The 102,026-nt window shown below is 46.1% G+C and carries 80 protein-coding genes and 1 pseudogene (1 of these 81 only partly in view); 41 read left to right on the top strand and 40 right to left on the bottom strand.

Going from position 1 to position 102,026, the window contains the following annotated elements:
• Window positions 1-370: 370 nt before the first annotated feature.
• The 5 genes from A3860_RS40315 to A3860_RS40290 all read right to left on the bottom strand — a co-directional run bounded on the left by A3860_RS40315 (window position 371) and on the right by A3860_RS40290 (window position 7,737).
• Window positions 371-805: a DUF1801 domain-containing protein gene (locus tag A3860_RS40315; protein ID WP_081156254.1), complete on the bottom strand. Its 435-nt coding sequence runs from the start codon at window positions 803-805 to the stop codon at window positions 371-373.
• Window positions 806-1,398: 593 nt separating this feature from the next.
• Window positions 1,399-3,219: a M56 family metallopeptidase gene (locus tag A3860_RS40305; RefSeq protein ID WP_081156252.1), complete on the bottom strand. Its 1,821-nt coding sequence runs from the start codon at window positions 3,217-3,219 to the stop codon at window positions 1,399-1,401.
• Window positions 3,220-3,229: 10 nt separating this feature from the next.
• On the bottom strand, window positions 3,230-3,598 hold the full coding sequence (locus A3860_RS40300; RefSeq protein WP_081156251.1) for a BlaI/MecI/CopY family transcriptional regulator: 369 nt from the start codon (window positions 3,596-3,598) through the stop codon (window positions 3,230-3,232).
• A gap of 211 nt (window positions 3,599-3,809) precedes the next feature.
• Window positions 3,810-4,592, bottom strand: coding sequence for a response regulator (locus A3860_RS40295; protein ID WP_081156250.1), 783 nt, complete (start codon window positions 4,590-4,592; stop codon window positions 3,810-3,812).
• Window positions 4,593-4,605: 13 nt separating this feature from the next.
• Window positions 4,606-7,737 (bottom strand): ligand-binding sensor domain-containing protein, encoded by a 3,132-nt coding sequence (locus A3860_RS40290; RefSeq protein ID WP_245843735.1) that lies wholly within the window; start codon window positions 7,735-7,737, stop codon window positions 4,606-4,608.
• Window positions 7,738-7,882: 145 nt separating this feature from the next.
• Between A3860_RS40290 and A3860_RS40285 the strand changes: the two genes are divergently transcribed.
• From A3860_RS40285 to A3860_RS40255, 7 genes are all read left to right on the top strand, one after another.
• The gene (locus tag A3860_RS40285; RefSeq protein WP_081156248.1) at window positions 7,883-11,011 is read left to right on the top strand and encodes a SusC/RagA family TonB-linked outer membrane protein; all 3,129 of its coding nucleotides are present in this window, start codon (window positions 7,883-7,885) and stop codon (window positions 11,009-11,011) included.
• A 24-nt stretch (window positions 11,012-11,035) separates the two neighbouring features.
• Window positions 11,036-12,595, top strand: coding sequence for a RagB/SusD family nutrient uptake outer membrane protein (locus A3860_RS40280; RefSeq protein ID WP_081156247.1), 1,560 nt, complete (start codon window positions 11,036-11,038; stop codon window positions 12,593-12,595).
• A gap of 39 nt (window positions 12,596-12,634) precedes the next feature.
• Entirely contained in the window at window positions 12,635-13,681 is a 1,047-nt protein-coding gene (locus A3860_RS40275) for a glycoside hydrolase family 43 protein (RefSeq protein WP_081156246.1), read from the top strand.
• Window positions 13,674-14,879, top strand: a complete 1,206-nt coding sequence (locus A3860_RS40270) for a cellulase family glycosylhydrolase (protein WP_245843734.1) — start codon at window positions 13,674-13,676, stop codon at window positions 14,877-14,879. The genes A3860_RS40275 and A3860_RS40270 overlap by 8 nt, the downstream gene beginning before the upstream one ends.
• Before the next feature lie 501 nt (window positions 14,880-15,380).
• On the top strand, window positions 15,381-16,595 hold the full coding sequence (locus A3860_RS40265) for an ROK family protein (protein ID WP_081156245.1): 1,215 nt from the start codon (window positions 15,381-15,383) through the stop codon (window positions 16,593-16,595).
• Between the two features lie 105 nt (window positions 16,596-16,700).
• Entirely contained in the window at window positions 16,701-20,027 is a 3,327-nt protein-coding gene (locus A3860_RS40260) for a SusC/RagA family TonB-linked outer membrane protein (RefSeq protein WP_081156244.1), read from the top strand.
• Window positions 20,028-20,046: 19 nt separating this feature from the next.
• Window positions 20,047-21,810, top strand: a complete 1,764-nt coding sequence (locus A3860_RS40255) for a SusD/RagB family nutrient-binding outer membrane lipoprotein (protein ID WP_081156243.1) — start codon at window positions 20,047-20,049, stop codon at window positions 21,808-21,810.
• A 144-nt stretch (window positions 21,811-21,954) separates the two neighbouring features.
• Here A3860_RS40255 and A3860_RS40250 read toward each other — a convergent pair.
• A pseudogene (locus A3860_RS40250) lies at window positions 21,955-22,104 on the bottom strand (helix-turn-helix domain-containing protein); the annotation flags it as partial.
• 23 nt (window positions 22,105-22,127) lie between these two features.
• A complete protein-coding gene (locus A3860_RS40245) occupies window positions 22,128-23,828 on the bottom strand; it encodes a DUF6377 domain-containing protein (RefSeq protein WP_143774493.1) in 1,701 nt (566 codons plus the stop codon).
• Window positions 23,829-24,111: 283 nt separating this feature from the next.
• On the opposite strand from A3860_RS40245, the gene A3860_RS40240 reads away from it, so the two are divergent.
• Genes A3860_RS40240 through A3860_RS40220 form a run of 5 tightly spaced genes read left to right on the top strand, consistent with a single transcriptional unit; the run spans window position 24,112 to window position 34,187 of the window.
• Window positions 24,112-27,138: a SusC/RagA family TonB-linked outer membrane protein gene (locus tag A3860_RS40240; protein WP_081156241.1), complete on the top strand. Its 3,027-nt coding sequence runs from the start codon at window positions 24,112-24,114 to the stop codon at window positions 27,136-27,138.
• 25 nt (window positions 27,139-27,163) lie between these two features.
• Window positions 27,164-28,777: a RagB/SusD family nutrient uptake outer membrane protein gene (locus A3860_RS40235; RefSeq protein ID WP_081156240.1), complete on the top strand. Its 1,614-nt coding sequence runs from the start codon at window positions 27,164-27,166 to the stop codon at window positions 28,775-28,777.
• Window positions 28,778-28,796: 19 nt separating this feature from the next.
• Entirely contained in the window at window positions 28,797-29,834 is a 1,038-nt protein-coding gene (locus tag A3860_RS40230) for a SusE domain-containing protein (RefSeq protein ID WP_081156239.1), read from the top strand.
• An 11-nt stretch (window positions 29,835-29,845) separates the two neighbouring features.
• Window positions 29,846-31,744 carry an alpha-amylase family glycosyl hydrolase gene (locus tag A3860_RS40225; RefSeq protein WP_081156238.1) on the top strand — a complete coding sequence of 633 codons (1,899 nt, stop codon included), beginning with the start codon at window positions 29,846-29,848 and terminating at the stop codon, window positions 31,742-31,744.
• A gap of 10 nt (window positions 31,745-31,754) precedes the next feature.
• The gene (locus A3860_RS40220; RefSeq protein ID WP_081156237.1) at window positions 31,755-34,187 is read left to right on the top strand and encodes a glycoside hydrolase family 31 protein; all 2,433 of its coding nucleotides are present in this window, start codon (window positions 31,755-31,757) and stop codon (window positions 34,185-34,187) included.
• A 138-nt stretch (window positions 34,188-34,325) separates the two neighbouring features.
• Here A3860_RS40220 and A3860_RS40215 read toward each other — a convergent pair whose 3' ends face one another.
• A complete protein-coding gene (locus A3860_RS40215; RefSeq protein ID WP_081156236.1) occupies window positions 34,326-34,910 on the bottom strand; it encodes a hypothetical protein in 585 nt (194 codons plus the stop codon).
• A 369-nt stretch (window positions 34,911-35,279) separates the two neighbouring features.
• On the opposite strand from A3860_RS40215, the gene A3860_RS40210 reads away from it, so the two are divergent.
• The 4 genes from A3860_RS40210 (at window position 35,280) to A3860_RS40195 (ending at window position 38,411) form a co-directional block, all read left to right on the top strand.
• On the top strand, window positions 35,280-35,633 hold the full coding sequence (locus A3860_RS40210) for a chorismate mutase (RefSeq protein ID WP_081156235.1): 354 nt from the start codon (window positions 35,280-35,282) through the stop codon (window positions 35,631-35,633).
• A gap of 166 nt (window positions 35,634-35,799) precedes the next feature.
• A complete protein-coding gene (locus A3860_RS40205; protein ID WP_245843733.1) occupies window positions 35,800-37,017 on the top strand; it encodes a THUMP domain-containing class I SAM-dependent RNA methyltransferase in 1,218 nt (405 codons plus the stop codon).
• A gap of 22 nt (window positions 37,018-37,039) precedes the next feature.
• Window positions 37,040-37,936 (top strand): helix-turn-helix domain-containing protein, encoded by an 897-nt coding sequence (locus A3860_RS40200; protein WP_081156234.1) that lies wholly within the window; start codon window positions 37,040-37,042, stop codon window positions 37,934-37,936.
• 55 nt (window positions 37,937-37,991) lie between these two features.
• Entirely contained in the window at window positions 37,992-38,411 is a 420-nt protein-coding gene (locus A3860_RS40195; RefSeq protein WP_081156233.1) for an ester cyclase, read from the top strand.
• A gap of 145 nt (window positions 38,412-38,556) precedes the next feature.
• Here the strand turns inward: A3860_RS40195 and A3860_RS40190 are convergent, their stop codons facing one another.
• A complete protein-coding gene (locus A3860_RS40190) occupies window positions 38,557-39,774 on the bottom strand; it encodes a tetratricopeptide repeat protein (protein WP_158085507.1) in 1,218 nt (405 codons plus the stop codon).
• A 162-nt stretch (window positions 39,775-39,936) separates the two neighbouring features.
• Between A3860_RS40190 and A3860_RS40185 the strand changes: the two genes are divergently transcribed.
• Window positions 39,937-41,208, top strand: a complete 1,272-nt coding sequence (locus tag A3860_RS40185; protein ID WP_143774492.1) for a hypothetical protein — start codon at window positions 39,937-39,939, stop codon at window positions 41,206-41,208.
• Window positions 41,209-41,236: 28 nt separating this feature from the next.
• On the opposite strand, the gene A3860_RS40180 is transcribed toward A3860_RS40185, so the two are convergent.
• From A3860_RS40180 to A3860_RS40170, 3 genes are all read right to left on the bottom strand, one after another.
• Window positions 41,237-41,536 (bottom strand): hypothetical protein, encoded by a 300-nt coding sequence (locus tag A3860_RS40180; RefSeq protein WP_081156230.1) that lies wholly within the window; start codon window positions 41,534-41,536, stop codon window positions 41,237-41,239.
• A gap of 605 nt (window positions 41,537-42,141) precedes the next feature.
• Window positions 42,142-44,736 (bottom strand): MGH1-like glycoside hydrolase domain-containing protein, encoded by a 2,595-nt coding sequence (locus A3860_RS40175; RefSeq protein WP_081156229.1) that lies wholly within the window; start codon window positions 44,734-44,736, stop codon window positions 42,142-42,144.
• 2 nt (window positions 44,737-44,738) lie between these two features.
• A complete protein-coding gene (locus tag A3860_RS40170) occupies window positions 44,739-45,881 on the bottom strand; it encodes a medium chain dehydrogenase/reductase family protein (RefSeq protein WP_216823624.1) in 1,143 nt (380 codons plus the stop codon).
• An 82-nt stretch (window positions 45,882-45,963) separates the two neighbouring features.
• On the opposite strand from A3860_RS40170, the gene A3860_RS40165 reads away from it, so the two are divergent.
• The gene (locus tag A3860_RS40165) at window positions 45,964-47,100 is read left to right on the top strand and encodes an adenylate/guanylate cyclase domain-containing protein (RefSeq protein WP_081156228.1); all 1,137 of its coding nucleotides are present in this window, start codon (window positions 45,964-45,966) and stop codon (window positions 47,098-47,100) included.
• Here A3860_RS40165 and A3860_RS40160 read toward each other — a convergent pair.
• The 3 genes from A3860_RS40160 to A3860_RS40150 form a co-directional block, all read right to left on the bottom strand.
• Window positions 47,097-48,818: an SMP-30/gluconolactonase/LRE family protein gene (locus A3860_RS40160; RefSeq protein ID WP_245843732.1), complete on the bottom strand. Its 1,722-nt coding sequence runs from the start codon at window positions 48,816-48,818 to the stop codon at window positions 47,097-47,099. The two genes, A3860_RS40165 and A3860_RS40160, sit on opposite strands and share 4 nt — an antisense overlap.
• A 262-nt stretch (window positions 48,819-49,080) precedes the next feature.
• The gene (locus A3860_RS40155) at window positions 49,081-49,962 is read right to left on the bottom strand and encodes an OmpA family protein (RefSeq protein ID WP_081156226.1); all 882 of its coding nucleotides are present in this window, start codon (window positions 49,960-49,962) and stop codon (window positions 49,081-49,083) included.
• Window positions 49,963-50,057: 95 nt separating this feature from the next.
• Window positions 50,058-50,699 carry a DUF6064 family protein gene (locus tag A3860_RS40150; RefSeq protein WP_081156225.1) on the bottom strand — a complete coding sequence of 214 codons (642 nt, stop codon included), beginning with the start codon at window positions 50,697-50,699 and terminating at the stop codon, window positions 50,058-50,060.
• Between the two features lie 212 nt (window positions 50,700-50,911).
• On the opposite strand from A3860_RS40150, the gene A3860_RS40145 reads away from it, so the two are divergent.
• Window positions 50,912-51,733, top strand: a complete 822-nt coding sequence (locus A3860_RS40145; protein WP_081156224.1) for an alpha/beta hydrolase — start codon at window positions 50,912-50,914, stop codon at window positions 51,731-51,733.
• A gap of 68 nt (window positions 51,734-51,801) precedes the next feature.
• On the opposite strand, the gene A3860_RS40140 is transcribed toward A3860_RS40145, so the two are convergent.
• Window positions 51,802-52,251 carry an SRPBCC family protein gene (locus A3860_RS40140; RefSeq protein ID WP_081156223.1) on the bottom strand — a complete coding sequence of 150 codons (450 nt, stop codon included), beginning with the start codon at window positions 52,249-52,251 and terminating at the stop codon, window positions 51,802-51,804.
• 313 nt (window positions 52,252-52,564) lie between these two features.
• Between A3860_RS40140 and A3860_RS40135 the strand changes: the two genes are divergently transcribed.
• On the top strand, window positions 52,565-53,008 hold the full coding sequence (locus A3860_RS40135) for a YybH family protein (protein ID WP_081156222.1): 444 nt from the start codon (window positions 52,565-52,567) through the stop codon (window positions 53,006-53,008).
• Window positions 53,009-53,056: 48 nt separating this feature from the next.
• On the opposite strand, the gene A3860_RS40130 is transcribed toward A3860_RS40135, so the two are convergent.
• Window positions 53,057-53,359 (bottom strand): polyhydroxyalkanoic acid system family protein, encoded by a 303-nt coding sequence (locus A3860_RS40130; protein WP_081156221.1) that lies wholly within the window; start codon window positions 53,357-53,359, stop codon window positions 53,057-53,059.
• Window positions 53,360-53,484: 125 nt separating this feature from the next.
• Window positions 53,485-53,865 (bottom strand): YciI family protein, encoded by a 381-nt coding sequence (locus tag A3860_RS40125; protein WP_081156220.1) that lies wholly within the window; start codon window positions 53,863-53,865, stop codon window positions 53,485-53,487.
• 132 nt (window positions 53,866-53,997) lie between these two features.
• On the opposite strand from A3860_RS40125, the gene A3860_RS40120 reads away from it, so the two are divergent.
• The 7 genes from A3860_RS40120 to A3860_RS40095 all read left to right on the top strand — a co-directional run bounded on the left by A3860_RS40120 (window position 53,998) and on the right by A3860_RS40095 (window position 58,716).
• Entirely contained in the window at window positions 53,998-54,366 is a 369-nt protein-coding gene (locus tag A3860_RS40120; protein ID WP_081156219.1) for a hypothetical protein, read from the top strand.
• Between the two features lie 34 nt (window positions 54,367-54,400).
• The gene (locus A3860_RS42425; protein WP_394334806.1) at window positions 54,401-54,607 is read left to right on the top strand and encodes a T9SS type B sorting domain-containing protein; all 207 of its coding nucleotides are present in this window, start codon (window positions 54,401-54,403) and stop codon (window positions 54,605-54,607) included.
• 63 nt (window positions 54,608-54,670) lie between these two features.
• Window positions 54,671-55,036 carry a hypothetical protein gene (locus A3860_RS40110; protein WP_081156217.1) on the top strand — a complete coding sequence of 122 codons (366 nt, stop codon included), beginning with the start codon at window positions 54,671-54,673 and terminating at the stop codon, window positions 55,034-55,036.
• Window positions 55,037-55,190: 154 nt separating this feature from the next.
• On the top strand, window positions 55,191-56,306 hold the full coding sequence (locus A3860_RS40105) for an SGNH/GDSL hydrolase family protein (RefSeq protein ID WP_081156216.1): 1,116 nt from the start codon (window positions 55,191-55,193) through the stop codon (window positions 56,304-56,306).
• Complete coding sequence (locus A3860_RS40100; RefSeq protein WP_216823623.1) at window positions 56,299-58,191, top strand: carbamoyltransferase family protein; 1,893 nt, start codon at window positions 56,299-56,301, stop codon at window positions 58,189-58,191. The genes A3860_RS40105 and A3860_RS40100 overlap by 8 nt, the downstream gene beginning before the upstream one ends.
• A 12-nt stretch (window positions 58,192-58,203) precedes the next feature.
• Complete coding sequence (locus A3860_RS41585; protein ID WP_173820331.1) at window positions 58,204-58,350, top strand: DUF5989 family protein; 147 nt, start codon at window positions 58,204-58,206, stop codon at window positions 58,348-58,350.
• 6 nt (window positions 58,351-58,356) lie between these two features.
• Window positions 58,357-58,716, top strand: a complete 360-nt coding sequence (locus A3860_RS40095; protein WP_081156215.1) for an SxtJ family membrane protein — start codon at window positions 58,357-58,359, stop codon at window positions 58,714-58,716.
• Window positions 58,717-58,729: 13 nt separating this feature from the next.
• Here the strand turns inward: A3860_RS40095 and A3860_RS40090 are convergent, their stop codons facing one another.
• The 4 genes from A3860_RS40090 to A3860_RS40075 all read right to left on the bottom strand — a co-directional run bounded on the left by A3860_RS40090 (window position 58,730) and on the right by A3860_RS40075 (window position 62,973).
• A complete protein-coding gene (locus A3860_RS40090; protein ID WP_081156214.1) occupies window positions 58,730-60,259 on the bottom strand; it encodes an FAD-dependent monooxygenase in 1,530 nt (509 codons plus the stop codon).
• A 39-nt stretch (window positions 60,260-60,298) separates the two neighbouring features.
• Window positions 60,299-61,111, bottom strand: a complete 813-nt coding sequence (locus A3860_RS40085) for a helix-turn-helix domain-containing protein (protein WP_081156213.1) — start codon at window positions 61,109-61,111, stop codon at window positions 60,299-60,301.
• Window positions 61,112-61,140: 29 nt separating this feature from the next.
• Window positions 61,141-61,896 carry a helix-turn-helix domain-containing protein gene (locus A3860_RS40080; protein ID WP_245843731.1) on the bottom strand — a complete coding sequence of 252 codons (756 nt, stop codon included), beginning with the start codon at window positions 61,894-61,896 and terminating at the stop codon, window positions 61,141-61,143.
• 96 nt (window positions 61,897-61,992) lie between these two features.
• On the bottom strand, window positions 61,993-62,973 hold the full coding sequence (locus tag A3860_RS40075; protein ID WP_081156211.1) for an aldo/keto reductase: 981 nt from the start codon (window positions 62,971-62,973) through the stop codon (window positions 61,993-61,995).
• Between the two features lie 225 nt (window positions 62,974-63,198).
• Between A3860_RS40075 and A3860_RS40070 the strand changes: the two genes are divergently transcribed.
• The 4 genes from A3860_RS40070 to A3860_RS40055 are packed head-to-tail and all read left to right on the top strand — an operon-like array spanning window position 63,199 to window position 67,055.
• Window positions 63,199-64,188, top strand: coding sequence for a YHS domain-containing (seleno)protein (locus A3860_RS40070; protein ID WP_081156210.1), 990 nt, complete (start codon window positions 63,199-63,201; stop codon window positions 64,186-64,188).
• A 9-nt stretch (window positions 64,189-64,197) separates the two neighbouring features.
• Window positions 64,198-64,671 carry a GlcG/HbpS family heme-binding protein gene (locus A3860_RS40065; RefSeq protein ID WP_081156209.1) on the top strand — a complete coding sequence of 158 codons (474 nt, stop codon included), beginning with the start codon at window positions 64,198-64,200 and terminating at the stop codon, window positions 64,669-64,671.
• Window positions 64,672-64,712: 41 nt separating this feature from the next.
• Entirely contained in the window at window positions 64,713-66,344 is a 1,632-nt protein-coding gene (locus A3860_RS40060; RefSeq protein ID WP_081156208.1) for an SMP-30/gluconolactonase/LRE family protein, read from the top strand.
• A 21-nt stretch (window positions 66,345-66,365) separates the two neighbouring features.
• Window positions 66,366-67,055 carry an SDR family NAD(P)-dependent oxidoreductase gene (locus A3860_RS40055; protein WP_081156207.1) on the top strand — a complete coding sequence of 230 codons (690 nt, stop codon included), beginning with the start codon at window positions 66,366-66,368 and terminating at the stop codon, window positions 67,053-67,055.
• 77 nt (window positions 67,056-67,132) lie between these two features.
• On the opposite strand, the gene A3860_RS40050 is transcribed toward A3860_RS40055, so the two are convergent.
• The 15 genes from A3860_RS40050 to A3860_RS39980 form a co-directional block, all read right to left on the bottom strand.
• Window positions 67,133-67,990 carry a hypothetical protein gene (locus A3860_RS40050; protein WP_081156206.1) on the bottom strand — a complete coding sequence of 286 codons (858 nt, stop codon included), beginning with the start codon at window positions 67,988-67,990 and terminating at the stop codon, window positions 67,133-67,135.
• A complete protein-coding gene (locus tag A3860_RS40045) occupies window positions 67,980-69,047 on the bottom strand; it encodes a Rieske 2Fe-2S domain-containing protein (protein WP_081156205.1) in 1,068 nt (355 codons plus the stop codon). Before A3860_RS40045 ends, A3860_RS40050 begins: the two co-directional genes overlap by 11 nt.
• Before the next feature lie 3 nt (window positions 69,048-69,050).
• Window positions 69,051-69,497 carry a hypothetical protein gene (locus A3860_RS40040; RefSeq protein ID WP_081156204.1) on the bottom strand — a complete coding sequence of 149 codons (447 nt, stop codon included), beginning with the start codon at window positions 69,495-69,497 and terminating at the stop codon, window positions 69,051-69,053.
• The gene (locus A3860_RS40035) at window positions 69,494-69,706 is read right to left on the bottom strand and encodes a hypothetical protein (RefSeq protein ID WP_081156203.1); all 213 of its coding nucleotides are present in this window, start codon (window positions 69,704-69,706) and stop codon (window positions 69,494-69,496) included. The genes A3860_RS40040 and A3860_RS40035 overlap by 4 nt, the downstream gene beginning before the upstream one ends.
• Before the next feature lie 129 nt (window positions 69,707-69,835).
• Window positions 69,836-70,843, bottom strand: a complete 1,008-nt coding sequence (locus tag A3860_RS40030) for a VOC family protein (protein ID WP_081156202.1) — start codon at window positions 70,841-70,843, stop codon at window positions 69,836-69,838.
• Window positions 70,844-70,848: 5 nt separating this feature from the next.
• Window positions 70,849-71,649 (bottom strand): MIP/aquaporin family protein, encoded by an 801-nt coding sequence (locus A3860_RS40025; RefSeq protein ID WP_158085506.1) that lies wholly within the window; start codon window positions 71,647-71,649, stop codon window positions 70,849-70,851.
• A 50-nt stretch (window positions 71,650-71,699) separates the two neighbouring features.
• Complete coding sequence (locus A3860_RS40020; protein ID WP_081156200.1) at window positions 71,700-72,053, bottom strand: DUF1622 domain-containing protein; 354 nt, start codon at window positions 72,051-72,053, stop codon at window positions 71,700-71,702.
• Window positions 72,054-72,069: 16 nt separating this feature from the next.
• Window positions 72,070-73,650: a GMC oxidoreductase gene (locus tag A3860_RS40015; protein ID WP_081156199.1), complete on the bottom strand. Its 1,581-nt coding sequence runs from the start codon at window positions 73,648-73,650 to the stop codon at window positions 72,070-72,072.
• 23 nt (window positions 73,651-73,673) lie between these two features.
• Entirely contained in the window at window positions 73,674-75,638 is a 1,965-nt protein-coding gene (locus A3860_RS40010; protein WP_081156198.1) for an amylo-alpha-1,6-glucosidase, read from the bottom strand.
• 22 nt (window positions 75,639-75,660) lie between these two features.
• On the bottom strand, window positions 75,661-78,312 hold the full coding sequence (locus A3860_RS40005; protein ID WP_081156197.1) for an MGH1-like glycoside hydrolase domain-containing protein: 2,652 nt from the start codon (window positions 78,310-78,312) through the stop codon (window positions 75,661-75,663).
• 39 nt (window positions 78,313-78,351) lie between these two features.
• Window positions 78,352-79,158 carry an SDR family oxidoreductase gene (locus A3860_RS40000; RefSeq protein ID WP_081156196.1) on the bottom strand — a complete coding sequence of 269 codons (807 nt, stop codon included), beginning with the start codon at window positions 79,156-79,158 and terminating at the stop codon, window positions 78,352-78,354.
• A 20-nt stretch (window positions 79,159-79,178) separates the two neighbouring features.
• Window positions 79,179-79,961, bottom strand: coding sequence for a polysaccharide deacetylase family protein (locus tag A3860_RS39995; RefSeq protein ID WP_081156195.1), 783 nt, complete (start codon window positions 79,959-79,961; stop codon window positions 79,179-79,181).
• 81 nt (window positions 79,962-80,042) lie between these two features.
• Window positions 80,043-80,723 (bottom strand): Crp/Fnr family transcriptional regulator, encoded by a 681-nt coding sequence (locus A3860_RS39990; RefSeq protein WP_081156194.1) that lies wholly within the window; start codon window positions 80,721-80,723, stop codon window positions 80,043-80,045.
• A gap of 20 nt (window positions 80,724-80,743) precedes the next feature.
• The gene (locus A3860_RS39985; protein WP_081156193.1) at window positions 80,744-80,968 is read right to left on the bottom strand and encodes a hypothetical protein; all 225 of its coding nucleotides are present in this window, start codon (window positions 80,966-80,968) and stop codon (window positions 80,744-80,746) included.
• Window positions 80,969-80,989: 21 nt separating this feature from the next.
• Entirely contained in the window at window positions 80,990-81,322 is a 333-nt protein-coding gene (locus A3860_RS39980) for a thioredoxin family protein (protein WP_081156192.1), read from the bottom strand.
• A 335-nt stretch (window positions 81,323-81,657) separates the two neighbouring features.
• Between A3860_RS39980 and A3860_RS39975 the strand changes: the two genes are divergently transcribed.
• The 4 genes from A3860_RS39975 to A3860_RS39960 are packed head-to-tail and all read left to right on the top strand — an operon-like array spanning window position 81,658 to window position 84,393.
• On the top strand, window positions 81,658-82,389 hold the full coding sequence (locus A3860_RS39975) for a hypothetical protein (protein ID WP_081156191.1): 732 nt from the start codon (window positions 81,658-81,660) through the stop codon (window positions 82,387-82,389).
• Window positions 82,390-82,395: 6 nt separating this feature from the next.
• Window positions 82,396-83,136, top strand: a complete 741-nt coding sequence (locus A3860_RS39970; RefSeq protein ID WP_081156190.1) for a hypothetical protein — start codon at window positions 82,396-82,398, stop codon at window positions 83,134-83,136.
• An 11-nt stretch (window positions 83,137-83,147) separates the two neighbouring features.
• The gene (locus A3860_RS39965; protein ID WP_081156189.1) at window positions 83,148-83,570 is read left to right on the top strand and encodes a DM13 domain-containing protein; all 423 of its coding nucleotides are present in this window, start codon (window positions 83,148-83,150) and stop codon (window positions 83,568-83,570) included.
• 52 nt (window positions 83,571-83,622) lie between these two features.
• Window positions 83,623-84,393, top strand: coding sequence for a DUF1223 domain-containing protein (locus tag A3860_RS39960; protein ID WP_158085505.1), 771 nt, complete (start codon window positions 83,623-83,625; stop codon window positions 84,391-84,393).
• Window positions 84,394-84,422: 29 nt separating this feature from the next.
• Here the strand turns inward: A3860_RS39960 and A3860_RS39955 are convergent, their stop codons facing one another.
• Window positions 84,423-86,798: a sigma 54-interacting transcriptional regulator gene (locus A3860_RS39955; protein ID WP_081156187.1), complete on the bottom strand. Its 2,376-nt coding sequence runs from the start codon at window positions 86,796-86,798 to the stop codon at window positions 84,423-84,425.
• Between the two features lie 279 nt (window positions 86,799-87,077).
• On the opposite strand from A3860_RS39955, the gene A3860_RS39950 reads away from it, so the two are divergent.
• On the top strand, window positions 87,078-88,163 hold the full coding sequence (locus A3860_RS39950) for a fatty acid desaturase (protein WP_081156186.1): 1,086 nt from the start codon (window positions 87,078-87,080) through the stop codon (window positions 88,161-88,163).
• A gap of 112 nt (window positions 88,164-88,275) precedes the next feature.
• Here the strand turns inward: A3860_RS39950 and A3860_RS39945 are convergent, their stop codons facing one another.
• Both A3860_RS39945 and A3860_RS39940 read right to left on the bottom strand, forming a co-directional pair.
• Window positions 88,276-89,784 carry a RagB/SusD family nutrient uptake outer membrane protein gene (locus A3860_RS39945; protein ID WP_081156185.1) on the bottom strand — a complete coding sequence of 503 codons (1,509 nt, stop codon included), beginning with the start codon at window positions 89,782-89,784 and terminating at the stop codon, window positions 88,276-88,278.
• Window positions 89,785-89,806: 22 nt separating this feature from the next.
• Window positions 89,807-92,995: a SusC/RagA family TonB-linked outer membrane protein gene (locus A3860_RS39940; RefSeq protein WP_245843730.1), complete on the bottom strand. Its 3,189-nt coding sequence runs from the start codon at window positions 92,993-92,995 to the stop codon at window positions 89,807-89,809.
• A 749-nt stretch (window positions 92,996-93,744) separates the two neighbouring features.
• Here A3860_RS39940 and A3860_RS39935 point away from each other — a divergent pair.
• The 5 genes from A3860_RS39935 to A3860_RS39915 all read left to right on the top strand — a co-directional run.
• The gene (locus A3860_RS39935) at window positions 93,745-95,187 is read left to right on the top strand and encodes a phytoene desaturase family protein (protein WP_081156184.1); all 1,443 of its coding nucleotides are present in this window, start codon (window positions 93,745-93,747) and stop codon (window positions 95,185-95,187) included.
• Window positions 95,188-95,402: 215 nt separating this feature from the next.
• Window positions 95,403-95,993, top strand: coding sequence for an RNA polymerase sigma factor (locus A3860_RS39930; RefSeq protein WP_081156183.1), 591 nt, complete (start codon window positions 95,403-95,405; stop codon window positions 95,991-95,993).
• A gap of 90 nt (window positions 95,994-96,083) precedes the next feature.
• Window positions 96,084-97,271 (top strand): FecR family protein, encoded by a 1,188-nt coding sequence (locus A3860_RS39925; protein ID WP_081156182.1) that lies wholly within the window; start codon window positions 96,084-96,086, stop codon window positions 97,269-97,271.
• 92 nt (window positions 97,272-97,363) lie between these two features.
• On the top strand, window positions 97,364-100,723 hold the full coding sequence (locus tag A3860_RS39920; protein WP_081156181.1) for a TonB-dependent receptor: 3,360 nt from the start codon (window positions 97,364-97,366) through the stop codon (window positions 100,721-100,723).
• Window positions 100,724-100,741: 18 nt separating this feature from the next.
• Window positions 100,742-102,026: the 5' portion of a RagB/SusD family nutrient uptake outer membrane protein gene (locus A3860_RS39915; protein WP_081156180.1), read on the top strand. 380 nt of this gene lie beyond the right edge of the window; only the first 1,285 of its 1,665 coding nucleotides appear in the window; it begins with the start codon at window positions 100,742-100,744; the stop codon falls past the right edge of the window.

Below are 102,026 nucleotides of genomic sequence, written 5' to 3'. Positions count from 1 at the left end.
CAACGCTTGTGATGCCGCATATGTTTCAAACATTGGATCACAAGTTGCAAACTTTGCTTTACAAGTTCGCAACTTCGTGTGGAAAGTTCAAAACATTGGATGGAAAGTTCAAAACATTGAATGGAAAGTTCAAAAGATGTCGTGGAAAGTTTAAAACATTGGGTGGAAAGTTTCGAACTTATGTGGCAATGTTGCGACTTATGTCTCATCTTTAGCGACTTCTTCCACAGCCTTTGTAGTTCTTACCCACAATTTGAAAAATTGGGGGCCATAATTGTGAGCAATATACAAATTTTACCAACTTATACGAGACCGTTAACTGCTTAAATGGTCAAACTGAAAAGCTGCAGGGCATCATTTGGGAGTTTCTTCACTTTTTTTCATGCTGTGCCTCATACCCATACCGTATGGCCGCTTCTAGTATATCAACGTTGATATCTTTCAGCGTTTTGAACTTAATGCAATACCCCGTAACGCTGGCCTTACCTATTTTTTCCCCATACGTTTGGGCCAGGTATTTCTTATCGCTAATGCCAAGGATATAGACAGAGATCCCGGTTTTGTTTGCACTTATTCCAATTTGAAAAAACTCCCTGGTCTTTCCATTGGCATACTTTAATGTTTGTAATCCATATCCTATGGTAGGGTTAGTAACAGTTTTATTTTCGCTGTCTTTACCATCATCGAACCATAATTTACATCCTGGTAACGCCTGAAGTGTGCGCTGGTGCAACTCCTGCATTTCACTGCGTTTTGGTTCAGGCTGGCTGGTAATATACTTTTTGATTTGTTCCTGTACGTTCATATAAAATATAAAATTACCGGTTAAGATCTGTTTCCCGAATGTAACGCACTCTTTCTGAACTTACGGGTGGGTAATACGACAATCTAAGGGGGGTATTGTGCCTGGTACACCATAAATAGCTACAAGTGCTTCGAAGTTGGCAATGCCGGTCAGGTGTAACAAAAGGGTGTTTTTCTTTACAAACGCGACATCAGGCCATTCTGCTTTGGCAAGAGCAAAAGTAACCTTCCCGAAAACAAAAACCTGTCAATATTTGCAGGGGGTGTTGGCTGCCTTTTTATCTCGTACAGTTCCGCCTGAACGAAGAAACCTATGGTATCTCTTTCACCGGTGAAGTAAGGGGACTAATAAAACCCAACAACAAACCAACTGTTTCCCTTGCCCTGTCGAAAAAATTCGACCTGTCGAAGTTTATGGAATTCAGTAAATAAAACAGGGCTTTTTGTCCAGACTGCTGAAGTACCGGTTGCTTCATTTTAATGCAAAATGGTATAAGGCTTAAGTTGCTTTTGCTTCGCCGGGAAGGCCGTCTCCATGCTTTTGCAAACATAAAAGACAGTCTTTGTTTTATAGATTGTTCGCCAGCCGGCAAATCATTCTTTTATTTTCGTCCAACGGTCTTTTTCGTATGCAAGCACTTCTGTAGCTACCCCATTTTGGTCGAGGGTAAAGACAAGAGGCATACCATTCTCTTTACTAAAGAACTCCGTGGCAGAAGAAGGCACCAGGTGCACCGCTACATTGTCCCACAGCTGTGTGAGTACGATGCCTTCCTTTTCGGCTTTAATGGTGAGTTTATCGCCAGCAATTATTTGATACTTGCCTTCCAGGGCCTTTAGCTGCGCAGGCTGTAGTTTAACTTCCTTTTTCATTACAGCGGTAGAGGGGTCCTGCATCTTTTTCCACAGATCGCGATGAAAAGCCAGCACCTGCGTAACATTACCATTGTCATCTTTGGTAAATTGAAGCGGGAACCTCCATTGCTGAGCAAAGAATTCTGTAGCTGCTGTAGGCCTAAACATTATCTCCCTTCCAGTCCAACCCTCGCGGAGTTTCAGCCCGTCGGGGGTAGATTCGATCTGGATATAATCCCTTTTGCCATCCTGCCCGTCAATCTGGTAATAACCTTCAAAAGATTTCAATTGCCCGGCTTGAAGATGAATGTACTTTGGTGGTGCATAACTCTTCACTTTATTCCAATGGTCTTTATTGTATGCCAATAGTTGCACAACCGCACCCTGGTCGTTTTTGAAAAATTTAAGGGGAAAATCTTTATTCACGTTTAAAAACTCCAGCGCTGACTGTTGATTGAATACAATCTCTCTATCATTCCACAGTTGTTTAAGAATTAACTGGTTACCTGTAGCCCTGATCTGAATATAAGTATCCTTATCGAAGTCGGCCAGATAATAGCCTTCAAACGCTTTCAGGTCCTGGCGAGGGGGAAGTACCGTTTCCAGGTGGTTGGTGGAAGGCATTGATCGTGCTTTTAAGGGATTCACCATGAAATAGCACCCGGTTAGCAAGGGAAGCACCAGCGCATATTTGTACATATTGCGGATGGGAGAACTTTTTTTGTTCATCATATAAATGCGTGTTTTAATTTTAGATGAAGCAAATAAATTGACCAACGGTAGTCCCGACGGCCGCAGACATCTCAGCATGCTGTATTGATAGGAAGAAGGGTCAGCTCCTTTGTCCAGTACCGCCTTGTCTGCAAGAAATTCCAGGTTGAGCTTCACCGTTCGTTTTAATCCAATGAGGAATGGATTGATCCAGCACAATGCATGCACTAATTCCACCAGCAACAGATCAAAATTGTGTCCCTGACGGATATGCTCCTGCTCATGAGAAATGATCTGCTCAACATCTGCAGGCGGATAATGACCTTTGTTCATTACCAGGCAACGAAAGAATGAGAAAACTGGCAGGTCCAGTTCATGATAGCAGTAAATAATGCCGTTTACTTTTTCGCGCCTGCTTCTTCTAATTATGCGACAGACTTGTTGTATTTGAAAAAGCAAACGTAGCAGCAGCACTACCGCTACCAAAAAATATACCCGGTCAAGAATATTCACAACTTTGATTACCGGTATCGTATTGTGTGCAGGCTGCAGTGTTGACACCGGGGAATGTACATGGGGGCTTATGGCTGCCGTATCCGGTGCATCGCTGAATGGATGCTCCCAATGAGAGAAAGGCCTCATGGCCCACATGCCGCGCCTCAGCCCATTTTCAGTAGTACTCTCGAGGGCGGGCAATAAGGGTAAAAGGAAGGCCAGGCCAATAGCACTCAAAAGGACGATCCTGTTCAATCTGAAAAATTTTTCCTTTCTCAGCAAACAGTAATAGGCCAAAAAGAAAATACTGATGACCAGGTTCGCTTTCAGCAAATAAAGTAGAATAGCCCCCATAAACCGGAATTTATTTTCTATTTTTTTTCTCTATCATTTTAACGATTTCCTTCAACTCCTCTACAGAAACCTCTTCCTGTTCGGCAAAGAATGCCACCACATTCTTCATGGAATTGCCGAAAAGACGCGTCAGTAGCGGCTTCACAAACTTATTTGTATACTCTTTTTGGGAAATGGCAGCCGAATAACGATAAGTGGTGCCGAAATCTTCATAAATAAGAAATCCTTTGTCGGCCAGCCTGCGCATAGTGGTGGCTACAGTATTAATATGTGGTTTTGGATTGGGCAGCGCTTCACGCACGTCCTTTGCAAAGGCTTTTTCAAGCCGCCAGATGACCTGCATCAGCGCTTCCTCTTTTTCGCTGAGTCGTTTTTTCATATCGCTAAACTAGAACTATTTCTGTAATCAAGCAACTACAGTTGTAGTTTTAACAAAAAAAACTTTTTCCGGCCAACCTGCAGGACCGGCTTCCGATAACTGGTTCTTGTGATCAGTTACAGGAAATGAAGTTGAACAAAATTTAAGCAAAATGTCAGACGGTCAGAAGATCTCCACCTACCAGGACATTTCTGAACAAAATTCGCCCGCTCTAACTCCACTGTTTCGCATATTCAGTAGGTGTCATATTAAACTGCTTCTGGAAGTTGCGGCCGAATTGGGTCAATGAATTATAGCCTACTCTTTCTGCAATATCATTCATATGAGTATTCCCCTGGCTAATTAGTTCCGCTGCCGTTTTTAACCGCGTAAGATTGATCATCTCATTGGGCGAAAGATCGGTGATGCTTTTGATCTTCCGGTACAGGGTAGGGCGGCTCATATTCATCAGGGTGGCCAGCCGTTCCACATCCAGTTCGTGATCCGTAATATTATTTTGTATAACCTGGTGTAATTGTTCCATAAACTCTTCGTCCATCCGGTTGTGTGCAACGCCTTTAATATGCACAAGTGGTGATTTGGCGAAATATTCTTTAAGCCGGTTGCGGTTTTCGAGCAGGCTGGCAACCTGTGCATTCAGGTGCTCTGGCGAAAATGGTTTTTCAATATATACGTCGGCCCCCGATTTAAGCCCTTCAATTTTTGATTGCAGAATATTTTTAGCCGTTAGCAGTATAATGGGAATATGGCTCAATTCAAAATCAGCCTTTATTCGTTGACATAATTCAAATCCATCCATCTTATCCATCATTACATCACTGATCACCAGGTGAACGATATGCTCATGTAATTGCTGCAGGGCTTCTTCGCCATCCCGGGCAGTAAGCACCTGGTAAGCTGCCTGCAGATCGTCTGACAAAAAGTCGAGGATCTCTTCATTGTCATCTACAATAAGAATGGTGGTTTTTGGCAGCGGTGTTTTTTGTTGTTCCATACTGGTATGCTCATTAAACAGGTAATGTAAGATTAAATGTATTTAGTCCGTGGGCGGTAGTAATGGTGAGGTCGCCTTTCTGCAATTGCGATAAGGAGCGGGCCAGCGACAGCCCAATTCCTGTGCCTGTTGCTTTTTCGTTTTCTTTCATCCTGAAAAAGGGTTCAAATACTTTATCATGCAATGCGTCTGGAATAAGATTGCCATCGTTGCTGATAGCAATGGTTACCCATTTGTCAGTAAGTTGTACTGGCTGTATTTCAGCAATGATCCTCGATTGGCCATATTTCACCGCATTGTCGAGCAGGTTGCTGATGATCTTAAGGGTACTCTCTTCATCGGCCTGCACAAAAACAGGGCCTGCGGCAATAAACTGCATGTGCAGGTTTTTTTGTTCGGCTGCCGATTGAAAATTGGCGCAGGAATTCCTGAGCAGTTCGGTTACGTTGAAGCTGGTGATATTCACCAGGAAATGATCCGATTCAATTTTCCGGAAGTCAAGCAGCTGGTTCGTCAGTGTGAGCAGCCGCTCCGTATTCCTGTTCATTGCCAGCAGGTATTTTTCAAATTGGGGCAGGGCATCTACCTGCTTTAGCATTTTTTCCATGGGGGCCCTGATCAGGGTCAGCGGTGTACGGATCTCATGGGCAATTTTTGTAAAGAAGTCCATTTTGGACTGGTAAAACTCTTTGTCTTTTTTTATTTCAAATAATTCCATTTCCCGTTGCTGTTTTGCCAATTGCCTGTTGTGATAGAACCGGAAAACCAAAAAAGCCGCTATCAGCAACAGCGCGCTATACAACAGGTAGGCCAAAGTGCTTTTCCACCACGGGGGCATTATTTCAATATAAATACTGACCATATTGTTGCTCCACCTGCTATTACTGCTGCCCGACTTTACCGACAATTGATACCTGTTGGGTGGCAGGTTGGTGAAATAGATGCGGTTGTTGGCGCCAATATAGTTCCAGGCATTGCTTATCCCACGCATTTGATAAGCATATTGCACATTGCCCGGAGAGCTGAAGCTTAATGCCGAAAACTCAATGCTGAAAGTAGCCTGGTTATACGGCAACGTTATTTTTTGAGTAAGCACAATGCTTTTATTCAGCGGCGAGCCCTGGTCATTGATGGCCGCTTCCTTATTAAATATCTGAAAGCCGGTGAAGTAAACGGGAGGAACAAAATTGTTCGGCTGAAAGCCTTCCGGCCTGAAAGCGATCATTCCTTTCACACTGCCAAAATACATTTTGCCGGCTGGGTCAATGAATCCGGAATTATAATTGAACTGGTCGGTAAGCAGCCCGTTGGCCTGGGTAAAAACAGTAATGGTGCCATGGCTGACATCGTACCTGGCCAGCCCTTTTGAAGTGGTAATAAAAAGGTTGCCCTGTTTATCTTCCAGGGTGTTGTAAATTAAATTACTGGGCAACCCGTTCTTATCTGAATAAAATTTCAGGAAGGTGCGCCCCAGGTTAAAACAGTACAAACCATTTTCTGTAGAGATCCAGGTATTCTGTTGCCGGTCTTCGTACAAACGGGTGATGCGCGTTTTAGCCAATACATCTTCACCATTGCTGAGCAGGCGGTAATGGCCGTACATATTTTTTGCGGGGTTGTAGTAGAACAACCCGGCATTGAATGTAGCTATCCACAAGGTGCCCTGGTCATCTTCCAGTACAGCAGAATAAAAGGTGTTGAAGGGCAAAAATGATAGCAGCTGAAAATTGTCTGCATCCCGGTTATAACGGTAAAAGCCATTTGAAGTGGCCAGGAAGATGTGCCCGGCTTTTGTTTTATATAAGGAATAGATAAAATTACTCTTCAGGCTGTTGGCATCGGCGCCGGCAACATAATGCCGGATAACTTTCCCGGTATGGAGATCCATTTTGTCGAGCCCATGTTCAAAAGTACCGATCCATAAAACATTTCCATCGATCAGCAGTCCGTGGATATTAGTATGTGCAATGCTGTAAGGCGACCTGCCTGGTTGGTAGTTTTGAAACCGGCCAGTATGTGGATTGAATTTGTTCAAGCCGGCATCCTCGGTTCCAATCCAGAGATTGCCGGTGCTGTCCTGTACAATCTCCCGCACTGCATTGCCACTGATTGAATTTTGCCCCAGCTGGGGGAAAAATTTTTCGAACATAAGATGCTGATTCGAATAATAATTTACGCCGCCAAAATAAGTGCCGATCCATAATCCGCCTTCGCGGTCGCGACTCAGCGAGTAAATGGCATTATCAGTTAACGCATAAGGGTTGTTATAATTTTTTTTCAGATTGATGGCGCTGTTGGTGCGCGTATCGTAAATGTAGATGCCGCTTTCGGTGCCAATCCAATATTCATAGCGGGACCTTTTTATAAAATCGCGCACAAAAATTTCGGTGCCATCTTCGTTATAAGTAAGAATATCTGAATAAGTACGGGCCGCCAGATCAAATTGTTTTACACCCTGGTTGGAAGTGCCTATAAGCAAAAACCCTTCACCGCTGTCGAATATTTTTTCCACGTAGGTCGACACGGGCGGCCTGGAATGCCCGAAGAGCGGGTAAAATGTAAACTGGCCATTGGCTTCATTAAACAATCCCAACTGTCCGCGGCCACTGGCCACCCATATATGCCCCGATGTATCACCGCAAACAGCTGTATAGTAATCATCGCTATTCTTGAAAGGATATTCTGTGATCTTTCCATTGACAGTTGTATACCTGAATAGCCTGAATTTAGAAATAAACCAGAGATTGCCATACCCATCGTTCCCAATTCCCTGGATGTAGGAGGGCAGGCTGTTGTTCATCAGGGAAAAATTTTCCTTTTCTTCATTATACCTGTACAACCCTCTTTCAGTACCTACCCACAATACGCCCTGTTTATCCTGTAATAATTTTGTGATGGAGTTATTGCCCAGTGAATTGCTGTCGCCATTTATTTGCCTGAATACTTTAAAACCACGGCCATCAAAACGGTTCAGGCCGTCTTTAGTGCCAAACCACATAAAGCCCCGCTTATCCTGCAACGAACAGGTGACCGTGTTGTTGGAAAGACCTTTCTCCACCTGGTAACTCCTGAAGTCGAATGGCTGGCAAAAAGCGCTTAACCAAACAAACAAGGCAAACATCGATATCGCTATGCTTCTTTTCAAACGGGGCAATCTGGTTTATAAAATTAGAATATGTGGTATAAAAATGAGACAAATTGATGAATAAATGAACTGAAATAAAACGGCTCTGAAAATAGCAAACCTAATTTTGTTATCGCTACCGATTGCTAATTTAAACTAATGCTTTATGAAATATTCTCCTTCACAAAAGGTGAACGGGATGCTTATGTTGCTGCATGAACATAAGCTAACTGCAACTGCCATATTACTCTTGTTCCTTCTTCCATCCATCGCTTTTTCCCAGTCGCTTTCGATCAAAGGAAAGATCACGGATGATACAGGTCTTCCGCTGGCCGGCGTAACAGTACAGGAGAAAGGGACCTCCGCATCAACCATAACCGATGCAGCTGGCAATTACCTGCTTGGTGTTCATCCCAATGCAACGCTGCTATTCAGTCATGTAGGCTTTCTTACTCAAAGCGTAGGGGTGGGCAACCGCACCCTTATCGATCTTTCACTGGCACCTGAGTCAACCAACCTGGCCGATGTGGTGGTAATAGGTTACCAAACCGTACGCAAGAAGGACCTTACAGGGGCTACCGGTATTGTAAAAATGGAAGATGCCTCAAAGATCTCTACCGGTTCTGTGGCTGAGGCCATGCAGGGACTGGTGCCCGGCGTTACAGTAAGAAATGGTGGCGCCCCGGGACAGGGAGCTGCCATTGAAATAAGAGGGGTGGGAAGTTTTGGGAACGCCAATCCGCTGTATGTTATTGATGGCATGATCGCAGATGCCAATGTAACTATCAATCCCGATGATATAGCTTCTGTGCAGGTGCTGAAAGATGCTTCGGCTTCTGCTATTTATGGATCGCGTGCAGGCAACGGGGTGATCTTGATCACCACCAAAAAAGGAAAAAGCGGCGAACCTAAAGTCACCGCTGCAGCCAAATATGGCATGCAGTCTTTGCCTAAAACCTGGCACATGATGAGTGCGCCGGAATACCTGCAAACAGTAAAGCAGCAATACGCCAATTCCGGGGTGGCCCTGCCTTCGGATGTAGCCGCGCAACTGGCCAACAATACCATCAACACCGACTGGCAAAAAGCAACCTACCAGCATGCAGCCTACCAGGATTATAATGCTGCTATTTCAGGAGGTTCGCCGGGTGGCAATTATTATTTGTCGGGCGGATATTACTCCAACGAAGGAACAGTGGTTGGTAACGGCTTTAACAGGGGAAGCATGCGCATCAATACCGAAGTAAAAAAAGGCATCGTTACCGTGGGAGAAAATATGCTGTTAAGCCTTAGCAATGGTAATTACCCGGGCGGTGGCGTAAATGCATTCTACAATTCGGCGCAGATGCTGCCTACCATTATGGTGCAGAATGACCTGTACAAAGACGCTAACCTGTATCCTGCCAACCCCGACGGGTGGGGACTGGGCTCCTCCAATAACCCTACTTATGCAAACAACTACCTGGCCAATGTGGCGCTTGATAAAGTGAATTACAGTTACGCAAAAATTGTAGGCAATGCATACCTGGGTGTAAAGCTGGCATCCTGGCTCGACTATAAATTCAATGTGGGTATTGAAACCAGTTTTGACTACAGTAAGGAAGTGCGCGATACAGGTGTGTGGCGATACACCAACCAGCCGCCCCAGACTTTTGTAAGCGAAGGCCGCTCGAGGTATGTCAATTTCCTGATGGAGCATACGCTAAACTTCAATAAAACTTTCGGTCTTCATGCTCTTAATGGAGTAGTGGGTTTTTCAAGGGCCGACCAGGGACGCGATTATACGAATGCTTCCAAAAATTTGCTGCAAAATATAAACGGCCAATTGTTCAGTACCATTAGCTCGGCATTGGGCGCCCCGGCTGCCAGCGGCGGCCTTAACAATAAATGGAGAAACCATGGCTGGCTGGGACGCGTCAATTACGCCTACGCCGACAAATACCTGCTGACCCTCACCGGCAGAATTGACCAGGACTCCAGGTTTGGCCCTAATAACCGTACAGGCTATTTTCCCTCTGCGGCAGTAGGCTGGCGAATAAGTAAAGAAGACTTCTTTACAATAAACTGGATAAACGAGCTCAAATTGCGCGGCTCTTACGGCAAGCTCGGCTTTAGCGATGTACTGAGTGCCTGGCAGTACATTGGTTATCTCAACAGCGATCCGCGGGCCATCTACGGAACCGGCCAAACGCCGTCGGTAGGCGCCTACCAGGCGGTGATCACCAATCCCGACCTAAGATGGGAAACACGCATGCAAACCAATGTGGGCGCCGATGCACAGTTGTTTGAAAATGCAGTGACCCTGTCTTTCGACTGGTACCGGTCGCTTTCAAAGGATGTGCTGGTGTTGGTGCCATTGCCACAATACCTTGGCAGCGCCGGCAGCCCTTATGTGAATACAGGTTCTATCCGTAATACCGGTATTGAGCTGGCCTTGGGGTATAAAAACTATCACCATGCCCTGAAATGGGATGTTAGCGGCAACCTCACCACCATCAATAACAAAGTATTGTCGGTGGGTAACCAGGGTGTAGATGCCAACGGTCATGCTATAGATTACCTGGAGCCGGCTAATTTTGTGCGCTCACAGGTAGGCCATTCCATGGCATCGTGGTATGTGATCAAAACCGACGGTATCTTTCAAAGCCAGGCAGAAATTAATGGGTATACCAACAAAGCGGGAACTATCATTCAGCCGAATGCCAAACCTGGCGATATCAGGTACGTTGATGCAAATGGCGACGGGCGCATCAATGACCAGGACAGGTCATTTGCCGGCTCACCCTGGCCCACGCTGCAAACCGGCTTACAGTTCAATGCCAGCTACAAAAATTTTTCCCTGAACATACAACTGATAGGCGTATTCGGCAACAAGATCTATGATGACGTGCGGCGCGCCATGGATAATTATCAATTGACCAATTTCAGAAAAGGTATTAACCCCTGGTCTTCCACCAATACCGGCGGCACCGATCCGCGGCTGGCTGTAGACAATGGCAGCGATCCTACGGTATCGGTCAATAATATGGGGGAAACAGACCGCTGGCTCGAAAATGGCTCCTATGTACGCCTCAGGAACCTGCAGGTAGGTTATTCATTGCCGGTTGCATTTACGAATAAAATAAAGTTCAATTCGGCGCGGCTCTTCATCAGTGCGCAAAACCTGCTGACTATTACCAAATACAAGGGGCTTGACCCAGATATTTCCAATACCAACCTGGGGATGCGCGGCTTTGATTCGGGGTTCTGGCCCAGCAGCCGCATCTTTTCAGCCGGAGTTAATATCGATTTGTGATCTGCCATATAAAAATACTATGCAATGAAAAAATATTTCTTATTCACCATAATAACGCTGCCTGTCTTTTTCAGCGCTTGTAAAAAAGACCTGGATATTGATAATCCCAATACGCCAACGATCGGTAATTTCTGGAAAACAGGTGCCGATGCACAAACCGGCATCAATGCCATCTACAGTACGTTTCACCGCGTAGGCTTTTGCCGCAACCAGTTTTTTATCACTATTGTGCGCTCTGATGAAGGATTCAGTACCAGTCCCAACTCAATTTTGATAAACAATTTTGATGTGTTCAATGTAACCAATTATAATCTCTGGGAAACCACCACCGTGTGGTATGATCTGTATATGGGAATTAACCGGGCCAACCAGGTGCTTGACAATGTGCCGAAAATTACAATGGACAACACATTGAAAGCGCAATACCTGGGCGAAGCAAAATTCCTGCGGGGATTCTTTTATTACTATCTCGCCACTTTGTGGGGGAATGTGCCGGTACTGTTAAAAACGTCGGCCCCTACCGATTATCCCTCAACAACCCAACAGGCCGATGTGTATGCGCAGGCTGAAAAAGATTTCGCCGATGCCGCCGCTGTATTGCCGGAAACATACAATGGCAGCAACGCAGGACGCGCCACAAAAGGGGCAGCATACGGAATGCTGGGCAAATGTTACATGCAAATGCACGACTATGCGCAGGCACAACAGGCATTCGACTGGTTGATCAATGGCAACGGAAAAAATATCTACAGCCTTGTATCAAACTATCGCTCCAATTTCCTCGAAGCATCGGAAAACAACACCGAATCGGTGTTTGAAATACAAAACGCCGTGAACCCCACAGATAACCATGATGATGATACGCAGGGCAATTCAGACAATCTGAACTATGGCACTTCCATACCACCATTTTTCGCGCCGCGGCCCATCGGGTTTACCGACGGGCAGGCCCGCCGTTGGTGTGTATGGGAATTCCTGGCCGAGAACACGACCAGCGGTGGCAGGGACCCACGTGTAGATGCCACTTTCCTGTATGATTCAACCGATGTAAGGGGCCCCAATTTCAGCATGATCTACGGACAAAGCTTTGCTTCCCGTAACTATAGCAATGTAAGCGGCGATCCCATTGCCGTGGCCACCACGCATACCGTTTACTTCCGTAAATTTTTAGATGATGGGGTCATCAACTATGAGTACTTTCATTCGGGCAATAATTACCGTTACCTGCGATATGCAGATATCCTGCTGCAATATGCTGAAGCATTGAATGCACAGGGACAAACCACGCAGGCTTATCAGTATGTTGACAAAGTACGCGCAAGAGCAGGTTTACCCGCGCTCGCCAGTGTAAAGCCCGGGCTTTCACAGGCACAGTTCCTGGCACAATTGAAACATGAGCGGGTGACTGAATTGTGCGGCGAAGGGCATCGCTGGGAAGACCTGGTAAGATGGGGTGACCTCAGTACGACACTGGCTGCCAGGGACGCAGGCTTTACCAATTACCAAACCAAATATGCCCTGCTGCCTGTTCCGCAGTATGATATCGATGTAAACCCGAACCTGAAACAAAACCCGGGATGGTGAGTGTCACGAACTTTCCCATATAAATACCTTTTGTTGCAAATGAAAACATTATTTTTTATTTCTTTTATTGCGCTCATCGCATGCTCCCGTGGCGGCTCTGGTGGCGGAAGCGTTCAGCCCCCCACAGCAGATACTACATTCACCAATCCATTGTTGTCTGCAGGGCCCGATCCCTGGGTGATACAAAAAGACGGCTATTATTATTTCATGCGTACACTCGGTAACCGGCTGGCCATCTCAAAAACACAATACCTCGATAAATTGTCGAATGCCTCACCGGTAACGGTTTTTACACCGCCTTCGGGTACGGCTTATTCAAAAGATCTCTGGGCGCCCGAGCTGCATTTTATAGACAATAAATGGTATATTTATTTTGCTGCAGACAGTGCCGGCATTAATGCCACTCACCGTATTTATGTACTTGAAAATACGGCTGCCGACCCCATGAATGTAGGCACCTGGGTATTTAAAGGTAAACTCATGGAAAGCGCCGACAAGTGGGCCATAGATGCAACGATCTTCACTTATAACGGCAGTAACTATGCGGCCTGGAGCGGATGGCAGGGAGATGCCGATGGGGAACAGGATATCTTTATTGCAAAAATGTTGAACCCCTATACGCTGGGCAGCCGGGTATTGATCTCAAAACCCACTTATAGCTGGGAAAAAATTACCACCAATGTCATCATCAATGAAGGCCCCGAAGCCTTGTTCAACAGTAATGGTAACCTTTTTCTAACCTATTCGGCAAACGGGTGCTGGTCAGATGATTATTGTTTAGGCATGCTGTTATTAAAGCCTGGCGGCGACCCGCTGAACGCAGCAGACTGGACGAAATCGCCCAATGCCGTTTTTACAAAAAATACAGGCGGCAATGCGTTTGGTCCCGGCCATAACGGATTCTTTAAATCGCCGGATGGTAAAGAAGACTGGATCATTTACCACGCCAATTCGGCAAGCGGGCAGGGGTGTGGCGACCAGCGAAACCCACGGATGCAAAAAATAGCCTGGAATGCCGATGGTACACCCAGTTTTGGCGTTCCCGCAGGCACAGGTGTACAAATTAAAAAACCCTCAGGTGAATAAGATCAAACAATTAACACACATGATCAACCGGAAAAATCCTTTTGCCTTTATCACCACTCTTTTACTGGTGGCCGTAATGATGGCATGCGGTAATCCTGCACCGGTGCCCGAAAAAGAAAGCAGGGTTAACACCGATAGCTCCGGACGAACCATATGGTCTGCACAAAAAGCAACAGCATGGTATGCTGGCCAGCCCTGGTTTGTAGGGGCAAACTTTTTACCCAGTACGGCCATCAACCAGTTGGAGATGTGGCAAAAACCAACGTTCGATACAGCTACCATCGATAAAGAATTCGGGTGGGCAGCATCGCTGGGCATGAATATCATGCGCGTCTTTCTGCACAACCTGGTTTGGCAAAATGACGAACCGGGCTTTTATGACCGCATAAACACCCTGTTGCAGATTGCCGATAAACACCATATCAAAATACTATTTACCATTTTTGATTCGTGCTGGGATCCTTTCCCTAAAGCAGGGGAGCAGCATGCACCAGTACCCTATGTGCACAACTCAGGCTGGGTGCAAAGCCCCGGGGAGAACATCCTAAAAGATCCCACGCAATACCCGGTGCTGGAAAAATATGTGAAAGCCGTTGTTGGCCATTTTGCCAATGACCCGCGTATTGTTATGTGGGATGTTTGGAATGAGCCCGACAACCCCAATGACCCTGCTTATATTAAAATGGAATTGGCGAACAAACCGGAAGTAGTACTGCCCCTGCTGAAAAAAACATTTGAATGGGCGCGTTCAGTTAATCCCACACAACCCCTCACTTCGGGTATCTGGGCCGGTAATTGGGCCGCAGACAGTACGTTGAAGCCCATGGAGAAATTGCAACTGGAAGAATCGGACGTGCTTTCTTTTCACTGCTATGATGATTCGGCGCGGCTCAATGAAAAAATTAATCAATTGCTGCGATACGGCAAGCCCTTATTTTGCACCGAGTACATGGCAAGGCCTAATAAAAGCACTTTTCAAACCTGCCTCCCGGTAGGAAAAAAATATAAAGTTGCCATGATAAACTGGGGTTTTGTAAACGGGAAATCGCAAACCATTTATCCATGGGACAGTTGGAGAAAAAGCTATCACAGTGAACCCCCATTGTGGTTTCATGATATTTTCCGCAAAGACGGTACGCCTTATAAAGCGGAAGAGGCCGCCTTCATTAAGCAGGAAACAGGAAAAAGCCTGAAATAACACCAATAGCCAGCTGCGCTCTCCATCAGGCGTCGTGTACGTATATTCAATAGCACCGTTAGCAATACTTCCCGGGAGGTAGAGCAACGGTGCTTCTGGTTTGATAGAAACTGCCTGATTAAAAGAATTTATTATCTGTGCTATTTTTGACTTTTATTGATGCTATTTTTTCTTCAGGCGCCGTGTACGTATATTCAATAGCACCGTTAGCAATACTTCCCGGGGGAAAGGTAGAGCAACGGTGCTTCTGGTTAGATAGAAACTACCTGATTAAAATAATTTATTATCTGTGCTATTTTGACTTTTATTGATGCTATTTTTTCTTCAGGCACGCATTGTTCGCCGGTAAACTCCACATTGCCTTCTGCGTTATAGAATAAGGGTCAATACTTTGTAATAAGATTTAATGTAACGGAATAGCTTAAACTATTCTTGAGTTAACTACTTAATATATTTAAGAAGCTCTGATGAGTTTTGTAATTGTTTTTTTATCTTCCGTCCATGTTTAGTAAAACAGGTTTGTACAAACGAAAAATTTTAAAGGAACTCTGCTTTGGGAATGTTTTGTCTGGTGCAGAGATCAGTTTGCGAATAGAAAAAAGCCTGCCGTTGACTGTTCGTATGTTGGGTGAACTGATCACTGAAGACCTGATAGAAGAAAAAGGATACGCGCCTTCATCAGGGGGCAGGCGTCCGCAGATGTATGCCCTTAAGCCAGGGAAAATGTATGTAGTATCAGTGGCAATGGACCAGTTTGTTACGCGCATCGGGCTTATAGATATGTATAGCTGTGATATTATCTATACTGAAAAGATCAGTCTGCCCCTGCTAAATAACCGGGATGCGCTTGGGCTGCTGGCAGATCAGCTTAACCGCTTTATCGACAATTCACAGATCGCCCGCAATAAAATCATTGGTATGGGCATTGGGATGCCTGGCTTTGTAGATGTAGGCAAAGGGATCAACTATTCTTTTCTTGAAATCAAAACCGGTACCAACATAGTCGATTTTCTGGAGAACCAGGTTGGGATACCGGTTCATATAGACAATGACTCCAGCCTGATCGCGCTTGCAGAATTCCGGCTGGGCGCGGCCCATGGCCGAAGAAATGTAATGGTCATCAATATTAACTGGGGCATAGGACTGGGGCTTATTTTGAATGGTGAATTGTTCCGCGGATGCATAGGGTTTGCCGGGGAGTTCAGCCATATTCCGCTCTTCCTCAACAACAAATTGTGCAGTTGTGGCAAGAGCGGTTGCCTTGAAACCGAAACATCCATGTTGGTGCTGGTTGAAAAGGCAGGGGAAGCATTGAGAAACGGGCGCGTTTCAACAATTAAGGAATTGCCTGAAGATTTTGAGGAAGCCTGCCATACTATTATTAATGCAGCCATTGGCGGCGACACATTTGCTGTAGAACTGCTTTCTGAAGTTGCCTACAATATCGGCAGAGGCATTGCCATCCTGATCCATGTGCTGAATCCCGAATTGATCGTACTGAGCGGCCGGGGCGCTTCGGCAGGCAAACTTTGGCTGGCGCCGGTGCAACAGGCTTTAAACCGCTATTGCATACCCAGGCTGGCAGCCCAGTCGGAGTTAACGGTATCTACCTTCAATAACCGCGCTGAGCTGATTGGTTCTGCTGCATTGGTCATTGAAAATTATGATAAGCAACCGGTGAAAAATATGGCGGAGCGGGTATTGGTAAAACCATGATCAGGTGAAAAGTATACTGTGTAACGAATGAGCTTCGATGCAACTATAATAAACCAGGGTATTAACGAATTGCTATTTAACATTTAAAACCAAAACTACTGCAACATGAAGGATGCAAAACGACGGACCTTAATGGTCCTGTTATTTTGTTTTTGGGTGGGCATTGTCATGGCCCAGCAAAAACGAACCATTTCGGGAACAGTTATCGATCCGCAAGGGGATCCCGTGCCCGGGGCCACGTTACTTATTACAGGCACTAATAACGCCAGCGTTACCGACGCACATGGCCGGTTCAGTATTAGTATTGACAACCCCAACGCCATATTGGTTGTTAGCTCAATTAATTTCAAAAGGCAGGAAGTAAAAATTGGCCAAAGCAGTGTGCTTAAAATAGTATTGGAAGCCAGCGAGACCGGGTTGGAAGATGTGGTGGTAACCGCCCTGGGCATTAAAAGGGAGAAAAAAGCGGTTGGGTATGCTACCGCAACGGTTAAAGGGGAAGACCTGGTAAAAGCCGGTGCAACGCTTAATCCCTTTCTTGCCATGTACGGAAAGGCTGCGGGCGTTGGCATTAACATTTCTTCGGCCGGCCCAACCGGCGGTGTAAACGTGCGCATCAGGGGCGCTGCCGGTCTTGAATCAAACACCAATACAAGGCCATTGTTTGTCGTAGATGGTGTTCCGTTATATGATGAAAAAACTTCCATGGAAAGCAGGGGTTATGACCCATTAAACTCTTTCGATTATGGATCAGGGGTAAATGACATCAACTCCGACGATATTGAATCAATTGAGATCCTGAAAGGTGCAAAAGCTACCGTGCTCTATGGCAGCCAGGCGCTGAATGGCGTGGTGCTCATCACTACAAAAAGCGGGAAAAAGACAAGGGGACTTGGCATCCAGCTTTCTCATCAGGTAACAATTGACAAGCCATTTACATACATCGATTTTCAAAATGACTTTGGGTCTGGTGCTTCCATCCGCGATACCCAGTACGCGCAAATTGGCGGGGTAAATACCAGGAAGCTTCCACTGAGCCGCTTTAGCTTTGGCCCCCGGTTCGATAACAGCCGTGTAATGCTTTATGACAGTACAATGGGCACTTACAAAGCATATCCCAATAACTTTATCGACTTCTTTAATACCGCAGTCTCAAACCGCACCAACATTGCGATAGCAGGGGGTGGCACTTTGGGAAGCGTCAGGGCTTCCTACACCCGCAATAGTTATGAGGATATAATCCCCGGGTTTACACAAAAGCAAAATACATTTAGTTTCAATGGTAATTTTAAGGTTTCGGAGTTTGCCACATTTGAATTTGTAAATAACCTGTACAGTGTGCAAACGAAAAACCGCCGCCCCAATATTCAACAATTTGTGGCAACAGGCCTCAACAGGGACTATGATTACAACTGGATGAAATCCTTTTACCACGACCAGGACGGGTTTAAAAGAGACCTGGATCCTTATGGCCTTGCAGACAGAAGCCCCGGTTACTGGCCAAATGCGGTTGCCGGCATCATGTGGGAGCAAAATGACAACAAAGACCAGGATAACAAGATTCACCTGGTAAGCTCCGTTAGGTCAACACTTCAGTTTACAAAAAACATCTCCCTGCTTGCACAGGCTTCATTGGATTACACCAATACAGATTTTATTACAGAAAATAAAATTACCCGCCTGGCGCCTGTAAGGTCGGGTGGCAAATACAGTTGGAGCAAGCGCAATACGACTGTTCAGAATTTCCAGGCCCTGATGAAGTATGAAAAGACCTTCCATGATTTCAATTTCTTTGCTTTCGGTGGCGGTGCTTACCAGAAGGTTGCGGAGAACAGCATGTATTCATCTACAGGTGAAATGGGTTTGTTATTCCCTGACTGGTATTCGCTTGGGAACGCCGACACAAGGTTCTGGCCTACCTCTGGCGACAGGAGTAAGGTTACCGGCTTGAAAAAAGGCTCAGATGTGCTGTACAGCGTTTTGGGGTCGGCAACGCTTTCCTGGAAAGAAACCTATTACCTGGAAATGCAGGCAAGGAACGACTGGAACTCTACCTTGAAAGCGCCCAATTACGCTTATTTTTACCCGGGCCTGTCGCTTACCTATAATTTCTACAGGGATTTTACGATCCCCAAATTGCAATACGGTAAGCTTCGCCTTGCATGGGCCGACGTAGGTGGTGGGCCTACTACGGCTGTTGGTGACAGGTATTTTGCCAATGATGCCTACAGCGTGGGCCAGCTTCCTTATTCCTATGGCCCTATTACCGTTGCGCCGCCTTCAGCCCTCTTCCTGGAGCCATTAAAGCCTTTCCGGAAACGTGAATTTGAAATTGGCTTTAATACCAGGTGGTTCGAAAGAAGCAGGGTTGAGTTTGACGTTTCTTTCTATACCAACAATACGTACAACCAAATTGTGCAGCAACCCATTACACCTGCAACTGGTTACACGGCAGCAAAGATCAATACCGGTAACGTGAAGAACTGGGGGCTTGAATTTTTAGTAAAGGGAGCGCCAATTGCCACACAGAAATATCGTTGGGACCTGACTTTTACGGCAGCTAACCAGTTTTCCAAAGTTGTTAAACTATATCCCGGTATAACCCAGAAATATATTGATGGCAACTCAGGGTTCCAGGTTTGGGCCAAAGAAGGTGAGCGCATAGGCGAAATACGCGCGTATGACTACAAGCGCGACCCCAATGGCAACAAGATCGTAAGCGGCAATGGTTTGTATGCGCTGAGCGATCAGGTTACCGGCACCGGTAAAAACGTAAACCCCAAGGTATTTGGCGGTTTGTACAGCGACTTCTCTTTTAAAGGCTTCAATTTCCATTTTGGCATTGACTACAAATTCGGGGGCACCATCTTCTCTTACACCAATAACTACCTCATGGGCACAGGTGTAATAAAAGCTTCACTCCACGGCAGGGATGAAGCAACCGGCGGGCAGGCCTACTATATAGACAATGCTTCTGGCGCCAACGTAAGCTGGGAGCATAATAAACAGGCTCCCGCCAATGCACGGGATGGTATTGTTTACCACGACGGTATTGTGCTCGATGGGGTGAAGGAAGTGAATACGGGCGGCACGGTTAAATATGAAAAGAATGATGTTATAATAGCTGCACCGGCTTACTACCAGACGTACATCAGCGATAATAGCACATCGTGGCCGCCGGACCGTTTGTTCAAAAACGATTACGTCAAACTGCGCGAGGTTTCCATTGAGTACAGCCTGCCCAAGAAGGTCTCGAGCATGCTGAAATTGCAGAAGCTTTCGTTAACTGCCGCAGCAAGGAACCTGGGCTATTTGTACAAGACCCTGCCCAATATTGACCCCGAAGGCGCATTGGGCGCACAGGGATATATTGAGAATTCATTCTATCCTTCTATCAGGTCTTTCAGTTTTGGCGTAAATGTTAGTTTCTAAAAGCTTCAACAAAAAAATTATGAAAAAGATATTTATAGGGATGATCGCTATTTCAGTAGCGCTTGCTTCCTGCAAGAAGTCGCTTGAAAAAGAGTTTCCCAACCCGGAAAATTATGATAAGACCGGCAACCTGTTTGCCGGCATGTTTACCAAAACCCTGTATGCCTGGAAGCTGTATGTACAGGACTATGGCGAGTGGTGGTGGGAGCTGCAGGGCTCCGGTGCAATGGGGGTTGCAGCCTACTCGCAGATAGCTCATCGTTATATTACAGACCGGTATGGCTGGTTTTCGACTTATGACGACCTCACCGGCACCACCGCTTTTGGCTCCGATAACCAGCAGCTTTGGCAAAACAGGCTGGGCGCCTTTTACGGCAGTGTGAATACCTGGGCGGTTATTAAGGACAATATAGCCACGGTATCGGGCCCCGACCTGGATGATAATGTCGTATACTATTCCCTTACAACCGTTATGAAAGATTATGCAGCGTTGCTGGCGGTTGACTTTTATAATAACATTCCTTATTCGGAGGCATTTAAAGGCAAGGACAGGGTCTTTTTCCCTAAATACGACGACCCCGGGGAAATTTATAAAAGCGTGCTGGACGAGTTGAAAAAAATATCCAGCGACCTGCCAGGTCAGTATAACAAAATGTCTGTATCTGCCAAAGCAGTATTCAATTCACAGGACATTGCGTTTAGGGGCGATGTGAACCAATGGGTGCAATATATAAATGCCATCCGGCTGAAATTTGCCGTAAGGATCTCCGGTGTGGAAGAGGCATTTGCCAAGTCGCATATCCAGGATGTGCTTTCCAAAAATAACCTGCCCACAAGTGACCAGGTATGGGCAATGCCCTATGCATTGATGGCCAATAGCGGTGGTGAGTGGATCCGTGGTATCGGCGAAGGGTGGCCTGATACATTCATCCCCGATGTTATTATGAGAAGAATGAACAGGAACAATACCCGTTACGAGCCCGGCATTGATGACCCACGGCTGCCTGTTCTGGCAATGCCTACCAAATTCAGTGATTTTGTTTCCGTTCCGGCAGTAGGCGACTACCGGGGTGTAAACATGAATGCCGATGGTCAGAAGGCTGCTTATGTTGCGGGCGAAAAGTACTATACAGGCGGTCCCTATGGCGATCTGAATGAACATTTCAAACAGAACTCCCGCTCCATATATAATCTCGCTACGTTTGCCCGTAATGAGACCTTTCCGGTATACATGATGTCGCTGGCCGAAACAGATCTGCTGTTGGCTGAGATTGCCCTTAAAAACCTGGGCACAACGGGTAAAACGCCCGATGCGCACATCAAAGACGCTATCAATCACTCCACCAATTTCTGGTATACTTTAAACCAGAATAGCCCATTTGCTACCACCAACACGCTGATGCACCCTGCCAGGCCTTCGGCAACCATTATTAATACCTATGCCGATTCAATTGCTGCCAGGTTCAACAGCAGTGTAACCACCGAGGATAAGATGGAGTTGCTGATGCAGCAGAAATATGTTCACCTGAACCTCATGTGTCCTTACGAGTTATGGGCCGAGTTGAGAAGGACCCGGCATCCCAAACTGGAGCCTATGACCTTCAACACTAAAGTAATGAAACCGCTCCCTGAGCGTTTGAGGTATCCTACTGCTGAACAGCAGACAAACCCCGACAACTATGCTACTGTAAAAAGCCAGGACAACTTTACAACCCCGATATTTTGGGTGCCTGCAGCTTTGAGAAATGTAAACCCATATTGGGATAATTACAATTACCAATAGGCTAAGCGCATTATAAGCACAGGGGGGCTGTCTCCATTGAAGAGGCAGCCCCCCTTTTTTTCTTACGGCCTGCTTTTCGTTGCTGCAATTATGGCTCAAAGAGCTGAAGGCCCAGGCAGAAAAATGAGTGCATTGTTACCAATATTAATTCGAATGAAATGTCTTTCTGAATTCCAACGGCGAGGTGGTGGTTTTTGTTTTGAAGAATTTACTGAACGATTGAGAATGCCCGAACCCCAGTTCATAAGCGATCTCGCTAACCGACAAATTAGTGGTTGATAGTTTTTCCTTTGCTAGTCAAAAGGTTATCAATGCTCCTATGCAGTTATATGCTCCTCTATACGGGCAGGCATTTCAACGGCCTGAATAGCCATCAGCCGTTGGTCGAACTCCGTTGATGAATAAATAGACCTGGCTTTCTGCCGCATTTTATATACATACACGGTTTTGGCAGAGTATTGAAGTATACGGGCAATGGATTCATTGTCGGAAATCCCTAACCGCAACAAGGCAAAGATCCGCAGGTCGGTGGTCAGCATCTCATGGTCTTTAGGCCATAGCTGGTCTTCCTTTTTGAACAGGGCGTTAAAGCTGGTAACGAAATTGGGAAAGATCTTAAGGAACACTTTGTCGAACGTTTGAAAGAGCGCCTCCCTTTCCTTATTCACCTCTATCTGGCTGGTGATAGACTGGATCTGATCCAATTTGTTCTGCACTGTTTTGGCTTCGAGCGCAATTTTTATTTTTTCAAGCTTACCGATATAGCCGGAGATAACGTTGAAGAAATAGCCGATGTATTCTTCTTTGATGTGGGCATCCTCGGCAAACTTCCGGTTGGCTTCCACCACCTGTGCGTTTACCGCCATCAGTTCCTGGTTCATAGCGGCCAGTTTGGCATTGTTTTGCTGAATGAGCCGTTCCCTGGCTGCCCGTTGCTGCAATTGTTTATAGAGCAGGAAGGAGATCAGGATGATAACGAGTAAAAGGAAGATGGTACTGCTGAGGTATATAAGGAAACGTTTTTTCTGGCTTTCTACAAAATTAACCTTGGCTGCCGCGATCAGGGGGAGTACAGCGCTTATCTGTATCTGTCGCTGACGGGCGCCGTAAAAGGCGGCATCTTTGAGCGCTTCCTGTATATAAATATAGGCGTTGTCAATATCGCCATTGGCTGAGGCCAATTCAGCCAGCTTAAAAATAGCAAGGGTTTCCTTGGTAGAAGCCTGCAGGTCGGCAATTACAGCCCTGATCAGGTAATTGGTGGCGTTTTCGGTATCGCCCAGCCGCTGATACAATTCACTGAGCAGGGAGGTGGCGATGGCGTCGTCGTGGCTGGCTGGTTTGAACTGTTGGTAAAAGGCCAGGAATTCTTTCAGGGCGGCGGCATTGTTGCCGTTGTTATAGTCGCGGTAACCAGCGAGAAAGCGGGCTCCATAAGAACCAGGATGCACCAGCCTGATGGCTGAGTCGCTATAACTCAGGCCTTTCGTGCGGTAGGAGGGCGACCAGGTAACATCGTTGTTATAAGCCGCCAGGTCGCACCACGCGCGGCTCATAACGGCATAATAACTTTCAAGGGTGGCATCATCGAACCCGGTATGGTCAATGGTTTCAATTACACCAAAGGCTTCCTTGTATTTTCCTGCCGAAAGCAGGATAAAGCCCAGCTTCATTTTGGTATAATTAACCTTTACAGCGTCGTGCATGCGATCGGCAAGGGGCGACATACGGCTAACATACACATAGGCTGAATCGTACTTGTAAGATTTGTATTCTTCGTACAGCCGGCTGCAAAGCTGGAACTGCTGTGCGCTGTTACCGGCGGGCAGTTGTTGAAGGCTATCCCGCATCATGGAAATGCGTTGTTCTTTTTGATGGTCGTACATCGCTTTTTGCTCAATTTCGGTTTTCAACCTCGCGAGCAGCGAGTCGGTGGTATCAGACGCCAATACACCCAGGGTGTATGACAGCAGGCAAATAGTCAGTATGGCAGCGCGCATGGTTCGTAAATTCGACACAATTATAATAATAATTATCAAGCCTCCACCCGGCGGTTAAGTACTGCTGCCCGTTAAACACCCCTGATTGACGCCTTTTTTGGGGTTATAAAGTTTAAATATTTAGCGATTGAGTTTTTATTAACTGTTTGATCGGCAGGTATTTAATTTTAAAAAAGTCTCAATTTTCAGCCATTATTTTTAAACTGCTAGGAAAAGTTTAGCAGTAGGCATTCTTTTGTGTTTGCCATACACGATAAGTGTTCAGTTTAAGAATTCTCTATTCATCCAAAACTGTAACTAAATGCTTAGCCATTATTTAAAAAAGGTATTATTCCTTCCCATTCTTCTTTTTTTGCATATTTCCGTCTTTGCCCAAACCGGAAGTATTTCCGGTAAAATTCTCGACGACAGGCAGGCGGGGTTAGCCGCAACTACCGTCAGGCTGCAGGGCGCTACCGGCGGCGTGCGGGCCAACGACGATGGCAGCTTTATGTTGCCAAATCTTGCTGCGGGAAAATACACCGTGATCTTCGAACATATTGGGTACATCGCTCAGCAGAAAGAGGTGACGGTTTCCGTAGGGGCTACCACTTCGCTGTCAATAGTGATGGTTGCTTTTTCAACTTCCCTGAACGAGATTGTGGTGATCGGTTATGGGTCGGAACGGAAAAAGGATGTAACGGGCGCTATTGCTTCCATTACGGCTAAAGATTTTCAACAGGGCCAGATCACTACGCCGGAACAACTGATTGCCGGTAAGGTGGCGGGCGTATCTGTTATTTCAAACAGTGGGGCGCCAGGTGCAGGAAGCACGATCCGGATCCGTGGGGGCGCTTCCATCAACGGGAGCAACGATCCCCTGATCGTATTAGACGGGGTACCTTTAAATCCCTCTTCCATTGCAGGAGCTGCCAATCCACTCGATCTCATCAACCCCAACGATATCGAGCGGGTAGATGTACTGAAAGATGCATCTGCCGCAGCCATCTATGGTAACCGCGCTTCCAACGGGGTTATCCTCATTACTACCAAAAAGGGGCAGCGTGGAAAACCAAAGATCAGCTTTACCACCCAACTCTCGGTTTCACAACTGTCGAAAGAGGCGGGCGTTCTTTCGCCCGGCGAATTCCGCGATTATGTAAACAGCCATGACACCACTTCGGGTGGTACCTTCAAGGCGCTGCTCGGCCAATACAGTACCAACTGGCAAAAGGTGATCTACCAAACGGCGGTGAGCACCGACAACAACCTGAGCGTATCGGGTTCGGTGGGCAAAAAACTGCCCTACCGGGTATCAGCAGGTTATACCAACCAGGATGGCATTTTGAAAACCTCGAACCTTACGCGTTATTCAGGCGACGTTAGCCTGGCGCCTGTTTTTTTCGATGATCACCTGAAGGTAGCCGTTAACATGAAAGGAGCCCAGGTAAAACAGCGTTTTGCGAACGAGAGTGCGATCGGTGCAGCCGTTAGCTTCAACCCCACGCAGCCGGTTTATTCGGGTAAGAATATTTATGGCGGTTATTTCGAATATACCGATCCCAACAGTGTAACCGGTTTAAAATCGAATGCACCGCGTAATCCGCTGGGACTGCTTGAAGAGAACCACAACGTAAGTAACGTATACCGTACGGTTACCAGCCTGGCCTTCGATTATAAGGTACACTTTCTTCCCGATCTGCACATTAACGTTAATCTGGGTTATGATGGGGCAAAAGGATCAGGTACGCAAACAATTCCTGCAACTGCAGCCAGCAACCTGAATACCTATACCGATAGCAATGGGGTTAGCTACAGTGGTTATTCGCATTATTACAAACAGATCAGCAGTAACCGGTTACTGGAAGGCTTCCTCAATTATAGCAAGAACATCGACGCCTTAAAGAGCCATGTTGATGTAGTGGCCGGTTATGCCAATCAGGATTTCAGGAATACTACCTATAATTATGCTTCGTACTTTGCAGATGGCACATTGAACCCGAACTCGGTTCCTACCTATGCATCGGGCATTAATGAGTATATTCTTACTTCGTTGTATGGGCGTGTTAACTGGGTATACCACGATAAATACATCCTCACTGCCACCATGCGCAACGACTACTCCACCAAATTTGCGCCGGCCGACAGGAGCGGGGTTTTCTCATCTGCCGCTTTTGCGTGGCGCATCAATGAAGAAAAATTCCTTCAATACAATAAGGTCATCTCGAACCTGAAACTTCGGTTGGAATATGGCGTTACCGGTAACCAGGAAGGCATCGGCAGCTATGATTACCTGAGTGACTATAGCATGGGTACATCAACAGCGCGGTATCAACTGGGGCAAACAAATTATTATGTGTATCGTCCGGGCGCTTACTATCCCGGTCGTACCTGGGAAACTACCACTACCCAAAATATAGCGATAGACTACGGTTTGTGGGGCGATCGCATTACAGGTAGTATAGATCTATACCGCCGCAAAACCAAAAACCTGTTGGCTACGGCCACCCAATCGGCGCTCACCAACTTCAGCAACCAGATCACTGCCAACATTGGCAATATGAAGGATGAAGGGGTTGAGTTCAATATCAACGCCAAAGCCATCGACAAACAGAACATAGGATGGACCGTAGGTTTCAACATTACCTATAATCATAACACCATTACAAACCTCACGGCGCTTCCCGGCCAAACTTCAGGCGGGTTGCTTACAGGTGGTATTTCCGGTGGCACCGGTAACACCGTTCAGATAAACCAGGTGGGTGCAAGCAAATACTCCTTTTATCTGTACAAACAGGTATATGACGCCAGCGGCAAACCCATCGACGGTTTGTTTGTTGACCGCAGGAAGGATGGTGTTATTAACCAGAACGATCTGTACATAAACAAGAGCCCCGATCCCAAAGCATACCTCGGTTTCAGTACCGACTTCCGGTACAAACGCTGGGGAGCAGGGTTGGTAGCCCGCGCCAGTTTTGGCAACTATGTGTATAACAATGTAGCCAGCTATACAGGTATTCAGCATTATATTCTTAACCCTATTGGTACGCTCAACAATGGCAGCCGTACGGTTTTGAAAAGTAACCTTACAGGTTCCAACGACAAGGCCCTGCTGAGTGACTACTGGCTGGAGAATGGTTCTTTCCTTAGGATGGACAATGTGCATCTCTCTTATAACCTGGGCAGGATCATTGCCGGCAAAGGCGATCTGCGGATCTCGGCCAACGTGCAGAATGTTTTCCTGATTACCAAATACCAGGGGGTAGATCCGGAAGTGTCGTCGGGTATCGACAACAACTTCTATCCAAGGCCAAGAACGTATGTGCTGGGTGTAAGCTGGAGCCTTTAATCTAAACCTGTAAAACACAATTACAATGAAACGATTTGCCAATAATAAATTATTCATCGCAGCAATCTCCTTTTCGCTGTTGGTTTCGTGTAACAAAAACAAAATTCTTGAACCCAACGACCAGGTAACCTCAGCGGCTGTGTACAGTACCGCAGCGGGTTATAAATCGGTACTGGCAAAAGTGTATGCGGCGTTTGCACTTACGGGTAACAATGGCCCTGCGGGCAGCGCCGATATTGCGGGCATCGACGAAGGCACTTCCGATTTCTTCCGCCTGTTCTGGTGTGCGCAGGAACTGTCGACCGACGAGGCAGTGGTGAGCTGGGCCGATGCCGGTTTACCCGATTTTCATTCAATGACCTGGTCGGCCTCCAATACCTTCCTGGCAGGTTTGTACTATCGCAGTACCTATCAGATCACTTTGTGTAATGAATTTATTCGTCAGTGTTCCGATGCCAACCTTAGCAAAAGGGGCATTTCGGGTGATAGCGCAACCATGATCCGTTATTACAAACAGGAAGCCCGGTTGCTGCGGGCTTACCAGTATTGGGTGCTGATGGATGTTTTCGGAAATCCTCCTTTTGCCACCGAAGGTGATCAATTGGGATCTGCAACGCCCAAACAAATTGACAGGGCTTCGTTGTATACCTACATCATGAACGAGTTGAAGGATATGGAAGGCAGTCTGATTGCTCCCAGGAAGAATGAATATGGCCGGGCCGACCAGGCTGCGGCATGGGCGCTGATCGCTCGTGTGGCATTGAACGCCAAAGTATATACGGGAACGGCAAATTGGGATGATGCGGTAAAATATTCAAAAAAGGTGATAGATGCAGGGTATTCCCTGATCAGCAATTACACGCACCTGATGCTGGCCGATAACAACAACAATACCTCAGAGTTTATTTTAACCATCAACTACGATGGCAATGCCACCCAGAACTATGGCGGGTCTACGTTTATGACGCATGCACCTGTGGGCGGAACGGAAAAAGCCTCCGACTTCGGGGTCGATGGTGGATGGGCCGGCATTCGCGCCACGGGCAACCTGATCGATCTGTTCCCGGCGCCCACCAGCACGGCGTTCCCCAACAACGGCAATCCCGACACGCGTGCAGAGTACTGGATGAATGGTCAAACCAAGGCCATTGCCGACGTAAGCGTATATACGAATGGTTACCCTATGACCAAATACCGGAATGTAGATGTGAATGGCGTTGCAGGAAAGAATATCTATTATGCCGACATCGACATTCCCGTTTTCCGTTTGGCCGAGCAGTACCTGATCTATGCCGAAGCAACCCTGCGTGGTGGCGCTGGTGGCGATGCTTCACAGGCGCTCACCTACATCAATAAATTAAGAACAAGGGCTTACGGACCGGGTAATGGCGGAACGATCACTACTTCTGATATGACCCTGAATTTCCTGCTCGATGAGCGGGGCCGCGAACTGTACTGGGAAGGTTTCCGCAGAACCGATCTGGTTCGTTACGACCGGTTTACTGATGGAGTTTACCTGTGGCCATGGAAAGGCGGATCGAAAAATGGTACGGGCGTATCTTCTTACCGGAATTTATTTCCCCTGCCTACCGCCGACCTGAGCGTGAACCCCAACCTGAAACAAAACACCGGATACTAATAAACGATTGAATCGCAATATGAAAAAGATATTTATACTTTGCGCTGCATTTTGTGCCGGTTTGGCGCTGATGCTGGCCTCCTGTAAAAAGACCGGTTCCCTCGCTTACCTGGGCAATGGTACAGCCGGGGCAGTAACCGCTTCTTCCTCCAAAATTGTACTCGATGTTTCGAAGATAAGCGCTGCAGATACAAGCGTGTTGTTTACGATCAAAAGCGCCAGCTTCGGTTACGATGCTGCCATTACCAATGAACTGCAGTTCGATTCCGTTGGCGACAACTGGGCAAAACCCGTGTCGGTTACCATGGGGGCCGGAGCCACCACATTGTCTTACACCACCTATAATTTCAATACACTGGCAATGAAGCTGGGCTTGCATATTAATGCTGCAGGGCAGGTACAGGTGCGGCTGAAGAGTACGGTGTCTACCGTAACTGTTTACAGCGATCCCATTACGCTAACGGTAACGCCTTTCTCCGCGGCTTCTTCTGTATATGTGCCGGGCGCTTACCAGGGATGGTCGCCTGCCTCGGCCGACAGCCTGGTTTCAGAAACATCCAATGGCATTTATACAGGCGTTATCAACTTCACCGGTTCCGATCTGGCGTTTAAGATCACGTCCGCAAAGAACTGGGCCTCGGCTTATGGTCAGGGATCAACATCCGGTACTGTGAGTTTATCGGGCGGTAACCTTACCGCACCGGGTATTGGCGGCTACCTGCTCACGCTGAATACCGATCTGCTCACGCTGATCTTTATACCGCAATGGAGCGTTATTGGCGATGCCGCCGGCGGCTGGAGTACCGATACCCAAATGTACCTGAACAAAACAAACAATACCTGGTATGTGACCATGAAGCTGACCAGCGATGGCACCAAAACCATCAAGTTCCGTTTCAAGAACGACTGGGGAACCAATTTGGGGGCAGGCTCCGGTACGGGCACCCTTTCCGCCGGTGGCTCCAATATCACCATCCCGGCAACCGCTTCGGGGGGCGATACCTACACGATCACCATAAACCCAACCGCGTTGACATATACTTTAGTGAAACAATAAAATATTGATCAGTGAACTGGAAACTATACGGTGTGTTGCTTTGCCTTATTGCAAGCCGGTTTACCTTCTGTAATAAAAATTCCGGGCTCACCACGGCGAAGCAGGTTACTACGGCAGATGTGCCTTCGGGAGCATCGGATGGCGTAACGTTTATCAACAGTGGCGCCTCGGCCATTTTCAATTTGTATGCACCGGGTAAAAATACAGTGGCGGTAACAGGCGAATTCAATAACTGGACGGCCACCACCATGACGCAATCAACCGACGGCAATCGCTGGTGGGTGCAAATAGATAACCTGGACCCGGCTAAAGAATATGCGTACCAATACCTGGTCGACGATACGCTGAAGGTGGCCGATCCCTACACGCACAAGGTCCTCGATCCCGATAACGATGGGGCGGTCCCCGGCGGTGCATATCCGAATTTGAAGGCTTACCCCACCGGTACGGCGGCAAAGGGCATTGTGAGCGTGATGCAGGCAAACCCTGCTGCCTATACCTGGCAGGTGGGTTCATTTACCCGGCCCGATCCTAAAAACCTGGTGGTGTACGAGCTGCTGGTGCGGGATTTTGTGGCTACACACAGCTATACCACGCTTACCGATACGCTGAACTACCTGGCAAGCCTGGGTGTAAATGCGATAGAGTTGTTACCGGTGAATGAATTTGAAGGTAATGACTCCTGGGGGTATAATACCAACTTTATGTTCGCCCTTGATAAATACTATGGTACGCCCAATGCGTATAAAGCCTTTATTGATGCCTGCCATGCCAGAGGCATAGCGGTGATCCAGGACATTGTGTTGGAAGATCAGTTTGGTTCATCGCCCATGGTGAGGATGTATGCAACAGCTTCAGGCAGTCCTTCTTCCAAAAATCCCTGGTTCAATGAAACGAATAGGCATCCCTATGCAGTGGGCTATCAGCTAAATCACGAAAGTGCGGCTACCGTTTACTATAGCCAAAATGTAATGAAATACTGGATGCAGGAGTATCATATAGACGGGTACCGGTTCGATCAGTCGAAAGGGTTTACCCAAACCAATTCGGGCAGCAATGATGCCACCTGGTCGGCTTATGATGCCAGCCGCGTGGCCATCTGGACAAAGTATATCAGGTACATGCAAAGCCTGGATGCCAGCTTTTATATAATCCTGGAACACTTTGCGGCTGACCAGGAAGAGAAAGCGCTCGCCGGCCTCGGTGCTATTATGTGGAATAACCTGAATACGAACGCCAGCCAGGCCACCATGTCGTATAATGATGCCGGTGGTTCGTGGGACCTTAAACGAATGTTCTACGATTCGCATGGATTTACCACGCCGTATAACCTGATGACCTATATCGAGAGCCACGATGAGGAGCGGCTGCAGTATAAGAACGAGCACTATGGCAATTATTCAGGGGCGTACAATATCAGGGACCTGGCTACCGGGCTGGCCCGGCAACAACTGATTGCGGCGTTTGAATTTGCTGCGCCCGGGCCGAAGATGTTGTGGCAGTTTGGTGAGCTGGGGTACGATGTTACGATCGACTACAATGGCCGTACGGGTAGCAAGCCCATTTACTGGAACTACCGGCAGGATGCCAACCGGCTGGCGTTGTATAACACCTATGCAAAGCTAATCAACCTGAAAAAGAAGAACCCTGTTTTTACTACCACCAACTATTCGTATAAGCTGGATGGTGCGGTGAAAACTATTTCGCTCACCGGCTCCGATGGTACCAGGGTAATGGTGGCAGGAAATTTTGATGTAGTAGCTCAAACGGCTGCTATTGCTTTTCCGGCATCGGGCGCCTGGTACGACAACCTTTCGGGTGGAATGCTATCGGTGACGGCCACGCCTTATTCCATAACGCTGGCTCCGGGAGAATATCATATTTACAGTAATACACTGCTGAAGCAGTAACCCTATTAAAATGAGAAAATATCTTTTTGTTATTGGTTTGTTTTTGACAGGAAAAGGTTTTGGTCAGGTTCATAGTGCCGGCAACATTACTTCCATTAAGGTGCAGGGGCAGCAACTGGTGCTGAACATGCAACATGCAGTTGGGGAAGTAACCGTATATAGCCCAACGGTAGTGCGGGTACGGCTCGATCAGCGTTCACTGGGCAGGGACTTTTCCTATGCGGTGGTCAATGGTCCGGTGGCAACGCATATTGCCGTTAACCAAACGCCGGAGGCGGTAACATTGCAAACGGATTCGCTGAAGGTAGTTATATCAAGGAAGCCCTTTCATGTGGCGTTTTATACGCGCGATGGGCGTGTTATCAATGAAGACGAACAGGGATTGAATACATCATGGGTAAATTCTTTTGTAACCACCTACAAGCACCTGCAGGAAGGGGAGCGGTTTATTGGGCTGGGAGAAAAAACGGGCGGGCTCGATAAGCGGGGGAATGGGTATACCAACTGGAACTCAGACAACTTCGGATACCGTACCGATAAAGACCCATTGTATGCTACCTTTCCTTTTTACATTGGTATACATCACGGGTTGCGTTACGGCATCTTTTTCGATAATAGCTGGCAAACCGATTTCAACTTCGGGGCCAGTACCGACCGGTTTTCTTCATTCGGGGCGCACGGGGGAGAAATGAACTATTACTTTATTGCCGGCGCGCAGGTAGCCGATATCATTACTTCCTACACCGGACTAACCGGGCGTATGAAGCTGCCGCCGTTGTGGAGTTTGGGCTACCAGCAAAACCGCTATTCGTATTATCCCGAAACGGAAGTGATGAGAATTGCGCAAACATTGCGCGAGAAAAAGATCCCTGCCGACGGTATTACGCTGGATATTCATTATATGGATAAATACAAGGTTTTCACCTGGGATAAACAGCGGTTCCCCGATCCGGCGGCCATGAGTGCAAAGCTGGCAGCGATGGGTTTTAAACTAACGGTGATCGTTGATCCGGGCGTGAAGCGGGAAGAAGGATATGAGGTATATGAGCGGGGAAAAAAGGCAGGCGCTTTTATCAAATACCCCGACAGTACTGATTATAACGGACAGGTATGGCCTGGCTGGTGTGCTTTCCCTGACTTTACAGGGGTGAAAGGACGCGCCTGGTGGGAAAAGGAGATCGGTAAATATGCCAGTGACGGCATCAGTGGCATCTGGAATGATATGAACGAAATTGCTACCTGGGGGCAAAAGATGCCCGACAACGTTTTATTTAACAATGAAGGAGAAACAGCCTCGCATTTGCAAATGCACAATGTGTATGGGTTAAATATGGCCAGGGCCAGTTTTGAAGGGTTCAGGCAGCATTTGAAGCGGCGGCCGTTTGTATTAACACGCAGCGGGTATGCCGGTTTGCAAAGGTACAGCGCCATCTGGACGGGCGATAACCGTTCGGAAGAAGATCACATGCTGCTGGGAGTAAGAATGCTGTGTAACCTGGGCCTGGCCGGTGTTCCTTTTACGGGCATGGATGTGGGCGGGTTCACTGGTAATCCCTCTGTTGGGTTATACGTGCGCTGGATGCAGGTAGGTTCTTTTAATCCATACATGCGCAACCATACAGCGGTGAATACTAAGTCAGGCGAGCCCTGGGCTTATGGTGAACAGGCCATGGAGATAGTGAGAAACTATATAGCACTCCGCTACCGGTTGTTGCCCTATGCGTATTCAAACTTTTACGAGGCCACGCAAAACGGATTGCCATTGATGCGTACGCTGGCGTTAGACTATACGGATGATGCCGCGATCTATCGGCCGGCTTTCGAGAATCAATTTATGTATGGACGGGCGTTTATGGTGGCGCCGTTTACCGGATCGGAGGGCTTTGGGAATATCTATTTCCCGGCAGGTAACTGGTATGATCTGTATACTGACAAGGTGATCAAAGGCGGACAGGAGCTGGTGGCGCCGCTGACGATGTCGAAATTGCCGGTATATGTGCGGGAGGGTAGCATTGTTCCGATGCAATCGTTGGTGCAGCATACCGGTGAGCTGCCGTCAGATACCTTATTGGTACATGTGTATGCAGGTACTTCAGGCAGTAGCTTCCTGTACTATGAGGATGATGGTACGGGTTATAACTATGAGAAAGGCGACTACTATCGCCGTAGTATAACCTACGACCCGGCTACACGACAGCTTGTACTGGGTAAAGTACAGGGCAATTACCCATCGAAATTTAAGTTTATAAAATTTGCGTTGCATGGCTTTGGAGAGAATGAGTTAATAGCAGGCGGGCAAAAGGCAGGCAGTGAATTTGAATCATTGCTGACGCCGGTTTCAAAATTTGATCCGCAGGCCGATGCGAGTGAGCCGGAAGGGCATATCATAAGAACGATAACTGTAAGCAATGGGGCAGGGGAGATGGTACTAAAATACCAGTAAGTGTTGAGCAGGTTTACAGGTTGTGAATAGGCTAACATCGTTTTGCAATGGCCGTATTGGGTTCAAGTGTACAGTAAAAAAAATTGCACCATCCGCCAGCTGGCGGATGGTGCAATTTTATCAAAAGTATCAGCACTATTATTTTTTGGGCATTGGCGGTGGCGGCATTTTGGGCGGCATCTGCTCGTATTGGTACACCAGGTTAACTTTCCCGTTATTATCAAATCGCCATACCTCGTGCAGTTCTTTGCTCTTCTTTACACCTTTGGCGTTTGTTGAAATTTCCCGGGTCCATATCGCTACCCATTCTTCTTTTTTATCCCTGGTTCTGAGCGGGATCCAGGCATGAATAGAATCAACAACAGTACCCATTTGCCCTCTCATCTTGTTAGCTATAACAAAAAGACTGTCCCTGCTGCCGGCAAACATATTGCCATCTGCAAAATACATGGTGTCATTGTCTGCGAAAGCACTCTTTGAGTTGTTAAGGGTGTTGTTGTCCCAGTTTTTGTATAATTCAAGCAATGTCTGGGCATTTTTTGCATCACCGATCTCAAAATCGGAAGAGTAATCGGCCGTGTAAGGATACGTGAGGGCAGGCTGTTTTTCTGAACTTGAATCGGCGGATGCTTTTGGCGCTTCTGTTGTTGTTGTTGATTTGTCGGCGCTGGAGGTGCAGGCTGTTAAAAAAGCAATCGTTGTGAAAAGATAGATCTTTCTCATAAAGTAATTGGTAAATTTTTTAAAAATGAATAGGGTAGAAAGTGATGGAGGAAAAGGCAAAAGGGAGAGGATTCAGTCGTCTTATATTCTAAGGTAAGCATTTTCATCAGCATTAACAATTGATTGCCTGCTTTGAAATAACCCTTTTAGCAGGGCATACCTCTCCCTGGCTTAAGGGATTGGGTATCTTGAACATATTGGTTCGGGGTTGCGCTTGCTAAAGATTTAAATTTGTATCCCGTCCATTGCACGGATCGTTATCGCACAAATATCATTTTATAAACCATAAGGGGCTTTGGGCTCTTACTCCTTTATTAAACTGTCAAAAACAAAACATAGGTTTGCACTATAATTTAATTAACCTATAATATGAAAAAAAGGATTTTTTTAACGGGCATACTCGGTATAGCACTAATATCCGCAAAAGCACAACAGCAATCAGCCTCACAAACAGACACCCTGACCATCTTTAGAGCCAAAATAAACCAACTCGACAAGGAGTTAATTCATCTTCTGGGTGAAAGAATGAGCGCCGCCAGGGTTATTGGTGTATATAAGCAGGCTCATAAAATGGAGGTTTTACAATCCAATCGTTTCAATGAGGTACTCCAAAAAGCCATAGCATCCGGTAAAGAGGAAGGACTTTCGGAGGAATTTATTAAAGCCCTTTACGAAGAAATTCATAAAGAAAGCATTCGGCAACAGGAAGCTTTAAAGAAATAAATTACCCGTTATATGCATAACTCTTTTATTCACAGCTTCACAGAAATGTGGAGTTTTTTTATGGCCGTAGCTCAATTGAATTTTTCGGGAGCGATAGGTTAAAAACGGGGGTTATAAGGAAGAACTGACAAAATTTATTTAGTAAAACAAACTATCTTCACCTTTGATGAGCAGTATGAATATCTACACCACCCCCGGGATTGTTACCATTACCTGTCATAAGCGCACCATGCTTTACCTGGAACAGGAAGTAAAGGAGCTTGGCTTTGACCCGATAGAAACTTTTGTTACCGGTGTAAAGTTAAAAGCAACGGTGAATGAATGTATCAGGCTCAACCTGAACCTCCGTTGCGCCAGCCAGGTGTTGTATAGTCTTCAATCCTTTGAGGCACGTAATGCTGATGATGTTTATAATTGCCTCCTCCATTATCCCTGGGAAAATATCTTACCTGATGGTGGTTACTTTTCCATTACCAGTAATGTTAGCAACGACAGCATCAATAACAGCATGTACGCCAACCTGCGCGTGAAGGACGCCATCATCGACAGGCTGCGCGAAAAAAAAGGAACACGTCCCGCCACCGGTTCTGCTTTAACAGGTGCAGTGATCCATTTGTTTTGGAAAGAGGAGAACGCCGAAGTCTTTATTGATACCTCGGGTGATTCACTGGCCCGTCATGGATACCGCAAAATACCCGGTCAGGCGCCGATGCTGGAATCGCTGGCAGCTGCCACTATTTATGCTTCCCGTTGGGACAGAGTGAGCCCCTTCGTGAACCCTATGTGTGGTTCCGGCACTATTGCTATTGAAGCCGCAATGATCGCAACCAACCGCAGGCCCGGTTTGTTCAGGACCAACTATGCTTTTATGCACCTGCAGGGTTATGATGAGCAGGTATACTTTCAGGAAGATGCCCGGCTGGAAGAGCAGATCAAAGAAATACCAGGTCTTCGGATCATCGCAACCGATTACAGCGCCAAAGCCATTGAGAATGCCCGTAAGAATGCAGTGGCCGCCGGTGTGGCCAACCTGATAGAATTTGCCGTTTGTGATTTTGCTGCTACAGAGGTGCCGCCCAATGTGCCCGGTATCTTTTATGTGAACCCTGAATACGGTGAGCGGTTGGGAGAAATAGCGGAACTGGAAAAAACATATGGTCGTATTGGTGACTTTATGAAACAAAAATGCGGCGGTTACTTTGGTTATGTATTTACCGGCAATCTTGAACTTGCCAAGAAGATTGGCCTGAAAGCAACACGACGTATAGAATTTTATACCAGTATTATTGACTGCCGCCTGCTGGAATATGAATTGTACAGTGGAACCCGTTCTGAATCAAAAGTAGCGGCTTCTCCTCTTACGATTAAGGGTTCAGGCGGTTGACAGTGCGTAATTGTCTCAATATATGAACATCATAAACCTGCCACAGGATATTTTGCCGGAAGACGGAAACCGTTCGGATAGCATTATTTTTTATGATTATTCTCCTCCGCCCGGTTCCTATAAAAATAAAGCGATCCTTCACAAAAACGCCATCAGCCTGGTCATTAGCGGAGAAAAGACAATGCATTTTGCAGAAAAGACTGTTTACACCAGGGATACTGAATTCCATTTCCTGTCGGCCGGCAATTGTGTGGCTTCCATGGATCTGGCAACTACAACCCCTTTCCGCAGCCTGCTTATATTCTTCGACAATGACTTATTGACTAATTTTTTTATAAAGTACGCCAGCCAGGTAAATACGATCAAAGGGGTGAAAAAACAGCCCCCATCATCTTACCTTTCTTTCGCAAAGGATCCTTTTATCCGGAATTTTATCGATTCTTTATTGCTGCTCCTGCAATCGAAACAGCAAATTTCAATAGAAATGCGGTTGCTGAAGCTGGAAGAATTGTGGCTGTACCTGCTTGAGAAATATCCAACCCGGTTATTATCCTTTCAACCCGGTTCAAATAGATACTCAGATGACCTCACCATCCGAAGAGCGGTGGAAACAAATATTACCAATAATATCAGTATAGCCGAACTTGCCTTCCTGTGCCATATGAGTATATCCACCTTCAAGCGGCGGTTTATAAAGCTATATAATAAACCGCCCAACGAATGGTTCCTGCAGGAAAGAATGAAGTTGGCAAAAGAGCTGCTGCTCTATCACAATAAAAAGCCCAGTCAGGTATATAGTGAAGTAGGTTACGAAAGCCATTCCAGTTTTAGTCAGGCATTCAGGAAAGTATTTGGTAAAACGCCCGGCGAATTTCAATTGGAATATCTGAACGATCCGCCACAGTTTTTGAATGATTAACGACAGGCTTCCATTTTCGGTGAATCGTAGTTTTATGGCATAAAATATTACAGATATGCTATTTACTACTGAAAAAAACAAGGAGATCGTTCTGCGATTTAACAGGGAAGTGATCGAGCAGGGCAATGCCGGGGCTTTCTATGAACTGGTATCACCGGATGTCATTAATCATGCAGCGCCTGAAAACACGCCTAATGGCCCCGAAAGCATGCACCATTTCATCTTACAGGTATTGCGCGTGGGTTTTCCTGATATAAAAGTGGAAATATTGGACCAGGTAGCTGAGGGAGACAAGGTTACGACGCGAAAAGTTTTTCATGCCACGCACACTGGTGAATTTATGGGTATTCCCCCTTCAAACAAGCGCGTAACTATTCAGGTGATCGATATCATACGGCTTCACCAGGGAATGTATGCAGAGCACTGGGGCATCAGTAATATTCCGGATGTTATCAGGAAGATCTCGGAAAAATAACCACATTGAAAAGCCCTGCCAAAACGAACATTGCAGGGCTTTTTCATACTATTAAAATTTCATAAAACTCAATGTCTCCCCGCCCGCACGAATATAATACTGCCCCCGCACAAGCCCGGTGGCGATTGAAGTGATGGCAACACCATCACAAATACTCCAGTTTTTTTTCTTCATACTTTTCGGGCGGGGGAAGATTCCTGAAATAGGGTAACTGTTGTAACCACCTGGGAAAAAGGAAAAAAATGATGAGCACTGCCATCAATAAAGCTGAAATAAGGGCTATCGCAATCTGGAAGTGCAGCGTTCTCACCTTATTGGCCTGCGCTTGTTTTAAGAGAGCTTCCTTTTTCTCATAAATAAACTTAGCTTCCAGTTCTGCTGTCTTTTTTCGGGTATCATCGTTGAAGATACTATCTGAATAGGCTTTATATAATTTGAAATAAGTAAGGCTGTTACGGAAATCTCCTTTTTTTTCATACAGACCGGCCAGGCAGTCTGCTCCGATTTTTATTCCTTCTATGTTTTTGATCTCTTTTGCCAGTGAAAGACCTGTCGTGGCATATGAAATGGCTGTATCTGTTTGTTCAAGCCCCCCGTAGGCATTTGCCAGCGCGGCCATAGTGTTCATTCTGCCCAGCTTGTCATGGGTACGAAGGTAATAATCCAGCGAGGTCCGGAGTAAAGGTATGGCCTCCTGGTACTGCTTTTTTTCACAAAATATATTTGCTATATCGGCCCGTACAAAGGCGGCCACATATCCGTCGGGATCATTAATAACCTGTAGCGCCTCGCGGTATAATGCCAGTGCCTGGTCATATTGGTGGTGCAGGAGTGGGATGGCCGCCTTATCAACAAGCAGGTAGGCTTTGGCTACAGTATGTCCTATGTCTGTGGCTATTTTATAAGCCTTGTCAAAATGCTGTGCTGCTGCTGTTTCCTTTCCCGTGTTCAGGTAAAACGATCCGATATTCCTGAGCATATTGAGTTCAACCTCTTTGTCGTTTATTTTTTCGGCCAGGGTAAGGGCCTGCTGGTACCAGGATAGTGATTGTGCGTAGTTGCCGGTAAGGGAATAGAAATATCCCATTGAGCAATAGCTTTCCAGTATCCCCTTTTCATAATGGATGTTGCTGGCATACCGGTATACTTCTTTCGTATAGAACAGCATGCTGTCGGGATTTATTTCGTAAAAGCAGGTAGAAAATTTAGCCAGGAGGTTAATATACCCTGTGTCTTTCCCGAATCCTTTTATTTTTTCTTTTTCGGTGAGGAGTTGCCGGTAGTGCTCTAACCGCTGAGGTTGAGCAAAAGATCCAAAAGCGATCAACAGCCCAATGAGTGCAATAGCAATGCGTATTTTCATAAAGGGTCGGTCTTTTCTTACATCACAACAATCGATACAATATAATAAAAGATCAGCAAATAACGAATTGTTACGCACGGTACCCTGGTACCTGTTAAAATGTTTGCTAAATTTCATTAGCAGTCAAAGATTTTAGAACGGTGAGCGAAGTCACCAGGGGCCATGACAAACGTCAAGGTGAGTGCTAATTTTAGTGATCACCTTTGTTATGGCATGAAGAATAAACAGTTTTGGATCACCACATCATTGGTGAATTTATGCATTGTAGCGTTGTTGGGCTTTACCTTGCGAAGCAAAATTTTATTCCCGCTGAATTTTATAAACTATGGAAATTTAATTAATGCCCATTCTCATTTTGCTTTCGGCGGTTGGCTTACGCTGGCATTTTTAAACCTGTTCACGCATACGCTGGTGCCATTGCCATATCAACAACGTGCATGGTATCAATGGATGTTGTGGGGTATGTTCTTTACTGCTGTGGGGATGCTTTTTTCTTTTCCTTTTCAGGGGTACGGCCCAATTGCCATAATTTTTTCTACCTTATTTATATTCTTTACCTATGGGTATAGTTGGGTGTTTATAAAAGATATCTTAACTGTTAAAAACAGGCCGCCGGCGTATATACTGGCATTCGTTTCTATTATATGCCTGGTTATTTCTTCAGCCGGGCCATTTACCCTGGCTTATTTGATGGCCTCCAAATCGGGAAATGCCATTTTGTTTAAAGATGCTATTTACTTTTACCTGCATTTTCAGTATAACGGGTTCTTCACACTGGCTGTCTTCGCCATGCTTTTTTTTGCTGCCAATACAACTGGTTTGCCCAATAAGGTACCGGTTATCACCAAATGGTTTACCTGGTTATTGTGTGCCTCTGTTTTGCCTTCTTTCTTTCTGACATTATTATGGCATTCTGGTAATTGGGAGAGAACGTTGGCTATTCTTGGGGCGGTGCTGATTATCGGCTGCCTGATCTGTTTATTTAAAGTGGGCAGCACATTTCCGATCAGGCATATCTACAGATCTTTAATAGCAAGATGGCTTTGGTTTTTAGCGCTCTTTTCCTTTGTAATTAAATCACTATTACAAACCGGTACCTTATTCCCGGGTCTTGGCAATGCTGTCTTTGGATTACGGCCCGTTATCATTGGCTTTTTGCATTTGGTTTTTCTGGGGCTATGTACTTTTTATATTTTATCAAATTATATAAGCACCGGTGCATTTACTATTGAAAAGCGGTTTGTTCGGTCGGCAATTTTCGTATTTGCAGGGGCTGTCATTTTTCAGGAAACAATTTTATTGATCCAGGGAGTTGGATTATTGTTGGGGAATGCCAGTCCCATATACAACTGGTTGTTGTGGTTGGCTGCTATAGGATTGTTTGTTGGGTCATTTATGTTAGTAGTGGCGAGGTTGAAAAGCCGGGAGGGGTAGTGGCTCACTTGCTCCATTAATGCCGCTTTTATTTGTTAAGGTCCTTTTTAATGTCCTTTTTCACCTTAATAATAAATGCCCAGCCCAGTATAGGAAAGATTGCTGCAAACAACAGGTCCAATAAAAGTTTCAAAAAATTAATTTCAGTTTCAGGTGCATCTGGCAAACAAGGGTCACACTCTCCACTAAATCTGATGAAAAATGTTAGCGGATAACCGTAAGTGTCTTCGCCATCAGATCCTGACCTGATCTCTGCAGTTGAAATTGTGAGATAACTGAAAAGTACAATTGTAAGAACGCTAATAATTAATAAAATTTTCTTTCTCATTGCCAGTTACCGTATTTTTAGATTCTTTGCTTCCTGGATTTGGAAAACATTTTAAAGCCAAAGACGAATAGTAAAATTGCCACTCCAATTGCGATCAGTCTCCATATTCCGTTACTGCTTTCTGAATTTGAAACATCGTCTTTATATTCTTCAGACCAATAAATAGGGTGTTTGTTTATCTCAACACCATAGATGTGTACTGTTGGCCAACCAAAATGTTTCTCTTGAAACGTAGGTTCTTTAACATGGTTAAGCTTTTTTTCAAGGTCGTTTTTAGTAATTAATAAAGTAATCTTCTCACCCCGATGATACCGGGCTAAGCTATCATGGTTGAGTAAGTTGTAACCACGGCTGCCTGTCTCAAAGTTTATGTTTGAATACTCCTGTAAATGCGTGTCGTGGACGCTTCATTACTCCGATCTTGTAAAAACGATCCCTCGGTATGATTGCACACATAAATACGGCCATATTGGCGGTGTGGTTGCCCAAAACAGGAGGGTAGCACGATGGTAATGGCTTCTACAAGATCAGGTACATGCCCCATAAAGAAGGTACCTGCAGCTATGTTATCAGCAGTAATAAAAGGGAGTTGACCGGGCGCTTTTTTATTTCCCGTGGGTAGCAAAAGCGGCAATCAACGCCGTCCACCCGGTTTGATGCGAGGCGCCCAAACCAACGCCCGTGTCGCCGTGAAAATATTCGTGAAACAATAGATGATCTTTAAAATGCTCATCTGTTTGCATTTTTATTGAATGGCCCAATACCGGACGAATACCTGCTTCGTTTCGTTCAAAGATCCGGAATACCCGGCGGCTCAATTCATTGGCCACTTCATTCAGCGTCATATACCTGCCTGATCCGGTTGGACATTCCAATTTGAACTCATCTCCATAATACGAATAATAGCGTCGTAAACTTTCAATCACCAGCCAGTTCATAGGCAGCCATACCGGCCCCCGCCAGTTGCTGTTGCCGCCGAACATATTATTGTCGCTTTCTCCTGGTACATATTTCACGGTCTGCACCTGTCCATTTCCATTGAATTGATAGGGGTGTTCCAAATGAAATTTTGAAAGGGAACGAATGCCATAGTCGCTTAGAAATTCATTTTCATCCAGCAAACGTTTTAACGTCATCTTCATGCGGAAACCCCGCATCAGGCTATAAAGATGAATGCCTTCTTTATTTGTCCTGTTCCAGTGCATAACAAGGTTCGCCAGATCGGGCCGGTGTTCCTCGAACCATTTCCTGCGATTATCAAAAAAATCATCTTTTTTGATCTCACTGTCGGCAACAGTTTCTGCTACAAAAAGCGGGATAAGGCCCACAAGACTTCTGACCTTCAGTGGTACAGAAAAGTTAACGGGCAGGAACAAGCGGTCGTAATAAAAATTATCTTCTTCATCCCATAAATTTCCTTCTACGCCATTCATCGCACCGGCGATATACAGAAAATGTTCAAAATACTTCGATGTTATTTCGGTATATGCAGGATTATGCCATAAAAGCTCATGCGCAATGCGGATCATATTCAGGGCATACATAGCCATCCATCCGGTAGCATCTGATTGTTGAAGATAGCCGCCACCAGGAAGCACCGCATTCCGGTCAATTACGCCAATGTTGTCCAACCCCAGAAAACCGGCTTCAAATATGTTATCGCCCCTGGCATCTCTTCTGTTCACCCACCAGTTAAAATTCAACATAAGCTTGTGAAATGCTTTTTCCAAAAACAGCACATCCCCCTTGCCCTGGTTGGCCTGCTTGTCAGCTTTATAAATTTCCCAAATGGCCATAGCATGAATGGGCGGGTTACAATCGCTGAAGTTCCACTCATAGGCGGGCAGCTGTCCATTTGGGTGCATGTACCACTCGTTTACCATATATAATAACTGGCTTTTGGCAAATTCAATATCTACCATAGCCAGCGTATAACAATGAAACGCCATATCCCAGGCGGCAAACCAGGGAAATTCCCACTTGTCAGGCACCGAAAGTATTTCTTTGCTGTGCAGGTGTTTCCAGTCAGCGTTCCGTAGTTGTGATCGCTGCAAAGGGGGGGAGGGCTTTCCCGGATCGCCCTTCAGCCACTGATGCACATCATAGTAATAAAATTGTTTGTTCCATAACAAACCCGCCAACGCCTGCCTTTTGATATTGATTATATCCGGGTTCTTCTCCTCTTTTAAAATTTCCCCGTAAAAGGCATCGGCTTCTTCTTTTCGTAAAGAGAAGATCTGATCAAAATTGTCAAACGTATAATTCGGGTCCTGCGACAACGACAAACGAACAACAGCCGGTGAACCGGCTGGAATAGTAAGGTCATAATTAAATGCAGCTTTAGTGCCTCGTTTTGCCGGATTGATGCTTGCTGCACCGTAGATAAGATAATCATTAATGCCATCCTTATAGTAGACTGTGTTCCCCGCATACCCATACAGGCGAATGGTATTGGTTTCATTGTTACAGAACAACAATTCGGGTGAGCCTTCGGCTTTACAATAATATTGCCCTAAAGCCGGGTGAAAAGCTTCTAGGAGGCCGGTAGCGCTTGCGTTTAATTGAAGCTGACAGACATCATTTTCCCAGGCCCACGTGTTCCGGAACCATAAGGTAGGAAGTACGTTGATCGCTTGCGCTTCGCTGCCCCGGTTATAGATGGTAATCCGGATTAAAATATGTTGTGGTGATTGTTTGGCGTATTCCATTATGACATCAAAATAACGGTTGTCATCAAATACGCCGGTATCTATGAGCTCAAATTCAGGGTCTTGTTTGGTTCTGCGGCGATTTTCTTCAAGGAGCTGAATATATGGAAAAGGTGTTTGCGGATATTTATACAACATCTTCATGTAAGAATGGGTGGGGGTATTGTCCAGATAGTAATAGAGTTCCTTTACATCCTCGCCGTGATTGCCTTCTGTGTTGGTCAATCCAAAATAGCGTTCTTTCAGAACAGGATCTTTTTTATTCCACAGCGATAATGCAAAACACAACAGCTGTTCGTCATCACAAATACCGGCAATGCCTTCTTCGCCCCATCTGTAGGCTTTGCTACGCGCTATATCATGCGTTGTGAAATTCCAGGCATCACCATTGATGCTGTAATCTTCCCGCACCGTACCCCATTGCCGGTCGCTTACATACGGTCCCCATTTTTTCCAGCCGGCTGTTTTTACCCTTTCCTCTTCACTCATCATAATTATGCATTTTCATTCGAAGTAGCGTTGCACACCAATACGATCTTGCCTGTAACGCCTCCCTTTCCAAGCAGCTCATGTGCCTGTTTTGCCTCGCTAAGCGGGAATCGCTGTGCAATAAACGGCCTGATCTTTTTTTGTTGAAGCAGTTCAAACAGGGTAATGAGATCCTGTCGAAAGTATGCGGGTTTCAGGCGCATCAGCCACTGGATGCTGTAAGGAACTACCCGCTTACGGCCAGGCAGAATTCTGCTTAGAAAGATATACCACAGGAAGATGCTAATAGCACGATAGCGATGACGACGTCCTTCGCCACCTAACGTCGTTCGACCGCCGCGTAACGATCCTGTAAGACCGAAAGCAACGACCTTCCCGCCAGGACGGAGTGCTTTACGGGAAAGCCAGGTATGAGCGCCACCGATGCTTTCAAAAACGGCGTCGACGCCGTTGCCTGTAAAACGCTGAATTTCTTTTACGAAATCCTGATGCTCGTAATCGATGGGCGTAGCGCCGAGATTGGATACAAACGACATATCCCGCGATGAACAGGTGCCGTATAGCTCCACCCCCGCGAGGCGCCCAAGCTGCAGCAACGCAGTACCAACTCCACCTGCTGCACCATGGATCAACGCACGTTGCCCTGGTTTAATTCTGGCCGAACGATGTAACATTTGATACGCCGTAATGTAGTTCAGTACGAGGCTGACGGCCTCTGCGGGATCTAACCCCTGGGGCACCGGCACCAATAAATGCTGTGGCAAACAAATAACCTCAGTATACGCGCCGAATATGGGCAGCGCCGCCACTTGCTGGCCTGGTTCGATCCCAGACACGCCATCACCTACTTTATCAACCACTCCAACTATATCCCAGCCCGGGGTGAAAGGCAGCCTGGGCGTTTCCGGATGAATACCTTCACGCATCATTACGTCGGGCAACGACACGCCAGCGGCCTGTACCCTTACCCGTACTTCACCTTTTTTCGGCTCAGGATATGCTTCTTCAACCACATGAAGTTCATCGGGCCCGCCATAGTGGCTAACAACAATATGTTTGTAGGTCATGGTCCTGTTCTCTATATGCGGTGAACCAATACTTGTGCCTGCTTCGCCTGTTGCGAGATCAAAGAATAATGAATGTTTCATAGCTGAAATTTTAGAAGTGAATAATTGTTGTTTTCAGCATATGGATTGTCATTTAAGGTACTTAATAGCTATGAAATATTGAATGAGCCTCGTCAACCCCAACAATGATAACAGGATGATCTTCCTCATTGTATATGATCATAATTTGCATTACCTTTTATTTATGCTGCCCGACCTTCCAAGGAGGATCAAAACCCTGGCATTAATTTGCCTGTTTACCAGCTTCGCCGGCGTCATTTATCAACTCATCAGGGAAATGCGCCTCGATCATAATAGTGTATTGGTAGGGTTCCCGTTAGGCCTGGTTTGTGGCCTGCTTGAGTTGTTTCTGCTTCCAAAAGCCAAACAATGGGGGCAGAAATGGTCTTTTACAAAAGTTTTCATCCTGAAAACCCTGTTCTATACGGTCGTCATTTATGTTGTTACAATTTCCCTGGTGATTATAGGAGGATTGTTTGAAGGCCGCAAATGGGGAGAACTCCCGGCAATCCTGGCATCGCGCCAACAACTGGTATTAGTGATTTACACGCTGGTAATTTATGGATTGCTGGTGTTCTTCATCCAGATGAACCAACTGCTGGGAGAAGGCGTCTTATGGAAATTTATCCGTGGCAAATACCATCAACCCCACGAGGAAGAGCGCATTTTCATGTTCCTTGATATGAAGTCGTCAACCACGATTGCTGAGCAATTGGGGCACGTGCGTTTCTATAAATTATTGAATGAGCTCTTCCATGAAATTTCACAACCGGTACTTCAAACAAAAGCCGAGATCTATCAATACATCGGCGATGAGGTGGTGCTTACCTGGGAGGTGAAGGATGGGCTGGAAAATTCGAATTGCTTAAGGGCTTTTTTCCTGTTCCAGCAAAATCTGATCAATAACAGTGAACACTATATCAAAAAATTTGGCGTAAAGCCCGAGTTCAAGGCCGGACTGCATTTCGGAAAAGTAGTAAGCGCGCAAATTGGTGATCTCAAGCGTGAAATAGTCTATAACGGCGATGTGCTGAATACGACTGCAAGAATTCAGGATGAATGTAATAAATACCAGCGCAACTGTCTTGTTTCCGGAATTTTGATGAACCGGCTTCAACAAATGAACGGTTTTCAGTGGGAGCGGGTAGATGTTGTAAAATTGAGGGGTAAGGAGCTGGAAGTTGAAATTTTTAGTGTAAGTGATGCTCATAGGCAGTTACGGGGAGGGCTTACCACTTAAAGCCTTGGTGTAACCGGTTTGTGCGGGTTCTCAAACGTATTGCAGCCACGAACTTTGAGTTTACGGCGATAAACCTTGTCGCCGCAGGAAACATAGATAGTATTAAAATTGGCACCGCCAAAACAGCAATTGGAGGGCGTGCCTGACGGCACGGGTATGATAGCATTTACCCGGCCTATCTGGTCGAGTACCTGTATGCCCAGGCGTGTTGTTGTGTATACCCTTCCTGCCGTATCACATTTAAGGCCGTCGGGCCAGGCGTTTTCATCAGTATCGGGTACATGCAGCCAGCCATACCGTTGTTTATAGGTAAGTTTCCCATCGGGCAAAATTTTGTAGATCCATATCCAGTGAGCCGCCGATTCCGCTACATATAACTGCGTTTGGTCGGGTGATAGCGTAATGCCGTTTGGATATTTCAATCCCTCATCCACAACCAGTTTTTCTCCATTAGGCCTAAGAAGATAGATCCTGCCCGGTTTGGCAGCGCCATCGGGTACTGTAACATAAATATTTCCATTGCCTGCCACTACAAGATCGTTGCCTGGAAAGCTATCTGCCACTATTGTCTCTTTTTCATTCTTATCATAGCTTATGATCTGTTTGGTTGCGCCGGCTACCACATACCGTTTACCACCTGCACCAAAGCTGGTGCCACTTGCTCTTTTGGAATCAGGGTTTATCGTAACCAGTTTACCATCCAGTGCCACCTTATATGTTTTTGCATTGCGGATATCCTGGAAGAAAACTTCTCCTGCCGCATTAGCTGCCGTACCTTCTGTAAACTGGTATCCCTGTCCCACTAATTGCCAGTCTTCACCGGGAATAAGTATATCGTTTAAAAACTCGTTCTTTGAATTTCCTTTGGCAACCGGCGCAGGCCAGTTCTTCCAAAGCCAGCGCATGGCTTCGGGGAAAATCGCTGTACCCTGTTTGTGGTTGTGCGTGCCTTCACCCCAAACATGGTTTACTTCATAGCCGGCAAAGATCAATGAACGTTCCATCATTTCATTTGCTTTCCACCAGTCGCCCCCATATTTGTTGTTGTCATTGGCCCCGTCCTGCAGGAAAACCCTTATCGGTTTTGGCTCGTATTTGCGAATAAGCACCGGGTAGCGATCGCCACCACGTAGACCCACATACGTGCCAATGGCGCTGAATACGCGCGAAAATTCATTGGGATATTCCCACGCAGCAGTAAAGGCACAGATAGCCCCGCTGCTGGAACCGCCAATAGCACGGTCGTTACCGTTTTTAGACAAACGTATTGCACGACCGTCGCTTGTTTTTTGTTTTTCAACGTCGGGTAAGATCTCGTTCAAAATAAACTGTGCATAAGCACCTCCCAGGCCATCGTATTCAAAACTGCGGTTGAAGCGTGCCAATGCTATTGCGCCGCTATCGGGCATTACTCTGCCCGGCGTAACGAAAACCCCAATGGTAACCGGCATTTCCTTCCTGTAAATAAGATTGTCGAATTCGGTAGGGGCATTCCATTGTATGCCATCCTGGTTCACGTATACACAGGCTGGTTGATCGGGACGGTACTGGGCAGGTATGTATATCCAGTATTCACGCCAGGTGCCGGGAAAAATGGTAGAATGATCAAAAGTGAATTTCAGTACTTCTCCTTTTGGCACACCCGGTTGTACCTCGCTGGCAGGGTCAACAGGATAATTTTCTACGGGTGCCTGTGTCATGCCTGCAAATGTGGTCATAACTGCAATCATTAGTAGCATCGCTTTCATGTACTAAATATAACACCAATTTTAGTTTGGTGGAAGGAATTCAAATGCCTAACCTCCTTGTATGCGATGAAGTAAGGTTATTGGGTGATATAGAGTTGATAAAATTATAATACCATAATTGGGTTGTGGTATGGGAAAGCGCCAACGAAAGGATGAATATATTAAATACTAAACCCCGGTAACTGCGAAAAATGATCGCCGCTGCCGGGGTTTTATCTGTTATATTATAGCTCTAATCTGCTTTGGCCGACGAGCTTTGCAGTAACTTGAACAATTCATCCAGTTTGGGCGAAAGAATTATTTCTGTTCTTCTGTTCAAAGCCCTTCCGCCCGCATTGCTATTCGATTGAACCGGTTCATACTGGCTATGGCCCGAAGCAATGACCCTTTCAGGGCTCACTTTATAATCAATCGTCAATATCCTTACAATGGAGGCCGCTCGTGCCAGGCTCAGGTCCCAGTTATCCTGGTATTTGCCACGAATGGGAATGGAATCTGTATGGCCTTCAATGTCTACTGTTATTTCCGGATTCACATTAAGCACTTCAGCGAGTTTTGCCAGCGCTTCTTTTCCTTTGGGATTCACTACGGCACTGCCCGAAGGGAACAGTAAATTTTCCTGGAGGCTCACATACACTTTACCGTTTTTAGTGGCTACAGTGAGCTCATTCGATTTGAAACCGGTAAGGGCATCAGCCATCTTTTTTCTGATCTCTTCGATGGCCATTTTTTGCTGGTCCATCAATGCCTGTAACTGTTCCAGTTTTTTCCGCTGATTAACCAGTTCCTGTCCGCTCTTATTAAGCTGGGTTTGCTTGTTGGAAGATTCATTTATTAATTTGACCCTTTCCTGGTTCAGATCGGAGATCTCTTTTGACAATTTGTCAATTTGCTCTTCCTGTTCAGTGATGGTCTTTGCTTTTGAATCAATTGTTTTCTCGTGATCAGCTATCTGTTGTTTTAGCTGGCTCACTTTCTGGGCAAGCGCAGCGCTGTCGTTCCGGGCAGATTGCAATGCCGACTGTGAGGCTTTAAATTTTTTGGTAGGAACACAACTACTTAAAAGGACCAGGGCGCCAATAAATAGCTTCGTTACAGTAAATATTCTATTCATAATTGTGGATATGTGATTTTGGGGCAGGTGCACAAGAATTGTACCACTTGCCATTAAACCAGGGGCAAATGTATTACTCTTAAATTAAAAATTGGTTAGAAAGGCTGCGGGCGCTTGCCGTTCAGGAAGTATAGAGCGGAAAATGCGAATGCTGAAACAATTAGTCCCGCATCTTCATAAATCCCTAAGCTAAAAGCTGCTGAAAAGCCAATGATCGACCATAATAGCGGAATTATCGACAGGTAAAAGGGTATACGTGGTTGAGTTAATAGAAATACAGCAAGCGTGAAAATGGTGGTGGGGCAGGGAAGGCCAAAAGTCGGCGAATAAGGATAGTCATGACCTGCGAAATGGCCGGTCAATGGATAAAAGATAAGCGCATAAATCAATAGTAGCACACTGGTGATACTGCGTATATTTTTTTGAAATGTAAATAAAGGAAATTTCTTTAACCCATAATGCAGGAAGAAAATGCCCTGCAAAATGAATAGCATGCCAAATAAATAAGCAACCTTATTGATGGCCGAAAAATACCCGATATGATACACGATACCCATCCAGATCCAAAAGGTGGCGAGAATAATGGGTACCATCTTTTGTTGCCTTTTACTGCCTCTGTAAATGATCATTATAGTTAAAACAGCCAATAATAAGAGGAGAACCTGTAAGGGGTATACACTGATATTGTATTTATGAAATACTTCCAAAAATTGTTCTCTGGTAAATGGCAGTTTCATCTGTAATACTTTGTTTAAACAGGATGGTCAACCCCTTCATTATTGAAAGTAGTATTTTATCTAAACTGAAGTTGTGACAGGTGTCATTGAACAGGGTGATTTATTTCAGGCAGGGAGTAAGAAAATCAGCGTTCTGATGAGGGAATTTTTTGGTGGATGCAATCTGGCTAAAATAGTAATATTGCTGCTGACCATAACCAAACTATCATCGTATGAGAGCGATCCTATTTTTCCTTCTTCTCCAGGTAACCTATATACAGGCACAGCAAACGTATGTAACTGAAAAGGATATTGCTTATTATCCGGCGTCCGTTTCTGAAAAGGATGCGTACATGAATGCGCAATGCAAACTGGATCTGTACTATCCCAAAGGCTCGAAGAACTTTGCAACCATTGTTTGGTTTCATGGCGGCGGTTTAACCGGCGGACAAAAAGAAATTCCTGCTGCTCTTATGGAAAAGGGTTATGCGGTGGTAGGCGTGGGTTACCGGTTGTCGCCAAAGGTGAAAGCGCCGGCGTATATTGAAGATGCGGCAGCGGCAGTAGCCTGGGTATATCAACACATTCAAAGTTATGGTGGTACTACCCGGCTTATTTTTATTTCGGGACATTCAGCAGGCGCCTACCTGGGAATGATGATCGGGCTTGATAAAAAATATTTGAACAAATACGGCATCGATGCAGACAGTATAGCGGGCCTTATTCCATTCAGTGGACAGGCAATCACCCATTTTACTATCCGCAGTGAAAGAGGCATCAAGGGAACGCAACCCGTTATCGATGAATATGCCCCATTGTACCATGTTCGAAACAATGCGCCGCCCATGCTGCTGATAACCGGCGACCGGGAGCTGGAAATGCTGGGGCGATATGAAGAAAACGCCTATTTATGGCGCATGATGAAACTGGCCGGGCATACCCGCACAAGGTTATGCGAATTAGATGGATTTGATCATGGTGGAATGGCGCAGCCCGCCTTTCCCTTGTTGCTTAAAGAAGTGGCCACCATCAAAAAGGAGCTTACGCATAATTAAAATATCAAAGCCGCATAGATCGAATGATGTATGCGGCTTTGTTGTTGTAAATGGCTATACCTCCTGAATTAAGCATCCGGTATTTCAGGCTCTACTAATTTCGCCAGTTTTTCCAGCGATTCCTGCCAGCCGAGGTAACACATTTCAACAGGTATAACAGCAGGAATGCCTTCCTGGGTAATTTTTATTTCTGTACCTGCAATGGTTTTCCTGAGCTGAACAGTGGTGGTCATTTCACCGGGCAGGTTAGGATTGTCGAATTTATCAGTGTATTTCAACAACTCATTGGGTTTGATCTCCACGTATGTTCCACCAAATGAATGGCTATTCCCGGTTGAAAAGTTCTGGAACGACATCTTATGAGAACCACCGGGCTTTACATTCATTTCATGAACGATGCAAACAAACCCGTAAGGAGGCAGCCAGGACGCAATGGCGGGCGCTTCGGTAAAGGCGCGGAATACTTTTTCCGGTGATGTTTTAAGTACTCTGTGTAGCGAAACAGTGTTGTTCGACATAAGAATTTTTTTTGATCCTACTCGTCTGGCTTTTCGGTTCCGCCCGTTTTTAAAGTGGTTGCTGCTCCACCTGTCTTTTTATTGGTTTGATGAAATTATTCTTACCTGTTCTTTGTCATTAGTTCAATGGCTTTTGTTGATACTGCTCATGTTTTTCTTTTAGTGTTCAACAAAGTTAAACCGGATGTGTTGCTCATGCCGGGTGCCTTTGCGACATTATAAGGGCCCTTTGCGACTATTTTCTTTTGCGTGGCATTGTTTTTACAGCGGGATAGTTTTCATTCTTTATTAAGCTTAATAAGATAATGGGGATATGACAGGTTCAGGAGACGATGCGGCCGCGATCAGGGCGCTTACATTCAGGTTTATACAAGCCTTCAACGCGGGGGATATTGAAGCTATTATGAGCAATTATGTAAGGGACGAAAGCCTCGTGGTGTTCGATGTGGTGCCGCGGAAGGAATACCGGGGCGCCGATGCCTATCGCGAGGCCTGGGCCGATATGTTTGCACGAATGGAGGGCAGCCCGAAAATGGAAGTTGCCGGTCAGGCTATTACTGTTGATGGTGCGGTTGCATTCGGTCACTGCTTCATGTACGTTACAGGTACCGATACGCAAGGTCATCTGGTCAACAGATGGGTACGCGTTACCAACGGCTATCGCAAGATAGCCGGCAACTGGCTGATCGCACTTGAACATATTTCAGTGCCTGTGGATCTGGCTTCCGGCAAACTGGTGCCCATTCAACGGCCGTAATGGATTATTATTTTTTTGCGTTGGTGATGATAGTATTGGGGGAGGCTGCTATGCCAGCAATGCCTTTGCTTTTTCTGTGATCATAGACGCAATTTGTCCTTTAAATAGCGCTACCGCAAAAGGCAGGTCCGATTCCAGTTGCACTTCATTTTCCTTCACCTGTATAGTGCCGTCAATAGTAAAACCTTTGGCGGTAAAACTGAAACTGCCATTGGGGCCATTCCAGTTTTCCTGTACGTTGGTAATTGTTCCTTTTTGTTCTTCCTGTATGCGGCCCAGCATTTGTTTAACCCGGCTCAATGCTTCTTCCTGCGTCTGTGTATGGGGAATGCTTAAAGATAACTTCGACATATTTATATTGTTGATAACCTTTTCCTCTTATGTACAGTGCAAAGATAGGGTGGTTACCATTGTAAACCAATCATCATTGAATTTTATGATCGCCGCTATTGGTAATGGGTTTGTATGGCTTGAAATTATTTCGGATAAACAAAATTGGTTTGAACTTCTTTTGTCTTTATGGGTCTTACCTCAATACTTGCAGAAGGAACAAAGGCAAATTCCGGATTTTGTTTGGCAATTTCAACGGCTTCGTCAAAGCTGTCTGCTATAATGTGGTAATAGCCCACCTGTATTTCTTTAGTTGGATCAACCGGGGTAGTCTTCCATGCATTAGCTGCTTTTGAAATAATACAACCTTCCCGTACTATTGGTTGTGCAGCTATTAGTTTGTTGTGTGATTTTAGCTGCTCAATATAAACTTCGCATTGTTTAATGAATTGCAAATGCTCGTTGGGCGAAAGGCTGGCTTTTGCATCCCCGGCATTCCGTATGTACAACATATATTCGTTTGGCATATTGAATGGTTTAAATATTGAATTTAATCAATTTATATCAGATCCTGTTTGGGTTCCTGGAAATAAAAAGGTGAAATTCAGAATGTTACCAAGCTGGTATATGCGCAAACATTCAATTATACGGCCCAAAAAGTGGTACAACCCGTTTGCGGATTACAGAACGGAAGTATTACCGGTATAACCTCAGCGGGTGCAGAAGCCTATTACTGGATCAATTTGAGAACAGGCGATACTGCGAGCAAAGCTAAAGACCTGGTGAATGCCGGCCCGGGGGAATACCTGCTGTATGCCGTACATGGCGGCACCTGTATAAAGTCTATATACCAAAGTATTGTACTGGATGATGTTACTCCGGTAATTACCATGTATCCTTCTATTCAGCAACCAGCCTGCGGCCTGTCAAATGGAAGCATAACGGGGATGCGCGTTTCTTATACCCAAAACTCGAAACTGGAATGGAAAAACGAATTGGGACACCATACCCAATGCCTTTACGCCTAACAATGATGGCAAAAACGACCGGCTGCAGCTACGGGTGAAGGGGTATATAGAATTGAATTATTTTAGAATATACAATCGTTGGGGGCAAATTATATTTGAAACAAAAACCCTGAATGATGGATGGAACGGTACCTGGAATGGTGCTTTACAACAAACCGGCACTTATATCTGGGTAGCTGAAGGGATAGATCTTCTCGGAAATACCATAAGGGACAAAGGTAGTTTTGTTTTGATCCGTTAAAAAAACTGTATCCATCCTATATGTAATTCATATACACCCTGCATCAGGAAAGAAAACACTTCTATGAAGCGCCGTTTTCTTTTCATGCTATTAGTGATGACAATCGCAGCAGTAGCCGCCTCTGCCCAGCAACAGGACCCTGTTATGACCCGCCCTCAGTTGTTGCCGTTGCCAAAGCTCGCGCCGGTGAAATTGCCTATAAGGCCCACCACTGGCTTAGGCTGTTCACCAATCAATGACGATTGGTACCGGGAAGGCACGCTGCTGGGCACTAACAGTGCCGGAAAAGTGTACGGGATGCCAGTAGACAATATGCTTTGCCTGGTGCCTGATGGCGCTAAAACTACCCGCATGCCGGTGAAAAGAACAACGCTGCCTGAGCCAATGCCAAATGCGTTTTCGGGGCGGGTTATACAGGGCCGGCGGTAGCAGGTTGTTTGGAAATTGTTTAATTATTTGATAATAAGATGTTTGTGTCTTGAGGGGGCGCCATTGGCCCCTCCATTTTACCCCATTGGCTGCCACCCGCACCCAATTTCTTTTTTAGCTATCTTCGCCCCTCAATCTATATCCATATCTCTCGATGACAAAGTCTTCCCTGCGCCGGAAATTCCTTTACTTTCTCTATCTCCTCATAGTGGTATTTGTTCTCCTCGAAATTGCATTGCGCATTTATAACCCGTTACATTTCAGGATCCGGGGAAACCAGATCCTGCTGCCCATTAGCCAACAACTGACCATTAAGAATGAGATCAACCCCAAACTCGACTCTGTTATCATAAATACCCGGAACGGCCTCGGTTTCAGGGGACCCGAAAAGCCTGCTAACTGGGATAGCGCCCTCACCCTGATAACAGTTGGGGGCAGTACTACCGAATGCCATTTTCTCTCTGATAACAAAACCTGGGAATACCAGCTCGAACAGCTGCTGAAACCTGCCATTAAAAACCTCTGGCTTAATAATGCGGGCTTTGACGGGCATTCCACTTTCGGCCACCAGGTATTGCTGAACGATTACCTCATTAAGCTCAAACCTAAAATAATTCTATTCTATGTAGGGATCAATGATGTTGAAAATGACCAGCCCTCTTTTCACGACGAATTGAACCGGCGCGGCGGCTATTCCGACCTGAAACATTATCTCTTCAACAACAGCGAAGTACTGAATATTGGTTTGAACCTGGCGCGGGGCTGGCGGGCGCAGAAAATGAATAATACCACCCATGCCATGATCGATCTGCAGAAAGGTACAGCCAGGGTAATGACTGAACAACAGCTCGCTGCGCGAAAAGAACAGCAAAATAAATTCCTGCCTGGCTACGAAAAACGGCTGGGACAGCTGATAGATACCTGCCAACGGTATGGCATAACGCCGGTGTTTATGACCCAGGCGCTTCTGTTTGGGCAGGGAACTGATTCCCTCACCGGCGTAAACCTCGAAACTTTCGATACCGGGCATGGTATGAATGGCCGTTGCGAATTCGAAGTGCTGGAACTGTACAATGATGTTACGCGGAAATTATGCGCGCAGAAAAATGTACCCGTGATCGATCTGGCCCGGCTGATGCCGAAAAACAGCCTTTATTTTTACGATAACGTACATTTTACCAATGCCGGCGCCGGGAAAATGGCCGCCATCATTGCCCCGGAGCTAAAAGGGATTATTTCCCGCAATTTTCATTCTTTTGCACATGAATAATATGAGAGAGGCGGACAAAAAAACAATTCTGGGGATCTCGGCGTTCTACCACGATGCTGCGGCAGCCATCATCGAAGATGGCAACATCATTGCCGCCGCACAGGAGGAACGGTTCACCCGGAAAAAGCATGACGCCGCCTTTCCCGTTAATGCCATCCGGTTTTGCCTCGAACACGCCGGCCGTAGCATCAATGACCTCGATGCGGTTGTTTTTTACGACAAGCCACTGCTGAAGTTTGAACGCCTGCTCGAAACGTATTACGCGTTCTCCCCAAAAGGGTGGAAGTCATTTATAATGGCCATGCCCGTATGGATCAAAGAGAAATTGTTCCTGAAAAAAAACATCCGCGAGGGGTTGAACAGCATTGAAAAAGTGGATAAAAAGAAATTGAAGCTCCTGTTTGCCGAACACCATCTTTCGCATGCTGCCAGCGCCTTTTATGCTTCTCCTTTTGATAAGGCAGCTATATTAACCATTGATGGAGTGGGGGAATGGGCAACGGCTTCTATTGGCATTGGAGAAGGTAACAAGATCACTACGCTCAAAGAACTGCATTTCCCGCATTCGGTGGGTTTATTATATTCTTCGTTCACTTATTATTGTGGGTTTAAGGTTAATTCGGGCGAGTATAAATTAATGGGCCTGGCGCCTTACGGCAATGCAAATTCGGGAAATGTAAAGAAGTTTAAAGAACTGATCACCCGGCACCTGGTCGATGTAAAAGAAGATGGATCTATCTTTTTGAACCAGGAATATTTTAGCTATGCCACCGGTGACCGCATGGTGTACGATAAAAAATGGCAGGCTTTGTTTGGCTTTCCCCGCCGCCCATCCGAATCACCACTGGAACAACCCCATTGCGACCTGGCGCTTGCTATACAGGAGGTAACAGAAGAAATTGTGCTCAACCTCGCCCGCGAAGCAAAGAGGCTTACCAATGCCGATCATTTATGCATGGCCGGTGGGGTAGCATTGAATTGTGTTGCCAATGGGAAACTGGACGATGCCCGGCTTTTCAAACAACTGTTCATACAACCGGCAGCCGGCGATGCGGGCGGTGCATTGGGCGCCGCTTTGGCCGCACACTATATTTATTTTGGCGGGAACCGGAAGGGGCGTACAACGGAAATGGACAGCCTGCAGGGCTCCTACCTGGGACCCGAATACGCCGACCAGGCAATTCTTGCCATGGCAAGAAAATACAGGGCGCCCTATACACAGTTTGCGGAGGAAGATGCCTTGTTAAACGAAACGGCCCGGTTAATAGCCCAAAAAAGTAGTATCGGCTGGCACCAGGGGCGCATGGAGTTTGGTCCGCGCGCATTGGGCGCCAGAAGCATTCTGGCCGATGCCCGCGACCCGCAAATGCAAAAGAAGCTGAACGAGCAAATCAAATTCCGGGAAAGCTTCCGGCCCTTTGCCCCGGCGGTGCTGGCAGAAGAGGTGGCCGGCTATTTTGAACATGCGGGCGCTTCGCCCTATATGTTACTGGTAAAACCGGTAAAAAAAGACCGGCAGATCCCATATCCGCCAGGTTATGAAAGTAACGACCTGTTAGGTAAATTGTATTTTCAGCGCAGCAATTTGCCTGCTATTACCCATATCGATCATTCGGCCCGTATTCAAACTGTACATAAAGAAACCAACCCGCGTTTCTGGAAACTGCTGAACGCTTTTAAACAGCAAACCGGCTGTGCGGTACTAATCAATACCAGTTTTAATGTGCGCGGCGAACCCATTGTTAATACACCCGAAGATGCCTATCGTTGTTTTATGCGAACCGGGATGGATTACCTGATAATCGGTAACTTTATCTTTTGCAAAAAAGACCAACCCGCGTGGCACGAAAAAACCGATTGGGAGCAGGAGTTCACGCTGGATTAAAAACACGCAGAAATGGAAACATTAAAAGATATCTGGACCTTTTTAAAAGCAAGAAAAAAATGGTGGCTGGCCCCCCTCATCATTGTATTGTTGTTGCTTGGTATTTTGATCGTTTTGGGAGGCACAGCCCTGGCGCCATTTATTTACACTTTATTTTAACAAACTATGCCCAGGAACAAAGTACTGGAAACTATACTGGTATTGGTGTTGGCCCTTGTGGTCTTTTACCGCATCACAAATAACAGGTACCTGTTTGGGCTGGCCATTGCCGTGGGGGCAATTGGTTTGTTTATTCCCGCCCTTGCCGAAAAGATCCATTTGGTGTGGATGAAGCTCGCTGAAGGGCTGGGCGCTGTTACCAGCAAAATTATCCTTACCATTATTTTCTTTGTTATCCTGGTGCCCATCTCATTCCTGTTTAAAGCATTTGGGAAGAACGCTGTGCAAAAGAAGGCCGGCAGCAACTCTTATTTTAAAGAACGCAACTTTACCTACACACGCGAAAGCCTCGAAAATGTTTGGTGAGCGTCCCTAAAGGTCAGGCAAACCACTTCGCCGCAGCCTTTTGAAGTTCGCTGGTATCAGCGTCGGTGTCTGCAGCCCAGGCAATAATGCCATCAGGGCGTATCAGTACAACGTGCAGGCCCAATTGTTCTTTCACCTTCGCAGAAACATACTTTATTTGCCCGCCATATTCACCCGCCAGCTTTTTAAGTGAAGCATTCATTGTAAGATCGAGCAGGATCCCTTTGCCATCGTGCATGTGCCTGCCAATTTTTGTACCGTCTTCGAATTCAAAGTTGGGAACGCTGTGGCCTGTGAGCGGTTGACCGCCACCGGGGTTATTGTAGTGGTTGTTAATACCCCATATCCTCCCTGCAAAATAGGTGGCGCCATCGCGGGTATGCAGAAGGTCGCGGATGATGGCATGCAGCGCACGGGCAGCTGCGTTTGGTCTCATGATGGCAACCTGGGCGCGTGACCAGTCAAGCACCTGTGCACCTATTGGGTACCGTTCGGTAAAGTAACTGTTCAACAAACCTTCCGGCGCTTTTTGCTGAATGGTGGCCGCGAGCTTCCAGCCCAGGTTCATGGCATCACCGAGGCCCAGGTTAAGTCCCTGGCCGCCTAACGGCGAATGAATATGCGCAGCATCGCCGGCCAGTAACACCCGTCCGTTGCGGTAACTGGTGGCCTGGCGTGAGCGGTCGGTCCAGGTGGTGGCAATATGCAGGGCGTTGATGGTAACGTCGGTGTTCGAGATGCGGCGTAACACTTCCTGCACGTGTTCACGCGTAATGGGTTGTTGGGAATTATGAAAGGCACCGCCATCAAAGTCCTGGATGATCACGTAATCTGCCTGGGATAGCAGGTACATGCCTGTTGGTGTAACAATGCGGCCGGTGCCGAGCTTTCCGGGGTCGGCAATCTCAACTTTGGTCGAGTAGCCGGTAAATTCCGGCTCCGTACCGGCGAATTCAAAACCGCCCAGTTTGCGCACCACACTGCGGCTGCCATCGCAACCCACCAGCCATTTGCCGGTAAAAGACTGGCCATCGGTGTGAACCGTTACGCCTTCTTCGTTTTGTTGAAATTCAGTAACGGCCAATCCACGCCTGATGGTTACCCCCAGGGTTTCTGCGTGGCGGGCGAGCACGGTTTCCATCTCTGCCATTTCAGACATCAGAAAAGGGGCGTCGGTAGCCCCTGGCAGGCGATGTGTCCATTGGGAAGTGTCAATTTGGGTGCTATTAAACTGAATGCCGGCGAAATGTCCTCCCGGCTGAGGTTTGCCTTGTACAGAAGGGGAGTTGAAATGCGGGGTTTTAAGGCGTTTATGCACGGCCAGTTCATCCAACAAACCCCGGCGGTAAAGCGCTTCTATAGTAGGTGTCGAGAGTCCCCGCATGCCGAAAGGAAATTGTTTTAATGGCGAGTGCGGATTGTCGGCCTTTTCCAGTATTAGTACTGAACAGTTGGCCAGGGCCAGTTCGCCCGCGAGAAAAAGGCCCACCGGCCCTGCGCCGGAAATAATTACATCGTAAACAGCATGATCTTGTGCTTTCATAAGAATGATTGAGGCACAAAATTGCGGAATGCGGATGCGTCAGGCTTGTACAAACGCGACAAAATCGGTGCTTACCTGTTTTCTTTTTTTTGCTTTCCGGGCGAAGGCTGCGGGTGTAGTGCCGCTGTAGCGTTTGAATTCCCTGCTCAGATGCGCCTGATCTGTATAGCCCAGTTCATGGGCCAGCCCGGCCAGGTTGGAACCGGGAAAATGCCATAACCGGTTACGCACCTGTTCAAACCGCATAAGGCCCGATACGTCTTTAACCGTATGGCCTGCCGCTTGCTTGAATTTCCTTTCAAGGGTACGCACCGTTGCATGCGCCGCCACCGCTACCTGGCTTACCGGCAGGGTGCCGTTTGCTTTACTCATGGCAACGCCCGCTTTGTATAACATACTGTCAATAGCGATTGTAGACCGGGCATTCAGAAAATACTGTTTTACCCGGGCCATCGCTTCGGTTATGTTACCAGCATGTATACACTCATGTAAGGTAACCTGCAATTGGGCAATAGGATGCGCAAAAATGCGCACGCTGTCTTTTCCGGATGGCAGCCCCAGCAAATCGAACACGGTCCAGGGAAAGCACCTGATACCGATGATCTCTAATTGTTTTTTTGAGTAAAAAATAACTGGCTCGTTGAGCAGCCCCACCATAAACGGTGAAGGCAATGCCTGTAAACTTCCATTGTTCAGGAGGCTACAGTCGCTTCCGAAATAAAAAATAATTTCAGCATAGCCATCTGGTAATACCTCAAAACCCGATGCTTGCTCTCCAAAGTCTCTTTTGTCGTACCAAAAGCACTTTATGGAATCCTGTAGTTCCGGCGGAGTCTCAAATTCCTGGTGCATGGATGAAAGGTAGCATATTCAGGGGTGATCTACAACCATTCGGAGGGTGCCTTGCCAAACTTCTTTTTAAATGAATGGCTGAAGTGGGAGAGGCTTTCAAATCCCAGGTCGAGGTAAATGGCAGCCGGTTTTTTGTTCTTCTTTTCTATTAGGTGGCGTGCTTCCTGCAACCGTTGTTCCTGTAGCCATTGCCGGGGCGATGCGTTAAACGTGCTTTTGAAATCACGTTTAAACCCTGCAAGGCTTCTTCCGGTAAGCTGGGCAAATTTTTCAACCGGCACATTGTAATGAAAATTGCTGAGCATGAATTTTTTCAGATCGATCTTGTAGGGTTCCGAAAAATCGAACAAAAATCCACTGAGCTCCGGACAGGTATGCAGCACCAGTTTCACCGCTTCCTTTACTTTCAACAGTCCCATGGCTTCCGTTATTTTTTCTGACGGATTGCGCACGTAGGGTATTATAGATTGAAAAAAGCCCTGCAGGAAATCGTTCCGGGGAATAAGTACGTTGCGGGGGCCGGTGTATGGCTGCTTTATTGCTATTTTTTCCTCCAGCGCAATTTTCCTTAATAGGTCTTCCTGCAGGCTAATAACGATTGTTTCATAAATTTCATCACCAGGCAGCGGTAACTTGGTGATTTGTCCCAATTGGTTTTTACCAATCAGCAATAGTTCACCTTTCCGCATGGAAATTTTCTGGCTCGCTGTTTCCAATGTGAACTGTCCCGAAACCTGCAACACCAGGGTATTGTTATTCAGGAAACCTACTTTCTCCTTTCGCATGGCAGAGTGGTAGCCGTAAAAAATAAGTCCGGGAATTATTTCGTTTGGATTCGTCACTTCGTAAAGGTATAAAAAGTTCAGGGTATGCGAAGCCGGTTAACGTTGCAGGTAGGTGCCGCCTGCAATGGCGCCTGGCGCAAAATGCGTGTTCAGGAAATTCATTTCTTCTGGCGTGAACACAATTTCCATGGCCTGCATATTTTCAGGCAGTCTTGAACGCCGGCTCATGCTTACCAATGGCATAATATGATCACCCTGTGCATTCACCCAGGCAATAGCCAGTTGTGTGGGTGTGAATCCTTTTTCTATTGCCATTTTTTTTAATGCTTCTACTTTCTCCAGGTTCTTTACCAGATTCTCACCCTGAAAACGTGAGAAATGATTTTGGTAAGCATTGGCTGCCAGCGGGGCTTTCATTGCTCCCGTCAATAACCCTTCGGCCGTATTGGCAAAAGCAACAACGCCTATGCCCAGTTCTTTAGCCGTGGGAAGCAGGTCTGTTTCTATTTGCCGGTCGGCCAGTGAATAACCTATTTCCAATGCCGTTACCGGGTGCAGGCTATGGGCTTTACGCAGTTGTGCAGCAGTGATCTCCGACACGCCAAGGTAACGCACCTTTCCTTCTTTAATGAGGTCGGCAATCGTTCCTATTACATCTTCCATGGGAACACTATTGTCGAGCCGGCACGGCTGGTACAGATCAATGGTATCAATACCCAAACGCACCAACGAATAATTGATGAAGTTCTTAATGGCTATGGGCCGCAGGTCTAAACCCTGAAATTTGCCGTCGTAAACGATGCCGCCTGTTTTCACACTAATAAAGGCATCGTCCCTTCTGCCTTTAATGGCTTTGCCTACCAGCAGCTCATTGTGGCCACTGTGGTAAAAGTCGCCGGTATTCAAGAAATTGATACCGTTGTCAAGCGCGGCCTGAATGGTAGCCACGCTTTCGTTTTCATCATTCATTGGGCCGCCCCAAACTGTTGACATGCGCATACAGCCTAAGCCGAGTTTGGAAACGAGTGGGCCCTTGTTGCCCAGGGCGATCTTTGTTATTGTTGTTGTTGTCGTCATTGTCGTGTTATTGATTTACGACACAAAGATGGGCGTTTCGGCGCCCGGGCTTATTTCGCTAATGGCTCAATTTACTTGTCTGGGTGGCTCAGTGCCGCCGTTGGTAAGGTCATAAAAAAGCGTTCCCTCATTGACGCCTGGAGCATTTAATTACCTCCTTTTGTAAAATAACAGACATAATTTTTTTTGCAGGCTGATTTTCTTTGTGCTTTAAAATTATAACGTATGAAAGAAATCAGTTTGAGCCCGAAAGCATTGCTTGATCGGGCAGTGGATGCGCCATCTTTTACAAAACAGGTTAACAGGTGGTTGTTTCGCTTATTGTTTATGTTGCCGGCGACACTGATATTCAGTTGTATTGCAAATGCGCAGCAATACCAGGGTAAATATTTTAACAACGTTGATGCCAGCGGTGTTATTCTCGACGGTTATGATGCCGTTGCATTTTTTACTGATAATATGCCCGTAAAAGGTGATGCCCGTTTTCAATACCCGTATGAAGATGCTGTTTACTATTTCGCATCGCAACAGCACCTCGATCTGTTTAAAGCCAATCCTGGAAAATACAAACCGCAATTCGGCGGCTGGTGTGCCTATGCGGTTTCGCTGGGACGCATAGCTCCCATAGACGTTAACACATTTTCAATTGTTGATGGCCGCCTGTTTGTTCAGCACAACCAGCGGGCTGTGAGCGGCTGGAATAAAGATGTACCCGGTAATATTGAAAAAGCAGATAAGTACTGGCCTGTTGTTTCAAAGAACGGCGGTAAACAGGTAACAACAGAGGAAGAAAAGGGATTTCTGAACAACACCGATCATGACGGTGTTACCTTACAGGGGTACGATGCCGTTTCTTATTTTACCGATAAGAAAGCCGTTAAGGGCAATCCTTCCTTTTCTGCCAGGTATAATGGGGCCACTTATTGGTTCTCTTCTGAAAAAAATGCCTCGCTTTTTAAAGACCATCCTGAAATGTATGCTCCACAGTATGGCGCTTTTTGCGGCTATGCCATGAGCCTGGGCAAATTACGGCCCGTTGATCCTGAGATCTTCGATGTGATAGATGGGCGTTTGATATTACAGCATACGCAGGATGCTTACATGCAGTTCCACAAAGACCTCCGGGGTAATATTACAAAAGCTGATGCCAACTGGCCGGTACAAATTAAAAAGCATGCCGGCAAAAAAGTAAAATTCGATAAACCAGCTAAATAATTCCAAAACATGAAACCCATCATATTTTTATCTTTTCTCACCATTGCCCTGTCTGAAATGACAGCTGCCCAGGTGATCAATTCGAAGAACATTTCACTGGAAACAGCAAAGAAAGTAGTAGCTGAAGCGGTGAAATATGCGATTGCCAACAATGCACCCGGCGCCGCTATTGCTGTAGTGGACGCCGGTGGTAACCTGGTGTACCTCGAAAGATTGGACAATACCTTTCCGGCTGCAGCTGAAGTCGCCATCAAAAAGGCCAATACTGCAGCTACTTTTAAAGCTCCCTCTTCAAAATTAGAGAATGCCGTCAATGGCGGCCGGCAGGCCCTGATCACGGTTGGACATACTTTTTTACAGGGCGGCATTCCCGTTATGTATGAGGGGCAGGTTATTGGCGCCATTGGTGTAAGCGGCAGCCTCAGTGCCCAACAGGATGAAGATATGGCCAATGCCGGAGCGAAAGCGATAGCCGGCAGGTAGCCGGTGAGGTGCAGCATTTTTTAAAATCTTCAACACTTTTTATGTATAGAATTCTTTCATGGCTGATGGCTGCATGGCCATTGGTGCATGCATATTCACAGGAAACCAGGCAACTGGCGGTTGATAAACCCATGGCCATCGCTGATCTTAAAACCAATGAAGGGGCGGCATTGGTGCAGGCAAAATGGTATGTTCAAACAGCCCATATCAGGGATGCCGATTTCAGGTTACCGGGCGCATCTGCATCGGATATGTTATTGTTATACCCCACCGGTACAAAAATAAAAACCCATACCATTCATCCGCAAATCAATGCGCCGGATTTTGATAAGGCATTTATGTCCGTAAAGCCTGGTGATCTTGAAATGCGCGAAGGAATGGGTTTGGTGTCCATGGCATGGTACAAAGTTGAAATTGTTATCCCTGCAACCATCGGCTCACTGGATACAAAGGGAACATCAGCGGTATTTGAAATAGTGATGGACGATTACAGCGAAATATGGGTGAATGGTAAACAAATGCATCAGTTTGGACAAAGCGGCAATGGCGTTATTGCCGGATACAATACCCGCAACCGCGTGCTGTTAACCAATAATGCAGTGGCTGGCGACAAATTTACTATTGCAATTCTTGGCATCAATGGCCCGCTCGGCATGATACCTGATAATTATATCTGGGTTAGAAATGCCGTTATTGATTTTTATAAAGAAATACCTGTCAGGGATCCTGCATGGAAAGATGCAGGTAAAATATATACGATCGATGAAAAACTTAACCATATTATCCTTCCGGGTACAAAAGTGGAGAAGGTGGCCGATGGCTTTTCTTTTACAGAAGGCCCGGTATGGCATCCGGATGGCTTTTTGTTATTTAGTGACCCTAATACCAACACGATCTACCGTTACGATCCGGCTGATCACAATGTAACCGTATACATGAGCCACAGCGGATACACGGGAGCCGATATCGGTGAATATGGCCAGCCCGGCTCCAATGGCCTTGCTATTGATAAAGAGGGCCGGCTGATCATTGATCAACATGGGAACAGGCGGGTGATCCGGATCGAGAAAAAAGGGCCGGTAACTGTTTTGGCCGATAAAGTGGATGGTAAAAGGCTGAACAGTCCAAATGATATAGTTATAAAAAGCGATGGCGCTATTTATTTTACCGATCCGCCTTACGGATTGCCCGGGTTTTTTAATGACCGGCGAAAGGAGCTGGATTATTCAGGCGTAATTATGATCAGGAACGGAAAGACGGAGGTGGTATCAAAAGACCTGGGCGGACCGAATGGCCTGGCATTTTCACCGGATGAGCGATATTTATATGTAACGAACTGGGACATCCGCGATATTCATCATACCAAAACGCTTTGGCGCTATGAAGTACAGCCCGATGGTACGTTAAAGAACGGGAAAATATTTTTTGATTTCAGTTTTACCGAAGATGAAGAAGCGCTAGACGGAATGAAAGTTGACAAAGAAGGCAACCTGTTTGTTTCGGCTCCCGGCGGTGTCTGGATCCTTTCGAATGAAGGAACGCTGCTGGGAAAGATCGTAACGCCTGAACGGCCGGCCAACATGGCGTGGGGCGATGCCGACAGAAAGACCTTATACCTCACGGCGCATACCAGCCTGTATAAAATAAGGTTGGATACCGGCGGGGCACATTGAATAAAATAAAATTCATAAAAAATGAAAACAGTGATAATAACCGGCGCCAATGGCAACCTGGGAATGGCAGTTACTGAAACATTTTTAAAAAATGGGTACCAGGTAATTGCTACGGTAATGACAGAAAGCGATAAAAAGAATATGCTGGTTCATGAACAGCTTGAAGTACATGCATTGGACCTTACGAATGAGCAGGAAGTGAGTTCGTTTGTACAAACGATCATCAAAGAAAAACAACAGGTGCATGCCGCCCTCATGCTGGCGGGTGGTTTTGCTTTGGGAAATATTGCCGCTACTTCAGGCGCTGTTCTGCAAAAACAGTTTGCGCTGAATTTTGAAACTGCATACTATTTAGCACGGCCGTTGTTTCAACATATGCTGGGTAATGGCTTTGGCCGGTTGATCTTTATTGGCGCCAGGCCCGCCTTACAGCCAGCCGACGGACACAACATGATTGCCTATGCCCTGTCGAAATCATTATTGTTTACATTGGCCGGCCAACTGAACGAAGAAGCAAAAGGAAAGAACGTTACGGCTACTGTTGTGGTGCCCAGTACGATCGATACACCACTTAACCGGAAGAATATGCCCGATGCCAATCCGGCAAATTGGGTAACTCCCTGCCAGTTAGCAGATATCCTGGAGTTTGTTGTGTCTGAAAAAGGGGCGGTGTTAAGAGAGCCGGTCATAAAGGCCTATAATAATTCGTGAGGAACTTTCACTTACTCATTAAATGCGAATAACCAGCTTATGCTGGTTATTTTTTTAACAGATGATGGTTTTGTTTATTATTTTATACACCTGGCAATACAGCTAATAGCCTGGCTGCCGGGTTTAACCAGTTGCCAGCCGGCAATAGGGGAGATGCCTTTTTGATCTGTTACGTACAAGATAACCCAGTCGTCGTATGCTACTACTTTTGCTTTAACTGCCACCGGTGTTGCTACAAATTCTTTTACAGCCTCGTTCATTTTTTCGCCATGCGCGCCCACCAGTAGATAATAATTGCAATCACCCTCTTTGTTTGTTACTTTTAAAACAGGGGGTATGCCGCCTGAGATGCAACGGATGGCGCAGTCTTTATGCGGTTTGCCTTCGCCGGGTTTCATTACACCGAAAAAACATTTGGGATCAACAATTTCGCCCTGAATGGTTTGTTCGCCCAATTCTTTTTGCAGGGGTAACATATTTTCACCGGCAGTTTTATTTACCGATACCAACGGGTTATCGGCGGCATCTATTTGCATAAGTAATTTACCATCGTTATACAGCAGCGTTCCTTTCAGGGTGATCTCTTTTTTATTCAGGTCAACATGTTGTAGCTTTTCCAGATCGAGCAGAATACCATCGGCGCCAGATTTTCCATAACCAATCAACGGAATGGTGATATAAGCGGAACGTCCCAACAGGTCTTTTCCACTCATCACTTTAATGGCGGGAACCGGTTCTTTGAAATAAACACCGGTTATATTGGTTAGTTGGCCAAACTCGAATTGTCCGGTGCCGAATTTTTTTTGTGATATAGCCAGCAAAACGCCAACAGTAATTGTCAGGATCAATAAAGCAATGATCACTTTTTTTGTATGCCGGGCAAAACCGCCCGGCGCTTTCGGCATCCAGCCTATGTAAAACTCGTTATTGGACATTTTCTATAATTTGTTTATCAGGAATAATAATAGCTGCTCCGGACCGTTCAGTGCCTTCAGGCAAAGGCTGAGGATTCAACCACACCTGTGACCCTTCCACTGTAACAATATAAGTGCTTACTTTTTCCTTGAAAGGTGGGGGCGATTGGCCGTTTTGCGGCAGGTACTGATAGCCATGCCAGGGACAGGTGATGCAGCCATCTATAATCTGGCCCTCACCCAATGGCCCGCCCTGGTGTTTGCATACATTGTGTATGGCGTATAATTTATTTTCAAACCTGAACAGGGCGATCCTTTCCTTATCGATACAAAAGATCTTTGCGCAATTATCAGGTACATCCTGGCTTTCGCACACATACACAAAGCCTTCTTTTTTTAATTTGAAGATCCGGTTGTCTTTTCGTACTTCCTTTGTTCCTGCCACCAGGTGCAACGTAACAAGCGTGGCAGCGCCTGCTAAAACCATTACGAACAAAACAGGATTGGTTTCATATTGCACTACACCGAGCATTACATGCATGATCACCAGGAAATAAGCAAGGTATACAAACATATGCAGGGCTTTCCATATTTTGGGTGACAGTGTATGCAGCCAGAAATCGTGACTGGTAATGGCCATTAAGAAAAAGATGACCAATGCAAAAAATCCCAAGGCCTGAAAAGGAAATTGCGATACGGAATTGTATTGTGTATTGGAAGTAAATAAAGAAACGAACGGGTTTACATTGCCTAATGCATGGAACTGTAGCATACTGAAGCTGCCATGGATCAATGCAACCGAGAACATGGTGACCCCTAAATGCCGGCGATTATAAAGCAGGGGTAAAAACTTTTTGTTAATGCGTGTAAGAGGGCCGATGCTGAGTATTACATGCAGCAACAAAATGGCCAGGGTGGCCGTTGACCGAATGAGCGCCGTTTCAAAGGTATAATCAGGATTATATAACGCTGTTACTGCAATGAACGTGGTAAGGTACAATGCGCAAAATGCAAAAATGAACCAGTCATATATTTTTTTCTGACGGTTCCAGCCTACTGCAAGATAAGACGCACCCATAGCTTAAAAATTTATGGTGTCAATAATTTGCTCATGGATAAAATCGTAGAGAATGAGTTGAGCTGTAGAAAGTTTTTCCGGTTCAAAAGCAGCGTCAACGGTAAACCGGTATGTTCCGCGCGATTCTATCCTGCCTATTAATATGCCTTTGTTTACGCTGCTTCCTTTGGGAACCTTGTAAATGGTAGCTGATGGCCAGGTCAATGGGTTTTTATTGAGCCATTCGAGTTGAAAGGCCGAACGCTGTGGGTTACTGCGAATAAAAACTATATAATTATCTTTCTCCCTTTGCTTCAGTATATCAGGCAATGGCTTTGCCGCATCGGGCTGCAGCAACGTTTGCGCCGGGAATTTTGGTGTGGCGATGCGGGCGCCAATAATACCTAAAGGCAATAAGACCGCCAGGGCGGTCCATATTTGCAAATGCCTTTTTCGTAATGGCTTTATCATTTTTTATGCCCTCCCTGTTTTATCCATTTTTTTAATAATAATGGCCAGAACACCATGGCGCCGGGAATGATGATGATGCGAAACCCAATGCTGCCGCCGTTGGCTGCTTCGTCGATTTTATCAACTCCTTTTATTACAAAGGGGATCGCGAATAATAGTCCGCAGGCGAGATAGGTCACTATCAAAATCAATACTATTGAAATAACCATAGTGCTATTTATTGAGTGCAAGGATCTTATTGCAAAGCAACTAATTAAATAAAACCGGGAATGTCGGGTAGTTGACGGAGTGGTAGAGGATCAATACAAATGTCAGAAAAAAATATGAATGGCCAATTATTACGGTGTTTGCGGCAGTTCTTCCATCAGCAGCATGGCATGGCCATCCTGATCGCGCACAATAAAGGCGTTGGCGATTTTACCATCCGGGGTATGCAGTTGAACGAGCTGGCTGGAGAGAATTTTATAATTTTCCGATTGAAGCTGTTTGTATAATTGCGCTATGTTCTTTACTATCAGGGTAGTTTGCCAGTGCCAGCAATCATCAGTTCTTGAGTCGGCCGGATAAGGCCTGCCCGGGCCCGGCGCCAGGTATTCCAGGAATTCAATACCGGGGCCTTTTGCCGCCCTGTACCCTGTAATATGCAGGGAGGCGCCGGCTACATTATTCAGGTGTTCCTGCTCAGTTCCTTTATTCCAGCTTTCCCCTTTTTTATCGATGCCCAATATGTCGTGGTAAAACCGGTGGCTGTCTGCTGTATTACTTACGCCAATGGCTGTGTGGTCAATACCCAGGAACAATTTACCATTTTGCTGTTGCCATTTGGGCTGCCCTTTCCCTTTTGGGAAATAGATCAGCTCAAGGTTATGGTTATCGGGGTCATGAAAATAGAATGCTTTTATACCCGCTGCCGCCAAATTGGTGACCGGTAAGGTTTGGGGCGCTGTGCTTACAAATTCGATATTGTGCTTTTGTAACTGCTGAAATGCTTTTTCCATATTGCTTACCACGATGGCTATATGCTGAAAGAACAGGTCATTGCTGTGCTGATCTTCCGGTATGCTGCGTCCGCCGGCAGTTAAATAATCTGTGAGTTCAATACACTCATCGCCCAGTTTCAGGCGTACGATACGCATTTGTAATCCAAACAATCCCTGCAGGTTTTCGTAAGCGGCGCCGGAAACCAGTTTGTCGGAAATTTTTTTAAAGCCGAGCACTTCACTGTAAAATTTTACCGACCGGTTCATATCTTTTACGGTAAAGCCAATGGCGTCTACTTGTTTTACCTGTGCAAAAGCGGCCCAATGTATAAGGGTTATGCAGGCAATTATAAGAATGCGTTTCATATTGGTTATTTAATGAATCGTGAATGGCGGTGAAAACGAACAGGGGAAGGACTGTTTAACCACAGAAACAATTCTGCGGCACCTAGCATGCCTGCTATGGGCATTAATAAATAGATCCAGAAGGCGGTCCAGATGTGGGCTGGTAAAGCGCTGGCGAATGATCGGGCCGGGTTCATCCCAAAACCCGATACCGGCCCGGCCACTATCACCCAGAGGCATACCAGCAAACCGGCTAAGAGCCTGGTGTATCTTTTTAATTGGTTACTGGCAGACGTAAAAAGCACAATGGTCATGGTTACAAATGCTATTGAAAATTCCATGGCGCAGGCAGCCCATAAACCGGCTTTACCGGGAATTGTCACTGCAGAACGAACCGGTGCATCGGTTAATTCATTGCCCATTACAAATTGCATGAGGTAAACAGCAATCGTTCCGCCTATGAACTGGAAAAAGATATAGAACAGGGCATCGTACCGGCACATTTTTCCAAGACGCAGATACGTGAGGGTTACCGCCGGGTTTATATGCGACCCCGAAGGCGCGGTAAACGGCGAATAGAAAATGATCAGCGCTGTAAACCCCATTAGCAAGCCGGTGATCATTGAGATGGTAAAGTTGTTCTGAATGACCTGGTGCCAGTGCGAACCGGTTGCATACAGCATCACGCTAAAAAAACAGGCCGATATCATAAATATCGCCAAACCCAACGCTTCCTGCAGGTAGTGCATCCAGTTTTTCCTGAACGATGCTTTCAGTTGCACGAAACCGGTACTGCCGGTTCTTACCTGTATTGGCATTGCTCTCATAATACAAAGGAATAAAATGAACGGAAAGCGGTTTGTCAAATAAGCGACGCTCATTGATAATTTTCAGGGGTAGCAGGCATATGATTTAATTCCTTTCCCAGAAAATAATTCAATGCTGTTCTTATCACGGCTATGGCAGCCAGTTTACCAATGGCATCCCAGCCCGGCGCTACTGCCGTAGCAAGCACATCGGCTCCTAGTAGCATTTCAAGTGAAACGGCTACCGAGCTGCCAAACTGTACCCGGATGGCTTCTTTTGAAAAAGAGCCCTTTTTTGAAAAGAGGGTGAGAGTGTAGTGGCACATCACTTTAACAACAGCTAAACCAATGATAAAGGCAGCCAGTGTTTCTACTGCATGCCCTACATATATGGTACACAGTTTGGCAGTTTGTTCCAGTTCCATAAAATTGAACGCGCGGTTATGCTTTTACGAATTGTTTTTTTACCGGGGCTACCTGTAATACATCCTGCAAAAGATGATCGCCTACCCTCAATGCATTTGCTGCAATGGTGAGGGAAGGATTGAAGGCGCCGCAACTTGGAAAGAAGCTGGCATCCACTGCATACAGGTTATCGAGGTCGTGGGCTTTACAGTTGAGATCGAGCACACTGGTTCGGGGATCCACGCCAAAACGAAGGGTGCCGTTCTGGTGGCTCATGCCACTGATATCCAGATCATATCCTGCCCACTGCAGGTCTTTAAAACGATCGTCCAGTTCACCTACCTGCTGCATCACTTCTTTCAGTTTTTCTTTTAACCGTTCGTACGCAGTATAATTATTGCGGTGATAATATACTTTTATGTGACCATCTTTTGTTATAGTTACCCGGTTTTCGGGGGAAGGCAGGTCTTCGGCTGTAAGCCAAAAATCAAGGGTCATCTGTTTTAATGCAGAATAGGGCGTACCCGGATAAATTTTTTCAGCCAGCCATAAAATAGTATCGGGATCATTTCTCCCCATCAACTGAATTTCACCTAATGGAAATTCACTGTCACCGGCATTATGATAAAAATCGGCCAGGCCCAGGCTTTTCTGAAAAACACAATCATTGATGGGCGCTTTTGTAAAAGCCACTAAACACCCGTTGTGGTGCAGCATTAAATTCCTGCCCACCTGTCCCGATGAATTGGCCAGGCCGTTGGGATGTTTGTCATTAGCGCTTCTCAGCATAAGCGCGGCACTGTTTACGGCGCCGCAGGCAATGATAACAAGATCTGTATGAAATACGGTGCTTTCGCCTTTTACCTCCGCGATCACCCTGGTAACGCGGGTGCCGCTTTCATTGGTTTCCAGTTTTTGCACGTAGGCATGCGTTACTAACGTAACGTGTTTATGTTGCAGGGCAGGGCGCAGGGCCATGATCTGACCATCGGCCTTGCTGTCGGTAGGATCGGGAAATCCATCAAAATTTTCCAGCATCACCGGTGCTTCTGTTTTTGAAAGATCCTGCGGCAGTTTGATGCCCATGGGCAGGGGGAAAGGATGCAAACCGATCTGTTGCATATTTGCATTGAGGTCCTGGATCAAAGGTTCATACGGTAATGGCGGCAACGGGTATTCGCTGCCTGCCGGCGGCTCTGTAGGATCAACACCTCTTTTGCCATGCACGCTGTATAAAGCTTCTGCCTGGGTATAATAGGGTTCATACACCGCATAGGTCAATGGCCAGGCTGGTGACACGCCACCGAAATGCTGTACTGTCTCAAAATCGCTTTCGCGGAACCGGAACAGGGCGGCGCCATACATTTTGCTATTGCCGCCTACATTGTAGTGAATGAATGGTTTAAAGGGCTTGTCGTCCTGATCGTACCAAACGTCGTTGGGCCGGTAACGGCCTTGTGTTACCACTTCGTGCGCATCCCAGTTTTCTTTTTCTTTAGGAATGAAACCGCCTCTTTCGAGTATCAGGACCTTTTTTCCACTGGCAGCCAGTTTATACGCCATCGTACTACCGCCGCTACCCGTTCCAATAATAACGATATCATAATGGTTAATCATGTTGAAAGATGTTTGAGGTTATTTTATTTTTCCAGTAACCTGTATTCTTTTATCACCCGCAATATTTCTGCTACGCCCCAGGCTTGTGCTACACATCCCTTCGGCCGGTGGGGTTTGTCGGCATCAAATATTTCGGCAATGCTGCCCAGGCATCCTTCCTGCAGGTGATAAAGGAAATTATTAATTACAGTTAATGCCTTTTTGCCCGAACCATCCAGTTTCATGATCACATCAATATAGGGGCCCAGCAGCCAGCTCCAGGCTGCCCCCTGGTGATACGATGAATCGCGTTTATACGGATCGCCCTCGTATACGCCTGTATACCGGCTGTCATCGGGCGACAAACTACGTATGCCCACCGGGGTATATAATTTTTCTGTTACAATAGATAGTATCGCTTCCGCTTTTTCATCATCAACTAACGGAAATGGTAAACTGATGGCTAAAAGCTGATTGGGACGTAGTGTAGCATCGGGATGGCCCTGTTCATCAATAACATCGTACAGGTAATTACCGTTGGTATTCCAGAATATTTTCCCGAAGCTTTCTTTTGCCCTGGCTGCGCTGTTACGAACCAATGCCGCATCTGCCGGTTGATCATTCAGGGCAAGCAGCTCTGCAAAAATGTTCAGGGCATTGTACCATAATGCCTGGATCTCTACCGGTTTGCCCATGCGGGGTGTAACAACCCAGTTGCCTATTTTCGCATCCATCCAGGTTAACTGATAGCCGGTTTCACCGGCATAGAGCAATCCATCGTCATCTGCATGAATATTATAGCGCGTTCCGCGATAATGCCAGTCGATAATGTCTTTTAATACGGGTAATAACCTGGTTATAACAAAGGCCTGGTCATTGGTGGCCTGCAAATACCTGTAAATGGCAATGAAGTACCAAAGCGTGCCGTCCACATTGTTATATTCGGGCGGTTCTCCATTATCCTGGAAACGATTCGGCAGCATGCCGTTGCTTATAGTACTGGCAAAGGCCAGTAAGATCCTGCGGGCATCTTCATAGCGGCCGGTTGCTAAACACAGGCCAGGCAATGAGATCATGGTGTCGCGCCCCCAATCGGTAAACCAGTGATAACCGGCGATAATAGTGGCACCTTCTTCGCTACCGGTACCTCGCTTTACTATGAATTGGTCGGCAGCTAACAATAGCTGTTGCAGGGTTTCGTTATCAGCCTGATCTTTCAGTAATGCCTGGCGGCGCATTTTTTCCTGTTCAAGCAGGTCATGTGCATTTTTGTTAAGGGGATCATCGGTTGAAATAACGATCCCCAGTGAATCGCCTTGTTGTAATGGTACACTGAAACGGCCGTGCGTAAACAGGTCTTCTATATAATCGAGCCCACGGGATTGTTCTATATTATAGTGAAAATTATAGTACCAGCCGGTATTGGGTTGCCAGGTGCTGCCGGGGACCTTAATAAATATACCGGGCGTTCCCTGTACGGCATTTGCTTTTAATGTGTTGTTGTCGAACAATACCTGATGAGGAATGGCGCCGTTGGCATGTTGCAGGCTGTGGTACCCTCTTGCTGCCAGCAAAGGCAATAATTCCAGGGTAAAAGGCTGCGGGGCTTTTGTTACATTATATGCAACAAGCACCGTATTCTCCCCATGCACCATGGCAATCGTTTTCTTTAGTTGAATGCCAGCTGCTTCATAATTAAATTCAGGGAAGAGATCTTTTGTAAAGCCGGTTATATAATTATACCCCTTTGGATGAATAACAGCGCCATAATCGTTGACGCCTAATTCAAAACGTTGTCCATTACTTACGATCGTTTCTTCCAGTTTCGAAACCAGCACCATTCTGCCTGCAGGGGGAATCACTGCAGCAACCAGTAATCCATGATATCGCCGGGTGTGGCAATGGATCGCCGATGAACTGCTGAAGCCGCCGAGCCCGTTCGTTTCGAGCCATTCATGGCTTATGGCTTCGTTATAGTTTTGTAAAATGGAGGCAGGAATTGAAAGCATGATAAATGATAATTTAAGAATTTCATACCGGTTCCATTACCGGTTGCTGGGCGTTTTCGTATAGGGCAACCCGGTTTATCAACTCTGCAATTACGCCCGTCCACCCGGTTTGATGCGAAGCGCCAACGCCGCGGCCCGTATCGCCGTGGAAATATTCATAAAACAATACCAGGTCGCTGAAGTGCGGATCATCGCGATAAGATGCTGCATGATCATTTACGGGGCGATCACCGTTTTCGTCTTTTTGAAACAGCGAGATCAGTCGTTTTGAAATGGCATGCGCTATTTCGCGTAAGGTCATGTTGTTTCCCGATCCTGTAGGGAATTCCGCATTGCATTCGCCTTTATAATAATCACAATATTGATGCAATGCCTGCACGATTAGGTAATTCATGGGCATCCACACGGGGCCACGCCAGTTGCTGTTACCGCCAAATAACGAGGTAGTGCTTTCGCCCGGCTGGTAATTCAATCCAAATTCCTGTCCGTTTATATTTACCGAATAACCGGCTTCATGTATTTTCGAAACAGACCTTATGCCGCCCTTGCTTAAGAACTCTTTTTCGTCGAGTAACGCTTGCAGTAATTTTTCGAGCCGCTGCCTGGGAACGAGTGACAATAAGATATCATCATGTTCTTTCAGGTCTTCGATCACCAGGTACTGTCCATTTTCTGCCCGGTATTGCTGGAACCATTTTAACCGCCGGTGAAATTCAGGAACTTTTTCAAGCAGGTCTTTCTTTAAAACCAATACGGCAAACAAAGTGGTTAACCCCACCAGGCTGCGCACCTTTACCGGGATGTACCGGCCATCGGGCAGGGCCAGCACATCATAAAAGAAGCCTTCTTCTTCGTTCCAGCTGCCCGTCCAGTTTTCACCTATACGGTTCAGTGATTCGGCTATATACACGAAATGTTCAAAGAACTTGGTAGTTACGTCTTCATAATTGGGATTGTGCTGCGCAATTTCAAGTGCCATTTCGAGCATGTTCAGGCAATACATCGCCATCCAGGCAGTGCCATCGGCCTGCTCCAGTGTGCCACCGCCGGGGATGGTATTACTGCGATCGAATACCCCGATATTATCAAGGCCCAAAAAACCGCCTTCAAATACATTATTGCCTTTATGGTCTTTGCGGTTTACCCACCAGGTAAAATTGATCAGCAGTTTTTGAAACGCTTTTTCCAGGAAGTCAATATCGCCCCTGCCATTCTTTTCTTTTTCCATTTTATATACCTGTAAGCAACTCCACGCATGAACCGGTGGATTTACATCGCCGAATGCCCATTCATAAGCCGGCAACTGGCCATTGGGATGCATGTACCATTCACGCAGGAACAACAGTAGTTGTTCTTTGGCAAAATGGGGGTCTATCATGCTTAATGGGATACAATGAAAGGCCAGGTCCCAGGCTGCATACCAGGGGTATTCCCATTTATCGGGCATGGATATTACATCTTCATTGTTGAGTGTATTCCAATGCTGGTTGCGGCCGGTTTTTCTGCTTTCCGGCGGGGCGGGCTGGTTCTTATCGCCCTGCAGCCATTGTGGAATGTCGATGTTAAAATATTGTTTACTCCAAAGCATACCCGCAAATGCCTGTCGCTGAATAGTGCGTAATTCTTTGTTATCAGTAGCGGTTACCGCTGCATAAAATTCATTCGCTTCGAGTATACGTTGGTCAAATAAAGCGTCAAACGCTTCAAATGGATGGTTATAAACGGGTTTATTGCTTAACCTGAGCTTTATGGTAACAGCCGAATGAGCAGGAATATTGTATTCGTACAGGGGCGCCAGTTTTGTTCCTTCCTTCTTTTCTTCGAGCCAGGCGAACTGTCGTTGTTGTATGGCTGTGTGAAACGCATCTTTTACATAAGGCGTTGCATTGGGAACACCATACAGTTTTTCGGTATTGGTCTCATTTTCCGTGAGAAGGGTATAGGCGGGGGGCTCGAAATAAAAATGATAATTGCCGGGTTGATCGTGGATGATGTCTGCAACGCAAAAACCGTCACTGTGCCCCTGCTTCCGGATGACCGGTTTTTTCTTCATTGATCCAAAGCTCCACAAATTACGCAGCCACAGCGTTGGCAATACAGCTATATAGGCCGGTTCGGGGCCGCGGTTATGCACTGTTATACGAATGGCAATATCTTCAGTATCATGCTTGGCATATTCCGTGAACACATCGAAATACCTGTTCTCATTGAATATACCGGTGTCGGTTAGCTCATACTCATTTTCATATTTCGACCGGTTGCGGTTGGTATGTACCAGGTGGGCATACGGATAGGCTGCCTGCGGATACTTATATAAGTGTTTCATATAGGAATGCGTGGGCGTATTATCGAGGTAATAATACAGCTCCTTCACATCTTCGCCATGATTGCCTTCGTTGCCTGTTAACCCAAAGAGCCGCTCTTTTATTATGGGGTCGTTGCCATTCCACAAGGCAATGGCGAAGCAAATGCGTTGCATGTCATCGCTTATTCCGGCAATGCCGTCTTCGCCCCAGCGATAAACCCTGCTTCTGGCATGGTCATGCGGAAAATAATCCCATGCATTGCCATGGGGGCTGTAATCTTCCCGAACGGTTCCCCACTGGCGTTCGCTGAGGTAGGGGCCCCATTTCTTCCACGCCGCATTGCTGAGGCGTTGTTGTTCAATGTTCATGTTGAATATTTTTTTATCATTTAATCATCAGGCCATTGATCAGCCATTATCTTCAAAACCCGGATACAGGGTCATGCCGCCATCAACAAACAGGGTAGTACCGTTTACATAATCCGCATCATCACTGGCCAGCCAAACGGCTGCTTTTCCTATGTCTTCAACCTGGCCAATGCGTTTTTGCGGAATCAATTTTAACAGGTTTTGTAAATGGGCGGCCGTGTCCCAGGCATCGTGATTAATGGGAGTTTGAATGGCGCCGGGTGCAATACTGTTGATCCGGATCTTCTTAGGCGCGTATTCCTGGGCAATGGTTTTCATCAGCAGGTGCACGCCGCCTTTTGAAGCGGCATAATTGGCATGGCCTGCCCAGGGTATTACTTCATGTACGCTGCTCATGCAAATGATCTTGCCGGCAGATTTTGACTTGCCATTCACCCCTCTGCGTAAAAATTCGCGAATGGCTTCCCGCGCACATAAAAATTGCCCGGTAAGGTTTACACTCAGTACAAAATTCCATTGTTCGAGTGTCATTTCTGTAAAGGGCGCATCTTTTTGCAAGCCTGCATTGTTTACAAGAATGTCTACAGTTCCAAATTGTTTAATTACGTCGGCAAACATGTTCATCACCTGGTCTTCCTTACTTACATCGCACTGGTAAGCAATGGCCATGCCTCCATTGGCGGCAATAGACGCCACTACATCGGCTGCCATGGCGCTGCCCGCTGTAGTGGGATAATTGATAACTACTGTAGCGCCGGCTTTTGCCATTTCCCGGGCGCAACCGGCTCCAATACCGCTGCCGGCGCCGGTTACAATGGCCACCTGGCCATGTAATTTGTTTTCCATCTTAGGTTTGTTTTGTTAAGTTAAAGTAAGGGTGTTCGCACAGGGCGTAAAGCAGATTGCTTTTTAAGTTTCTCAATAGATTGCCTGATCAGCGTGATCTCAAAGTCGGTGACTATGTTTGAAAAGCTTTGAAAAGATTCCCTGGCTTCGAAATGATCGAGGGACTGCAGGCAACCCCAGGTGTCGATCGTTTTTTCGCAACCGCTGTTTAACACCAGGTTTTCGAGGGCGTAGATCTTTTTCAGTAAGTTCAGTTCGGGTACCGGCATGTTCACGGGGTCAATGGGGTTCACATTTCCTTCGCACAGCATTCCCTTAAAACCTGCACCTGCAATATATTTTGAAAGTTCATTGTTGTGAAGGAGTGCCGTATTGTTAAAAATGGTAGTGTGTATGCCGAATATTTTTTTTACCAGTTTCTGGTGTTTGGAAAGTTGCCGTTGAAATTCTTTCCGGGAGTATAGAAAACTCAGCGAATGGTAATAAGGCGCTGCTAATATCTCAATAAGACCAGTATTCACCAGTTTACGAAATGAATCAATTACATCGGGCCGGTATAATTGCAACAATTCCATTGTTGTTCCGCTTATTGAAAAGCGTACCCTGAACCGCCCCCGGTTCTTATTGATCAGCCTGGTCATAATTTTGTTGCAAGGCAGGTAACAACGGTCGGCTTTTTCATGAATAGCTGCTTTACAGGCTTCCATATCGAAGTAAGTATGCCGTACATCGATATCCATCGACGAAAATGATTTCAGCAAAAAGGGCTGATGAACATTGAAATACAGGCATACTGAAGACATGGCAATATTGAGTTTGAGGCTTCCTGTAACAAAGATCGTTAGGGTGCAAAAGATAAATTGTCGCAGTGTTTACAAAACCGGTCAATTCCAGGCGCGCAGATCATTTAATTCAATGCGGTGGCGGTTGTAAAATAGTAATCCCGAATCGCGTAATTCATTCAATAATACGTTTACGCTTTGGCGCGAAGTAGCAATTACATTGGCAATATCAGTATGAGTAAGATAATTGTTCAATATAATTTTATCACCAATGCGGTTCCCATCTGTACGCGCCCAGTTCTTTATAAAACGGATCAGGCGCGATTTGGTGTCCCTGAAAACAAGGTCGGCATGGCGGTTTTCCAGTTTCCTGAGTTTGTTGTTCACCAAATTGGCATATTGGATGGCCATCATGGGATTATCCTGCAATATCTTTTTAAAATCCACTACAGTAAAAAAGCAAACGATGGTATTGGCTGTTAATGCTTCGGCAAACTCATCCATGTAAGGACTGCCATCAAGGCTCATATCGCCAAAAACATCCGGTGCGGTCAATATATCTTTTATTAGTTCGTTGCTGTTGTCATTTAATTCCGCAATTTTTACTTTTCCCTGTATGAGCAGGAAAATTTTGCTGTACTCACCTTCGCCATAATTGATCGTTTCGCCCCGGTAAATGGTTTTAACTTTTGCCAGCAGGCAGGTGTCATTTATCAGTTGCTCACTTTCATGGGCAAACAGGGGATGACTTTTAAGGTAAGCATATTTAATTTCTTGCGACATGATCGTATGTTTAAATGAGGTTAATTTTTACTGTTGTTTAGTGCATCTGTAAGTATTTTACGGATGGCAGCGGCGGGAATTATCCATGGTTTAACAGAAACTGTCTGGCCACTTTTGATGTATAAAAAACCTTCAAGGCCAGACAGTGGTGATTCCAATGAACATGCTGTTTCTATTTCATGTGCCGATACATGCACAAATGTGCCGAAGTGCACTTCGAAATATTTTTTCAGATCTCTTCTCATCTTGGTTGCTTTTAAAGTAAATTATTGGTTGGTTGATGAAATGGCTTTCTCGATCTTTGCGATCAATACATTTTTGGGTGTTAAACCAATGGCGTGATCGATAACCTGGCCACCTTTAAAGAATAGGATAGTCGGTAATTCCATTACGCCATATTCTTTTTCCAGGGTAGTTTCCTTTTCTACATCAACAGTATAAAAGCTGGCTATGTCCCTGAACATCCTGGCCAGGTCCATATACACCGGTTCTATGATCTGACAGGTACCAAGCCAGCTTTTTTTGAACTGTACAATCGTCAGGGTCCTGTTTTCAATTACATGTTTTGTAAAATCCTGCTGGGTTACTTCTTTATACATATCGGTTAAATTTTCGGCATACTATTTAAAGGGCCAACGGGGTGCCAATGTATTTTTGGGGCGTAAGAATGCGCTGAAACCATTACTGGTACTGCGTTGTAGAAAATGGTGGTTTTGTATTTGAGGCCGGGTGGCCGGTAATAAATTCCCAATATGTTGGGAGTGTCCCAATAGATTGGGAAAAATAATTGGGAAAGTGGCCGGGCTGTAACAACCGGTAAAAATCAGGTAAAGAATTTTGGGAGCTGCATTATTTCAATTGCCGGTCTGTCACGATCACGACATTTCAAAGATTATAGCTATGGTAGTTTTGTTTGTAGATCGAAAATCTAAAAATGAAGCCGTTCGTATATGTAGTTATAATGCTGCTGACTGATTATACAGGTCAGGCACAGAAAAAGCTGTGGCCTCCTTCCATTCAATCGGTTGAGCTGGTAATGGCTGCCGGGAAAAATGATTATACCATTGCAGGTTCATTTGAAAATAATTTTCAAATCGGCAAACAAAAAAGGCTGCTGCTCGGGGCAGGTATCCGGATTACCGTTTATGGAGCGTCGAACAAGGACTATTTTACTGCCCCTGCCAGTTTAGCAAAGGGGGCTACGGGGCCAGGTATCCTGTTTAAAGAACGGATCAATGAGAATCTGGATACCATTCAAATCGGGCACCCGCGAATGTGGATGATCAATCTAATGGCTATTATGTCGTTTAGAGTGCTACCTAAATTATATACAGGATTCAATATTGATGTAACCGGTTTTTCTTTTGGTAAAATGCGTACCGTGCGATTTATACATGACGGTAATGTCACAACAACTGAAGCCAGCCCTGCCCGCCTTAATTTATTAAAGATCGATGACAATGCCATTGGCAGTCAGAACTCCCAATTCTACCTGCTATACATGGTGAACGGCAAAGTAGCGATCAAAGCTTTTTATCAACTATTATATGTGGAATATAAAACCACCGAAAAAATACAAATGGAAAAAGGGGGCTTTAACAACCGTTTCCGGAATGTGCCTAAAGGGTGGGGGATTGGCTTATCTTATCACTTTAAATTTAAATAAAGCATCATGAAATTATATGGTTTGTTAACGGCATTGTTGCTTTTGCCTGCACCGGCATTATTTGCACAGCACCCTATATTTCCCCGCGTTAACCGGTTTGCCGATATAACTGGCACTGGCGGCAGTTCGCAGGGTACCATAGCAGCTTCTTATGTTCATAACTGGCATATAGGAAAAAGAAGAAAATGGGAAGCCGGTGCCGGACTTCGCTGGACGGCTTACTTTGGAACAAAAACAGATTTTATTACGGCGCCTGCGCGGCTGGCGCGTTCAAACACAACGCCATTTCTTATTGTTTTTGCCGGGCAGAAAACCAGCAATTGGGATACACTCACGGTACAACGCCCATTGATCAATTCCCTGAATTTTTCGCTGAACTTCGGGTACAACTTCACGCCAAAGTGGTCGGCCGGTTTTAATATTGATCTTATCGGGTTTTCATTTGGCAGAAGAGGTAGTGGCATTTTAACCAGTAATGGCAATACGCGCAATGAACCCAATGCCAAACCCTATGGCTTTAATTTATTGCTTACCGGGGATAATGACTATGGCAGCCTTAATTCGGAATATTTTATCAAATACCGTATTAATAGCCATTGGGGTATCAAGGCTGTTTATGAATATTATTTTGCCGAATACCAAACCAGCAGCATTAAACAAACGGCCCCCGATGGCACAATGGTCGACCGCTTCAGAAATAAAGTGAATACACTGGGGATAGGCATTTCTTACCACTTTAATAATTAAATCGTTCGTATATGAAAAACTATGTTTGGATAACAGCCATCTTATTGTTCCTCGTGACAGCCTGCACCAAGCAGAATGGATCGCCTACTTCACCAGTTAATGAAATGCCTGATACTACTGCGGTTCAAACCCATGCCGGCAGCTTTGTGAAAGGTCCATATGGAACGGTTTCCGGAATGGTTGCCATCTTTCAGCAGAATGGAAAATACTCACTGGCCTTGCAGGATATAATGATCAGTAACGGGCCCGATCTGCATGTATATCTGTCAAAAGAGATACAACCGGTTAATTTCATTGATCTGGGAAAAATAAGATCAACCATGGGCAACCAGTTATATGTTATCAGTGGCATGCCCGATCTTATGCAATACAAATATGCGTTGATCCATTGCCAGCAATATGATCATTTGTTTGGAAGCGCTGAATTAAAGTGAGCGAAACGGGGATGTCAGCCGCCTGGAAGCATGAAATAAGAAAACCATGAAGATGAATAAGCTATTCATATTATTTACAGCGATCTTCTTTTTAACGATGCGTGCCGGGTTGCAATGGTTGGCTGATAAAACGATGTTTCAAAATGCAGCTGTTGCGGACACTACCCGGTTTGCTGTCATAGAATTATTTACCTCAGAAGGGTGTTCCAGTTGTCCGCCGGCCGATGAACTGGCTGCCAGGATTGGGCGCGAATTTGATCAGGAGGTGTATGTACTGGCATTTCATGTTGATTACTGGAACTACCTGGGATGGAAGGATGCATTTAGCCAGCCGGCTTTCACCAGCCGCCAGCAAAAATATGGGGCCCATTTTAAACTAAACAGCATTTATACCCCTCAAATGATCGTAAACGGGAAAACAGAGCTGGTGGGGTCGAATGAATCATTGCTTCGCAAAACGCTAAAAAAAGAGCTGGAATTATCTATGACATCGGTTATTCACTTATCAATTGACACAATAGAAAAACGGAACCTTACCGTTGCCTATAAAACGGAACGTACCGAAAATGAGATCCTGCATATTGCATTGGTACAACGGCAGGCGGTAACAAATGTACAGCGGGGCGAAAATGCAGGACGTCAATTGCATCACGTAAATATAGTGCGGGAGCTTAAAAGCGTACTGTTACACGGACCGGCTTCAGGAACTATCCGGCTTACTATACCAGATCGGCTTTCATCAAACGAGGTAGCTGTAATTGCATTTACACAGGACGAAAACAGTATGGCAATTACCGGGGCAGGGGAGCTGGCCATAAAATAGCGAAATTCCTGGGGGCGTTGTGCGGCTTGCTATTTCTTCCGCTCAATACCCAGCTTTTTCATACGTGCTTCGAGTGTGGTGGGGTTCAGCCCTAATATTTTGGCGGCTCCCTTGTCGCCGCTTACTTTCCAGCCGGTTTTGTTTAGTACGGCCAGGATATGTTCTTTCTCTATATCTTCCAGTTTTTGTGCGGCCGGTTGTTCATTGTTAATTCCCTTTTCCGCAGGCACCCATTCCCCGTATTCAAGGGTATTGCCACGGCTAAGGATGAGCGCCCGTTCGATAATATTTTCCAGTTCACGAATATTGCCCGGCCAGTTATATGCCATTAAAGCATCTATTACTTTGGCAGGTATATTGGTGATCTTCTTCCCGATCTTTGCTTCGTATTTCTGACAAAAATGTTTAACCAGTAAGGGGATATCTTCTTTCCGGTCGCGCAGTGGCGGACTCACGATCGGGAATACATTTAACCGGTAAAACAGGTCTTCGCGAAATTCCTTCTTTTCAATAGCCTGCTCCAGGTTGCGGTTGGTGGCGGCAATAACGCGCACGTTCACTTTAATGGTTTTAGGATTGCCCAATCGTTCAAATTCCCCTTCCTGTAATACGCGTAACAGTTTGGCCTGTAATTCAACCGGCAATTCACCAATTTCATCAAGGAAGATAGTACCGCCGTCGGCCAGCTCAAAGCGGCCGATCCTTTTTTCCATAGCACCGGTAAATGCCCCTCTTTCATGACCAAACAATTCACTTTCGATCAAATTGGCAGGCAGGGTGGCGCAATTCACTTTTATTAACGGCCGTTTACAGCGGTTGCTGATATTATGAACGGCACGGGCCAGCAGTTCTTTGCCGGTACCCGATTCGCCGACGATCAATACTGTGGCATCTGTGGTGGCTACCTGCTCAATTTGCTGAAGTATCTTATGAAAATTCCTGCTTTTGCTAACAATATCATCGAAATTGTTGGTAAGCCTGATCTCTTCCTGCAGGTATTTGTTTTCCGCTGCCAGCTGATTTTTCAATTGCTCAATTTCCTGCAAGCGCTTTGCCAGCTCTTCATTGGCTTTTTCGAGATCCTTTTGCGCTTCTATTCTTTCAATTTCTGCACCTGCGCGCGCAGCAAATATTTTAAGTATGGCGGTTTGATTTTGTTCTTTCGACATGGGCGCCTGGTCAAATGCAGCAATATTGCCAATTACCTTCCCGGTAGAGGGACTGTGAATGGGCACGGCTATCCATGACTGGATCCCTTTTTCGCGGGGAAATGACTTTTCCAGGTCACTGGCGCAAAAGAAGTCTTTGCCCTGCATTACTATTTCGCAAGGGGTTCCTGTGGTATCGTATTCTATATTTTCCAGCACTTCCTCCCTGTCAACATACGACAACATCCTCAGCCGGGTGTTGTTGCCGTTTGAACATTCTACTACCATGGAATACCTGACTTTGAGGGTAGCCGTTATAAACCTGGTCAATTCCCGGAAATAATCCTCGCCCGTAACACCCGCCGTTCGTTCTGAAATGGTTTGCAGCAGCTCGTTTTTACGCTGCAGCGCTTTGTGGGCCTGCATGCGTTCCATTTCAGCGCCAACACGGGCTGCAAAGATCTTTAAAATGGGTAACTGGTTTTTTTCTTCCGCTACAGGCGATGGATTGGAAATAATTATATGCCCGATGGGTTTCCGCGATACACTGCTATAGATAGGCACACCAGTGGCTGCTTCAATGCCTTCAGATGCCGGGAAATGTTTATATACTTCCTTTGACATAAAAAAAGCATTGCCCTGCAATATAACTTCGCAGGGCCGGCCCTTTGCGTCGTATTCAATATTGTCAATGACTTTGTCGTTATTTACCAGGCAAAGGGTTCTTACCTGGGTACTGCCTTCCTGTATGCATTCAGCTATCAGCGCAAATTGCATGTTGAGCGCCCGTGTAAAGTTTTTGCACAATTCAACCAGGAAATCTTTTCCGGTTATGTTGCTGGTGGCTTCCGAAATTGTTTGTAATAACCGTTCTTCCGTTTTCTTTTTAGTGATATCGCGTACAATGCTGCAACTATATTCTTCTCCATTATAGGTAATAAAATTCCCGGTAATTTCAACATCGTACAGATGACCTGCCTTATGCCGGTGCTGCGCTTCAAAAGTGATCTTCTTTGCTTGCTTTAACTGTTGCCAGAATTGGGGGAAGTTGGCGACGATGGGCGAGGGGTTTAAATCGGTTACCTGCATTTGGGTAAGTTCACCGGCTGTATAACCCGAAAGGCTGGAAGCCATTTCGTTTACCTGTATTATAGCTCCGGCAGCATTTACCCAGAATACCGCTTCCTGCAGGTTGGCTACGGTAAAATGATAAAATTGCAGTTCCTGCTCAATTTCCATATTGGTTAAATGGGACATCAGGCTTTGTATATTATAAAGATACTAATAACAAATTTAATAGCTTTTTATGGGGTAGAATGTCCGGCAAACGACATGGGGGTAAACCAGAAGCGAAAAAGTACCGGATATTGAACAGTTGAAACTTGCTGCAACAACATCATGATCAATGCGCGGGTATTTCCCTGCAAAGTCGCTTTTCATATTTACCAATCATTTGTGATGATTTGTTAGAATTGTTGGTTTTAATTGGCTAGATTGGTAATTATTACATTTATTCCTGAAAAACCTCGTGTTTGTATGGCTTTTATTGATCACGTACTCGAAGCGCCTTCGTATGGCTGGAAAGATGAAAACGGTAACCTGATCGTTCCTACTACCAGACAACTTTGGATTGAAGCTTTCTCCCGCATCAACGTATTTAAAACGAAAAAGAACTGGATCACCCTGGTCAGTTGGTTAATGGTGGTATTGATGCTGCCCTTCTTTTTTTCATTTCTGTTCTATTATTTTTCATGGCCACTGGTAATTGCGATTGTTGTGTACAGCATGGTCGTGATGGGCACGCATGGCACTATCTGGTTTCACCGGTATTGCACCCATAATTCCTATAAATTCAGCCATCCTGTATGGCGCATTATAACGCAGCACCTGGTCATAAAAACTTTTCCCGAAGAAATTTACGTGGTATCTCATCATGTGCATCACGTAAATTCCGATGTGCCCGGCGATCCTTACAATCCGAAGGGAGGTTTTATGTACTGCATGCTGTCGGACGTTAACCACCAGCGTATTAATAAAAACCTGAACGAGCAGGACTATAAGCGGGCCGCGCATTTTATGAAACATACAGGTGTGCAATTGAACACCTATACCCAGTATCAGGAATGGGGCTCACTGGCTACTCCATTGTATACAATAGGTATGTGGGTGGCCAACTGGGTTTGCTGGTATGCCATTTTTTATTGGATTGGCGGAAACGGATTGGCTTGTGCCATGTTCACGGCAGGTATGTTATGGTTTGTATTGGTACGGGCATTCAATTATACCGGCCATGGTAAGGGTGAAGCGCACCATAAGGACGGAATTGATTTCGATCGCAGCAATTTATCACTAAACCAAAGCCGGCCTGGTTTATTTGCCGGTGAATGGCATAACAACCATCATTTATATCCGGGTAGTGCGCGGGCAGGGTTTCAGTCGTTTCAGTTGGATGTACCGTGGATCTATATCTATTCATTGTACAAAATGGGCATGGTTACTTCTTACAAGGATTCAAAAAAGGAATTCCGGAAAAAATTTCTTGAAAAAGGTCATTCCAGGGATATGGTGCCGTTAGCGGGCACGGCTTACACCAATGATCAATTGCCACATATAACTAAATAAGTGTTCTAATGTAAAACGGATCACCCAAAATTAAAAAGCTGTCCCGGCTTACCCGGGACAGCTTTTTTTGTGGTGGTGCCTCCGGTATGGGGCACACGCTGTTCCTGCTTTATTAATTCGACAGGTTTGGATTGTTTTGTTCTTCTGACTGTGGAATGGTGAAAAGATAATTAGGGCTGTTGGCAACGAAGGAAGTGCCATCGGCAAATTTCAGCGCAGTATGGTACTTCGCGGGCACCTGTTTGGTAGTACCGGTTGGTGTTGTTATGGTAACCAGCCGGTCATTCCCACTGGCGTCAACATAGGGTTTGCGCACAACAGGTAACTGGTTGCGGATGATGTCGGCCAGTGCAAAGCCTTCGCCCCACAGCTCTTTGCGGCGTTCGGTGAGAATGGCGTCAATCAGTTGGTCCTTTGTGGCGCCAACAGCATTGAACGCGCTTGCGCCGCGTGCGGCACGTAAGGCATTGAGTGCAGCGGCGCCTTCGGTAATATTGTTGTCACGCGCATATCCTTCCGCTTTGATCAGGTAAGTTTCGGCGCTTCGCATCAATACCAGGTCGGCAGTTTGGTCGCTCCGGAATTTGAATTTTTTATATTGCAGGTATCCTTCAAGGCCGGCGTTGCCATCCCAGGAGAAAAGGGTTTTGCGGATATCCCCGTTCTCAAAAAGCTCACCAAAGAAAGGATCGGCCATAAAGCTGTAATAATAGGCAGAGGCAGAAGACACATCGAGGAAGTGGAAACTGTAACTGCCATCGCTTTGGCTGGGTATTTCCGGGTGTCCCCAGATCCATTCCGAATTGTTCACATCATTGAATCCCTTGCTATAATCAGCTGGTGGCATCAGCGGGTAATTCTTTAATGTTTCATTGGCTGCTTCTGCGGCTGAAAGCCATCTGCCCGTATTCAAATAAGCGCGTGCGAGCAATCCGTTCACTACATCTTTATCGATCTTGTATTTGGCCGTACGTTGATAACCATCCAGCAAACCTTTCGCCTGCAGCAGGTCTGAAATGATGAGGGTATAGATGTCTTTCAGGGTTGCTTTGGGATTACCACTGGTGGTATCGGTGGTAGGCGTGGTATAGATGGGCGCGGTTTTCGCGAGCGAATCTTTCAAATAAGAGAACTGGTAGAACGATGCGATGGTAAGATAGATATGTGCCCGCAATGCCAGTGCCTGTCCTTTCAATACCTTTTTGTCGGTAAGGTCGCCTGTCACTTTATCTACATTGGCAATAATGATGTTGTTGTTGTTTATGATCTTGTACAACTGGTTCCAGATGGCATTATTGCGGCTGGTGGTTTTATCGACCATTTGTGTGAACCGGTAAACAGGGGCATAGCTGTATTTGGTGGTGATCAGCGCTACATCATTGCCCATGGCTTCGCTTACCAGTGTGATGGTCTTGAAACCCGGATTACCAAAAATGCCGCCATAAAAATCATCCATCATGGATGACCAGGTGCCTTCAGATAAGGCGGTTAAATTGGCAACGGATTTCAGCACTATCTCTTCAGGCACTGCATCTGACGGGGAGGTGTTCAGTTTCTTGTTGCAGGCCGATAAACCGGTTACCAGCGCAACAATGAATATATACGATCTGTTTATTTTCATACAATGATTTTTTGAGTGATGATTATAAGCCTACCTGTAAGCCCACCGATATTGTTTTCATTTGCGGGTACTGATAATATGTAGTACCGTCAATAGACTGCTCGGGGTCCATGCCCTGGTGGCCGTAGAGGGTCAACAGGTTTTCGGCCAGGCCATATACTTTGGCCGATCTCAATCTGATCTTTGCCAGTAGTTGCGGCGCCAGATTATAACCCAGCGACACCTGTTTCAGACGGGCATACGTTGCCTTATACAGGAAGCGGGTCGATGTGGAGGTAAAGCCCAGGTCGTCGGTTGTGAAACGCGGAACATTGGTATTTGTATTATCAGGCGTCCAGCGGTTGAGCAATTCGGTACTCCAGTTACGGCCTGGTGATACGGCGCCGCTGAGCATGCCGATATAATCTGCATCCAGTACTTTTCCGCCAATACTATAGGCAAATACAAACGATAGTTCCAGCTGTTTATAAGTAAGCGAGCTTGTAATACCACCGGTTACATCGGGCAGGGAAGAGCCGGCGTAATATTGTGTACCCTGCGCGTAGGTGGTAGTAGTTTCTTTTTTTCCATCGGGGGTGGTCTTGTACCATAAAGGATTCCCTGTAGCGGCATCAACACCGGCCCATTCACGCAGGAAGAAATCATACACAGAGGTGCCCACCATTAATTTTTTGGTACCGCTGATGATCTCTTTTTTCGGCAGGGCGGTGATCCTGTTCTTATTATGTGCCACGTTAATGCCTACGTTCCAATGCCAGTCGCGGGTACTTACCGGAACAACGTTTAGTTCCAGCTCCACGCCGGTATTGCGCAATTCTCCTATATTGGCGTTTACGGCAGTGAAACCGGTAGAGCCAGCGAGCGGTTTCGAGTATAGCAGGTCTTTACTTGTTCTTCTGTAATAATTAATGGTTCCATAGATGCGGTTCTTAAGCAGGCCGAAGTCGATACCGGTATTGAAGTTCAGGTTGCTTTCCCATTTCAAACCGGGTGTTGGCAGCCGGGAAGGAACTACCCCGCCGTTACCCAGGTTGTTCTGAATACTGTATAGGGCGAGGTAGGCATAATAACCGGAAAGGTTATCGTTGCCTGAAGCGCCATAGCTCGCTTTTACCGTGAGCGCGCTTAACCAGTTCACGGGTTTCAGGAATGCTTCTTCCGAAATGCGCCAGGAAGCGCCGGTGCTCCAGAAGGTTCCCCAGCGTGAGTCGGGTGAAAAACGGGATGATCCATCGCGGCGGATAGATGCGGTAAAGAAATATTTGCCGAGGTAATTGTATTGTCCCTGCCCAAAAAAGCTGAGCTTGGTATAATTATCGGTAGTGCCTGAAAAATCTATCAGTTGTGATGCGGCCACGGGCTCGTACAGGTCGGGCAGCGCAAATTTCTGCCGGCTACCGTTCAGTCCGGTTGTGTTCAGGTAATAATATTCATGACCTGCAAGGAGGTTGATATGATGTGCCGACGCAATGTCGAGGTCATACGTAGCAATATTGTTCCAGGTATAAGCGATGAAGCGCCTGCTGCTTTTGCTCACCGTACCGCCAATGGCGGCGTCTTCACCAACAAGCGGGTTGGTATAAAGCAACTGGTTGCTGTTGGTATAATCAAGGTTAAAACTTGTTTTTACTTTCAACGCTTTGGTGACCGCCGCTTCGAGGAAGGTGCGGGTAGAAATGTTGTCATTGGTATTTCTTGACTTGTTAAGCGGTAAGGAGCCCATAAGATTATAGCGGGGTAACGCTGCGTTGGGCCGGTAAGCGCCATAGTCGTATTGTCGCTGGCCATTGATGTCGAGTTTGTAACTGCCATCGGCGTTGCGCTGATAAATAGGATAGAAGCCGGGGATGGTTCTGCCGAACAACACTACGTTTTCCTGTTTTGAATCAGACGAAGTGGGGTAGTCCTGCGAAGTGCTGGCGCCGCTGAGGTTAAGGCCCACTTTTAACCAGGGTTTTGCCTGAAGGGTTAAGTTGCTTCTGAAATTATATCGTTTGAAACCGGAAGCGAGATAGGCACCTTCATTATTCGTGTAGCCACCGCCAATATAGTAAGTTGATTTTTCGCCACCTCCTGAAAAGCTGAGTTGCGCCTGTTGGTACCGGGCGTTCTGCAGCATGGCATCTTCCCAGTCATCATTCCATAATGGTGTGGCGCCGGCAACGATCTTGCCATCCTGCCCAACAGGTTGAGCAAAGCCCGGGCCATAAGGATTGATGTTAAGGCTTGAAACCAGCTGGCTGCTGGCTGTTGCGGCTGCCTGCGTGGCCGTTTGTCCGTTGGTGAGGGCTTTGTTGCGAAGGGCTTCCCAATACAACTCGAAATAGGGAGAGGTGCCCAGCTTGTCATAATCTTTCACTGCCCGGCTGCTCCAGCCCTGGTTAAAAGTGGCGTTGATAGCTACATCGGCGCCTTTTTTTCCCTGTTTGGTGGTAATGATGATAACACCATTGGCAGCCCGTGAACCATACAGGTTGGCGGCTGTGGCGTCTTTCAGGATGTTGATGGTGGCAATGTCGGCCGGGTCAAGTGCATTGATATCGCCTTCGTATGGCGCGCCATCCACTACGAACAGCGGTGCACTTGACGCATTGATGCTTCCTACGCCCCGGATGCGAATAGTGGAACTGTTGCCCGGTTGTCCGTTTGCGGAAGTAGACTGAATGCCGGGAGCCAGCCCCTGCAAGGCGTTGGTGATATTGGGCGTGAGCCGGTTGTTCACCTTGTCAGAAGATATGGTAGTTACGGCGCCGGGATAACCAGATCGTTTGACGGTAGTGTATGCAACCGCTACCACTTCTTCCAAAGTAGTATTGGCTGCCTTTAAAAGAATGGTAATGTCTGGTTCGCCTGCCTTTACTTCCAGTTCGAAGGGCTCTCTTCCTACAAATGAAATGGTAAGCAGGGTTTTGTTTTCTGTCAATTCCACTTCAAACCGGCCCTGGGAATTGGTAACAGTGCGATGGCCCGATTTGTTTACGGCGACAGTAGCGCCTTCCAGGGGCTGTTTGTTTTCTGCGGCCAGCACCACACCGCGGATCTGTTTTGGTTGAGCTAAAAGCCCGCTGCTGAATAGCAGGATCAGTGCGAGCAAGCCATGTTTTTGTAGCATACGTGTATAGTTGATGTATAAAATGACGATGTCTTCGGCCATCATGGCATTGATAGCGAATGGCAATGCAGGCTCATTGACCTGGCAATGGGTCAGCATTCATTTAAAATTAGTGTCGAGAGTAGTTTGCTATGGCGTGTAACAACAACAGGCAACCTATGCAGTCAAGTAGAATAGTTATAATAAACTATACAAATGAGCTGTTGTTTTCATTCAGGGCAAATGTAGTGTAAAGTTAAAATCATCAGGCGGGACCAACGAAGTTACGGTAACGTAGCTATTTAAGTGGCGAATTGAAAGGATGATTGATGCGAACTTGATAGTTTTAAATTTTGAAATACCGGTAACTGTTTCAGTAAATAAAAAATGGGCTGCCGGTGCTATTTTTTTGCTGGTTTTTGCAGGCTGGTAAGGCGTTGTGATAAAGTCTACTAAATAAATAGATTAATTTTGACAATTAATTTTCACTGGCTATCTTTGTGGTGTTCAAGAGTAATCGCTTCTTGCTAAATTTTTTGTTGCTGGCTACTGTTGTAGCTGCTTTTTTTCCTCAATGAATGAATGTTCCTGAATATGCTGTGCTTTCCGGTATACCGGAGTAGCGCCTGTTTTGCCTGCATGTGATCATTGTAATATTATCAGTAATTAATTTATATAAGTAGCACGGTTAAAATGCTGTTCGTTCGGGGCCACCTGCTCAATGGGCAGGGAGGGAATCTCCTGTATGATAAATAATATTTTGACTCGCTTTTAATATGCGTTGATTTTCATTCATTCATTACGGCCGCAGTTTCTACTGTGGCTTTTCCTTTGTTCAGAATAGGTAGTTCTTGTTTAGCTTTGTATGGATGAGTAAATACGATGCAATAGTAGTAGGGGCCGGACCCAATGGATTGTCGGCGGCCATCACGCTGCAACAGGCCGGTGTATCGGTTTTGTTGCTGGAAGGGAAGGAAACTATTGGCGGCGGTTTGCGAACGGCTGAAATTACCCTGCCTGGCTTTTTGCATGATGTTTGTTCTGCTATTCATCCTATGGCAGTGGCCTCGCCATTTTTTAATTCGTTGCCGTTGCAGGAATATGGATTGGAATTTATAGTTCCCGACATAGCGGCGGCCCATCCGTTCGATGATGGTACCGCAGCGGTGCTAAAAAGATCGTTTCGGGAAACTGCGCAATTGTTAGGAGCCGATGAAGGCAGCTATACAAGGCTGATAGCTCCTTTGCTTCAGCACTGGCCCCTGATTGCCCCTGATCTCCTGGGTCCCTTACATTTTCCGAAACATCCTTTAGAGATGGCGCAATTTGGCGTGCATGCGTTGACCTCAGCCAGCTATCTTTCCGGAAGGTTCCATACCGAAAAAGCAAAAGCCCTGTGGGCCGGCATGGCGGGGCATGCCATACAATCATTGAGTAATGCCGCTACTTCAGCTATCGGACTGGTGTTAATAGCGGTGGCCCATGTAAAAGGGTGGCCAATTCCGAAAGGCGGGTCTGTATCTATTGCGAATGCACTGGCCAATCATTTTATTTCATTGGGTGGAACAATAGAAACGAACGCCTGGGTGCATTCGCTGAAACAATTGCCCACTGCTAAAGTCGTGTTGTTCGATGTTACGCCGCGGCAGTTATTACAGATTGCCGGTGACCGGTTCTCTTCCTTTTATACCAGGCAATTACAGCGATATCAATATGGAATGGGGGTGTTCAAGCTTGACTGGGCCTTACGGGAACCAATACCTTTTATGGCACCCGAATGCCGCCAGGCCGGTACGGTGCATATAGGAAATACCATGGCCGAGATCGCTGCAAGCGAACAGTTATCAGCAAAAGGTATTCATCCCGAAAAGCCGTTTGTATTACTGGCGCAACCCAGTGTGTTCGATGTTACACGGGCGCCACAGGGTAAACACACGGCCTGGGCTTATTGCCATGTACCGCACGGTTCTATGGTTGATATGACGGCCGCGATTGAAAACCAGGTAGAACGTTTTGCACCGGGATTTAAGGAGCTTATTCTCGCGCGGCATACCATGAATACCGCACAGCTGGAAGCGTATAATCCCAATTATATCGGGGGCGATATCAATGGGGGTATCATTAATTTGCGGCAGCTGTATACGCGCCCGGCCATTCGCTGGTCGCCGTATACCACACCGGCAAAAGGGATCTACATCTGTTCTTCTTCAACACCACCCGGTGGCGGCGTACATGGCATGTGCGGGTATCATGCCGCCTGCAAAGCGCTTAAAGATGAGTTTTCGATCATTGTAAATGCATACGAATATTGATATATCAAATTGACTTTCCCGCCCTGATTGGTAAAAAATATCGTACAATTATATAGCGTATTATTTGTATATTCGTTGATCATTGCCTGCCTAAAACATCTAATCGGACCATCTACCTTATTTATACGGATGAAGTAAATCCTAAAAATTTAATTGTAACATGTGGCGTATTGCCTGAGATAAGTATATTGTAAATCACCTGATATACAAGATCATTGTTAGTCAATCAACCATACAACGAAAGGGTGCTGCTTAAAAAGTGCGTGGAAGGAGATGAGGCTGCTTTCAAGGTCCTGTTTCTTTATTACTGGAACAGGATCCACGCAAGTATTCTGCATATATGTAAACAACCTGAGCTGGCAGAAGACCTGGCGCAGGAAGTCTTTATCAGGGTATGGCAATACCGGCATAAATTGTTGGAGGTTGAGCGCTTCGATGCCTTTTTATACCGGGTCGCCAAAAACCTGGTGCTGGATGAGTTTCGTAAAAAAATCCTTCCCAATCTTACCAATGAATATTTTGAGGCGTATTTTTCGGCAAACGGTGTAGATGTGGCTGCTCAACTGGAAGAGAAGGAACTCAATCATCTATTATTGGCCTCGGTAAATAAACTGCCTACCCAAATGCGACGGGTGTTTACGTTACATCGTTTTGAAGGTCTTTCCCATCAGCAGATCGCTGAAAAATTAAATATATCCAGGGTCAGCTCCCAAACTTATATGGCCCGGGCCGTTCTCCAGCTACGCAAAATACTGGCTGAATACAAAGGAGGGATCGCTATCATGGCCCTCATTACGCTGAAGTGATAATTTTTTTTGTATTCACGTCTTAACCTGCTATTTTTTTACGTCTCTATTTTATTAACGAGTGAAATCAACGAGTGAAACTCCAATACTATGTCTGTTGACCGGCTAACCATATTGTGGGAAAAATACCTTGCTGATAATATGTCGGCTGAGGAACGAACCGAGTTTAAAATATTGGGTGCTGATCCCGCCTGTCAGAAAAAGCTTGAAGAACTGATGCTGTCTGTGTTTGAGAATGAACCCTTTGCCGCCACCAACGATCTTGAAAAAGACAGGGAATTGATCTTTCAGGAAATTATGATGAAAGCGGGGAATGAGCAGGCGCCTGTTAAAAAGTTAAAACCTGCATACCGCATACTTCGTTGGTCGCCGGCTGCTGCTGCGGTATTGTTGTTAATGGTTGTTTCCTGGTTTTGGATTTCCCGGCGCGAAAATACCCGTTCGGTTGTAGCAGTTACTGCACCTGCTGATATTGCGCCCGGTAAAGATGGCGCCATTCTTACCCTGGCCAATGGTTCACAGGTATTGCTCGATTCCATTAAAAGTGGTGTGGTGGCGTTGCAGGGGGGCGCCACTGCAAAGATTGTGAACGGATCATTGGTTTATGAATCAACAGGCGCCGGTTGGGTTTATAATACGGTGAGCACGCCCCGGGGGCGACATTTTCATTTGACCTTACCTGATGGAAGCGAAGTATGGCTTAACTCAATAAGTTCTGTTCGATATCCAACTTCATTCACTGGTGCAAAGCGCGCTATAAGTATAACCGGGGAAGCATATTTCGAAGTGGCCCACAATGCAAAAATGCCCTTTATTGTAAATGTCGATGACAAGGCTTCTGTAGAAGTGCTGGGAACACATTTCAATGTAAATGCATACGAAAATGAAGCCGGTATTAAAACCACTTTGCTTGAAGGAAGGGTGAAGGTCGTGAAACGTGAAACCGGCAAAGAAGAGTCAGGTATCCTGAAACCTGGCGAGCAGGCCGTACTGGCGAGTCATTCACCATTGATCATTGACCATTCACCCAACCTGGAACAGGTGATGGCCTGGAAGAACGGGCTTTTCAATTTTGAAGACCTGAGCCTCAAAGAAGCCATGAAACAGCTGGAGCGCTGGTACGATATCGATGTGGTGTATGAGGGCGCTATACCTGAGATCTATTTTACCGGAAAAATGAACAGGGACATTCCTTTAAGCGGCGTACTGAAACTGCTGGAAGATGCCAAAGTGCATTTTCGCATGGAGGGAAATCGCCGCCTGGTCGTAATTCAATAACAGGATCAATAAATTTCATACCCCCGGTGTTTTTTAGCCTACTAAAGTAGTGGGAAGTGTGGCGCCGGGTTCCTAACCAAAACAGCGTTCTTATGAGATTGCTTACAATTTTATTTTTCACGGCCTCAATGGCTGTGCATGCAACTCCTGTTGCACAAACCGTTTCTATTTCAGTAAAGAACATGGCCCTCAAAGAGGTAATGGGTATTGTAGAAAAACAAACAGGATATTCTGTTTTTGGCAATCGTTCGGTCTGGAACAATACCAGGCCCGTAACGGTATCTGTGGTCAATACGCCACTCAACTCTTTTCTGACCCAGGTGCTGACCGGCCAGGGGCTTTCATACCGGTTGGAAGGGAAAACCATTTCGCTTTACAGGAAGGATAATATCGCTGATAGTAAAGACAAACCGGTCCCGTTAGCCAGTGCCGACCCGGTAGAGGTAAAAGGAAAGGTTACCGACGACCAGGGACAACCGCTGGCAGGCGTATTCGTCAGCGAAGAAGGCGTTGATAAAAACAAAACGCTGACTGACGGAGAAGGGAATTTTAAGATAACAGTGGCAAACTCCAGTGCTACCCTGAAATTTACTTATGTTGGTTATACTTCAGAAGTGATAGTAGTCAAAGGAAAGGAACAGGTGAGTGTAAAGTTATCTCCAAGCGTCCGCAAACTCGACGAAGTGACCGTTGTTGGATATGGCTCCCAGTTGTCAAGATCGGTAACGGGGTCAATTACTAAAGTAGATATGGGGCAGGTGGCCAACCTGTCAACCACCAGTGTTGATCAACAACTGGCCGGCCGGGCGGCCGGCGTACAGGTAACGGTGAACAGTGGCAACACCAACTCAAATCCCCGTATCAGGATAAGAGGTATAAATTCTATTAATAATTCCCGCGATCCGTTGATCGTTATTGATGGCGTGCCTGTTTCAACCGGCGATATGGGCGGTAACACCACTACCAATGCGCTGGCTGATATAAACCCCGATGACATCCTTTCAATGGATGTGTTGAAAGATGGCGCCGCTTCGGCTATTTATGGTTCCCGGGCGGCCAATGGAGTGGTGCTCATCACTACCAAGCATGGCAGTAAGGGACAGTTGAAAGTGAATTATGATGCCTATGCTTCCCTCTCGGGACCGGTGAAAACGGCTAAGTTGTTGAACGCACAGCAATTTGTTGAGATCGCCAATGAAAAATATACTAATTCAGGCGTTACCACCAACCCGGCTGTAATGGATGCCAGCAACACAAATACCGACTGGCAGGATCTTATTTATCATAAGAATGCCTTCTCGCAAAGCCATAGCCTGGGTATTAGCGGCGGTTCCGACAAAACCACGTATTTCTTTTCGGTGAACTACCTGGCGCAGCAGGGCGCAGTGATCAAAAACGCCACCACCCGGTATGGAATAAGAGCGAATGTAGATCACCAGGTAAACAAAATATTTAAAATAGGAACAAGCACCAGTGTTACCAAACTCAGGAACGTAGGCGTAAACAACAGTTCGGGATTGTCAACTATCATTACCAATTCCCTGATTGCGCTACCTAATGTAAGTCCGTACGATGCCGCCAATGCTACCGGCTATAATTTGTCGGGTGATGGCAAATCATTGGGCGCCGGCGCCAATTTGCAAACCATTGATGATGCATACCCGAATATCCTGTTTTCTTTAAACAACGATAAATATTCAATTGACAAATACCGTATCCTGAATACAACCTATGGTGAGCTTACCTTGTTACCTGGTCTGAAATATCGTATACAGGGTGGGGTAGATATAGAAGAAGGGTACGATTTCTATGCACTCGACTCCCGCCATGGTGATGGATATAGTTATAGCGGACTGGTAAAAAATACGACCATTAACCGCTCTGTATACAATTTGCAACACTATATAACTTATACCAAAAGTTTTCTCCGGAACAATATCACGCTTACGGCAGGTAATGAGGTGCAGAAAAATACCTATAAAAACGCCATGGCCGGCGGTTCGGGTTTCTCCAATTACTTTTTTCAGCAACAGAACCTGATAACCGGTACCTATACTACGCAATTGTCGGGCGGTAGTTATTCAGAAGGAAGTTTCTTATCCTATTTCGGCCGGTTGAACTATGATTATGCAGGTAAATATTTACTGGGATTAACTATCCGGCGCGATGGCTTGTCGTCCCTGGCCAATGAACATCGCTTTGGTACTTTTCCCGGCGCTTCCATTGGCTGGCGGGCATCTGATGAAGATTTCTGGAAACACGCAGGCATTGATCGTATTATTCCCTCGTTGAAGATAAGGGCCAGTTATGGTAAAGTGGGTAATGCGTTAACCGGTTTTCCTTACCTGAGCACTTATGGGGCCAGTCCATATGGCGCTGAGAACGGTATCAGCATCACCAACGTCGGCAACAGTTCATTGCAATGGGAAACCAGTAAAAAGTATGATGCCGGACTGGAAGCAGGTATTCTTAATAACCGCATTACGGTTGCCTTCGACTGGTTCAAAAATAATATCGATAACCTTGTAATGGACGTTACCTATCCCAATTCATTTGGTATTCCGGGTAATTCCGTAACAAGGAATATCGGGGCTATGGTTAACCATGGTATTGAATTAACGGTTAGCGCTGATGTGATCAAACAATCTGGTCTTACCTGGTCGGTCAATGCCAACTTCACGAAAGTAAATAATAAGGTTACCAAATTATACCAGGGGCAAACCATTAACGGCAGTTCCTATTTGATCAAAGAGGGGGCGCCTTTATACGCCATGATCGGCTACCGGTACGCGGGGGTGAACGAAATGAACGGCAATCCCATGTATTACAAGGCAGATGGCCGTTTAATACAGGGAAATATTTCGAACCAGTTGTATTACTATGCCGATTCAAAGACCGACAATACCATGACCAGCACCACCACGCTTACAGATGATGATAAAGCGATGCTGGGTTCACCTACGCCTACCTGGTATGGCGGAATAACCAACAGCCTGAGTTATAAAAACTTCAGCCTCGATGCTTTCATCCGTTTTTCGGGCGGCAATAAGATCGACAATAGCCTTGAAAGAACATTGCTCAATCAGAAGTTCAAGAACAATGGGGTTGACATCCTGAACAGATGGACGCCAACAAACACCATAACAGATGTGCCCAAATTGTGGTATGGCAAAGAGGCATTTATCAATCTTTCGCCGGGCGACCGGTGGGTGCAATCAGGAGATTACCTGCGGCTGCAAACGGCCACCTTATCCTATACTTTAGATAAAACGGCCATCAGGCGCATTGCAGGTTATCTGTCGTCACTACGCGTATATGTGACCGGGCAAAACCTGGTAACCCTGACGAGGTTTAAAGGGCTCGATCCCGATCTCATCAGTGAAACAGGGGCTTCGGGTACTGCCATACCCATTATCAGGTCTTTTTCTTTTGGAGTAAACCTTGGTTTCTAAAACGCAAATTGAACTACAATGAAAAAAGCGATCACCTATATATACATTTTGATTTTTGCGGCAGGTATACTGTCTTGCAGGAAAACACTGGAAATAACACCTTATACGGCTTTTACCGATGAAACGATTTACACAGCGAAAGACAGGATTGAACTGGCGATTGCGGGGGTATATGATGCCGCTCAAACCGGTTTTTATCCGGAAGGACTTGCGCCCAGGGGATATCCCTTTGGCGCGGCTAACATAGAGCAGGACGATCTGCGGGGCGAAGATGTAATAAATATGGAGTCTTTTTACCAGATAACCTATAACAACACCTATACCAGTAATTCGCCCAACTGTTATAATATGTGGAATAACTGTTACACACTCATCAATAAAGCCAATGTGGTCATTGAGGGGGTGAACAATTCTATTACAGCGAATGTAGTTACGCAGGGGGAAGGGAACGCCTATATTGCCGAATGCCGCTTTTTGCGGGCGTTGGCCATGCACCAGTTGCTGATTGAATTTGCGCGGCCTTATGCAGACGGGCAGGGGAGCCAGTTGGGTGTTGTTATACGTGATTTTGCGATCAACAGCGATGCTACCATTGCAAAGGCAAATGCGGTGGCAAGAAGTTCGGTGGCCGATTGCTATAAGTTCATTGAAGATGATCTTGTTTTTGCGGAAGCCAATCTTCCTGCCACCCGCACGGCCAATATAAATTACCGGGCCACCAAAGCGGCTGCCATAGCATTGGAAATGCGTGTATATCTGCACGAGGGAAAATGGGCGGATGTGCTTACTGCAGGCGGCAAAATTATCAGCTCCAACGGTACGGTTTTCTCCAGTCCCATCGGGGGATGGAAACTTACTTCCACACCCGACGGACCTTTTGCAAACAACACTTCTGTTGAAAATGTTTTTTCCATTGAAAATACAGCTACAGATAACGGCAGTGTAAGCGGTGCCATGCAAAGTATGTATGGTAGCAATGGTACCTCCGTTGGTGCACGCGGTTTGATCGGTATCAGCCCCATTATCTGGAACCTGTCGTACTGGAATGCGGCTGATCTCAGAAGGAGCCTGGTAACTCCCAACTTTACCAATAACGATCCTTCTACGGCGCCCAGCGGCAAAAAGCCCATGTATTTCACCACCAAGTATCGCGATGCTTCCTGGGGCGATGATGCGCCACAAATAAGATACCCAGAGGTATTGCTTACCATGGCAGAAGCCTATGCCCGGGTGAATGGTACCGTTGATGCCACCGCACTTTCTTACCTCAATGCAGTAAGAAACCGGGCTGTTACCGCTACAG

The sequence above is a fragment of the Niastella vici genome, from assembly GCF_002077945.1.
GTDB classification, from domain to species: Bacteria; Bacteroidota; Bacteroidia; order Chitinophagales; family Chitinophagaceae; genus Niastella; species Niastella vici.
This window is presented reverse-complemented; position numbering and strand designations above follow the sequence as displayed.

What these genes read in the sequence shown, in the direction of transcription:
- A3860_RS40315 (WP_081156254.1), bottom strand. Translation starts at nt 805, where the DNA reads ATGAACGTACAGGAACAAATCAAAAAGTATATTACCAGCCAGCCTGAA.
- A3860_RS40305 (WP_081156252.1), bottom strand. Translation starts at nt 3,219, where the DNA reads ATGGGGGCTATTCTACTTTATTTGCTGAAAGCGAACCTGGTCATCAGT.
- A3860_RS40300 (WP_081156251.1), bottom strand. Translation starts at nt 3,598, where the DNA reads ATGAAAAAACGACTCAGCGAAAAAGAGGAAGCGCTGATGCAGGTCATC.
- A3860_RS40295 (WP_081156250.1), bottom strand. Translation starts at nt 4,592, where the DNA reads ATGGAACAACAAAAAACACCGCTGCCAAAAACCACCATTCTTATTGTA.
- A3860_RS40285 (WP_081156248.1), top strand. Translation starts at nt 7,883, where the DNA reads ATGAAATATTCTCCTTCACAAAAGGTGAACGGGATGCTTATGTTGCTG.
- A3860_RS40280 (WP_081156247.1), top strand. Translation starts at nt 11,036, where the DNA reads ATGAAAAAATATTTCTTATTCACCATAATAACGCTGCCTGTCTTTTTC.
- A3860_RS40275 (WP_081156246.1), top strand. Translation starts at nt 12,635, where the DNA reads ATGAAAACATTATTTTTTATTTCTTTTATTGCGCTCATCGCATGCTCC.
- A3860_RS40265 (WP_081156245.1), top strand. Translation starts at nt 15,381, where the DNA reads ATGTTTAGTAAAACAGGTTTGTACAAACGAAAAATTTTAAAGGAACTC.
- A3860_RS40260 (WP_081156244.1), top strand. Translation starts at nt 16,701, where the DNA reads ATGAAGGATGCAAAACGACGGACCTTAATGGTCCTGTTATTTTGTTTT.
- A3860_RS40255 (WP_081156243.1), top strand. Translation starts at nt 20,047, where the DNA reads ATGAAAAAGATATTTATAGGGATGATCGCTATTTCAGTAGCGCTTGCT.
- A3860_RS40240 (WP_081156241.1), top strand. Translation starts at nt 24,112, where the DNA reads ATGCTTAGCCATTATTTAAAAAAGGTATTATTCCTTCCCATTCTTCTT.
- A3860_RS40235 (WP_081156240.1), top strand. Translation starts at nt 27,164, where the DNA reads ATGAAACGATTTGCCAATAATAAATTATTCATCGCAGCAATCTCCTTT.
- A3860_RS40230 (WP_081156239.1), top strand. Translation starts at nt 28,797, where the DNA reads ATGAAAAAGATATTTATACTTTGCGCTGCATTTTGTGCCGGTTTGGCG.
- A3860_RS40220 (WP_081156237.1), top strand. Translation starts at nt 31,755, where the DNA reads ATGAGAAAATATCTTTTTGTTATTGGTTTGTTTTTGACAGGAAAAGGT.
- A3860_RS40215 (WP_081156236.1), bottom strand. Translation starts at nt 34,910, where the DNA reads ATGAGAAAGATCTATCTTTTCACAACGATTGCTTTTTTAACAGCCTGC.
- A3860_RS40210 (WP_081156235.1), top strand. Translation starts at nt 35,280, where the DNA reads ATGAAAAAAAGGATTTTTTTAACGGGCATACTCGGTATAGCACTAATA.
- A3860_RS40205 (WP_245843733.1), top strand. Translation starts at nt 35,800, where the DNA reads ATGAGCAGTATGAATATCTACACCACCCCCGGGATTGTTACCATTACC.
- A3860_RS40200 (WP_081156234.1), top strand. Translation starts at nt 37,040, where the DNA reads ATGAACATCATAAACCTGCCACAGGATATTTTGCCGGAAGACGGAAAC.
- A3860_RS40195 (WP_081156233.1), top strand. Translation starts at nt 37,992, where the DNA reads ATGCTATTTACTACTGAAAAAAACAAGGAGATCGTTCTGCGATTTAAC.
- A3860_RS40190 (WP_158085507.1), bottom strand. Translation starts at nt 39,774, where the DNA reads ATGAAAATACGCATTGCTATTGCACTCATTGGGCTGTTGATCGCTTTT.
- A3860_RS40185 (WP_143774492.1), top strand. Translation starts at nt 39,937, where the DNA reads ATGACAAACGTCAAGGTGAGTGCTAATTTTAGTGATCACCTTTGTTAT.
- A3860_RS40180 (WP_081156230.1), bottom strand. Translation starts at nt 41,536, where the DNA reads ATGAGAAAGAAAATTTTATTAATTATTAGCGTTCTTACAATTGTACTT.
- A3860_RS40175 (WP_081156229.1), bottom strand. Translation starts at nt 44,736, where the DNA reads ATGATGAGTGAAGAGGAAAGGGTAAAAACAGCCGGCTGGAAAAAATGG.
- A3860_RS40170 (WP_216823624.1), bottom strand. Translation starts at nt 45,881, where the DNA reads ATGAAACATTCATTATTCTTTGATCTCGCAACAGGCGAAGCAGGCACA.
- A3860_RS40165 (WP_081156228.1), top strand. Translation starts at nt 45,964, where the DNA reads ATGAGCCTCGTCAACCCCAACAATGATAACAGGATGATCTTCCTCATT.
- A3860_RS40160 (WP_245843732.1), bottom strand. Translation starts at nt 48,818, where the DNA reads ATGACCACATTTGCAGGCATGACACAGGCACCCGTAGAAAATTATCCT.
- A3860_RS40155 (WP_081156226.1), bottom strand. Translation starts at nt 49,962, where the DNA reads ATGAATAGAATATTTACTGTAACGAAGCTATTTATTGGCGCCCTGGTC.
- A3860_RS40150 (WP_081156225.1), bottom strand. Translation starts at nt 50,699, where the DNA reads ATGAAACTGCCATTTACCAGAGAACAATTTTTGGAAGTATTTCATAAA.
- A3860_RS40145 (WP_081156224.1), top strand. Translation starts at nt 50,912, where the DNA reads ATGAGAGCGATCCTATTTTTCCTTCTTCTCCAGGTAACCTATATACAG.
- A3860_RS40140 (WP_081156223.1), bottom strand. Translation starts at nt 52,251, where the DNA reads ATGTCGAACAACACTGTTTCGCTACACAGAGTACTTAAAACATCACCG.
- A3860_RS40135 (WP_081156222.1), top strand. Translation starts at nt 52,565, where the DNA reads ATGACAGGTTCAGGAGACGATGCGGCCGCGATCAGGGCGCTTACATTC.
- A3860_RS40130 (WP_081156221.1), bottom strand. Translation starts at nt 53,359, where the DNA reads ATGTCGAAGTTATCTTTAAGCATTCCCCATACACAGACGCAGGAAGAA.
- A3860_RS40125 (WP_081156220.1), bottom strand. Translation starts at nt 53,865, where the DNA reads ATGCCAAACGAATATATGTTGTACATACGGAATGCCGGGGATGCAAAA.
- A3860_RS40110 (WP_081156217.1), top strand. Translation starts at nt 54,671, where the DNA reads ATGAAGCGCCGTTTTCTTTTCATGCTATTAGTGATGACAATCGCAGCA.
- A3860_RS40105 (WP_081156216.1), top strand. Translation starts at nt 55,191, where the DNA reads ATGACAAAGTCTTCCCTGCGCCGGAAATTCCTTTACTTTCTCTATCTC.
- A3860_RS40100 (WP_216823623.1), top strand. Translation starts at nt 56,299, where the DNA reads ATGAATAATATGAGAGAGGCGGACAAAAAAACAATTCTGGGGATCTCG.
- A3860_RS41585 (WP_173820331.1), top strand. Translation starts at nt 58,204, where the DNA reads ATGGAAACATTAAAAGATATCTGGACCTTTTTAAAAGCAAGAAAAAAA.
- A3860_RS40095 (WP_081156215.1), top strand. Translation starts at nt 58,357, where the DNA reads ATGCCCAGGAACAAAGTACTGGAAACTATACTGGTATTGGTGTTGGCC.
- A3860_RS40090 (WP_081156214.1), bottom strand. Translation starts at nt 60,259, where the DNA reads ATGAAAGCACAAGATCATGCTGTTTACGATGTAATTATTTCCGGCGCA.
- A3860_RS40085 (WP_081156213.1), bottom strand. Translation starts at nt 61,111, where the DNA reads ATGCACCAGGAATTTGAGACTCCGCCGGAACTACAGGATTCCATAAAG.
- A3860_RS40080 (WP_245843731.1), bottom strand. Translation starts at nt 61,896, where the DNA reads ATGCGAAAGGAGAAAGTAGGTTTCCTGAATAACAATACCCTGGTGTTG.
- A3860_RS40075 (WP_081156211.1), bottom strand. Translation starts at nt 62,973, where the DNA reads ATGACGACAACAACAACAATAACAAAGATCGCCCTGGGCAACAAGGGC.
- A3860_RS40070 (WP_081156210.1), top strand. Translation starts at nt 63,199, where the DNA reads ATGAAAGAAATCAGTTTGAGCCCGAAAGCATTGCTTGATCGGGCAGTG.
- A3860_RS40065 (WP_081156209.1), top strand. Translation starts at nt 64,198, where the DNA reads ATGAAACCCATCATATTTTTATCTTTTCTCACCATTGCCCTGTCTGAA.
- A3860_RS40060 (WP_081156208.1), top strand. Translation starts at nt 64,713, where the DNA reads ATGTATAGAATTCTTTCATGGCTGATGGCTGCATGGCCATTGGTGCAT.
- A3860_RS40055 (WP_081156207.1), top strand. Translation starts at nt 66,366, where the DNA reads ATGAAAACAGTGATAATAACCGGCGCCAATGGCAACCTGGGAATGGCA.
- A3860_RS40050 (WP_081156206.1), bottom strand. Translation starts at nt 67,990, where the DNA reads ATGTCCAATAACGAGTTTTACATAGGCTGGATGCCGAAAGCGCCGGGC.
- A3860_RS40045 (WP_081156205.1), bottom strand. Translation starts at nt 69,047, where the DNA reads ATGGGTGCGTCTTATCTTGCAGTAGGCTGGAACCGTCAGAAAAAAATA.
- A3860_RS40040 (WP_081156204.1), bottom strand. Translation starts at nt 69,497, where the DNA reads ATGATAAAGCCATTACGAAAAAGGCATTTGCAAATATGGACCGCCCTG.
- A3860_RS40035 (WP_081156203.1), bottom strand. Translation starts at nt 69,706, where the DNA reads ATGGTTATTTCAATAGTATTGATTTTGATAGTGACCTATCTCGCCTGC.
- A3860_RS40030 (WP_081156202.1), bottom strand. Translation starts at nt 70,843, where the DNA reads ATGAAACGCATTCTTATAATTGCCTGCATAACCCTTATACATTGGGCC.
- A3860_RS40025 (WP_158085506.1), bottom strand. Translation starts at nt 71,649, where the DNA reads ATGAGAGCAATGCCAATACAGGTAAGAACCGGCAGTACCGGTTTCGTG.
- A3860_RS40020 (WP_081156200.1), bottom strand. Translation starts at nt 72,053, where the DNA reads ATGGAACTGGAACAAACTGCCAAACTGTGTACCATATATGTAGGGCAT.
- A3860_RS40015 (WP_081156199.1), bottom strand. Translation starts at nt 73,650, where the DNA reads ATGATTAACCATTATGATATCGTTATTATTGGAACGGGTAGCGGCGGT.
- A3860_RS40010 (WP_081156198.1), bottom strand. Translation starts at nt 75,638, where the DNA reads ATGCTTTCAATTCCTGCCTCCATTTTACAAAACTATAACGAAGCCATA.
- A3860_RS40005 (WP_081156197.1), bottom strand. Translation starts at nt 78,312, where the DNA reads ATGAACATTGAACAACAACGCCTCAGCAATGCGGCGTGGAAGAAATGG.
- A3860_RS40000 (WP_081156196.1), bottom strand. Translation starts at nt 79,158, where the DNA reads ATGGAAAACAAATTACATGGCCAGGTGGCCATTGTAACCGGCGCCGGC.
- A3860_RS39995 (WP_081156195.1), bottom strand. Translation starts at nt 79,961, where the DNA reads ATGTCTTCAGTATGCCTGTATTTCAATGTTCATCAGCCCTTTTTGCTG.
- A3860_RS39990 (WP_081156194.1), bottom strand. Translation starts at nt 80,723, where the DNA reads ATGTCGCAAGAAATTAAATATGCTTACCTTAAAAGTCATCCCCTGTTT.
- A3860_RS39985 (WP_081156193.1), bottom strand. Translation starts at nt 80,968, where the DNA reads ATGAGAAGAGATCTGAAAAAATATTTCGAAGTGCACTTCGGCACATTT.
- A3860_RS39980 (WP_081156192.1), bottom strand. Translation starts at nt 81,322, where the DNA reads ATGTATAAAGAAGTAACCCAGCAGGATTTTACAAAACATGTAATTGAA.
- A3860_RS39975 (WP_081156191.1), top strand. Translation starts at nt 81,658, where the DNA reads ATGAAGCCGTTCGTATATGTAGTTATAATGCTGCTGACTGATTATACA.
- A3860_RS39970 (WP_081156190.1), top strand. Translation starts at nt 82,396, where the DNA reads ATGAAATTATATGGTTTGTTAACGGCATTGTTGCTTTTGCCTGCACCG.
- A3860_RS39965 (WP_081156189.1), top strand. Translation starts at nt 83,148, where the DNA reads ATGAAAAACTATGTTTGGATAACAGCCATCTTATTGTTCCTCGTGACA.
- A3860_RS39960 (WP_158085505.1), top strand. Translation starts at nt 83,623, where the DNA reads ATGAATAAGCTATTCATATTATTTACAGCGATCTTCTTTTTAACGATG.
- A3860_RS39955 (WP_081156187.1), bottom strand. Translation starts at nt 86,798, where the DNA reads ATGTCCCATTTAACCAATATGGAAATTGAGCAGGAACTGCAATTTTAT.
- A3860_RS39950 (WP_081156186.1), top strand. Translation starts at nt 87,078, where the DNA reads ATGGCTTTTATTGATCACGTACTCGAAGCGCCTTCGTATGGCTGGAAA.
- A3860_RS39945 (WP_081156185.1), bottom strand. Translation starts at nt 89,784, where the DNA reads ATGAAAATAAACAGATCGTATATATTCATTGTTGCGCTGGTAACCGGT.
- A3860_RS39940 (WP_245843730.1), bottom strand. Translation starts at nt 92,995, where the DNA reads ATGCTGACCCATTGCCAGGTCAATGAGCCTGCATTGCCATTCGCTATC.
- A3860_RS39935 (WP_081156184.1), top strand. Translation starts at nt 93,745, where the DNA reads ATGAGTAAATACGATGCAATAGTAGTAGGGGCCGGACCCAATGGATTG.
- A3860_RS39925 (WP_081156182.1), top strand. Translation starts at nt 96,084, where the DNA reads ATGTCTGTTGACCGGCTAACCATATTGTGGGAAAAATACCTTGCTGAT.
- A3860_RS39920 (WP_081156181.1), top strand. Translation starts at nt 97,364, where the DNA reads ATGAGATTGCTTACAATTTTATTTTTCACGGCCTCAATGGCTGTGCAT.